We start from the raw sequence: 115,343 nt of genomic DNA, 5'->3' as shown, positions 1-115,343 counted from the left end.
CGTTCGCCGCAAGGAACAGCGTCGATTTGCCACAGCCGTTGCGGCCGAGCAGCACGCTTTTTTTGCCTGCCGGAACCGAGAGCGTCAAATCGCGGATCGCCGGCTCTTTTGCCCCCGGATACGTATAATGCAGACCTGTCGCTTGCAGCAGCGTTGTCGTTGTCATAAATAGCCCCCCATCCATAGTTCCATCCCTGCCAGCAATACGACTCCCAGCACGGCCTCCGCTTCATGGCGGACCGACCGTTCGTACTGCGTCAATGACAGGACGTGCAACTCTCCCTGAAACCCGCGCGCCGCAAGCCCGATGGACAGCTGCCGGTAACGCTGCATGGTGCGGACGAACAGCATTCGCACGAGCATGCCAGCATCTTTCAGTCCGGCACGGATGCCGCTGTAGCCGCCCCGCGCCTGCTGCCCCACATACAGCTGTGCCGCCGCTTCCCAAATCACGAAAACAAACCGGTACATGACCATCAAAAGCTCGCAGATGAGCGTCGGGACGCGCAATCGTTTGAGTACCAGCATCATTTCCGCAAACGGGACCGTCAGCAGGATGAACGACAGGCAGGCAAACGAAGCGATCGAGCGCGAGAAGAGAATGACGGCTTTTTCCAGACCGGCCTTGCTCAAATAAACGGCCCATGCTGAAACGTGGATTGCATAAAGCGAATTCGCGGGAAGATGGCTCGCAGCCGTGATTTCGACCAGAAGGGCTGGCAAGCTCGCAAAGAGAAACAAGGATGCGACCGCTACCATCTTCGCATAAAACGAAAACGGGATGTTGGCATAGGCCACGATCCACAAGCTGATCCAGGCTGTGATCGACCATTGAACAAGCGGTTGTCCTGCCAGCACCAGCACAAGCAGCACACAGGCGAACAGCACTTTTTGTCCAGGTGGCAGGTGTCTCAGCCGATTGCCATACGCCAGCGTGTCAATTTGCATGCTCACATGCGTTTCTCCTCGACGGCGGCCTGCTTGCGGGAACGGCCCCGGTACAACCCGACCGCATAGCCGACGATTCCTGCGCCGATCGCGGCTTGCACGGCAAACAGCAAGCTTTCTGTTTCGCCGCCCGGCGGTTCAATCAGCGGCTGGAACCATGGCTCATAGTTCGGATTGATTTCCTGGATGGCCTCTTCCGCCTTGCCGTCAGCCCCGCCAAATTCGGAGTTTTTGACAAAAAGCAACGGAAGCACAACCAATGCGACCACGAAGAAGAACAAAAGGAGATTCATTTTTGCCATTTTCATCGCTTATCCCTCCTGTTTGACCAGTTTCAGCTGCTTTAACTCATGCGCATTGTACGCTTTCAGGAAGTTCCAGACGATAACGGTCAGAAGCCCTTCGCTGATCGCCAGCGGCACTTGTGTGACTGCAAAAATACCAGCGAATTTCAAAAAGGACGCCATGACTCCACCTGTTTCTGCTGGGAACGCCAATGCCAGTTGGATCGAGGTCACGACATAGGTAGCCAGGTCAGCCAGCGCCGCAGCCAAAAAGATGCCCAAGCGCTCGCCGCCGCCCAAGCGCGTGTTCAAGCGGAAAATTCCATACGCCACAAACGGTCCGACGACTGCCATGGAAACCGCGTTTGCTCCGAGCGTGGTCAAACCGCCATGCGCCAGGAGAAGCGCCTGGAATAACAGGACAAAGCTGCCCAAAACCGTCATGGCGGTCGGGCCGAACAGCACCGCTCCAAGTCCCGTTCCGGTTGGATGGGAGCTGCTTCCTGTCACCGACGGCATCTTTAATGCGGAAAGGACAAACGTGAATGCGCCCGACAAACCGAGCAACAGCTTAAGCTCCGGATTTTCCTTGACGATCTTGCTGATCGACCGCAATCCATACAGGAAAAATGGCAAAAAGACAACCCACCAAAAAATCGCCCAGCCTGCCGGCAAAAACCCTTCCATGATGTGCATGGCGTAGCCGGTTTCCGGTACGTTCAGCGTGAAATACAGCGTAAATGCCGCAACGAGCAGCCCTGTTGCCATCAGCCGATTTTTGTTCATACCTTCACTCCCCCAGTTTCTTTGACATTGAGCAGTTGGTACACCTTCTCCATGTCCATATGCTCCGCGACATGGCGCGCCAGCCCTTCGTACGCTTCCTCCCGCCGGTCCGCTTCCGTCAGCACGCTGCCAGCCAGCGGGTCGAGTCCTTTTTTCACACGCAGCCGATTGCAAAGCTCCCGTGTAAACGAACGGTTGTGGAACAAGCCGTGCAAATACGTGCCGAATACTTGCCCATCCGCCGACACCGCCCCATCCAAACGGCCATCCGCCAATTGCAGGAACGGTTGTGCAGGCCCAGTCATGGTGGAGATACCGAGATGGATTTCGTAGCCTTTCAGTTCGCTTGCATCTTCCCATGCAGCTATCAATCTGCCAGTCATCTGCACCGTTTTCTTTTCCGCCTGAAACACGGTATCGATCGGCAAAAAGCCCAAGCCAGCCGCCTCCGATTGACCATTTTCCACGCCATCCGGATCAAACAGCCGTTCACCCAGCATCTGATAACCGCCGCATATCCCGATGATTTGCGTCCCTTTTGCATGCAGCGAGCGGATCGGTTGTTCAAACCCGGCACCGCGCAACCAATTGAGATCATCGAGCGTGTTTTTGGTGCCCGGGATGATCAGAAGGTCAGGCGTGCCCAGCTCGCCTGCGTGCCGCACATAGCGGACACCGGCTTCCGGCTCGTCGAACAGCGGGTCGAAGTCGGTAAAGTTGGATATGCGCGGCAAACGCAAAATTGCGATGTCGATGGAAAACTCGTCGGAACGCGGCCGCTTGAAGCGCAGCGAGGCGAGCGCAAGCGAATCCTCCGCATCGATCCCGACGTCGAAATAAGGAAGGACCGCCAGCACCGGAATGCCGGTCTCCTGCTCCAGCCAAGCGATGCCATCGTCCAAGAGTTCGCGGCGCCCGCGAAATTTGTTGATCACAAAGCCTTTGATCCGCTTGCGCTCTTCTTCCGTCAAAAGCGCCAGCGTGCCGATGATGCTCGCAAACACGCCGCCGCGCTCGATGTCAGCCACCAAAATGACCGCCGCATCAGCCAGCTCGGCGATCCGCATGTTGGCGATATCCCGGTCGCGCAAATTGATCTCCGCAGGGCTGCCCGCTCCCTCGATCACCAGCACATCGTACTCGGCTGCCAGCCGTTCGTACGATTCACGAACAAACGGCATCGCTTGCCGCACGTAGCTTGCCCGATAGTCGCTGGCATCGAGATCGGCAAAACGCTTGCCATGGACGATCATCTCCGCCACCATATCCTGCTTCGGTTTGAGCAAAATCGGGTTCATATCGGTCGTCGGCTCAATCCGCGCCGCTTCCGCCTGCACGCCCTGCGCCCGGCCGATCTCTCCGCCCGACTTGGTGACATAGGAATTGAGCGCCATGTTTTGCGACTTGAACGGTGCCACCTTGAAGCCTTGATTGGCAAAAATGCGGCATAGCGCTGTTGCCAGCATGCTTTTTCCCGCGTCGGATGACGTTCCTTGCACCATGATGGCGCGAGCTTTCATTGCCGGATCCTCCTTTCCGCTAAAATTCCAGCCCTTTGACCGCACCGATGCCTTCCTCGTAGTAATGCTTGGTCGGCTCGATCGTCGAGATCAAATCGGCCAGCGCCAATAGCTCTTCGGTTGCGCTGCGCCCCGTCACCACCAGATGCATGTGTGCCGGACGATTGCGGATCGCCTCGACCACTTCAGCGAGCGGCAGCACATCATCGATGGGAAATTTGGAGATGGCGAGCGCATTGTTCAGCTCATCGAGCACCAAAAGGTCGAGTGTCGGATCAGCCAGCGCCCCCTTGGCGATTTGCCAGGCGCGCTGCAATGCCGCGCGATGCTCTTCCGGCGTTTTCGTCCAGGTGAAGCCGATGCCCAATTGCTCCATCTCCACGCCCAGCCGCTTTAGCGCCAGCGCCTCTCCATAAGTGCGCTCCGGCGATTTGATGAACTGCAAAATCCGCACGTTCATCCCCCGTCCGATCGCCCGCAAGGTTACGCCGAGCGAAGCGGTCGTCTTCCCTTTGCCATCTCCGGTGTAAACCAGAAACAACCCTCTTCTGCCTGCTTTCCCTTCGCTTGCGCTCATACCGTCGCACGCTCCTCTCGCGTCCGTTTCCATTCGCGGCAATGGGTGAGCCAGCGCTGGACCATTCCGGGATTGGAGGCAAAATGCAAATGCGTATAGCCTGCCAGCACGTTGCCTTGTGCAAAGCCTTCTTTTTTTCGTCCTCGCAGCCCGCTCACCTCATAGGCATGGTCGCGTGCCAGCTCATGCACCAGCGACGAGTAATGGAACTCGTGGCCGCGTGCCGTCTCTCCAGCCGCAAGCAAAATGCTGTCGGTCAGCGCAACCGCCTCGCGATAGCCAAGCGCCGCGAGCTTCGTCTGCATTTTGACCTCGTTTTTGACGATGCCGAGCATTTCATGGCGATTGCCCGCGCGATCGTGGATCGCCTCGCACAAAAACATGTAGCCGCCGCATTCCGCGAACGTTGGCAAACCGCCTTCGATCATCGATTTCAGCGCGTGCCGGACGTCTGCTTGCGCCTCCAGCCGTGCGGCGAACTCCTCGGGAAACCCGCCGCCGATGTACAGGCCGTCGGCATCGGCCGGAGGCAATTCGCCTGCGAGCGGGCTGAAAAAGTGCAGCTTGGCGCCGTGCGCTTCCAACAGTTCAAAATTTTCCTGGTAGTAAAAATGAAAGGCCGAGTCGCGCGCAACCGCAATTGTCACCGGTTCTTGGCTCGCATTTTCGCGTTTTTTAAACAAGAGCGGTTCCGGTTTGTCAAAGGAAGCATGCTGGTCGGTCAAGGCCAGAAGCTGGTCCAGATCGACCGTCGCCGCGACTTTTTCCGCCAGCAAGTCAAGCCAAGGCTGCAATTCGCCCCGCTCAACCGCTGGCACCAGGCCGAGATGCCGCTCCGGTGCCGTAATCGCCGGATCATGCGGCAAATAACCGATAACCGGCACGCCGCACTCTTGCTCGATCGCGGTTTTCACTAGTTGAAAATGGTTGGCGCTCCCTGCACGGTTGGCGATCACCCCGGCGATGTTGACAGCTGGTTCGAGCAGCTGGAAGCCTTTGACGATCGCAGCCGCACTGCGTGCCATCGCCTTGATGTCGACGACCAGAATAACCGGCGCATCCAGCAGCATCCCGATCTCTGCGGTGCTGCCACGGTTGCTTTTCGGGTCTTTGCCGTCGTAGAAGCCCATCACGCCCTCGATCAGGCTGATGTCCGCTCCCTCGCTCGCCCGCCAAAAAATCTCCTTCATCGATGTCGGTTCCATCATCCACGTATCAAGGTTGCGTGAAATCCGTCCCGTCGCGGCGGTGTGAAACGTCGGATCGATGTAATCCGGACCAACCTTGAAGCCTTGCACCGTCATGCCGCGCTTGGCCAGCGCCGCCATCAGTCCGACGGTCAGCGTCGTTTTTCCCGCACCGCTGCTGGTGCCGCCCAGCACGATGCGGGGTCGTGTCGCAGCCATCCTCATCATGTCCCCTCCCCTTGCCAGATTGCGAGCGAGATCGTTACATTGCCCGATTTTTTCTTCGTCAATAGCGGCTTGTCGGCCTGTGCCGCACGCAAGGCAGCAGGCTCGCTCACCCCGTAAGCGCCGGTGAAGCGGAACACCGTATCCGATTTTTCGCTCATCGGCATTTCATTCAGCTCGTCAGGCGTATAGGTGGCCAGCGGCCAGCCGTATTTTTCACACACGGCCAACAGACCTTCCTCATCCGCCTTGATGTTGATCGTCGCCAGCGTGCGGACGCTTTTGATCGAGAGGTTTTGTTCCAGCAAGGTTTGCGTAATGACCGATTCGATCTCGGCTGCGGACGTGCCGCGGTTGCAGCCGATGCCGATGACGATTGTTTTCGGGCGGTACACGACGCCGTTGCCAAGGAACCGCTCCGTCTCCTCCGGCGTGAGCAAGCGGTGCGTCACGACCAGCGCCGCCTGGAACGTCGCATTCCAGGCTGCCGCGAATGAATCGTAGCGTTTGATGTGCGCCGGGATCGGCTTGTCGGGATACTGCCACCAGTTGCGCTCCCCGACCTCCTGAATCACAGCGATTTCTTCCTCATTGACCACGCTGGCGCTGACCGGCGTCGCTTTTTCAAACGAGTCCAGCTCCCAACCGAAAGAACGGCCGAACAGATCGACGGGAATCGTTTGCTGCACATCCGAAGCTGTGGTGATCACCGGATTGGCGCCGATCAGGCGGGCAACCTCGCGGGTCAGTTCGTTCGCCCCGCCGAGATGGCCGGAAAGCACGCTGATCGCATGGTCCCCGCGATCGTCGATGACGACAACGGCCGGATCGACTTTTTTATCTTTCAAAACCGGAGCGATCATCCGCACGACGGCACCGAGCGAGATGAAGACGATCAGCCCTGTATATTCGCGGAAAAAGTCAGGAAACAAAAGGCGCACCGAGCCTTCGAAGGTGCGGATTCCCTTTTCTTCCTCATCTCCCTGCGTAAATTTGCTCATGTAGTACAAGTCGCTGCCAGGCAGATCGCGCAGCAGCTTGCGTGCCATCTCGACGCCATGCTTGGTGATAGAGATGATCGCGTACGGTTTCTTGTGCGGGTTGGCGACGATGCTCACGACTGCTTCACTCCCTTGCGAAAACGGTGGGTGAACTCCTTGTCATAAAGCTTCGATCGGTGCTCCGATGTGTCATGGAGGGTCGGATCAAGCGCCCATCCTGCCAAAATCATCGCGTGGTTGCGGATGCCGTTGGCTGCCATGTCGGCGTCGAGCGATTTCAAGGTCGTGCGCACGATTTTTTCATCCGGCCAGGACGCACGCTGCACCACCGCAACAGGTGTATCCTCGCTCCATCCTGCGGACAAAAGTTCGTTTACCACCTTTTTGGTCAAGGTCGCGCTCAAATACAAGGCGATGGTTGCATGATGGCTCGCCAGATCGGCCAGCTTTTCCCGCTCCGGCACAGGCGTCCGTCCTTCCGCCCGGGTCAAAATCAGCGTCTGGGTCAATTCGGGCACGGTCAGCTCGGCCTGCAAGGCAGCCGCTGCCGCAAACACCGAGCTAACGCCCGGGATGATCGTGAACGCGACTTTTGCCTGCTTCAGCAGCACCATTTGCTCCAAAATCGCGCCATACACCGATGGATCGCCCGTATGTACGCGCGCGACGCTTTTGCCAGCCTGCACGCGGTCGACCATGATCGCCACCATTTCGTCGAGCGCCATGCCGGCGCTTTTCAACACCTCGGCGTCCGGGCGAGCGCGCGCGATCAGCTCGTCATTGACCAGCGAGTCGGTGTAGATGACGACATCGGCATTTTGCAAAATGCGCAAGCCTTTGACGGTGATCAAATCCGGGTCGCCCGGCCCAGCCCCGACGATATAGACTTGCGGCAGCAGCTTTTCCATCAGGCTGCGCCCCCTTTGCGCACGACCATCAAGGTCAAGTATTCCAGCTCCTGGCCTTTCAACCGTCGCACATCGCGCCAAATCGACTCTTCGCCGGACGTGACCTTGGTGACGACGGACGCCGCATCGACAAGCTCCAGCTCATGGAGCAGCTCGAGCACCATATCGAGCACCTTCGCCACTTTGAGGATAATCACCGTGTCATTGGCTTCGAGCACTTGACGCATCGCCTCCCGGTCATCGGTGGCAGGCACAATCGCCACCTGCTCGTCGCCGTCTGCCAGCGGCACGCCCAATTGCGCCGCAGCGCCGAGCACCGAGGAGATGCCTGGCACCGTCACGATCGGCACCTCGGGATGAAGCGCGTTCATCTGGCGTGCCATATGGATAAACGTGCTATACAGATTCGGGTCGCCCTCGGTGACGAACACGACGTTTTTGCCCGCTGCCAGCTTGGCGTACACTTGCTCGACCGTTTTCGTCCATTGCTTGTTCAGGACGGACGCGTCTTTTGTCATCGGAAAAATCAAGCCGAGCATCTCTTTGCCAAGACCGTTCGTATACTGCTCGACGATGGACAGCGCATAGCTTTTCGCCCCGGACCGCTTGCTCGGATACGCGATCACATCCGCCTCTTTCATCAGGCGGAACGCCTTCACCGTAATCAGCTCGGGATCTCCAGGCCCAATTCCTACTCCGTATAACGTACCTGTTGCACTCATGCTAGGTCGCCCTCTCTTTCCGCCTCCACCGGAATTTTTCCGGTTATCACATAAACGGGGTTCAGCCCCTCTAGTCTCGTCAAATGCAAAATCGGCTTGCTGCGCGAAACTTGCAGCATCGTCACCGATGTCGCAAAGCCCGCTTCCTTCAATGCCTGCATCGCCTCATACAAATTCTCGATCGTGACCGCATTCAGCACGAATCGGCCGTTCGGACGCAGCCGCTCGCGACACAGCTGGATCAGCTCAGCCAGCTCGCCGCCGCTTCCGCCGACAAACACGGCGTCCGGGTCCGGAAATTGCTCCAATCCTTGCGGCGCCTTGGCGTGAACGAACGTGATGTCCGTGCGGAACTTTTTGGCATTAGCGATCGCGTTTTCCAGATCGGGTTCGTTTTTTTCCACGGCAAACACGTGGCCGTTGCGGGCAATTCGCGCCGCTTCAATCGCCACCGAGCCTGTCGCCGTGCCGATGTCCCAGACGATGCTGTCCGGCTTCAAATTCATTTCCGCCAGGCTGACCACGCGCACTTCTTTTTTCGTGATCAGTCCTTTGTCCGGCTTGCGCTGCTGAAACTGGTCGTCCTCGATGCCAAGCCCCCAGTGCGGCGGATTGGCCCCTGCGCGCTGGCGCAAAATCAGCACGTTGAGCGGGTCGCACTCGGTCCGGGCCAAATCCGCGAGCGAAAACCAGCGGCAGCGCTCATCCGGATTGCCCAGTTTCTCGGCGACAAACGCTTCATACTCATCCATGCCATAATCGAGCAAGTATTGCGCCACGCGTGCCGGCGTGTTTTCCTTGTCGGTCAAAAGCGCAACTTTGGCCTTGCCATCCAGCCGTTGGGCAAGCCCGGTGATCGCTCTGCCGTGCACGCTGTCGATATGCGCGTCCTGGCTGCTTTCCTTCATGCGTGAAAACGCAAGCTGCACGCTGCTGAAATGCGGGATGATCCGCACTGCGTCCGCTCCCAGCTTTTTCGCCAGGAGGCCGCCGATTCCGTAAAACAGCGGGTCGCCGGATGCCAGCACAACGACGCGCAGCCCGGCTTCCTGCTGCTTGCGAATCTCTTCAATCGCCGACAGCACGCCCGTTTTCAGCGGCATTCTTTCAGCGCGGACGTCAGGGAAAAACGAAAGATGCCGCTCCCCGCCTACCAACACATCCGCCGCAGCGATGCTTTCCACCGCCTGCGGAAACAGCCCTGCCGCTCCGTCATCCCCGATCCCGATCACTGTCACCACAGTCATTTCCATCGTACATCGCCCTCCCCAAAATCGCGCCCTGCATGGTTGTCAGGATCGTCTCAATCTCGATTTCTCCGCCGACATGGCGGTGTACCTCGCGGCTGCAGCAGGCGGCGAGCAAGTCAAAAAACTGCGGCAAGCCCGCTGCCGTCATCAGCTCGCCAGCATGTGTCGCGGTATTCGCCTGGCGGACCTGCTCTTGCAGCGCTTCATCCGCACCCGCATCGGCCGCGACCGCCGCGAGGAAGTTGAAGTCGACCGGGGCGCTTTTGGAATGAACCATCATCACGCCTTGCGCGACTTTTGACAGCTTCCCCATCATGCCGACCACCGACAGGCGGCGGAAGCCTTGCTTTTTGCCATGAAACGCGCTGAACCCGACGAAATCGCCCATTTGGATGAACGCCTCCTCGGGCCACTCCGGGTACAGCTCAATCGCTGTCTTTTCCGACCGTCCGCCCGTTGTTAAGGCGAGTGCCTGGCATCCCGACGCTTTCGCCACCTTGATCGCCTGCACGACGGACGCTTTATACGCTGCCGTGGAGAATGGCACGACAATGCCGCGCGTACCTAGAATGGAAATGCCGCCTACGATGCCCAGACGCTCGTTCAGCGTCTTTTTGGCAATTTCCTCGCCCTGCGGCACAGAGATTGTCACTTTCACGCCACGGTCCATCAGCTCAAACTGGTTCAGCACTTCCTGCACGGTTGTGCGCAGCATTTTGCGCGGGACGGGGTTGATGGCAGGCTCACCGACCGGAACGGCCAAGCCAGGCTTTGTCACCCGTCCAACGCCAACCCCGCCGTCGAGCACGATGCCCGCTTCCTCCTGCCATTCCACCCGCGCCAAAATCAGCGCGCCGTGCGTGGCATCCGGATCGTCTCCGCCATCCTTGATCACGCCGGATTCGACCCAATTGTCGCCGGCCTCCTGACTGACGATCGCAAACGTGACCCGCTCCCCGATCGGCAGCAAAATCTCCGCAAAGGGGACCGGCTCCCCGGTGATCAGTCGTACAAGCGATGCCTTGGCGGCCGCCGTCGCGTTCGAGCCGGTGGTGTAGCCGTGCCGGAGCGGTTTGTCGCTCTCCGCTTCCGTCGACGTTTTCGCTGCCATGCTTACTCGCCTCGCTCCGTCGCCAAGAGCGACAAGGCGTTGATCATCGATACCGCGACAGGGCTGCCGCCTTTGCGGCCGATGTTGGTAATGAACGGAACATCCAGCTTGAGCAGCTCTTCTTTGGACTCAGCTGCCGAGACGAAGCCGACCGGCACGCCGACGATCAGCGACGGCTTGGCAATGCCTTCCTTCACCAGGCGAATCAGCTCCAACAGTGCGGTCGGGGCGTTCCCGATCGCATAAATGCCGCCCTCTACCTCGCGCACCGCTTTGCGGATCGAAATGATCGCGCGCGTCGTATTCTCTTTTTTCGCTTCCGCCATGACGTCCTTGTCGGAAATATAGACGCGGACATCGCCGCCGAACGCTTCCAGACGCGGCTTGCTGATGCCGACCTGCACCATCTGCACATCCGCCAAAATCGGTTCTCCGGCACGAATCGCCGCGATCCCCGCTTCGATCGCGCGCGGATGGAACTGCACGCTTCTGCCCAGCTCGAAGTCGGCTGTCGCGTGGATCACGCGCTGCACGATGCGAAACTGCTCAGGTGTATAATCGTGCGGCCCCAGTTCTTCCGTGATGATCTCAAAGCTTTTTTCCTCGATTTCCTGCGGTTGCACGGTCAAAGGCTGGAATTCGGTATGGAAGGATGAAGACATCTGGAATTACCCCCTCGATGGAATTGGATATTTTTCGGTCAGATTGACAAGCACGTCGTCAAAGCTGCTGAAAGAAGCGCCGTAGGCCAATTTCGGCCGATCGATCATGATCGTGAAAATGTTCATGTCAAGCGCTGCCTGCAGCTTTTCGTCCACCGCGCCGACCTGACCGCTCTCTTTGGTGATCATGACATCGACGCCGTAATGCTGATACAGCGCTGCATTCAATTCTTTGGAAAACGGGCCTTGCATCGCCACGATGTTTTTTTGCGGCACGCCCAGCGCCTCGCATTTTTCCATGTTGTCCAGCCGTGGCAGCATGCGCGCTACCAGACGAATGTCGGGGTCGCCCAGCAAATGCTTCGTGAAGACGCCCAACGTTTTGCTGCCGGTCGTCAGCATGATGACGCCTTTGCGCTCTTTGGCTGCAAGTGCGGCTGCCTCGTAGTCCGGAACGATTTGCACCAGCGGATGGTTGATGTACTCCCGCGTCTCCCGCTCGTAGCGCAAGTACGGGACACCGAGCTGCTCAGCTGCGGCCATCGCATTTTTGGACGCTTCCTCGGCGAACGGGTGCGTGGCATCGACGATTACCGCGACGCCAAGCTCCCGGGAGTAGCTGACCATCTCCTCCAGCGGCAGCCGCCCGACGCGCGTCTCGATCTCTTGCTCGCGCAGGCTTGCGGCGGCTGAATCGGTCACGACCGTGGCGACGAGCGGGTAGCCTTTTTCTTTCAGCAGCACCGCCAGCTCGCGGGCATCGCTCGTCCCTGCCAGAAACAAAATCATGACGACGCCCCCTCTTTTTTGCCGGAAGGATTGTGGTGGTCATGAGGATCATGATCGTGGTGGTCATGGTGGTGATCGTGATCGTGATGATGGTGGTCATGGCGATGATCGTGGTGATGGTGATGGGCGTGATCATGGTCGTGATGATGGTGATGGTCGTGGTCATGGTCGTGATGATGGTGATGGTCGTGGTCATGGTCGTGATGATGATGATGATCGAACACAACCATTTTGCGAAACGCGCACATGTCGCAGTTGGCGGCCGCTTTTCCTTCCAGCGCCTCGATCGCCCGCTCTGCCACCAGCTCGGTCAAATGATCATGGAAGCCGAGGAACTCCGCCAGCACCACCCGCACGTCGGGACGGTTCTCACGAAAAGCGGCGAGCAAATCGTTCAGACGATTCATCAAGACGCCGGTAAACAGCAGGTAAGGCAGCACGTACACCTTCTTGGCACCTCCCCGCAGGCAGCGCTCCAAGCCTTCCTCCGGTGTCGGGCGCGTCACGCCCATATAGGCGAATTCCAGATCAGCCACGCCGGATGCTTCCCACAGCAAGCGCCCGATCTTGTACAGCTCGCTGTTTGCATCCGCGTCGCTGGAGCCGCGTCCGACCAGCAAAATCGCCGTTTCGGAAAGCGGATGCCCCTGCTCCTTGAGCGCTGACTGATTCACGACGGACAGCGGGGAGGCAGTGCCTGCAACTGCAGTCGCCGCCTGCTCCAACACCGTTTCACCCTGCACGTTTTTGAGACGGTCCAGCAAAATTTCGATAATGTTTTCATGCACGCCGATCGGTCGGCCATAGGTGAACGTCACATGCGGGTATTTTTCGCGCGCCTCGTCCAATTCGTGCGGAATGTGCAGCTTGGCATGCCCGGCCGAAAACAGCATGATCGGCACGGCAGCGATGCGGGTCGCGCCCCGCTCCACACAGCGGCGGATACCCGTCGCGATCGTCGGCACCGTCAGTTCGAGAAAACAGGACTCAAAAATCGGCACGTCTGTCCGCTGGCGAAGAACCTCCTCCACTTTTTTCGTAAAGGCGAGCAACTGCTCGTTGCCCGCCTGTTCTCTGCTGCCATGTCCGATAAACAAAATCGCATCCATCTGTATGTGCCTCCTTTAATCGCCGCAAGCCGACTCGATTACGAGCGGCGCAACGTACTCTTCATGCTTGTAGCCGGCTACGACACCCACGCGCTTGAAAAACTTGTGGAACCGCTCATCTACATGCGCTTTCGCTTTGTATTCCGCTACAATCTGCTCGACGACCTCCACGATGCGCTCCGGCGCGATGCCTTCCTCGACGCGCTGGCCCGGATGCGCACTGCGGCTGATTTTCTTGCCGCCCAGGAACAGATCGAACGCGCCCCGGCGGTAAATCAGCCCGATATCTTCCATGACCGCTCCATAGCAGGCCATCCCGCAGCCGTTGAAGCCGATCTTCAATTCTTTCGGCATGGCCACGCCATCGAGCGAGCGTCCCAGCATTTCGGCGTACGGGATCGACTCGTCTTTTTCCAGATTGCAAAAATCGCACGCCTTGACCTGTGCCACCTGCCCGATCGGGAAGAGAAGGAAGCCCGCTTCTTCCAGCATGGCGACCACTTCATCCGGCGCAACATTCGGCAGCTTCAGATGAATCTGATGATCCGGCGTGTAGTACATCTCGCCGCCGTCCTCGGTCAGATCGGCGAGCAGCCGCATTTGCTGCGAGGTGAAGCGCTTGTCTGCCACTCCCGGCGAGACGCCCACTTCAAAAATTTCCACCAGCCCGGTCGACGGTGCCATCTGCAAGGCGGTGCTTGTGTGATGGGCAGCCGCCTGCGGGTCGAGGCAAGCGAGCGCCTCCAGGGCGAGCGACAGCACATCCGGCTTGTTTGTCGCTTGCTCTGCCTCACGTTCCAGCACGGAAAGCGCCGTTCTGCTCTGCATGAGCGGCTCCCCGCTTCCGCTGCTCCCAATCGTTTGCTGCGGATTCGGACGAATCGGTTCGTCCCGCTCTTCCTCATCGCTCTCGTCATCCGCCACGCCCAGCATGCTGCCGAGCGCCCACGGCTCCGCCTCTGCCTGCAAGCGTTGATGCGGCTTGAGCGGCTGTTCGTCGCGAACCAGTGTATATTTGCGCTGGTAGCCGCGCGGCGTAATCATTTTGCCGTCATACACAAATGTCGTCGAGTTGCCGATGATGACCGTCGTCAGCATCCCGATGTCATGCTCAAGCATGTCGGCGAGCCGCGTCAACACGACATGCTGCCGATCGCGATACGCGCTTTTGACCAGTCCGACCGGCGTATCCGGCGAGCGGTGCTGCAGCAAAATGCGCTGCGTCTCGACGATTTGCCGCGTCCGCCGCCCGCTGCGCGGGTTGTACAGCGCAATGACAAAATCGGCGGATGCTGCCGCTTCCACACGTTTGGCGATCGTCGCCCACGGCGTCAAATGGTCGCTCAAGCTGATCGTGCAGGCGTCGTGCATGACAGGCGCTCCCAGCAAGGAAGCGCACGACTGGATCGCCGAAATGCCGGGGATGACCTCTACCTCGATTCCGCTTTCTGCCCGCCAGCCTTTTTCCACCAACACTTCATAGATCAGCCCCGCCATCCCGTACACACCGGCGTCCCCGCTGGAAATGACCGCGACGGTACGGCCTGCTTCCGCTTGGCGAACCGCCTCCTGCGCCCGGCTCACCTCTTCGGTCATGCCGGTCCGCACAATCTCCTGATCGGTCAACAGCCCGCGGATCAAATCCACATAGGTGTTGTAGCCGATGATGCTGTCGCTCTCCTCAATCGCCTGACGCGCCCGAAAGGTAAGATGATCAAAATGGCCCGGTCCAAAGCCGATCAGCAAAATTTTCCCTTTCTTTCTGTCCACGTTGTTCACGTCGCGCTCCTCCTTTTTTGCCTGCAACCCGCTATTCTCGCAAAACCGTAGAACGGTAAACAAAAAAACACTTTCCTTTTGCCGGTAAGCAAAAAAGAAAGTGTTTGTTATGAACGCAAAAAAATTGCAAATTGTCCAACAGATGCAAACTCCCATCGCTGCGTTTCCCAAAAAGTTGGAACAACCCTCATAACACCTTCCTATCGCTCGTAGGTCAAACAGTGTCGTTAGAATAAGGCGGGTATCCTGACTTTTGGATCAACGCAAATCGCTCCTGGCCTTCCCGGATGTTATCATCCAGTGACCGACGGAGTGCTCCCCAATTACAGTGGCGGGACCGTGCCGGATTTTCACCGGCTTCCCCTACATGATCTGTACGCAGACAGATCAGTCCTTATCCCCTCGCATATATAATTGTTTCCATCATAAAGGAGTCTTGTTGCCGCTGTCCATCTTTTTCTCGTTGCCGATGCGCTGGCAGACGCCCCGTTTCCCATAACTTTTCACCGGTAAAAATCCAGGTCCTGGCAATACTTCCGGACCAGCCGCGCTGCCTTGGACTGGCTGATCGACAGCTGCTCCGCCACTTTTCGCGTATTGCGGTATTTCTCATAGCTTTTGATAATCAGCTTCCGTTCCGTTTCTTCCAAAATGTCTGCAAGCGACAGTTTGGTCCCCGCCCGCATTTCGATGTCCGGCACCTCCACGTGGTCGCGGACATGTGCTTCTTCGCTGTGCGGCTGCCCAACCGGAGCCGGTTCTTTGCTCGCCTCCGTCACGGCCTGCGGCAAATCGGAGACATTTATGATCACATCGCTCGTCACGACCAGGCTCTCCACCATGTTCTCCAGCTGCCTGATATTGCCCGGCCATTGGTAATGGTAAAACAGGTCCAGCACATCCTGCGAGATGATCCGTTTGCTGTTGTACTTGCTGTTAAACGCCGTGAGGAAATGATAGGTGAGCGGAATGATGTCCTCTTTTCGTTCGCGCAGCGGCGGAATTTGCAGGTTCACCACATGAAGGCGATAGTACAAATCTTCGCGGAACAGCTTCTGCTGCACCATGTCATGCAGATTTTGATTGGTCGCCGAAATGATTCGCACATCCACCTTCTTCACTTCCCGACCGCCCACCGGAATGAATTCGAACGACTGGATGAAGTGCAGCAGCTTGGCCTGCAGCTTGAGCGAGATTTCGCCGATTTCGTCCAAAAACAGCGTCCCGCCGTCCGCCATCTCCAACAGCCCCGCTTTTCCTCCTTTCGCCGCCCCGGTAAAGGCGCCGTCGACATAACCGAACAGCTCGGATTCAAGCAGCTGCTCCGGAATGGTCGCGCAGTTGATCGATAGAAAGGGGGCGGTTTTCCGCTTGCTTTTTTTGTGGATGTATTTCGCCACGACGCCTTTTCCTGTTCCCGACTCGCCTTGGATCAGCACCGTCGTGTCCACATCCGCCACCTTTTCGCACAGCTTGATGATATTGTTCATTTTGCTGTTGTTCGTGATCAAGTTTTCCTTGTACGATTCAAATTGGCCGCCCGCCTCTTCCTCCATCTCATCCGTCACGTACAGCTCCTTGTAGTTCGGTTCCTGCGTCGTGGTGATGATCAGCTCGATTTCCTGGTCATCGTTTAGCAGCGGGATCGCCGTCGTGATCAATTCTTTGCCTACATACGAAATCTGCTTGATGGTCACCGTTTTCTTTTCTTTCAACACAAGCGGCAATATGCTAGGCTTCCAGTAGCCTTTGGCGAAAATTTCGTCATTGAGCTTGCCGACGATCTCGCTTTGCTTGGTGCCGTAATGCCGTTCATACGCTTTGTTGGCGTACACGATGCGCGTATCCTTATCCAGCACATAAATCTCGTTTGGCGAATGGTCCAAAATTTTCATCAGGATTTCCGTACTCATCTCGATTTTTTCATTCTTGTTGACCGCTTGATACATCACGTCGCTCCTTTTGTCACTTTTACATCATTTGAGTCAATTTTGAATGTTTTGAGTTGATTATAAACATTTTGTCTGAATTTTCAAATCCATTCTCGCTGCTTATTGCTGATGCAGGGGCTGGCACGGCCATTGCAATGTTTCTTTCGCTGACAGAATTGAAAAGGAGGCAATGTCGCCATGTCAACCAAAGAGAACGCTTTTGAGCTTGCCTACACGCTCCCTTACAGCCACTATGTCGACCCGCACGTGCTGGCCAGTGAAAAGCGGAAAATCTTTTATAAAAGCTGGATCATGGTCGGGCATCTCAGCCAGGTGGAAAAGGCCGGCGATTTTTTCACCTACGATGTGGCCGGAGAACCGATCATCGTCACCCGTAGCGCAAAGGACGTTCTGAACGCCTTTTACAACATTTGTCCGCATCGCGGCGCCAGAGTAGAGCGCAAGGAACAAGGCAACAAAAAAATCTTTCAATGCATCTACCATGGCTGGACGTTCAACCTGGACGGCAACGTGCACCGGACGCCGAATTTTAAAGAAGCCGACCTGGGAAATCACCGCTGCCTGACCCCGATCAAGCTGGCGATTCATCAATCGCTGATCTTCGTCAATCTCGATCCGCAAGCACAGCCGTTTGAACAGTCGCTCGGTGCATTCGCCCAAGACATCGCAGCTTATCCGTTTCTCGATTCGCTGAAGCTGGTGCGGGAAAACCGCCGTGTGGTGAAGGCGAACTGGAAAGCCGTGATCGACAATTATTTGGAATGCGACCACTGTTCCATCGCTCACCCGGCTTTTTCCAAAACGTTCGATCTGTCCAAATACCGCATCGTTCCCTGTGACAAGTTTTCCTACCAATGCTCGACCACAACGGGCGGAGCCGACGATTCGGGTGCACGTTTTTACTGGGTCTGGCCCAATACGATGATCAGCATTTATCCCGGCGAACGCGGCAATATCACATCAAGCCAGATCATCCCGCTCGATGCCGAGACGACTCTCGCAATCTACCGCTACTATTTCGTCGACGAGAAGCTGACGGAAGAAGACGAGAAGCTGATCGCTTTTGTGGACGAGGTGCGGGAGGAAGATTTCGAGCTGGTGGAGCTGTTGCAAAGCGGCTTCCATTCGCAGGCGTTCGGCAGGGGCGTCTATTCTCCGACCGAGCATGGGCTGCACTCGTTTCACGAAATGGTGGAACAGGCGCTGAAGGACTGACGCCGGTTCTCCCATACTGAATAAAGAAAGCGCTTTACCGATAAGAAAGGGGGTACTTCCATGAAGCAATCCACGATTTCCAAAGCAATCTTTTGGCCTGTGCTGCTGATTGTCGCCGCGATGTCCATCCCGGTGCTGCAAAACCCGAAAGAAGGCACCGCCGCGCTCGGCTCGCTGCACCATCTGATCGCGCAAAATCTGGGGTCCTTGTATTTGTGGGTCGTGATCATCGCCCTTGGCTTTTTGCTCTGGCTCGCCTTTGGCAAATACGGGAACATCAAATTTGGCGATGCTGACACCAAGCCGGAATTTTCCACCTTCAGCTGGCTTGCCATGCTGTTCACCGCCGGGATCGGCGCTAGCATCACCTATTGGAGCGCGATCGAATGGGCTTACTACTACACGTCTCCGCCATTCGGCGCGGAGCCGAAAAGCTTGCAGGCTGCTGACTGGGCCTCGACCTACGGCCTGTTCCACTGGGGCTTCAGCGCATGGGTGCTGTACTGCTTGCCTGCGCTGCCGATCGCTTATAACCTGTATGTTCGTAAAAATCCGAGCGTCAGGCTGAGCGCTGCCTGTGAAGGCGTGCTGAAAAAAGGCGCAAACAGCTGGCTCGGCAAAGTCATCGACATTTGCTTCATGGTCGGCCTCATCGGTGGAATTGGCGCAGCTCTCGGTTTGGGCTTGCCGCTGATCACCGAAGGCGTGTCCGCCTTGTTCGGCATTCCGCGCAGCAATACGCTCGATTGGGTCCTCATCGTCGTCTTGACACTGATCTTTTGCGTCAGCACTTATTTCGGATTGAAAAAAGGCTTGAAAAAGCTGGCCAACATGAACACGTACCTGTTCCTTGGCCTGTCCCTGTTCGTCCTGCTCGCCGGGCCTACATTGTTCATCATCTCCCGCTTCACAGACAGCGTCGGCTTCTTATTGCAAAACTTTTTCCGCATGAGCTTTTACACCGATTCCATCGCCGAATCCGGTTTTCCTGAGGCGTGGACGATTTTTTACTGGGCCTGGTGGATCGCCTGTGCGCCTTACATGGGCATTTTCGTCGCCAAAATTTCCAAAGGCCGCACGATCAAGCAAGTCATTCTCGCGGAGTGCATCGGCGGAACGATCGGCTGCTGGGCCGCATTCGCCATCTTTGGCAATACAGGATTGTTTCTGGAGTTGAAAAAGCTGGTCCCGGTCATCGATATTTTGGAGCAAAAAGGCGGAGAAGCGGCGATCGCCGCGATTTATCAAGGAATTCCCGGGGGAAGCATCGCGCTTCTGGCAATCACGATCATCACCTTGATCTTCCTTTCCGCCACGCTGGATTCCTCGTCATTTACACTCGCGAGCGTCGCGTCGCCGCGATTGGGTATGGATGAGGAGCCTGCCCGCTGGCACAAGGTGCTTTGGGCGCTCGTGCTGGAGCTGGAAGCGTTCGCGATGATGTTCGGCGGCGGGCTCCACGCACTGCAATCCGTAGTCGTGATCGTCTCCCTCCCGCTCGTGCTGATCATCGCGATGGCAGCCGTGTCATTGATGAAATGGATCAAGGAAGACGAGGCCAAAAACAGGCTGGAACGAAATCCCAAAGCGGACATGACCAATAAAACCGCCTGATGCCATCATGAGCCGGCGTGCTGCCAATTCCCTCGCGGATGTGCAGTACCGCCGGCTTTTATCGAAAATCGCCAGCGCATCCAAGCTAGAAACCAGCCCCATCGCGCGATACAATGAAGACAGTTGAACATGTCGATTGCGGAAAGGGACAAGGTGTGCCATGAGAATTCATTGTCTGCAAAACGATCCGCTGGTTGATCCCGGCTTCATCGCCGACTGGGCCAGCGAAAAGAACCACCCGCTTTCAATCACGCGCGTTTATGCGAGCGATCCGTTTCCACCGATTGAATCGTTCGATCTTTTGATCATTCTGGGCGGCTCCATGGGCGCGTATGAGGAAGAGCGGCACCCGTGGCTCGCGGAGGAAAAAGCGTTTATCCGCGAGACGATCGCGCAAAACGCATTCGTGCTGGGAATCTGCCTCGGCATCCAGCTGATGGCGGAAGCGCTCGGCGGCCGGGCGTACCGCCATGCCCACAAGGAGATCGGCTGGTGGCCGGTTCAGCTTGCAGAGGAAGCGAGACACGAACCGCTGCTGCAAGGCTTGCCGGAAGCCTTCCCGATTTTCCAGTGGCACGGCGATACATTCGACTTGCCTCCGGGGGCAGTCCCTCTGGCCACAAGCTCGGCCTGCGCCAATCAGGCGTTCCGCTATGGCGAACGCGCGCTGGGCATCCAGTTCCATCCCGAATCGACCGGCTCCGGCATTTCCCTGTGGGTGGAAAAATTCGCGGCTGACCTGAAGCCGGGCGACTACATCCAAACAGTTGCCGATATGATGGCGCAAACCGCGAAGCTTGAACAAGGCAAATCTGTTATGTACACCTTGCTCGATAATTTTGAACGCAGGTATCGGGAACAACATGCGGTAAAGCAATGACAGCTGGAGGTGACCCCGATGGGCAAAACGATCATGGACGGCCTCGAAATCGTCCTCGCCAACTGGAACCGGATGCAGTCAAGTGAGATGGACGAAGCGGGAGACGATGCCGAACAGTTCGAGGCATCGTTTTACAGATGGATCGATCAGCTGCGGACCTGGTATCATAGCCTCGCTCACAAGCCCGCTGATGTGGACGAGGCGCTTGCCATACCCGAGATCGCCGCGATTACCGAACGTTTGCCGACGACGCTGTACCTGAATTTCGAAACCGAGCTGGAGCTGATCATCGAAGGTCAGGAACGCGACGACGATGCGCGGTACGATTGACGCTGCGCCAAACGAAAAAACCATGCAAGGCGTTCCTGCATGGTTTTTTTCGGATGTTTACTCGCCCGACAGCCCGACCTTCATCCTGCGCGCCCGCGCTTGCTTCATGAAGTGATAGCCGAGCGAGCAAAGGATCGCCAAAACGGCGACAGCCGTCATGCCCCAGAAAATCTCCGCGTACACATCCGTCAGCGCGAGTCCTTTTTGCGAGGCAAGCGTGCTGCCGGTCACCGCGACGCTAAAGGCGCCGCTGAAAAACTGGGTCAACTGGAACAAGCCCATTCCCGCCCCGACTTCCTCCTTGTGCAAAATGCGCGCCATCTCATTGGACACGCTCGTCGTCAACGCGGAAAACCCGATGCTGAGCAGCATGTAGCTGACCATGATCGCGTAGAACGACCACCCGACCAACAGCGCAAACGTCGCTGCGGCCACCAGGAGCAACAGCGGCGCATAGCGTAGCAAGAGATCGTTTCCGTAGCGGTCGATCATTTTGCCGATCCAGTTCGATGCCACCATCGAGATGATCGCGCCGGGGAAAATGATCAGCCCGGACTCGCCCGGCGTCAGCGCGAACAAATGCGCCAGCACCTGCGGCAACAAAAACAGCGTCGCAAAGTTGTTGATGTACGAAACGATGCCGAGCGAACTCAGCACCAAATACGGCTTGTTGCGGAACAATGCCGGCGAAACAAACGGGTTACGCGCCCGGTGAATGCGCACCCAGAACGACAGCAGCGCTGCAAGCCCGACGGCGAGCATCAGCCAGGAGCGGCTGGTCAAATACAGCAGCAATCCCGTTGTCCCGACACCGATGAACACGGCGCCGACAAAGTCGAACGTCCCCGCCTGCGCTTTTTCCTGCGGCAGAAGACGGTAGAAAAACGGAATGAGGAGAAGCGAAATGCCTGTCACGAGAAACAGGCTGTTCCAGCCTAAAAACTGGGTGATCGAGCCGCCGATGACAGGTCCGAGACCCAACCCGAGCGAGCTGGCCGACATGATAATCGACATCGCCCTGCCGTTGCGGGTAATCGGAATAAACCGCGTCACCAGCACGATCGCCAACCCGGGAACCGCAGCCGCGCCGGAAGCTTGCAGCAGGCGGGCGCAAAGCAGCATGAGAAAATTGTGGCTGAAAAAACCGAGCACCGACGCTGCGCCCAGGCACGCAAGCCCGATGGTGAACAGCTTGCGGATCGGCAAAAAGTCAGACAGCCGCGTATAGGTGATCGAGGAGATCGCAAACACGATCGAGTAGCCCGTCACAATCCACGACGCCCCAATCGAGGTCAACCCGAATTCCTGGGTGATTTTGGGCAGTGCCAGATTGAACATCATCGTATTCATGACGATAAGAATGACCGTAAATCCCAACAGCCCGATGACCAATCCTTCCTTCATCGCTGCTCCCTGCTTGACGGTGGCCGCCTGCGGGAGTGTGCCTTCTTTACTCATAATGCCTCCTTTTTATGATGAGCTGCCCCAGCCTTTGTGTACGGCTGCCAGACAGCAGATTGATGGTGTCGATATTGTGTTATCGTTATAGTTCGATGATGTTAGAACAATAGAATAATAACACGGTAGTTGGTTTCCATCAATTGTTAATTCACTTAAAGAAAGCATTTGAGTATAAAAAAGCAGACCCACGATCCCCGTGAGCCTGCTTTTTTTCCATCCCTTATTTCTTCACACCAACCGCTTCCGCCCCCAACAGCAGCGTCTGATTGTCCTTCCAACCAAGCGTCCGTTCCTCAGCCGTTTTACGCTCCAGCACGACGGCGCCGTTTGCTGTTTTTGCAACGAATGTCACATAAGCGCCCGTTTCCGGATTCACCATGCTGATCGCTGCCAAACTGCCGTCCGGCGACAGGCTGAACGATTTCGGCGCCAGGTATTCGTTGCGCAGGCTGGTCACGAGCAAGTTTTTCTTGATGTTTTGCACCGGATTGAGACTGATCACCGAGAAGGCATACTGATTGCCCAATTTGACCGTTTCGGCGAATACAGGCTGCTTGGAAGGTGTCAGCCCCAGATATTGCTGGTCATAGGTCTGGACCGAGCCGTAAATGGCCCGCGGCACTTGCAGCACCCGGCTTGTTTTCCAGTTTACCAGATGGACGCGGTCCGTGCCCATGAAGCCCAGATCATAGCGCGGATTGCCGACCTCGAGCAGCGCATAATCAGGCAATCCTTGCAAAACCTTCATGCTTTTCACCTGGAACGTCGTTTTGGCATAGCTTGCGTGGAAATTTTTATTGACCATGTCGACTGTGTAAAAGTTGCCCTTGCGTCCATCGAGCAGCAGCACGTTGTTGGCATCAATCCAGTCGGCTTGCCATTTGCGGAGCATTCCGACGACGCTTTCCGGATAGGTCGCGCGCGCGCGGATCATGCCGAAAATCGGTTCGAAAGCGTGTTTATCCGGCGTGATGACACCGAGCACGCCTTCGTGGTTTTGCGCATTTTCAGCTATATAGAACGCTTTTTTGCCATCCGGCGACCATTTCAAGGTGTAGGCGCCATAGCCTTGCTGCGGCATGTTGGTCACTTCTGTAAAAGTGCCGTTGGCATTGAGGACGAGAATATGGTCGGTCAATGTGTTTCCGACCTGCTCCTCAAACCAGATCAGGTAGCGCTCGGGTTGTCCGGGCACCGGGTAAACGTGCGGTGTCAAAAGCACGCCCATTTTGGCCGTATACAGCACCGTCTGTTTGTTGTCTCTGATCATGATCATTTGCTTCATATTACCATTGCGGTATACATGCGTTTTGCCGCTGACGTCGCCGATATAGCTCGCTTCCGACCAATCTGTGCTGACGGACGTGGCCGCTACCGGATTTGCGTGTATGAGTCCCGCAGGGGAAACTGCGAGCAAACAGGCAGTCATCAATGCTGGAACCAGGCGTTTCATGTTGATCCTCTCCTTTATGCTGGTGCAACTATGGTTTTGTCCTTCATGGTACCACAATTACCCAGAAACAAGTATTTTTGATTTTCAGCCACAAGAATGGCTGTTTCCTTCCCGTTTGACGATGCAGGATTGGCAAACGTTACATGATCGTGCTGATCTTGCCAAAAAGGACCGCCAGCCTGTGCGGGAGGCACAAAAAACCGGTCCCCCAACGGAAGACCGGTTTTTCCTACCATACTTTTTATCCGAGCAATCGTTTGATGATCTCGTTCGTCACATTCGGCACGACCTCCGCCGAGAACTGGATCTCCATGCGCTCGTAGCGGTTATGGGCATCGTAGCCGTACGGACCGATGTTGATGCAAGGAACGTTGATGTCGCGGATGTCCTGATACTCCACGTAATGTTTGGTTCCCCAGCTTGGGTTGTTGTCCTCGATGGCGAGAATGCCTTCCTCATCGTCGCTCAACGCCACGCAGCTCATGTCACAAACATACGGGAAAAAGTTGCGCATGACGATCGGGTGCGGATAGTGCGGCTGGACGACCTCCACGGCTTGCTCGAGCGCATGGATCAGGTTTTGCTCCCGCTCGTCCTTGCCGACCAGCTCGATGCGCGGCGAGTACAGCGACGAATAGAACAGGATGATCGCCGGGCTCTTGTCTTTCATCCACTTCCATTCCTCTTCCACCACACGGGCCGAGAACATACGCACATCAAGGCTCTTGTCTTTCAAAAGCTCGTCCTTAAATGCTTTCATATGGGTCAAGAACCGGTCGCCATGCTCTTCAACCAGCTGTTTTTTCATGTCCTCATAGATCAGCACGCGCGTTTTCCATGGCAGCTCTTTCCACGTTTGTCCGCTCCGCTCACAGAAGATGCGATGGCGCTCGCGCAGCAGGGACAGAGCGTTTTCAAAGGCGATTTCCGCCTGCTCCTTCAATATCCCCAGCGCTTTTTTCGGCGACCACGTATGGATGAAAAAGTTGTAGTACACATAAGCGGACAGCGCCGTCTGAATCGTATAGGTCGGCTTGAAATCGGTCTGCTTCAGCGAGACCGGCGGCACCGGCGTCTCACCGTACGCCTCGTCGCACAAATCGGGATTGTAGCAGATTTGCCGCGTCAGCTCCGCTGCGATGAAGTTGGGATCGAGCCCTTCAAAGGCAGAGCCGGCATGCGTTTCATAGCCGGTGATCAAAAAGGACGGCAGCAGCTTGCCCACGGTGCCCTTATAGATGTAGCGGTTCGGGTCGCCATCGTAGCGCGGTGCCACGAAATCGGAGTTGATCAGCGCGATATAGTCGAAACCGTGCTCCTCGCGCCATTTTTTCAAATCTTTGAGCGAGGAGAGCACGCCGTGCGAGCTGTCTTCCTCGTCGCATTCGGCCAGGAGCACCAGATTGCCCGCCAGCTCTTCGGGATGCTCGGCATAATATTTCAGCAAAAAGACGTGGCTCGCCACCCCTGCTTTCATATCGCAGGTTCCGCGGCCAAAATGCCATTCGCCCGAGTCAAGCTGCTGCTTGACCAATGCAGGCAGCGGCTCGTTTTGCAGCGCCTTCATCAGCTCCTGCGGATGGCAGGCGACGTCCTTCAAATGATTGTAGTCATCGATGCCGACCGTGTCCGTGTGACCCATCAAAATCACGGTTTTGTCGCTCGGCTGCTTGGTCCCTTTGACGAAGGCGAGCACGTTGTAACGCTCTACCTCGTCGTTTACCGTGCGGGACATGATCAGTTGATCGGGATGCTCTTGGAAATAGGGGAATGATTGCAAATGTTTGTACAGGTGTGTCGATACGGCGATTTCTCCTGCCGTATTCACGACGCTTTCCACTTTTACCAGCTCATCTGTCACGCGCATGATTTCTTCGCGACTGTTCAACATTCCTAACACCCCATCATCTATAAAATTTGCTGCAAAAACCGCCGTGTCCGTTCATGCTTGGGATTGCTGAAAATATCCTTCGGATGGCCTTCCTCCACCATCTCGCCGTCCGCCAGCATGATGACCCGATCCGCCACTTCGCGGGCAAAGCCCATCTCATGCGTGACGACCACCATCGTCATGCCGTCGCGGGCCAAATCTTTCATCGTGGCCAGCACCTCGCCGACCAGCTCGGGATCGAGCGCCGAGGTCGGCTCGTCGAACAGCATGACATCCGGCTCCATCGCCAGCGCCCGCGCGATCGCCACGCGCTGCTTTTGTCCGCCGGACAGCTGTTCCGGATAAAAGTCGGCCTTGTCGGTCAACCCGACGCGCTGCAAAAGCTCCCGCGCTTTTTTCTCCACTTCCGCCTTGCTCCGCTTCTTCACATGGACCGGCGCTTCCATCACGTTTTGCAGGACAGTCATGTGCGGGAACAGGTTGAAATGCTGGAATACCATCCCGACATGCTCGCGCACCTTGTTCAGATTCGTATGCTTGACATCGATCAGCTGCCCGCCGATCTCAATATCCCCGCTGTCCTTCATTTCCAAAAAGTTCAGACAACGGAGCAGCGTGCTTTTCCCCGAACCGCTGGCGCCGATCAAGACGACCACTTCCGATTTTTTGATCTCCAAATCAATGCTTTTCAAAACTTGCAGGCTGCCAAAAGACTTGGCCAATTTGCGCACCTTGATCATGCCGATACCTCCGTTTGCTTGGCTTGGCGCCGCGCTCGCACCTTGGTCGTGTCCAGCCGTTTTTCCAGCTTGTTCAAGAGCAGGGAGAAGATCGCGACAAGCGCGAGGTAGTACATCCCGACGACAAAGTACGTCTCAAACGGCATGTAGTTTTCCGCCTGCGCGGACAGCGCGTGGTTGAACAGCTCGGTGACGGCGATATACGCGACGAGCGACGAATCCTTCAGCCCGATGATGAATTGGTTGCCGAGCGGCGGGATCGCCCGCTTGAACGCCTGTGGCAAAATGACCTTGCGCATCGCGAGCCCGTAAGGCATGCCGAGCGAGCGTGCGGCTTCCATCTGGCCGCGGTCGATCGATTGGATGGACCCGCGAAAAATCTCGGCGATGTACGCGCCCGAGTGGATGCCGAGCGCCAGCGCCCCCGCCGTGAAATCGTTCAAAACGATTACGCTTGAAATACCATAATACAGGAACATGACTTGCACGATCAACGGCATGCCGCGCACGATGAAAATGTACGTATCGGCAATCTTTTGCAGCACAACGATACCGGAAACTTTGAAAAAAGCAAAGATCAGGCCGATCACCGAGGCCATTGCCAATGAGACAGCCGTAAGCGTAATCGTCGTCCAGGCCGCCTTCAAAAACTCAAGGCCATGGGTGAGGAAAATGTCCGCAATGCTTTGGAAAAAGGCCATCTGCCCAGCACCTCCAGCAAGAATGAAATTCGGATCGGGGTCTTGCAGTACGCAAGGTGCGCCCCATTAAGAAGCGCACCGATTGTTCGGAGGTTTACTTCAGGAGATTGGCACCGAACCATTTCATGCTGATCGTTTCATACGTGCCGTCATCTACCATCGACTTGATCGCCTCGTTGATCTTTTTCGTCAGCACCGGATTGTCCTTGTTGACCGCGATCGCGATGTTTTCCTTGTTCAGCACGTCGCCGATCGGCTTGATTTTCAGCCCTTGCTCCTTGATGGCAGACGTTCCGACGACACGGTCCGTGATCACGGCGTCGACGCGGCCTGGCGCCAAGTCTTGCAGGGCGTAGATGTCGCTTGGATAGCCTTTCACCTTCTCTTTGTCCGTCAAGGTGACTGCGGCATCCTTGTGCGTGGACGCTTGTACAACGCCGATGATTTTGCCTTTCAAATCATCTTTTGACTTGATCGTGTCGTTCGTATCTTTGACGAAAATCTGTCCGCCCGAAATGTAGTAGGGATCAGTGAAGTCCACCTGCTTCGCGCGCTCTTCCGTGTGCGTCATGCTGCCGATGATCGCGTCGTATTTTTTCCCTTTGAGCCCTTGCAGGATAGTTTCCCACGGGTTGGTCACCGGATTCGGTTCAAGCCCGATGCGCTTGGAGATTTCTTTGCCAATCTCGACGTCAAAGCCGGTCAGCTGCCCGTTGGTATCTTTGTAATTCAGCGGTTTGATCAACCCGCTCATCGCAAAGGTCAGCTTGCCGTCTGCAACCAGCTCCATCTTTTCTTCGGCCGCAGGCTGGGCAGGTGCGCTTGTCCCGCTGTTGCTCGTGCCTTCCGTCGACGGCGCAGGTGTCGCAGGGGCAGAAGAGCTGCCTCCGGAAGAGGCGGGCGCCGCATTGGAGCCGCAACCGCTTACAATTGTGAGTACCAAGGAACAGGCTAACAACGCTACTGGCAAAAACTTCCTATTTTTCATTCTGATCCCCCTAGCAATTTTGTGGTATAATAATAGATTTGTGTCTCATATTACATCGTTTTCCCCGGAATAAAAAGTACAAATTTTCAGCCATTTTAATAAAATATTTTTACTCCATAAACTTGCCTCGCTCCATGCCAGACGAACAAACGGAGCTAGACCGGGCAGTTGGAGAGCATTGCCCTCTCCTTGCCCAGTCTGACGCTTCCTAGTTTTGTGCAGTCTTTTTCAAATAGGCCCGCCATGTAATCGCCCATTGCGACGGGTCATCCAGCACAGATTCCTCGATCCGGTGGCATGTGCTGTTATGCGGCGCCGTTTTGACGATCTGCGGATTCGTGTACGCCTCGTCGGAGATGTGTGCCAGTGCATTGACGTATTCGTCGATCTCCGCTTTGGAATACGACTCGGTCGGCTCCAGCGTGAACGGCTCCGGCACATAGTACGGATGGTGGCTGGTCCAGTAATGGTGGGCGAAATCCGCCATGCGGCGCTGCACGTCATACGTGTTGACACCGGTTTCCTGCTTCAGCTGCTCCCAGCTGTAGCGCACCTGCTCCAGACGGCGGCCGTTGACAAACGGCGCGCTGGCGCCACGGATTTGCAGCACTTTGTGGTACAGATAGTTGTTGTTCAGGCAGGCGATTTTGGCAACCTCGACGAGTCCTTCCGCGCCCAGTGCGCGAATCCAGGCATAGGCGCGCAATACCGCTGGCGGTACGCCGTAAAAGCTGCGGACTTTGCCGATCGAGTTTTTCAAATCGCGCTTGTAGAAATAGCGCTCTCCGTCGAATGCGACGATCGGCCCCGGCAAAAATTCCTCCAGCTCCTTCACCACGCCGATCGCGCCTGTGGCAGGTCCGCCGCATGCGTGCGGAATCGAGAACGTTTTGTGCAGGTTGAAGAAGCACATGTCGAATCCGGCTTCTTTGGCGCGGGTGATCCCCAAAAGGCCGTTGGCGTTCGCCTGGTCATAGCAGCACAAGCCGCCTGCCGCATGGACGATGTCAGTGAACTCTTTGATGCGGGAATTGTAGATGCCCGTATCTTCCGGGTTGGCGACCGCAAAGGCTGCCGTGCGCTCGGAAACAAGCTCCTTGAGCTTTTCGATGTCAGGATACCCGTTCTCGTCTGCAGGGCAATAAATAATCTTGAAGCCTTTGACCGCCGCTGTCGCCGCCTGCGACGGGTGGGAGAAGTTGGTCGTGATGTATTCGTTGCGCTGATGCTCGCCGCGCGAGTCAAAATATTTGCGTACGATCGATGCCTGCGTGAACAACGCCTGGGTGCCGCTTCCCGGGTTGAACGAGAAAGCATCCATGCCGGAGATTTCGCGCAGATCAAGATCGAGCTTGTAGGTCATTTCCAGCATGCCCTGCACCGTAGATTCATCCTGCAGCGGGTGCAGCTCCGCCATTTTCGGCGAACGGGCAAACCGCTCGTTGATTTTCGGCGAATACTTCATCGTGCACGTACCTTGCCCCATCTCAACGTTGAAATCAGCGCCCAACACTTCCTGGGAAATGCGGAAATAGTGGCGGATGACGCGCATTTGGCTGATTTCCGGCAAGTTGGGCAGCTTTTTGCGGGAAAGCCCTGCCGGGATTTGCGAGATGCCATTGCCGACTTCTTCGATGATCCCTTGCTCGACGCGCGGAACTTCCACACCGCGCTCGCCTGGCTGGCTCAATTCAAAAATGACCGGCTCATCCCATTTCGCCTGATGAAAACGTCTCACTTTATGTTCACGGGGAATTCGTTTCATATGCTCATCGTCTCCTTCTCGCTCTTCTTTCGCACTACAGCACGCTTTTCACAGCTGCAACGAGCGTGTCGATCTCGTCTTTGCTATGCACCTCTGTCACGCAGTAGAGGGCTGTCTGGCCAAGCTCCGGATAATGGGCGGACAGGTCGACGCCGCCAAAAATGCCATTTGCCAGCAGTGCGTCATTGATCTCTTTGACGGTTTTGCCCGTTTGCGTGAAATCAACGACGAACTCTTTGAAAAACGGCGCATTGAATTTCACGCCGACGCCCGGCAGCTCCGCGAGCTTTTTGGCCGCGTACTGGGAGCGCTGCATGATGCCTTGCCCCACCTCTTGCATGCCGTATGGCCCCATCGTTGCGAGATAGACGCCTGCGGTGATGCCCCAAAGCGCCGTTTGCGTGCCGACGGATTCCTTGCCTTTTTCCCGTTTGGCAAAAGACGTGCGGTCGTACGCCACGTCACCGAAGCCGTATTCGCCTTCCACCTCGGTCGGCGCGATTCCGAACAGGCGGGACGGGTATTCCATGACAAACGTCGGGTCATCATGCGTCGCGATGAAGCCGGACTGTCCGCCGCCATAGTGCATATGAACGCCGAGCGGCTGCAAATCGCCGCACACGATGTCGGCTCCATAGTTGGCCGGCGATTCGAGTACGCCGAGCGAGATCGGATCGACGCCTACCACGCACAGCGCGCCTGCCGCGTGCGCCAGATCGGCGATCTCCTGCCCGTTCGTCTCCAGTGTGCCGAGGAAGGTCGGATTTTCAAAATAGACAGCAGCTACGTTGTCGTTCAGCGCCGCCTTCAGATCGTCGAGGCACAGCGCGCCCGTCTCATCCTGATAATCGACCAGAGTCACTTTCAGATCAGGCGACGTGTAGTTTTTGATGATCAACAGCTTGTCGGGATTGATGTTGCGCGCAACCAACAGCTCCGTGCGCTGCGTGATCCGCGCCGCCATCCGCAGCGAGGTGGACGCCGCCTGCGCCCAGTCAAAAGTCGGCACATTGACGACATCCATATCGACCAGCTCTGCCACCAGGCTTTGGTACTCGAACAGCGCCTGGAAGCGCCCGTGGTCCTCGTACGGTTCACCGGCGTACGCGGTCAAAAATTCCGCGCGTGAGTTCACCTCGTCGCATACGGCTGGAATGAAATGCGGCCAGCAGCCTGCGCCCAAAAACGAAATGTTTTCCTTCGTCGTGATGTTTTTGTTCATCAGCTTGGTGACGTGGCGCTCCAGCTCATATTCCGTCATCGCTTCCGGTATGTTCATCGCTTCCTTGAGCCGCAGCTCAGCGGGAATGTCCGCGTAAATCTCTTCAATGTCAGTAAGGCCAATCTCGCGCAGCATCTGTTCTTTCACTTCCGGCGCCGAGTTGGGGATATACGGGTGTGCGAAACGTTTTTGGCTCATCTTTTCATTACCTCCCATTTGCAAACATTCTGGAATATTTGAAAGCAAGCTCCCTTACGCCAATCCGCCGCCATCGACGACCAGCACCGAGCCGGTCACCCATGCGGACAGATCGCTGGCAAAAAACAGCACGGCATTGGCGATGTCGCGCGGCGTGCCCAGCCGCTCAAGCGGCCTGCCCTGCGCAGACGATACAAGAAAGGATCTTTCGTCTTTATTCAATTGGCGCGCTTCCTCACGCAACAGCGGCGTATCGGTATCGCCCGGGGAGACACAGTTGACGCGAATGTTTTCCGGGCCGTGGTCGATCGCCATCGCGCGGGTCAGGTTGACGACGCCCGCTTTCGCTGCACAATAGGCGGCCGCCTTGTCCCCGCCTTTGATTCCCCAGCCGGAGCCCGTGTTGATGATGCTGCCTCCGCCGTTTTTGGCCATGATCGGGATGACGAATTTGGACAGGTTGTAGGCCCCTTTCAGCGAAACGTCGATCACCAGATCCCAATCCGCTTCCTCCAGCTCGACGACGGTTTTGCGGCGGATGACACCCGCGTTGTTGAACAAAATATCGATGCGGCCCGCCTGGTCTTCAATCGCTTTGGCGACCCGGCTGCACTCTTCCTGTGATACCACATCGCAACGGTGGAATGTTGCTTTGCCACCATTCGCTTCAATTTCGGCGGCTGCTTTTTCCCCCAGCTCTTCCTTGATGTCCAGCAGCATGACATGAACGCCGAATTCGGCCAGCCGCGCGGCCGTGGCGAATCCGATCCCGGACGCTCCCCCTGTCACCAGCGCAACCTTTCCTTCCAATTGAAAAACATCATTTGTGCGTAGCATGGTCGCTTGCAACCTCCCCTGGATGAGCTAACTGAAGCTTTTTTATTTGGTCTCGCTGTCTGCCCGATTTATATTGCAAACACCATGCCAACCTGTGCGAGCGTTGCCCAAACAGATGTCGGCCACAGACAGCGAGCCTTCCCTTTTGTATTTTCACATGCCGTCGCTGCTACAGCCACCTATCGCGCCTTTTTCTTTGCCAATCGTGTCATGACAATTGCCATTTTTGACAAACCTGCTCTTGCTGCCAGGAAGTCGTTTGACAAAACTGACAATTCGTTTGTCATTTTTCGCAATGTTGGATAAACTAAAAGCAATGCGGGCGCTGGCAAACAGCCCGTTTCAATTGGGTGGGTTCCGTATGAGAGCGAGGGATAGAAATGGTTTCGCTTGATCTTTTCAAACCTGCGATTGAAAAAGTGATCACCGGTTTTTCCGACATTTTGAATGTGGACGCTGCCGTGATTAATGGAAACGGCCAGCTTGTCACCAGCACCGAGCGCTATCTGAAGCAGAAAGGCGCCCTCGTCCACGTTCCTTCTATTGAAGTGGTGTTGTCGCGAGGACAGTATTTGGTGGACAAACCCGGGGCGATGGATATGTGCACAGGCTGCCGGTTCAGCACGCACTGTCCCGCTAAAGTCGAGCTGCTCAGCTCGATCAAGGTGGCCAATCAGCCGATCGGCGTCGTTTCCCTCACTTCCTTTACCAAAGAAGGGCAGAACCGCCTGTCCAAAAACACCGAAAAATATCAGCAAATTCTGACGGAAATCACCGAGATGATCACCACGATCATTCGTCTCGAGCGACCGCCGTCAAGCCGAGAGCCTTACGCCCTGCTGCTGGAAGAAACGCTGCACGCCGCTTGCGATGCGTATTTGACGTTTGACCAAAACGGCAAGCTCGTGTTTCACAATACCGCCGCCGACTCCTACCTGCGCAAGCATCAGCTGCAGCCCGATGACCTGTCGCGGATGTTTTCGCCGTCACTCGCGGGCGGAGGAGACGGGCCGCTGCCGCTTGCAAACTGTCTTGGCGACAAGCTCGGTGCCGCAATCGAGGCTTCGCCGATTATCGTGGATAACCAGTTTGTGGGCGGCGTGCTGAAAATCGCGGCCGACCGTCCTCAAGCGGTGTCTGCCGCGTTCCCCCGTCCAGCTTTGCCGAACAGAGGCAGCCTGGATAAAATCATCGGCACAAGTCCCGCCGTCAATGCCTTGAAGCAAAAGACGGAAAAGATCAAAAACAGCTCCTCGACCGTGCTCATCACCGGGGAAACCGGCACGGGAAAAGGGCATCTCGCCCGAGCGATCCACGAAGCGAGCAATCGGGCGTACCAGCCGTTTGTCGCGATCAACTGCGCCAGCATTCCGGAAAACTTGTTTGAAAGCGAATTGTTCGGCTATGAAGAAGGCGCGTTTACCGGAGCGAAAAAAGGCGGCAAGCCCGGCCGCTTCGAGCTGGCGCACGGCGGCACGCTGTTTCTCGATGAGATCGGCGACATGCCGCCAGCCATCCAGCCCAAGCTGCTGCGCGTCCTGCAGGAGATGACGCTGGAACGCGTGGGCGGCACCCGCTCGATTCCAATCGACGTGCGCATCATCGCCGCGACCAATCACGATCTGGAAGAGCTTGTGGCACAGAAAAAATTCCGCGCCGACCTGTATTACCGGCTCGGCGTCATCCCGATCGCGATCCCCTCGCTGCGGGAGCGGCTGGAAGATGTCCCGCTTTTGGCCGAATCGTTCCTGCGCAAATGCGCTGGCAAGACAGGCAAGGCGATCCATGCCATCTCGCCCGAGGCGCTCGACCGGTTGCAGCGGTATACATGGCCCGGCAATGTGCGCGAGCTGGAGAATGCGATCGAGTACGCGATGAACATGGAAAGTACGAACGTCCTGACAGCGGAAAGCTTGCCTGACCGCATCCGTCTGCAGCCGACCGCCCCGGCAGCCGAAGCTTCGCCGATCAAGGCCAAGATCGCGGATGTGCAGATCGAAGCCATCCGGCAGGCGCTGCAAAAGCATGGCAGCGATCTGAAAGGGAAGCAGGAAGTGGCGCGGGAGCTGGGGATCGGGATTCGGACGCTGTATCGCAAGATGAAGGCGTATCAATTGACGTGAGAGCCTCTCGCCAATAGAAAAAGACGTGTCTCCCGCGACACGTCTTTTGTTCGTTTTTTCTATCCTTCCAACGCAAACCGGATCGCCGCTTCCGCATGCAAATACGTCGTATCGAAAATCGGCACCGCGACATCTTCCTGCGCTACCAGCAGGGTAATTTCGGTACAGCCGAAAATCATGCCTTCCGCTCCACGATCAACCAGCTTTTGCATGATGCGGCGGTATTGCTCGCGGGACGATTCCTTGATCCGGCCTGCGCACAATTCGCCGAAAATGATGTTGTGAACCGTTGCGCGGTCGTCTGCTTCCGGCACGATCACCTCGATGCCGTGCCGCTTCATGCGCTCGATGTAAAAGCCCTGCTCCATCGTGTATTGGGTGGCGACCATGCCGACTGTGCGCTTTCCTTGCGCCAAAATTTGGGCGGCGGTCACATCCGCGATATGCAGCAGCGGAATGCTGATGGCGCTTGCCACCTGGTCAGCGATTTTGTGCATCGTATTCGTGCAGATCAAAATACAGTCTGCCCCGGCGCGCTCCAGCCCTTGGGCCGATTCTGCCAAAATGCCTGCTGCCCGCTCCCAATCTCCCGCCTTCTGGCAATCGACAATCTCTTGGAAATTGACGCTGTGCAGCAAACAGCGTGCGGAATGCAAATCTCCTAGTTTTTCACGCACCAGCTCATTTATAATACGGTAATAGACCGCTGTAGATTCCCAGCTCATTCCGCCGATCAGACCGATTGTTTTCATTCTCGTCCCTCTTTTCGTCGCTCTTGTTTCTTTAACATTATCGCGGGTCTATCTATCGGTCAAATGATCGTTTCACATAGTTTCCATGAGAAAAACATCATGTATTTTTGACAGAAAGGGTGCTTTCAATGACACTGCTCCAGTTGCAAGTTTTTCTTTGCGTTGTGGAAACCGGCAGCTTCACCAAGGCGGCGGAACGGCTCAGCATGACACAGTCCGGGATCAGCCACATGATCTCCGGTCTCGAAGAAGAGCTGGGCGTCGTGCTGCTGTCCCGCAGTCGCAAGGGCAGCAAAATGACCGAGGCCGGTGAAAAGCTGTGGGCCCATGCGCGCGCGATCATGCAGCATGTCGAGCAGATTCAAGACGAGATGTTCGCTTTTCGCGGTCTGGAGCGGGGGACGCTGCGCATCGGCACGTTTCCCAGCGTCTCGGCGCGTTTTTTGCCCAGCTTGATGGCCCTGTTCCAAGTCCGGTATCCCGGTATCGAGCTGATTTTGTTCGAGGGGACCAATCAAGAGGTGCGCAACTGGATTCATACCGGCGCTGTCAACGTCGGCTTCGTTTCATTGCCGGATCAGGAATTCGACACGACGCCGGTGATGAAAGACGAAATGCTGCTGCTCCTGCCTGCCGACCACCAGCTCGCTGGTCAGTCCTCGGTTGCCGTCAGCCAGATCGCCCATGACCCGTTCATCCTGACGCGAGCCGGCTGCGAAGGTCTGGTGCTGTCGATGTTCCGCCCAGCCGTGCCACAGGTGAAATATGAAGTGCAGGACACGGCGACGATTTTGGCGATGGTCAAGCAAGGCTTGGGCATCACGATCCTGCCGCAGATGGCACTGCCCGATGACACCAAAGGAATCAGCGCCGTCCGGCTCGACCCGCCTGTCTACCGGCACCTCGGCCTCGCTGTGCAGTCGAGTGCCGCCGCTTCGCCAGCCGTCCGCACGTTCATCCGGGAAGCGGAGACGTTCGGCTGTTCGTTGATGGTGGAGACTGTGGCGGAATGAACATTCGCCCCGCAAAAAGCTGCCCGCAATGCCGGAGGGCAGGTTTTTCGTCGCTCTTATGGTGATCCCGATCAATTGCCGGGGAGAAACCGGGCGCTTACACGCGAAAACGGCTGATCAGCCCTTTCAGTTCCATCGCCATCTCATTTAACGAATGAACCGATGATACGAGCCCTTCGATTGAGACGAGCTGATCCTTTGAAACCGTTGCGACATGCTCGGCATTTTGTGCAGAGATGGCCGCGATGGTGGCACTTTCATCCACGGACGCCGATACTTCCTCGGAGCTTGCCGACATTTGCTCGGAGACCGCCGATACTTCCACGATCTGACCGGACACCGACTCGATCCCTTTGGAAATCCGCTGGAACGCCTGCCCCGCAGTCTCGATGACGCTCATCCCTTCCTGCACATTGCTATTGACCGACGCCATCGCATCCATCGCGCTTTTTGTCTCTTGCTGAATTTCCATGATAAGGCTGGAAATCTGCCGTGCTGACGCATCCGATTGTTCCGCCAGCTTCCTGACCTCATCCGCCACCACCGCAAACCCTCTGCCGTGTTCTCCTGCCCGTGCAGCCTCGATCGCGGCGTTCAGCGCAAGCAGATTGGTTTGGCTTGCGATCCCCGTAATCAGCTCGACAATCTGGCCAATCTCGCCGGATCGCGTCTCCAACAGCTTGACGACATCCGCCGAGTGTTGAACCGCTTCCCGGATCGAGGACATTTGGGCGACGGCGCGCTGAATCGAGCGGTTCCCTGCCTCCGCCTCCTTGGTTGTGCCAAGCGATGCCTCGGAAATCTCGCCCGTCGCCTCCGCGATCCTGCTGATGCCAAGCGCCATCTCTTCGATGACACGGGCGCTTTCCTCCGCCCCGCGCAGCTGGTTTTGCGCCCCGCTCGTCACCTCGTCGATCGAGATGGTGAACTGCTCCGAAGCCACTTTTTGCTGGGCAACCGTCTGCGACAGCTGCTCGGACGACCGACTCAACTGATTCGTCAGTTCGGAAACCTTTTTCACAATCGCCTGCAAATTGCCCTGCATCTTTTGGAAAGCGACCGCGAGCGTCTCGAATTCATTGCCCGTGCGGATCACCTCGATCTTGGTGGACAAGTCATCCTGTGAAATCCGGTTCACCCCTGCGAGCAGCGAGTGAATCGGTTTCAGCGTGCCCGATACAAGCCGAATCAGCAGGAGCGTAGCGAGCAAAATGACGGCAACGCAGATGCCAGCCGACCAGACCATCATGCTGGTGAGGACGCCGACGACATCTTCCTTCGGCACACTTGATAAAACCGTCCAGTTTGTCTCAGGAATTTTGGTCGAAAAGAGCAAGCGGTCTTGCCCGTTTTCCTTCGCTTCCTGCATCAGGTTCTCTTTGCTTGCCACAGCTCTCTGGAAGTAGGCCATTTGCGCGGCATCAAAATCTTTCAGCGCATTTTTGGTCATCATGACCGTCTGGTCGGGATGGTAGATGATCGTCCCGTCTTCAGCAAGGAGCATGTTATAGCTCTTTTCGCTGATTTTCACCGAGGAGACCAGCTTCTGAATATCGTTCAGATCGAGGTCGAGCCCGACCACCCCGGCGAACTCCTGATTGTCGCGCACAATCGGTTTCGAGATGGAGAGCATCGCGACATGGTTGCTTGGATCATAGTAAGGCGCGGTATAATGCAATGTTCCGGATTTTTTCGCACCGTAAAAAAAGTCGTAAGCCGGATCGTTTTCATACTTGCGGATGTCGCCGAACGTCGTCTGGTTAAAAACCGCCTGACCGTTTTGCTGGATGTACCACGAATCTTTCGTGACCGGATTGGTCGGTGCCGGGTAGTAATTGAACCAAAATCCGTTGTATGCCGGATATTTATTCGTCCACTCCTTGATGTGCTGGTCAATGAATGCTCCAGGCTGGTCAAAACGGTAATCCAGCTGTGTCAGGCTGGCCAGACTGTCGACAATCCGGGCGCTTTCCGCAAGCTTGCCGTTCACCGAAACCTGCAAGGCATTCAGTTTGCTCGCTGCGCTTTCATAAGAAGAAGCGCTCACATATTTTTCTGCCTGCAAGTAGCCGAACGTCCCAACGGCAACCAAGGCCAGCACCAGCAATAGCAAAATCGGAACGATCAGCTGTACCCGGATGCTTTTTTTCGCCATCATATCCCCCCTGCTTTTCGCCCCGGAAAAAAGGTCCTCTTACGAATATCGTCCTTTCTCGGTCCAACCTGTAGGCGAAATGACGATAGTTCACTAAATTTTCGAAAAAATCTATCGAAAACGCGGCACTGCGGGATGGATGCACATGCAAAAAACAGCCAGCCACCTGCGATGGTAACTGACTGTCGTTTCCTCATCTATTTAAAGCGGCTGACCGTCCGATACGTGAAACGGAACCGTTTTTCTTTTCTTCAGCTTCAAACGGGTCGCAGCGATACCGCCCAGGATGATCGTATTCCCCACCCACTGAACAGGCGTCACGGTTTCCTGCAGCATGATCCAGGACAAAAATACCGTCGCCGGCAGTTCCACCGAACCGAGAATGCCTGCCAGAGCCGACCCGATCTTGGGCGTTCCGGCTGCAAAGCAGAGGTTGGGAATCAGAACCGAACAGCATGCAATGATGAGCCCCCAGTACCACAGACCGCCTGCAAAGGCTCCATCGGTAAAAGGCGTCGGGCGAAACAATACCCAAACCAGCAGTGTCGCGCTGCTGTTCATGGTCAAGCTGCGCATCCACGGATTGACCTGCACCGCGATGCGTCCGCTCGCTGCAATGACGCCGCTATATGTAACGGCTGACAAGAGACCGAATGCCACACCATATAAAGACAAGCCTGAAAGACCTTCTTTCACCACATTGCTCGCCATCGCCGTCCCGATCAGCAGAAGCACCACCGAGATGATCGTTTCCGGAGCCGGCCGCTTCCGTTCGATCAGACATTCGATGAGTACGCCAATCCAGATGAATTGAAAGATTAGCACAATCGCGATGGAAGCAGGCACGTGCTGCAGCGAGATTTGATAAAAAATACCTGTCATCGCATTCAGCGTACCGGCCAGCAACAGCTGCACCAGCTGTTTGCGGGTTAGTTTCTCCCATTGGCGGAAGAGCGTCGTGCCTACGAACAACAGCATAAATCCCGAGAGCAGCTGCATTCCCAGCACATCCGAAAATGAGTAACCGCGCTCATACGCCATCTTGATCGTAATAGACACAAAGCCGTACACAATAGAGCCGAAAATCACGAGTCCAATTGCTTTCCACTTTTGATTCATTTTGTTTTTTGCACCTTTTTTCTGCTGCTTTTGTCTAGTCGCAAGCTTTTTTACACAACCTTGCTATTGTAGCATACTTTTCGCTTGTACTTTATTTGTAAAAAAATTAAGATATAGTAATGTTTTGCCCGTTAGGTAAAACCATCGCGGTTCGAAAACTCCCGCGTTATCAAAACTAGGAGGCGCATCATGTTTAATTTTTGGTATGGCATTGTTTTTGTACTCGTCAATTTTTGTTTCTTCCTCATCTGTTACCGCATGTTCGGCAAAACCGGGCTGTACGCCTGGGTCGGCGTCGCTACGGTGCTGGCCAACATCCAGGTAGTCAAGACGATCGAGCTGTTCGGGCTCGTGATGACACTGGGCAATACGATGTACGGGACGATCTATTTGACAAGCGACTTGCTCAATGAGAAGTACGGGGAAAAAGAGGCGAAAAAAGCGGTCTGGTTCGGCTTTTTCACGTTGATTATGACGACGGTCATCATGCAGATGGTCCTGCTGTTTCAGCCGCAGGAAGGCGATGTGGCCCAGCCTGCGCTGCAGACGATCTTCGGCTTGATGCCGCGCCTGGCGCTCGGCAGCCTGTGCGCATACGTAAGCAGCCAGTTCATCGACGTCAAAATTTACTCCTTCCTCAAACGGACTTTCCCAAAACGGGAGCAGCTGTGGATCCGCAATAACGGCAGCACGATCATCAGCCAGCTGATCGACACCCTGATCTTTTGCACGATCGCTTTCGCCGGCTTCTATCCGGCAGACGTCTGGTTCGACATCTTCATCACGACCTATTTGATCAAATTCGTGATCTCGGTCGCGACGACACCGGTTCTGTACATCGCGCGCAACTTCACCTTCACCGAGGAGCGGGCGAATTCATAAGGAAGCATGAGGCTCTCTGTTCGCAGGGAGCTTTTTTGTTATGCGTTTATTCCCTCAGCCGATTCTCCAAATTTTTCACTTCGTCAAGCCAAGGCTGAGCCATTTTCAAAATTGCCTACACCCCACGCCCCCCTAACAGTCCCCCGCGTGAGCCTGCCCGTCAAGTATCATGGGACAGGAACCGCCGATCTCTGTCGATCCACTGATCGAGATTCTGCAAAGCGTCTGACCTCTTCATGAAACCGGTCCGGCACCTTTGTCACAATCTGATGGTTTACACCCGAAAGAATGACGGTGCGAGCATTCGGCGCGTGCTTTTCGATAAACCGGGCATAGGGGTGCATCCGCTGATCTTCTTCACCGCACAGGAGCAGCAAAGGCGACGATATTTCCGACAGGCGCGCTGTACAATCGGCGGCATGCCCTGCCTGATACAGATGGAGCAGTGTCGATGAATCCGTACTTTCCATATGGGCCATCCACTCTTGCTGAATCGCCGGATCATCGACATGTGAGGATGCGATGGAACGGGCAAGAAGCCCGATGCCGTGCAGCGCAGTCAACGCTTCGGCCATGTAGAATCGCGTATGCAGATACAGTTCGTTCACCTCGGAAAATCCGCTCACCAAAATGCCCCCGGCAAAAAGATCAGGTGATGCAAGCAGACATTCCAATGCGAGCGGACCGCCCTGCGAATAACCGCATACGATTGCTTTTTGATCGGTGATGCGGGCGAGCAGCTCACATAGCTGCTCCGCGATGGCCGACAGAGAAAAGACTCATGTATCGGCGAGCTGTCGCCGTGGCCCTCCAGATCGGGGATGATCAGTTGAAAGCGGTCTGCCAAGGCATGTTGGGCAAAAAAATTCACGTGCCCGATCGCGGGTGCATGAATCAACAGAAGCGGCGTACCGCTTCCTACCTGCTGAAACGAATAAACCTGTCCGTTCGCTAGCGTGATCTGGTTCAGTTGAGCCACATCCTTTCCAATCTCTCCAGCTTTTTGTATAGGATGAGCGGAATGCCCGGATTTTATCTGCCTGAAACCAACAAATCAACGTTCGCGGGGCATACGATTTCGCCCACTTCGCCCCGCTTGTGTTTTAACTCCCGCTTCATTTTTTCAAAAACTTGTCTGATAATATGGAAACGGTAACCAAAACAATGTTTTATGGAGGCGATCCCTTATACTTCGAGCAATTCATCTCTTTCCCAAGTTCCCCAATCTCGATAAGATCGAAAAAGTAAGAGAAAAATATGATTCCTTATACGGTCTCATACCTCCTCATATTACCCTCGTATTTCCTTTTGAAAGTGATCTTAGTCGGGCAGACCTTCACACTCATTTCGTCGCCTGCGTTGACAAAGTTAGCCCTTTTAAACTTTGCGTAAATGGCATAACCGCAACATCAGACAATTACCTGTTTCTCAACGTAACGGAAGGAGCAGATGAGATAATAGACCTTCATGATCGTTTGTACACCGGCATACTGCGAGGTTTCTTAAACGAACAAATAACGTATACGCCGCATATCACCGTTGGAAGATTCGCTGACACAGCTGCACTTGAACATGCTCTTGCGGCTACCCAACATTTTTCCGAAACATTTGAATGCTTGGTCACAGAGATAACGACCGAGATCATAAAAGACGACCAAAGTTCAGTCATTGAATTTACTGTCCCATTCGGCATCAATGATATTGCCAAATAAGTTACAAAATGAGCATTTTGTTAGACTGCAATCTGTAACCGCGAGACAACATTATTCAAGCAAGCACGTCAAATGAGTAACAACTAATTCGACGCGAGGTGAACACCTTTGTCAATGAAACTTTCTGCTCTCATTTTGAACATTCTCCTGGGGATTGCAGGCGTGTATGTATTCATGTATGTCTTGCTAACTGGTGGTGCACTTGGTGGCAGTCGGCCTCCAAGCCCCACTCCACTAGGCTATTTGGTTATTCTCGTTTACCTATTGCTCTGTTTGGGAGCGAATTATCCTTTTGCAAAAAGGTCTCCCAAAATTTGGCTGTACTGCCTGACAAGTGTTTCCGTATGGCTTGTTTCATTTATCATTACGATTCTTTTATAGGTGCTGCCCATTCACAATCATACGGCGCTTTTAGGCACGGCTAATGCTTGACTGACCGTTTTTACAAGAAACAGCGGCGGACCAAGACTTGAAAAACAATGTCTTGGACTGCCGCTGCAGTTCCTTTTAGGCGTGCCCTTCACTCATAACGCCGGATTTTTCCCTGCATCAGATCGCTTCGGGAATGGAGTCCATCTGATTAACAAAAACATTCGGGCCCGTTTTGGGATTTCCCGGCGGATTTCTCGGGGTTCTTCCCTTCTCCCTCTTCAAAAGCAAGCAGAGCGTTAACTCCATGGCTAAGAATAGCACCCGCTCGAGTAGAAGCCGCTACGAGCAATGCCTCCATGATTTCTTCCACGGTGCCGCCCAAACCTTTGAACTTCTTCACATGCACATCAATGCAATAAGGACATCCGGTGACGTGTGCCACGGTAATTGCGATCAATTCTTTGGTTCGCTCTGGCAGCGCCTGTGCGGTTTGATACACCTGATGTTCATAATGCAAAAAGGCAGCGGCTGCATCAGGACTAAGTTTCATTAACTCCGGAATGCGTTGAAGATTTGCGGGATCATAATACGGTTTCACATCAATCAGCTCCTTATCATTCTTCAAGAGTAGAACAATTTGTTCACTGGCTTGATTGTACGTAAATGACAAGGACTTTTTCTGTGACATGGTCACCTTTCATGCAATCTGTTGAAGCAAGTTGGGCTGATACGGTTCCTTGAGATACCGCCGGTTGGCGGCTATTTTGTTCATGACGCTGACGGGTTCCTCCCTGTCAGAGCCACCTTCCCGTGGAGCATTGCTACACGCCGTTTGACCACATGTTTCGGACAAACACAAATGGAGTATCATTCGGAAAAAGTGGAAAAGCAAGAGGTAGAAGAAAGGGAAGGCGATGAGAAAGACAAAAACCAGCGGAAAGCCTCTTCTCCGGTTTGAGGTTGATTCCTGCTCGGTAATCTCGGTTCGATCAGGTGAGAGCTGCGGGGACGGACCGCTTTTTTCATTTAAACCTGCTTCTGCCTTGAAAAAAGCGATCCTTCTGTAGATGAAGCCGTTTACCGGCCATAAGTGGCACGATTGCGCAGTAGCTCACGAATACTGCCCAAATCTGGCATGAGCTTCTCTGCGTCGGCAATCGACTTCCAAGCGATCTGCTGGATCTCATCATCGGTCGTGCCGATCTCACCGCCCGTAATTTCCCCACGAAAAGTGATGAATGTGGCGTGATGGCTGCCGACTACCTTTTCGGTAATGTGCACAATATCCGACACTTGCACATGGAGACCCGTTTCCTCTCGCGCCTCCCGCACCGCTGCGTGCGCCAAAAGCTCGCCATGCTCGCGTCTCCCGCCTGGCAGGCTCCAGTGCCTTTCATTTTTTACCGTCAGAACTTGGTCGGTTGCTTCATCGTAAAGTAGGACATAGACGACGTCGACGTGGAGTAGGTTCATCGATTTTTTCCTCGATTCTATCAAGAGATTGGTATCGCGATAAGGAAGGAGTTTCTGGGATGAACGTATTTGCGCTCTTCCTGCCTGGGGGACTTTTCTCCTTGCTGGCTGCCTTGTTCCATCAACAGCCTGCCTCATGGCTATTTCACGTGGGCTCGATCATCATCGGGGTGATTGAGCTTGGCGCTGTGGCGTTTTTTAGCAGGAAAAACCCGCGTTTTTTTTCTAGTTGGTGGAAGCCGGTGAGCAGTTGCTTGGTATTGAATCTTTTCGCCAATCTACTCTATCTCGGTCTGTGGCGGGATGGATTGCTGTAACCGTTTCCCCAACACCTGCTCCACCAGCCGCTTGGGGGCTGCGCGCAAATACGCTTCCTTGAGCAACCCCTCGAGCATCCCCCAATTCTCGGGCTCTTTGACCGACACCCAGCCGTGCTGGCCGATGTAGGGCGTTTTAGAAAACGGTTCTTGCTGGATCAAAAACGCTTGAGTCTCGCGGTTGGACTTGAAAGACAGGCTGGGTCCCTCGTCGCTGTCGCCCATAATGATGAACGATTTCCCTTTTACTTTGCAGGTCGTATGGCCGAACCCGTCGACGATTTCCTCCACCTCCGGCAATGAGCGGCAAATGCGTCGAACCTTTTCAAGCATAGCCAAGCCTTTTTTCGATGTAATGGACTTTCCGTTTGGCACCACGTTTACGCCTCCTTCCTCGTTTCTTCAGCAATCCTTCGCGCCGCGCTGCAGCGTGTTTCATGATCGTAGCTGTTTTTTGCAGCAAAAAACAAGTCACGCCGCTCACTGTGAGTCTCTTCTTCCTTTTCGATGAAAAAGGAGATTTCCCTTTGATCCTCCCGAATAAAGCGCTTTCAAAATTCCTCATTCTGTCACATCATTCAAAATTTTTTTGCTGTAGGCTAAAAATAGAGTTGGTCATACTCTTTAGGAGGGATAGGGATGAATCGTACACACTCGATCAAAGGCAAGCATTATGAAATCGAACCGATCGCAGACGGTGTCTTCGCCGCGATTGCGATACCTGGGAGCGGCAGCGTCGGCAACGCGGGGATTATCGATCTTGGCAACAAAACTGTTTTGTTCGACACAGGCAACACCCAACAGGCTGCAGCCGAGCTGGCTCAAGCCGCCATCGAGCTGACACAGCGCCCGGTCGATTATGTCATCAACAGTCACTGGCATGGCGACCATATTCGCGGCAATCAGGTTTTTCCCGAATCTCTTATCCTTTCCACTTCTCTGACCCGTGACATCATGGAACGCGTACATCCTGAACGAATCCGCAGCCAGCAGGAACATTTGCCGCAATTGCAGGCACGCTTGCTCGAATTGGAGCAGCAAATAGCAGTTGAGCGACACGATGATACCCTTCACGCTTTGCAGCAGCAGCACGGGTTTCTTTCCGAAATCGCACATTCGCTGCCATCGCTCTCGCTTGTCTTGCCTCACGTGACGTTTGATGACCAATTGACACTACATGGCAGCAAACGCTCTGCTACGCTTTGCACATACGGCGGCGGGCATACCGCAAGCGATCTGTTTTTGCTGCTGCCTGATTGCGGTATCGCTTTTCTCGGTGATTTGGCTGCGATCAACAATCATCCGCTATTGCGTGACGGCGATCCCGATGGGTGGCTCCGTATTTTGGCTCGATTAAAGCATTTAGAACTACAGAGAATCGTCGTTGGCCATGGCATGACTGCGCGTGCAGACGAACTGGCACAAATGGAAGCCTACATCATGGACCTGCAGCATCTGGTTCAGCGCTTTGCCGCGGCGGGACATGCGGCCGAGCAGATCGAGCAGCTGGAAATGCCCGCTGCCTACCGGGAGTGGCTTGTGCCCGAGCTGTTTCGGCAAAACTGCCTGTTCCTCTTTCAGCGTATGACAACGACGGATTAAACCCGTAGGGCAGGGCCGATTCGGCCATCCGGACAGGCCCTGCTATTTGATTGTAAATTTTTGGTTAAAATTATGTGTATTTTATGTTAAGGTAGAACTGATCCACGTTCAAATCCACCATAAAGGAGTGCCCGGCTTGTATACCGTCTCACTGGAGGCTGCCTTCCGCGAACAGAAGGACCGCATCGGCTCCAAGGCGCAGCAATTGTCCAGGCTGATGCGGGAACATTTTTGCATTCCCGATGGGTTTGTCATCACCACGGAAGCGTTGGCACATTTTCTCGACGCAAACCACTTGGCGAACAGCGCGGCTTTTCCGGATTGCACAGAAGCGTTTTTGCAGGCTGCGATCCCCGACGAGATTCGCGCCGACATCGCCGGTGCCTACCGCCGCTTGACCGGTTCCACCGGTTGTTCGGTCGCTGTCCGCTCCTCCGCCTCTGCGGAAGACTTGCAGGAAGCCTCATTTGCAGGTCAGTATGAAACCATTTTGCACGTCACCGATTTCGACCACCTCCTCACCGCCATCAAACGATGCTGGCTCTCGCTCTTTTCTGACCAAGTCGCCCACTACACCGCCACCAAGCAACTGTCGCTCACCCATTTCCCGATGGCAATTCTCGTCCAGCAAATGATCAACGCCGATGTCTCCGGTGTCGTGTTCACCATGAATCCCGTCACGGGAAACGCAAACGAAATCATCATCAATGCCAGCTATGGACTAGGCGAGTCGATCGTCTCCGGCCTGGTCACCCCCGACTCATTCACCGTTCACAAACATACGGCACAGCTTGCCAAAGAGCTGGGGCCAAAAGAGTTGAAAATCGTCCCCGCCGCTCGCGAAACCCGTGAAATCGAAACAACCGAATCGGAGCAAACCCAATTTTGCCTCGATGACACAGCCGTTCTTGCCATTGCGCGGGAGGCCGCAAGAATCGAAACCTTGTATCGGCTGCCCGTCGATATTGAGTTTGCGATCAAGGAAAAGCAGCTCTACCTTTTGCAGGTTCGCCCGATTACGACATAGGAGGGATCAGGATGCTTCAAATGGCTGATTTCCAAAACAAGCTGCTGCTTGGCGACGAGGACAAAAAACAAGGCTTCTGGGTGCAGGATGATGTTCATCTCGCACACGTCGTCAGCCCGCTTTTCGCCTCATTCCAGATACCGGCCATGACCGAAGGCACCAAAAAGGCGTTTGACCAGCTTCAGCTGCCGATGAGCCAATTCGTCATGAAGCTGTCGGACGGCCGGATTTATCAGCAAACGATTCCCTATCCCGGTGATGTCCACGCGCGCATCGAAGCGCACAAAAAAGCGGTAAAGCCGCTGCTGCCAGTGCTTAAGCAGCGGCTGCTCGATTATGTGGAAGCCGAATTCCTCCCCTTTTACGCGGCGCTTGACCGCTCCACCCAAACGATTGGCACATTGGATGAAGCACGCCGGCAGGTGCTTGCACTGCATGCGTTTTACGAGCGCGCCTGGCAACTCCATTTCGAGATCGTGATGCCGCGAACCTCGCTGTCCATGGCTTTGGAGCAGCTGTATAGCCAGTTGACGGGAGACTCGCAAAGCACCTATGTGTATGAGCTTCTCACCGGCGTGATGAACAAAACGCTTGAGACGGACAGAGGGCTGTGGAAGCTGGCACAGGCCGCTCATGACACACCAGAAGTAAAGACGCTCCTGCTGGAAACGCCGGTCCATGACCTCGCCCGGCGGCTGGCCGAAAGCGAGGAGGGGCGCGCTTTTTTGACTCGGGTGCAGTCGTTCCTGGACGAATACGGCTACCGCACGTCCAATTCACATGAATTCGTCGATGAGACCTGGGTGGAAAATCCGGTGCACGCCTTGTCCATCATCGTCTCCTACTTGCAGAAGGAATACGATTTCGATGCGCATTTCGCGCAAATCGTTTGCGAACGGGAAAGCAAGGCGCAGGCGGTTTTGGACAAAATGCCGGAGGGGGAAGCAAAGGAGCGTTTTGTGCTTTTGTATCAATGGGCGCTCGATTCGTGGGGATTGGATGAAGATCATCATTTTTATATCGACGCGATGCTGCCGGCCAAATCGCGGCTTTTCTTGCTGCGGGTAGGAGAGCTGCTCGTACAGGCGGGAGCGCTTGCCGACCGCAATGATATTTTTTATCTGTACCTGGATGAACTGCTCTCCCTTTTGGATGAGCCCACATCGGTAGAATCGCTGATCGAGTCCCGGAAGACAGCGTACCAGGAGCAAAAGTCGGCCAAAGCCGTGCCATTTTACGGAACCCCTCCGCAAATCGACGGAGATGATCCGGTGCTCGAACGGGTTTTCGGCACCAAGCAGGCTGTCGTGGATGAAACGAAGCAAAGCTTCAGCGGATACGCCGCATCACAAGGCAGTTATACCGGGACGGTCAAGGTGGTGCGAGGACCGGAGGAGTTCGCCAAGGTGCAAAAAGGCGACGTACTCGTGTGCCGGACGACGACGCCTCCCTGGACGGTGCTGTTTTCGCTTGTCGGTGCGGTCGTGACAGATGCTGGCGGGATTTTGTCCCATGCAGGGACGGTCGCGCGGGAATACAAGCTGCCCTCTGTCGTCGGAACCAAAGTGGCGACATCGGTTTTGCGGGATGGGGATACGGTGACCGTCGACGGGACGAACGGAGTTGTCCACTTTGGCAGGGAATAAGCACCCGTTCATCATTCTCGCCATTCTGGCAGGGACGTTTCTCGTTCCCGTCAATTCGACCATGATCGCGGTCGGCTTGCCCAGCATTTCGCAATCGCTCGGAAGCGGGCTTGCCAGCTCCTCCTGGATCATCACGGTTTATTTGATCGTGATGACCGTGCTGCAGCCGATCGCGGGCAAGCTCGGGGACCTCTACGGGAACCGGCGGATGTTTTTGCTCGGCATGTTCCTCTTTCTGCTGTCGTCCACCGCGTGCATCTTTTCGACGAATTTGCTGTGGCTCATCTCGTTTCGCGCCGTGCAGGCCGTCGGCGGCGCCTTGGCCTCGCCCAATGCCAGCGCGATCCTCCGCTTTGTCACGCCTCGGGAACGGCTGGGCAAAGCGTTCGGCGTTTTTGGTTTGACGATGGGGCTGGGTGCGGCGATCGGCCCTCTGGTCGGCTCGCTTCTGATCAGCCAGTGGGGCTGGACCTCCATCTTTTGGATCAATCTGCCGTTCGCCTTGTTCTCGCTCCTGGCGTCATTCGTTTTGCTGCCGAAACGTACGCCAACCGTTCGCGCTGCGCTTGACTGGGTTGGCTCCGCGCTGCTTGCGGTAAGCCTTGTCACACTGATTTTGGTCGTCTCGCACCCTGCATTTTTATCGGTTTGGACGATTGTCCTGTTCGGCCTTTCCACCGCATTGTTCATCGTCCAGGAACGGCGCAGCGGCGCGCCCTTGATCGAATTCGCCCTGTTTCGCAACCGGATGTTCACCAGCGCCAACCTGTCCATTTTGCTCAGCAACGCCGTCATGTACAGCACGATCCTGATCATGCCGATCTTGTTGCAAACCGAGCTGCTTTTTCCCGTAACGACCATCGGCATGCTCCTGTTCGTCTTTTCGCTCGCTTCCTCGCTCTGCTCGTTTGCGGGCGGTCACCTCGAATCGCGTCTGGGCAAAAAGCGAACCGTGCTGCTCTCGTTTCTGTTTTCCGCGCTCGGCGCCCTGGCGTATTTAGGCATCAGCATGACGCACTCGCTGGCTTACCTCTACCTGGCGATGGCGATTGGTGGAATCGGCGCCGGCATCGGCATGGCCTCGATGCAGACAGCTTCCCTGACTTCCGTGCCCAAGGAGATGTCCGGGATTGCCTCCGGGATTTTTTCCACCTTCCGCTATGTGGGGGGCATGATCGCGTCGGTTTTGGTCAGTCTGTCCATCGGGCACGGTCTGCTTTTTTCCCTGCTGCTGCTGTTCGCGCTGGTCGGGGTGCCCGTCTCGTTTGGGCTGGGGGACGGGATTGAGCCAGGGCACGCAGCGAAACAAAAGAATGTCGGTGCGTGAGAACGTGTTGAATGCGGAAGGGGCATCCGGAAACGAAAAGTTTTTTCACGGATGCCCCTATTGTTATGGCATTGCCCCTCAACCCGCCGCTTGTGACACTTCCTCACGATCCGCATACGCTTCCTGTACAAACAAAGCGGCGATGGCTGCGATCAGCCCTGCGATCCCAATGAAAAGGAAAGCAATCTGCAACGACAAAAACAGCGAAATAGCAATCCTATCCGCTGTCGTTATCAAGACTTCCATTACTGCTGCTGGACCTCCCAGAACAGGCGCCCATCTTCCCCAACGATTTCTCCTACGGATGTCAGGAGAATATCGGCCAATTCCCTGAGTTCATCAGAACCGCTTACGCCTGACAGTACACCTACTGCAAGCGCGGCTGATCCATTTTTGGCAAGCAAGAGGTCGACCGTTGTATCTCCCACCACGGCGACCTCTGTCGCTTTCAATTGCGTCTTCTCGCAAAACGCCTCCAGCATGCTGGGATCCGGTTTTTTCTGATAATGATCGGAAGTTCCGATGAAATCGAAATAATGTTTGACTCCCAACTCTTCTAAACATGCAATTGTCGATTCCCAGTCATCTGCAGTCGCAATCCCCACTTTGATTCCAAGGGAACGAAGCTGTTGAAATAGCTTTTGCAAATCTGCCGTTGGAATGATATGTTGCGTGTTCGATTGGGTCAAGTGGTAGATGGTTTGGGTAATCCATGTTTCCAAGTTTTCAATTTGATTCGGGTCGACTTTATCGTGTTCTAGCTGTTGGCAAAATGCCGCATAGATGTCTTCGGATGTGCCGCTGGCAAGTATCCCTTTCGGATCAACCTGATTGCCGTTCAAACCGATCGCTCGCAACAATTTTTCTTCAAGCATGGCGTGTGCAGCAAGTCCATGCTCATGAAGAAACCGCTCCACCAGCTGTTTGGCAAGTGGAACAAAAAAAGGATGAAAATCGAGTAACGTCCCATCCTTGTCAAACAAGATGCCTTTAATCCGACTCACTGTTGTTTCCTCCATTTTCTTCGATTCCGGCTGTGATCCATTCGATCTGTTCCAACTGTGATTCCCACCCATGCGGAACTTCTTGATCACAAACAATCACATCAATCTCCTGCAGCGGAGAAATTTTGCATAATGCTTCAATTCCTAATTTCGAGTGGTCCACGAGAATGATCACTTCTTTGGCGACGCCAATCATCTTTCTTGAAATGGCTGCCTCCTCGATCTCATACTCCGAAAGCCCGGATAAAGCGATTCCGCCTGGCGACACAAACGCTTTGTTTACTTTCAAATGATCTAACATGATTTCACATAAAGCACCTCTGGAGGAATGCTGTTCTGCATGCAACGCTCCGCCTACAAAAATCACCTCTCCGCTAAACAATCCTTGATTCAATGAGTCCATGAGAACATTTGCTGTGGGAAGGGAATTCGTGACGATCGTAAGCTTTGTTAGACCACGTATATGATGCGCCATTTCCAATACCGTCGTACCGCCACCCATGACGAATGTATCGCCGTGATTAATCAGTTTTGCAGCACAATTTGCGACTTTTTGCTTGGACGCGGTTCGCACATTTTGTCGCTGGGCAAATGGCGGTTCCCCAAGATCAAAATTGCTTTTGACCGCCCCTCCATGCACGCGCTTCAAATAGCCTTCCTTTTCCAGCAAATCGAGATCCCGACGAATCGTTTCCATCGAGACATCGAACACACGAGACAGCTCGGAGGCATTGACTTTCCCGCTCGTTTGCAGTTGATCCAGAATGATCTTTTTTCTCTCTACAGACAAAATCGACACGAACATTTCACCTGCCAATTATAATAATATGCATTCGCCCTCGGGTAACCTTGCTTGGACATAGGCCCCTTCTTGAAAAGGAGGGATTTGCGGAACATTTAGTTCGTCCACATAAATCACCCGATTGTTTGCTTGAATTTCGTAACGGCGAACATTTCCTCTCGTGATTTTATTCCGAATACAACCACGTACCCAATATCCCGATGTCTTCATCGCGGAAGGAATCTCGTCGCTATATAACTCAATCACCTCAGGTCGTACCGCATAAGAACCTGCTTGGACCTTCTCCCCGGAAAGGTGATACAGATCATCATCTGTCAACACGTTATAGCTCCCGATAAAACGGGCGACAAATTCATTTGCCGGCGACGCATAAATGTCTTCCGGTTTGCCGCTCTGGACAATCTCACCTTGATTCATCACAAAGATTCGGTCGGATACCGTCATGGCTTCCTCCTGATCGTGTGTGACAAAAATCATGGTCATTTGTAAGCTTTTCTGTATATTCCGCAATTCGACCTGCAAGGTCTTGCGAATTTTTGCGTCGAGCGCGCTTAATGGTTCGTCCAGCAGCAAAATATCGGGTTCGGATACGATCGCTCTCGCCAGTGCAACACGCTGCTGTTGTCCTCCAGAGAGCTGGTGAGGGTACGCGGATTCTTTCCCTGTCAAATGAATCAGCTCGATGACTTGCGCTACTTTTGTGGCAATGTCGCTTTTTGCCACCTTTTTCATTTTCAAACCAAAAGCGATATTGTCAAAGACGGTCATGTTCGGAAATAACGCATAGGATTGGAATACCATCCCTACGCTTCGTTTTTGCACAGGCAAGTCCGTGATGTTTTTGCCATTCACGCTGATCAAGCCGCTGTCAACCGTTTCCAACCCGGCAATCGCCCTTAGTAACGTGCTCTTTCCACATCCGCTAGGGCCAAGCAATGTAACGAATTCACCTTTTTCGATTTCAAGCGAGATATTTTGCAGCACCGCCGTTTCTGCGAAATTCTTTCGCACGTGGTCAATGTGTACGTAGCTCATGATACGCGCTCCTTTCGTTCATGGGTTTGCAGTCTCGCCCCCAGCTTCAACATGACAAGGGAACTAATCAAAACGATCATAAAATACGTAATGACGATGGCGCTGGATAAATGGCCATTTTCTTTGAGTCGCTTCATGAGATAGATTTGAATGGTTTCGAAGTGGCCGCCAACAAGCATATTCGCCAACACAAATTCGCCGAACAAGATCGAAAGCGACAACAGGGACGAAACGAGAATACCGGGAACCAAATTCGGCAAAACAACAAGGGCAAACGCCTTCCATTTGCTCGCCCCCAGCATCTCTGCGGCTTCAATCAACCGTTTGACATCGATGGTCCTCAGGCTGTTTCTGATTCCTTGATACATATACGGCATAATCAAAACATAGTAAGCGCCGATAATGATCCAGATGGTTCCAGTCAAGACAATCGGCTTGCTCGCATACATCTTGATCAATCCAACCGCAGCCACCACACCCGGAATGGCATATGGCAGCATGACCAGCGCTTGGAGGAATCGCTCCAGCTTGGGAACATACACCGTAACCACAAAAACAGTCAGCACCATAGTAATCATGCTAAGCAACAAGGCGAGAGTACAGATCAACGCCGTCCTCCCCAGTGCATCGAGAAACCGTTGATCGGAAAAAAGCTGCTCATACCAAGAAAGCGTGTAGCCTGTAGGCAAGATCGTGTTTGCCCATGTTTGGGAAATCGAGTATAAAAATGTGGCTACCAAAGGCAGGACCAGATAACACCCTACAGCCAGGATGACAAGATAATGGATCCATCCTTTTCTCATCGCAAATCTCTCCTCACGCGTCGCATCATCCGTTCGTTAATCCACATGGCTCCGATCATCATCAAGCCGAGGATAACAGCGAGTGCACTCCCCAAATGAGGCTGGCTGACAACATCTCCACTCATTAACGCACCAATGCGTATCGGCAAAAGGTTATAGCTGCCGCCGACGAGTGCATAGGCCGTCGCATAAGCTCCCATCGCGTTCGCAATGAGGATGCTGAACTTCCCTGCTATGCTAGGCAATATCACGGGAATACCGATATAGCGCCAAAATTGCAGGGGAGACGCACCTAATAACGCTGCGGATTCACGCCATGAGCGTTGAATGCCGGCATAAGTCGGGTAAAGCAGAAGGATGGCTAAAGGCACCTGGAAGTACACATACGATGCGATCAGTCCACTCCAGCTATATAAATCGAACGACGATTGGATATTCCAACCGGCTTCCTGCGCCAACAAGGTAATGATCCCACTGGTTCCAAGCAAAATGATATATCCGAAGGCAAGCGGGATTCCGGAAAAGTTGGACGTCATGTTGGAAAATGTGATCATCGCGGTTTGGATTTTTTTCGGCATTTTCGTAATGGAATAGGAGGAGAACAGCGCGATCACAATCCCAATCAGACTGGAGTACAACGAAATGAGCAAACTATTGATCATTCCTTTTCGATAGTAAGCATTAGAAAAGGCTGAGACATAATGGTTCAAGCTGTACGTCTGGCCTCCATCATATTGGAAGCTGTCAATGACCATCCGAATCAGCGGCACCAATTCAAAAGCACTGACCAGCACAACAAATGGAAGCAAGGCTGCAACAGCAAACCATGCAATCTTCTGTTTCATGTGGACAACTCCCGGTTTTAATGGTGGAAGGCCATTCTTCATAAGCAACGGCCTTCCCTTGACAAGCTCGTTGATTACCGGATCAATTCGGAGAAATCATAGTCGAGCATGGCTTCAGACGGCGCGATTTGCAGCAATTTGCAGATCAGCGGTGTAATCGCAAGCTGTGGAATAACCTGTTCGTAACATCCTGGTTTGACTCGCTCGCTGATCATGAATAATGGCACATCTCGCTCATCGCTCCCGGTACCACCATGCTCCCCATCCGTATTCATCCCGTGATCGGCCGTGATGACGATGTGGTACCCTTCTTTTATCCAGATCGGGATCAGCTCAGCAAGGTAACGGTCCATATTGATCGCTGTTTTGCGATATTGCTTGGAATCCGATCCATAGAGATGCCCTGCATTGTCAACCCCCATCGTGTGGATATAGAGGAAGTGCGGGTCGTGTTTTCTGCGCAGCACTTCAGCATCCAAGAGCAAATGGGAATCAGGATAAAAATCATCGAAATAGAACGTTCCATATTGAATCGCTTTGGTCTCGTCAGCCTGTTGGCGATCCTCCACTTTATCAAAAGGCGTTCGATTGTACAGCTCGCTCACCCAATAAAAAGCGGTAGCAGCATTGCGCAGCCCGTTCTCTTTCGTCAAATGGAACAAGCTTTTTTGTGTCGACAATCGCATGGAGTCATTGCTTGTAATTCCATTGACCGAGGCTGGCGTCCCTGTGAGAAGCACTTCATAGAGCGGGCGAGACATGCTTGGCAATTCAGATTTCACTTTGTAAAACGCTGCCTCGTTGCGTTCAACCAGATGGTTGAGAAAGCCCATCTGTGTAGCTGCTACGTTGTATTGCAAACCATCGATGACAACCATGATGACCTTGTTCATACGGATTCCTCCCTATTTTACATTGACCAAAACTTGCTCTTCCCACATTTGCGGAAGCTTTTTGGCCATATCGGCCCATACCTTGTAATCATGGATAGGCTTTGCGTTCTGGTACTGCTCGGCAGGAATCAGCTTTTTGGTTACGTCTTCCGGCATTTTTACGTTCGTACGAATCGGACGGGCATAGCCTTTGGCAAGATTGATCTGGCCTTCATCGCTCAAAATATACTCGCGCGTCAGCATTGCCGCATGAGGGTGTGGAGCGTATTTATTGATAATGGTTGTATAGCCGCTCACGACGCTGCCTTCTTTTAAAATGGAGACTTCATAACGTTTCGGGTCGATTTTGTCGCGGTAGCCGAGAGCTGTAAAATCCCACAAAAGCGCAACGGGAACCTCGCCTTTTTCCAAGTTGGTTGGTTTCACATCCATAGACGCCAACCGTCCTTGCTTTGCCAATTCGGCAAAATAGTCGAGACCTGGCTGAATGTTTCGTTCGCTGCCGCCATGTGCCATCGCTGCTGCCAAGACGGTCATTTGGGCTTGGTTGGATTTGGCTACATCGTCCACAACCACTTTATAATCGCCCTTCAGCAAATCATCCCAAGATTTCGGCGGGTTTTTGACCAATTTCTTGTCCGTCAAAACAGCGATCGTTCCTTGATAAGCGACCAGCCAATTTCCTTTGTCGTCTTTCGCCCAATCCGGAATGTCGTTCCAATGGGAGGTTTTATAAGGGATGGTCAGCCCCTTCTCCACAGCAAGCGGGCCGAATGAAATGCCTACATCGCCGATATCTGCCGTTGGATTATCTTTTTCCGCTTCAAACTTGGCGAGCTCCTCCGAACTCGACAGGTCCGTATCGGAATGAGCGAGCCCATACTTGCGGGTGACGTCATTCCATGTATCTTTCCAGTTAGCCCAGCCGTCAGGCATTCCTACACTGACAACTTGTCCTTCCTTTTTGGCCAGGTTCGTAATCTCTTCGAAAGACAGCTCTTTTTGCATGTTATCTGTCGCTGAAGCAGCACCTGTGCTAGAAGCAGGTGGAGTTGTCCCATTTCCGCACCCGGTAATTCCTAAGGTCAATACTCCCATGAGTAACGTCGCTTGCAGAGCTTTCATTTTGCTCACGTTCTTCTCCTCCATTTGCGCTTTTGTGCGTTTTTATGTTTTTCGACCTAAGAAAAATATACAATCGCAACATTAACCACAGATTAACTCGTGTGATGATATGTTTAATTTCTTGTAACGAAATGATGAAGAAAAAGGCGCAAACAAAAAAACCCCCTCAAAGGAGGAGGCCACTGAAAAAGTCTTTACTTACTAAAAAAGGTACAGCTACTCCATTTTTTTGAGGTAGCTGTACCTTTTTCTTTGTATACTTAAAACATCATGTCGAAAGGGGTTTGCGTGTAGTCCCTGCACGGCTCTATATGATCGATGTGGATATTGTCGAGCGATCCAGGTACGACATGTCGTTCAAATACTTCCTCCATATGGCACCAGAAGAGCCGGTCATCGATCCGCCAAGAGAAATCTTGCAAGACCGATCCCGTAAACTGAGGAGAAAAAAGTGACGGTAAGCAACTTCAAACACTCATTGAGAAAAGCAAGGCAGCGGGCATCCTCTACTTTTATGCATGCCAGTAGAGGACGGTCTTTTTATGGCTTTAACTGATAAACGATATCGCCATTGATCATGGTCAATTCCACATGAAGCTGATTGATTTTCTCGGAGGATGTTTGCAGGATGCTATCGGAAAGCACGACCAAGTCTGCCAATTTCCCTACCTCGATGCTACCTTTTTTCGTTTCGTCAAAGCTTGCATAGGCACCGTTCCAGGTGTATGTCCGGATGGCTTCCAGCACGGTAACCCTCTGGTTCGCACCGATGACGGTGCCTTGTTTGCTTTGGCGATTCACCGCCATATGGATACCAAAGAGCGGATCGTAATGGGTGACGGGGCAATCGGAACCGGCTGCCGCGATGATCCCGTTATCAAAGAAGTCGCGCAGCGGGTACATGTGGTTCACTCGCTCCCCGTAGTTCTTGACATATCCCTCGCCATATTCATAAAAAAACGGCGGATTGGGAATAGGGACGACGCCAAGCTGTTTCATCCGCTCCAGCAAATCCGGCTCCGTGATCCCGGCGTGCTCGATCCGTGGACGCGCATCTTCGCGCGGATGCTGTTTCTGTGCCTCCTCAATACAATTCAGCATCATGTCGATCGCACGGTCTCCTTGCGCGTGCACGGTGATCTGGAAGCCTTTTTTATGCGCTTCCGTCAAAATCCGATTCAGCTCCTCTTGCGAATAGTAGAGAATCCCGTACTCTTCCGGATTGCTGGTATACGGCTTGCGCGTGGCGATGGTCGGGCCGCTGCTGCTGCCATCCGTAAACAGCTTGGCTGGCCCGATTTTGAACCGCTCGTCTCCGACACCGGTTGTGATCCCCGCAGCGATCATCGTATTGACAAACGCTTCCGGGCTGTCCATCGTGCACACCATTGCGTAGACCCGGTTCTTGATGATACCGGAGCGCACAGCCTGCTGCATCAGGCGGAACCCATCCGTATCCAAACATCCTGCGTCATGAACGCTGGTGATGCCAGCCGCCACAAAATCAGCGGAAACACGGGATAATGCCTGCAAAATCTCTTCATCGGAAAAAGCAACTTCCTTGCTTTTTTGAAAATGGGCACTTTCCAGCAAACGTCCCGTCAGTTCTCCCTGTCCATCCCGCTCAATGATGCCGCCTTTTGGATTGGGGGTATGCCGGTCGATAGAAAACTGCTCCAACGCCTTTGAATTGACGACAGAAATATGATTGCAAGCGCGGACGATAATGATCGGGTGTTCTGTGGAAACCTGATCCAGTTCTTCACGTGTGGGATAACGCTGCTCCACGATTTTGGTCTCATCGAATCCCCAAGCCCTGACCCACTTGCCGCTTGCCAGAACGGCTGCTTGCGCGCGCAGATCGTGCAAAATATCTTGTATCGACTGAATATGTAGAGCCTTGCAGCTTACCCCCATCTTGTCGATTCCGTATGAAACGATATGCAAGTGGGAGTCGATGAATCCGGGAAGCAGGCTTTTCCCATCAAGATCGACCACTTTGGTGTGCGGCCCGACCATTTGCCTGATTTCTTCGGAAGTCCCGACGGCCACGATTTTGCCATCCTTTACAGCAACCGCTTCTGCAATCCGATTCTGTTGATCGACCGTTACTACCTCGCCATGCAAAAACACAACATCCGGGTTCATCTGCCAAAACCTCCTGTATGGATTATTCTTTTATTTGTCACGCATGCAACTTTTGTAGCGTGTAACATTTGTAACAGTCTTGATAGAAAGAAACTCCCCGCCTCCAGAGAGATGAGAAGTTTGATCGTTTGCTGCACGGTTACAGGCGGTTTACCTTTGCAAGTATCTCATGGTTCATTTTAAAATTCTTTTTCAAAAATTGAGGGCAATCCCACTCGCAGACGAGGTCTTTCGCCAAGGAAACGACCCAGTCCTTCGTAATATGGTGCGTTACGCCATCAACCGTAATGAACACTTCACCATCTGTTACATAAAAAACTTCCTGCTCTTCTACATGCCACGTGCCTTTGTTCGGTTCGCCTACCCACGGTTCCCATGTATCCACTTCCAAACGTTGCGCTTCTTCTGCCGTCAATTTTTTTGCAAAAAACATGTGATCATCCACTCTCTTCCGAAGTTGATTGGTTTGAAAGTACAGAACATTGTACTTATGCGAATTTTCTTTCTCGTAAACGCTTAAATTCTTTTCGAATGAAATAAATGGCAATGAGAACGCCGGGGACCTCCGACGCCGGGGCCGAATACCAGATTCCGTCCACTCCCCATATTTGAGGGAAAATGAACATGAACGGGAAGGTGAACAGCACCATTTTGCTGACGTTAATAAACGTAGCCGTCCAGTTTTTCTCCTGGGATTCAAAGTAACCGGAGATCAGCAGGCTGACTGCATTCAGCGTAAACAAACAGTTGAATACGACTGTGGTCCACACGCCGAGCTGCTGCAATTCCGGATTGCCGCTGGAGAAAAACGACACGATTGGATCTGCGCAAATGATCAGGATGGCAGTCGCAATCACAAAGAAGGAGATGGTGAAGATGAGTCCCATCTTGATGGCCTGTTTTACCCGATCGTAATTGCCTGCGCCATAATTGTAGCTAATGATCGGTTGAAGCCCCGTCATTCCACCTAGCGCGGTAAGAGCGAGCAGGTTCGTAATGTATCCGTTTTGGATCGTGAACGCTGCGACGTGCAGCCCGCCGCCATAGCTTTGCAGCAAGTTGTTGAAAAAAATGATCGCAAAAAACATCATGAATTGGCTCGAAAAAGAAGCGAACCCTGTCCACGCCACTTCTCCGATCGTTTTCATCCGAAACTTGATATCTTTCATTTTGGGCTTCAGCCTTGTTTTGCCGAACCAGAAATAAAAGATCAGCAATGCAGGGATTGATTGCGAAATCGTATTTGCCCATGAAGACCCCATCATCCCCATGTCGTATTTCGTTACCATGATCCATTCGATGACGCCGGCAACAGCCGCCGCGACTAACCAGCTGTTCATGGACAATACCGGCTTTTCATCGATATTCGCTAAAATACTCAGGACGACGGCCAAGATCGTGATTGGTAGCGAAATCCACAGAAGGCGGCTGTACTCTACGGCATAGGGAAGGGATTCTTCACTCGCTCCGAACAAGATCATCAGCTCTTTTTCGTAGAGCAATCCAAGAACAGCGAGCAAAACCGAGAAGATCAGCGTGAACCATAGGGTTTGGCCCATAATGCTTCGCGCTTCTTCCATTTTTCCTTTTCCAAGCCGGAGAGAAGTGACCGCTCCGGCTCCCACGCCAAACAAAACGCCCAGCATACGGGTGATCACCATGATTGTAAAGCCGATCCCGATCCCTTCTACTTCCAGCTCTTGAAAGCCGCTGACAAAATAACCATCGACAACCGCCACAACCCCGAGAATCGCGTTCGCCATAATTCCTGCCAAAGCAAACCGCAAATACAAGAGCGGAATGCTTTTTGTTCCCAACTCCGAATCATTCGCTTGCTTCTTCGCTTCCGCTTGTTCCGTTCTCGAAGGCGGATGGTTATTTGCTATCTCCATGCGCAACTCCCCTTATCCGTTGTTATGCAGCAAGGCCATTCCCTTTAGTTCGCATACCAGCCGACCCGATTGGCATGCTGATGAATGTTGATCTGCTTGGTTTCCATGAAATGCTCCAGCCCGGCAGCACCCAGCGCTCTGCCGATCCCGCTTTGCTTATACCCTCCCCAAGGACCTTCAATATAGGCGAGGTGATAACTGTTGATCCACGTGATTCCCGCACGCAGTTTGCTGATGACGCGTTTTGCTCGCTCCATATCCTCGGTAAAGACGGCACCGGCTAATCCGTAAACCGAATCATTCGCTTTTCGGATCGCATCTTCTTCATCTGTAAATTTCTGCACGACGAGGACCGGGCCAAAAATTTCTTCTTTCACGATGCGCATGCTCGCGTCAACATCCGCAAAAATCGTCGGCGCAATAAAATATCCGCGTTCAAGCCCGTTTTCCACCAAGCGTTTACCACCGCAAACCAACCGGGCGCCTTCTTCCATCCCGCTCTGGATATAGTGCAAAACATCATTCATATGAGCCTCGGTCGTGATCGCGCCCATCTCGATATGCTCGATTTCCCCGTTTCCAACGACAATTTTGCCGGCGCGCTCTGCCAGTCTCTCGACGAACCGATCGTAAATCGACGCTTGCACGAGCAGGCGTGACGCAGCAGAGCAAACCTGTCCGGCATTGTGGAAAATACCGAACATGGCATTCTCGACAGCGATTTCAAAATCAACATCGTCAAACACGATCAGCGGCGATTTTCCGCCTAACTCAAGCGTAATTTTTTTCATATTGCCGGCTGCTGCCCGCATGATGCTTTTGCCTGTTTTCGTACCGCCGATGAAGGAAATCTTGTCGACATCATGGCTCTCGGCAAGCTCATTCCCCACTGTGGAGCCAGGTCCCAGTACCAGGTTGGCTACACCGGCAGGAAGCCCGACTTCCTCCAAGATTTCAAACAGCTTGAATACGCTTACAGGAGTGGCCTCTGCAGGCTTGATCACAATCGTGTTCCCTGCAGCAAGCGCGGGAGCAATTTGCCACACCGCAAGCATGAGCGGGAAGTTCCAGGGGACGATCAGCCCGCACACCCCGATCGGCTCATGGATGATCCATGTTTCCGAAGCATCCGCCCGCGTGTACGTTTCCTTTTTCATGTCTTTGATCATATCGGCATAGTAGCGGAAGCATTGGATCGAAACCGGAATATCGACATGGGTCGTTGCGCGTATGACCTTCCCGTTATTCGCCGATTCCAAACGTGCAAGTTCCGCTGCTTTTTCCTCGAGTCTGTCCGCGATCCGATAAAGACAGGCCGCTCTTTCATCCGGCGAGAGGTTCGACCAGATGCCGCTGTCAAACGCCTTGCGGGCCGCCTTGATCGCCAGTTTGGCATCGTCTGCCGAGCCGTCAGCCGACGATGCGATCACCTCTCCCGTTGCCGGGTTGAGCACGTCTCTGCGATTACCGTTCGACGCTTCAACCCATTTCCCGTCGATGTACATGTTGATATTCATGAACAACACTCCTTTACGCGATAATATCGAGCAGCTTGAAACTCATATGCGCGAGATGAACCAACATTGTTTTTTGGTTATAGAACGGGAATGATTTGAGGTGTGCTTTTTCAAAGCGGTATCCGCCAGCATTTCCCGTCACGATCCATTGCGCCAATAACTGGCCGAACAATGTGGAGAGCGAAGCCCCGTGCCCCGTATAGCCTGTTGCAAAATAGGCCCCTTCTTTCGATTTGCCGATGACCGGGAATGTGTCCATGGTCACTCCGATAAAACCGCCCCAGCGGTAATCGATTTTGCTTCCGGCCAGTTTCGGCATCGCATTCACCATCGCATTGTAAACGTCTTGATACACGCCATCTCCCAAGTTCGGGCGAATGTCGCCACCGCCGAATACCATTCGATTGTCCGGCGTGCGACGGAAATAGTAGAGGAAATTGCTTGTATCAAAAACCATGCGATCTTTCGGAATCACCTGATCGAGCAAAGACTCAGGCAGCTGCTCCGTCGCAATGATGCGCGCAGAGATCGGCAGTACGCCTTTGTTCAGCTCTTTCATGAGTTTTCCGGAGTAGCCATCCGTCGCTACAATGATGTCTTTTGCCGTAACGGTGCCTTTTTCTGTACGAACTTTCACACTATTTTTCCCATAGTCAATCGATTGCGCTTTTGAATGCTCATAGATTCGTGCGCCCAGCTTCTTCGCCGCTTCCGCCAATCCGATGGCGTAATTTAACGGCTGGAACGAGTAACTCGAGTTGTCGACCAGACAGCCATGATAAATCGGGGAATCGATTTCTTGATGCAGCTGGCTTCGATCAAGCACACTTGACTCGTACCCGAAATGTTTGTTCATGTATTCGCTTTCGATTTTCAAACCTTCAAAATGCTTTGCTTTGTAGGCCGCCACGATGTGTCCCGTTTTCCGAAAATCACAATTGATTTGATGTTCATCGATCAGTTTTTTGACCAGCTCAATGCTGTACAAGGAGAGATCGTTTAGCTGCTTGGCCTCTTCCGTACCGTATTTTTTCGCAAGCTCCTGCATCGATGGCTTGTAGCCCGGCAGTACCATCCCGCCATTGCGACCGCTGGCGCCGTATCCAATCGTTTCCTGCTCCAGGACAATCACGTTCTTCCCAAGCTGCTGCAAATGGTAGGCAGAGGAAAGACCTGTGAAACCTGCTCCAATAATGACAACATCCGCTTCTTCTGTTCCGGCAAGAGACTTCCCTTTCTCATACTTGTTTGCCGTCGCTGTCCACAGTGAGAGAGTATCCATTCGATCCATCTTGTCCACAGGCTGTTCTTCTCCTTTTGTGACAGGTATGTTACACTACCGTCAAGAATTATTCACACTTAATGAATCCATGATATGAAGTGGAGCGTTCTCCTGGTCAATAACCGTTTGCGTACGTTTTCATAAACAAAAATGGAGTTACTCCACTTTCTTTTTTCATTGGGGGCAACTATGAAAATCGGTGCTTTTGCCAAGCTGTTTCATGTTACGACCGATACCGTCCGCTATTACATTGAGATTGGTTTATTAATTCCTGACAAAAAAAATATCCATTATGTCATGAATCAGTCGTGCCTGGATGACATGGCTTTTATCACAGAACTCAAAAAATTTCATTTTTCGTTGCAAGAGATTCATCAAATTTTATCGTATCGGCGTGTCACCAACTTTTCTGACCACGAGGATATCGACTACTACCACAACCTGCTCGTGGAGAAAAAGAAACAACTCATCAAAGAAAAAGAAGACATCTCGAAAGCGATCGTCTCCATTGAAAAAGCGGTTCAGACAAGCTCGCCTTCAACCATGGAAGAGAAATACACAGGCATCCCCCTCTCCTTTGTCCATCTGCTGTACTGCCCGAAGTGCCGCGTCCCGCTTGAAATGAACGACGTGACGATCAAAGAGGTCTATATCCAAACGGGGAGCCTGCTTTGCACCTGCGGATACGAGGCGACGATCGAGCAAGGCATCATCGTCACCGCTAACTTGTATGAGACGTCCCCTTATCCGTCTTATTTTTACGACAAAGAGACGATTAAAGAGATCACCCCGAGCATGATCAACCTATTTGAAAAAGGGAATCTGTGGTTTCAAAAAACGTTGAAGCATGCAGACTTGACGAGAAAAATCGTTGTAGAAACAAACGTAGATGCTTTTGTTTCCCTGCCCAAATATATCGATGACCTTGATAGCAGCGCCTACTATGTATTCAGCGGGTATTCCCTTGCCATGCTCAAGAAGCTGAAGAAACGAATCGAGCGGATGAATCCGAGGCTCAACGTCCTCTATTTATTGAACTCCGATCTCAATCTGCCATTGAAACCGCATTGCATCGATGTTTTTGTCGATAGTTTTAGTACGAATGATTTTTCGCTGCTCAATCCGTACTTCCCGTTTCAAGTTCTCAAAAGATACTTTCATCAACATTCAACCATTGTTGGCGGGTATTCTTATTACGACAGCATGGCAAAATCGTTGAAAAAGGTCCCCGCTTTGTATCCACATTCACACGAACGCATCATGTATCCAAACTATCTCGAAGAAAATCTGGCAGCTAACGGCTTTCAAATCACACAAAGCGAAACAATCGGGCACTGTACCGATCCCGGGGTGTTTTTTGATTACCATGTGCTGCACGAAAAGTTCCACATGCTGATGTATACGGCCAGCATGACATGATTCGGACGCTCCAAAATACGAAAGAGGCAACGCGGATGCTTAGTCCTGCGCTGCCTCTTTTTGCACGGAAAAGTTGCGGTTATGACCGGAGCCGACGATGAGCTTGCCTGTCACCGCATCGACTTCCAAACGCGGCGTCTCGTGATAATAGATGTAGTAGACAAGGCGCGGTTTGGGTTGCTGCCCAGCTTCGCCCAACATCCGATACGCCAGCCTGAGCGGGCGTGTCTTCAGATACGCCTCTGCCGCCGCCTCCCGTGAGATCGCCGACTTTGCAGCGGGCAATCGAACCTCACCGTCTGGAATTCCAAGGCGCATGCCGATCACTTTTTCCTGCCCCAAATCGAACGTCACGCTGAATGTTCTGTCAACGATAGGGACCCCTTCATGCAGTTGATTGAAATAATAGGTGCGGACAGCCCCCGCCTGCTGGACACCCGCTGCCTGCAGTTCGCGGATGCTTGCGTCGAGATACGGCGCGAGTGCGGACACGGCCTTGTCTGACAGATCGTTGTCCGATTGGGCTGCATCGGGGGTTTCCTTTTTCATGGCGGAATCGATCACGATCCATTCCGTCAGCTGCCCCGTTTGCATGGCGACAGCGACACGAACGCGTTTGCCTTGCCCTTCTTCCCATGTGTATTCGGTCTCCGCCCCTACGTTTTGAACGGTGACGGTTCCCTTGGCCTCGATGCCGAACTCATCAGCGAGCAGTGCTGCTGCTTCTTCCGCCGTGTGCGCGAACATGTTTTTCCCAGCAGGCGTCACCGGGATCGACTTCGATGGCGGCATTTCCTCTGTGCTTCTCTCCCATTGTTTTCCGCTCATGGCATCAAGCGTACCGGAGAACATCAATTGATAGCGCAAATGCGGCGCGCTCCCCGCTGTGTAAACCAGCTTCATCCGATCGGCCACATACCGTTTTGCCGCCGCTGCGGAAACGGCGGGAATCGGCGAAGGGAAGTCTTGCAAGGAGACGGCGTTTTGGATCATCTCGCTTTGCACCGGCTTGCCTGCCTCATCCAGCTCGACGGTATATCGGTCGGCCAAAAACGGAATGCCGCCGACCATCCGGTTCAGCACGACAAAGCCGCGGCCCGGCGCTGACAAAAACGGATTCACCTGAAACTGTGCCAAGTCTTTTGCGCCTGCCTCCTGAAAATATGCGTATGCCTGCTCTTGCACCGTTGGGGCTTTCGGTGCATGGCGCTGCGTTCGCATGATGTTACCGGCAGGTGGTTGCCGCTTCTCTTCCCCTCCTTCAGGCTGTTTTACCCCTTTTTGCGTCGGTTTTTGGTCGGCCTCGTTTTGAATCAGCGGCGATAGGGAGGCGGGCGGGATTGGGGTATGCGGCGTCATCGGCGGCACGTCTTCCGGATTGTGCGGCACTTGCTCGGGAGGCGACGGGACGTGCTGCTTGCTCGGTTCGGCCGGGTGCTGTACAGGCGGCACGGCGGTGATCGGCGCTCTCCATGCCTGCTGATTGGCGCCGAGGAAAAACAGCAGGATGGCGACCGCGCAAGTCAGCATGCCGGTCTGTGCAATCATCCGTCTCCTTCGCCGTTTTTGCGGCATGGCCGCCATCTCGTCTGCGAGCGTTTGGCGCAGACGCTCGACGAATTCCCGTCGCGGCGGATTGACACGGTCCAGTTTTTGCAGATGGTGCAAGAGATCGTCTTCATTTTGCCAGCCCATCGCACCATTCACCTCCGATCCTGCCTTGCAGTTCCTTTTGCAGCTTTTTCAGCGCCCGGTGCAGCGAGACTTTTACCTGCGATTCCGAGCATTCGAGAATCTCTGCCGTTTCTTTTACGGTGTAGCCCTTGATGCCGCGCAAAATGACCACCATTCGATAGTGGGAGGACAGCGATTGGATTGCGCGGGCAAGCTCCTGTTCCTCTTCCTTGCTCTCGATTTCTTTTTCCGGCAATCCCTCTGTCGCCGCGAGCCGCAGCAGCCAGTTCGCTGAGAAAAAGCTTTGCACTTTCTTCTTCCGGTAATGGTCGATAGCGGCGTATTTGGCGATGGCGAAAAGCCATGTTTTCTGATCGGAGCGATAGTCGAATCGCTCCCATGACTTCATCACCCGGATAAATACTTCTTGGGTCAAATCTTCCGCATCGTTTTGGTTGCCGGTGAAATAGAGCAAAAAATGATAGACATCGCGGTGATGCGCTTCATAGAGCAGCATGACCTGCTGGTTGATGTGGTCTTGCAACGATGTTCCTCCGTTCCCCGTAAGAGCGGATTAGTTCATTTTCTGCATGCTGCAGATGCGTCCGTCAGCTCCCACATAGAGGATAAAAATCGCCTTGTCTGCTCCCGAACTGGCTAGGACTACTTGGGTTGGACCGTTTTCGCCCGTCATGACCTGGTTGTCAACATGATAGGCTTTCACTTTTTCTCCATAGAAAGCCTGCAGAAACGCATATGCTTTTTCTTTCGCCACTTCCGGCTCGGCCCCTTTGCCCATCTGTTGCTTTTGCTTCTCCAGCTCGAAACGAAGCAAGGCCCCGGTCGCGGCGTCCATTTTAACAATCGCCTCGGCATCCTTTTGGATCGCAGCCGATCTGAATTCGATGGTGAAAGTCTGGTCGTAGTCATCCAATTTGGCCTGCTTGAGCTTGAAGCCGCTTAACGCAGGATAGAGGGCGGAGAGCTTGTCATAGGTTACTTGGGCTGGCTGTGACAATGGATCGTTGGGCATCGTTCTCGCGGAGAGCGCTGCAGCGAACCACTGATCATAGCTGACAGGCTTTGTCACCGCTTCAAACCCGTAAATCTGGCCGTTGCCGCCGAACTGGACAGATACGTACCTGGCTGTGTCTCCCTTTGGACCGACGGGTGCCTTGAAGTTGACAACCGGTGGCAACGCGATGCCATCGCGCGTATCTCGCCACAGGGAAACTTGCTTTGCGTTTTTGGCATCGGTGCCATACAGCCTGTCGATCAATTGCGCTGCCAGCCGCTGTGCCGTCTCGTCGGTTACCGGTTGATCACCTTCCGGACCTTGTGAAACCGTATAGCGCACTTCTCCATCGGTCGTGATCGGCTCCAAAAAGGCAACGGTCCGCAGCTCGCCTGTCTTTTTGTTCACGACGAGATTCGCCATCCTGGTGCCTTCCCCATTGATGCTTACAGTGGCGAATACCATCTCATTGACGCCTTTTCGCGTGCTTACTTTGAGCGTTTTGTAGTCCTTCAGCTGTGGAAATGCCCGACGCGCTTGCTCCACAGCCTGTTGGACCAGCTGATTGAGGTTTTCTTGCGGCGCAGCCAAAGCGGCTGGCTGTCCCGTTTTTGGCTGTATCGCTGGCACCGTTGGCTGCGGCGTCGACGGTGCAGTCTGTTCTGCCGCCCATGCGGAATGAACCGCCACCATGCTCCCGATGATGGCAATTGCGGTGATGCTGCTTCTTTTTTTCATGACAAAATCCTCCCGTCCGTTGTCCAATCAATTGGTTTTGACTCCCATTAGTCGCAGAGGATGGCATTTGGTTACAGCTTTTTCAAAAAAATTTTTTTCGTGGCAGCGCAAAGAAAAAAGCGAACCGCCGCCAATCCGGCACGTTCGCTTTTTGGTGTGTGCACTTCTCTTATCTGGTATATTCCTTGATCTCCACCGTGTATTTATCCAGCAACTCCGGCACCGGCTGGTAGCCAATGCCCGCCCCTGTCGGCACGTCGATGGTGCCGTCCGGTGACACGACCACTTCCGGATTGATGATGTCCTCGTGCCAGTAGCGGGAAGAGCCTGATGTATCGCCCGGGATTTTGAAGTTGGCCAGCGCGGTGATCGCGATGTTGTGCGCGCGACCGATGCCGGACTCCAGCATACCGCCGCACCATACCGGGATACCGTGCGATTGGCAAAGGTCGTGAATCCGCTTGGACTCGGAAATTCCGCCGACGCGGCCGATCTTGATGTTGATCGTGCGCGTGCTGCCCATCTCGATCGCCTTGCGCGCATCTTCCACGGAGTGGATGCTCTCATCGAGGCAGATCGGCGTGTTCAGCTGCTTTTGCAGCTTCGCATGGTCAAAAATGTCATCGTGGGCAAGCGGCTGCTCGATCATCAGCAGGTTCAGTTTATCCAGCTCTTTGAAAATCTCGATGTCATCCAAGGTGTAAGCGGAGTTGGCGTCCGCCATCATCGGGATGTCGCCGAATTTTTCGCGCAGGGCTGTCATGACCTCGACGTCCTGGCCTGGCTTGATCTTGATTTTCATCCGGCGGTAGCCTTGGTTCAGGAAGGTGTCGACCAGGCGGAACATGTCGTCGAGCGTTTTTTGAATCCCGATGCTCACGCCCACCTCGATCTTCTCTTTCGTTCCTCCGATGGCTTTTGCGAGCGGAATGCCTTGCTCTTTGGCATACAGGTCCCAGAATGCGCCTTCGAGCGCAGACTTCGCCATGTTGTTGCGGCGGATCGGGGCAAACAGCTTGCCGATTTCATCCGGATGCGACAGCTCGCCATGCTCGAACAGCCACGGAATGAGGAAATCTTCCGAAATGTGCATGCACGTCTTCACCGTCTCTTCGCTGTAAAGCGGGTCGATGTCAGCGACGCATTCCCCGTAGCCGATGTGATCCTTCGTATGAACCTCGGTCACGTAAAAATCTTTGACTGTCGTCACGCCAAAGCTGGTTTGAAACGGTGCTTTCAGGTTGAGCTGCATTTTGCGCAATACGATTTTGTCCGCTTTCATGAGATAACCCTCCCGTTTGATCGTTTACTCAACAAAAATGCCTTGCGTGGTGTACAGTCGCTCCAGCGCTTGCGAACGTGCCTGCACGTGTTCCTTGTTCCGCGTGGTCATGCCCACCATGATCAGGTTGAGCAGGCTTTGCAGCCCGGTGTTGGAGCTGAACATGGAGGTCAGGTTTTCCTCCGTCGTGAACGTCAGATCCGCAAGCTGCCCCAAAGGCGACAGCGGCCGGTCCGTCGCGGCGATGATGCGCACCCCTTGGTTTCTCGCGCATTCCGCTGTTTGGACGGCATCCCGGCTGTAGCGGGGATACGACAGGATGAACGCGACGGAACGATCAGTCAGCGTGCTGATTTTTTCCGGCATGTCGCTGCCGCCTTGCAGCAACTGGACATGACCTCTGCACTGGCTGAGGACAAAGGAGAACCAGTGGGCGGCGCCATAGGAAGCGCGGAAACCGGCCACCAGCACTTGGTCGGCTTCACTCAGCCAATCGACCGCCTGCCAAATGTCCGCCTCGTTGATCGACGCTGCGAGCTGTCGCACGATGGCGACATCCCGGTCCAGCACGCGGGCGAACAGCGACTTTTCCTTCTCAAGCAAATCAGCCTCCGCCTCCTGCTCCAATACGGTAAGCCCCTCTTTTTTCAGCATCTGCTGCTGGATGCGCGCCTGCATGTCGGGAAACCCGTTGAAGCCGAGCGCATAGGAGAGCCGAATGACCGTCGCCTCGCTCACGTCCGCTTCCCTTCCCAGCTGGGCAGCTGTCAGAAAGGCGGACTGCTCTGGCTTCATCAGCAAAAATTCGGCGACTTTTTTCTGGCCGGGCGATAGCTGTGACAGCTTTTCTCGGATCAACGCTTCCATCCGCACGGTCCTCCTCACTTGAATGTAGCCAATTCTTCAATTCATTTAATTTTTGTAGCTTTTCCTTCATCGTCTTCTATTTGATTTTTACCACATATTCGCACGAATGGGAAGAGGGTCTTGCAGAAAAAAATTCCTCCGGGAAAAAACCAGAGGAACGAAATGGGCATTATCGGGCCATGTTTTTGAGAATGTCCGCCAGTACGCGAATGCCTTGTCTTAGTTCGGGCAGCGACGCATAGGCGTACGACAGCCGCAAATAGCGGTCGCGATCCTGTCCGTAAATGCTGCCGGGATTGAGCAGAACGCCCTGGCGCAGCGCCTTGCTGAACAGTTCATGGATGTGAACCTTTTCCTTCAGCCGAAGCCAAATGAAAAATCCCCCTGCCGGACTCTCCCATTCCGCGAGATCGCTCGCATGAAGCTCCAGCGCTTCAAGCATTGCCGCCTTGCGAATGCGCAGCTGCTCCCGGATGTAGGCGACATGCTTTTGGTACTCGCCGCTTGTCAGCCATTCGGCGGCGACGCGCTGGGAGAGCGAGCTTGTGCCATAGTCGGTCTGCATTTTGATGTCCGCCAGACGCTCGATCACCGGCTCCGGCCCGACGATCCACCCGATGCGCAGGCCCGGGCTCAGCGTTTTCGACAAGCTGCCGAGATACAGGACATGCCCGTGCCTGTCCATCGCCTTGAGCGGTGCGGGCGGCGGCTCATCGAACCACAGCTCCCGGTACAGATCATCTTCAATCACGGGCAGACGCTCCGCTTCGCAAGCATGCATCAGCTCCTGCCGCCTTTTTTGTGACATCAGGATGCCGGTCGGATTGTGAAAGCACGGATTCGTATACAAAATATCCGCCTTCCCCTGCTTGCGGAGCGCAGGGATGCCCCCGGGCAGCAGACCTTGCGCATCCATCTCCAGACTGGTCAGCTTCATCCCCGCCGATTGAAACACGTGCAGCGAATACAAATACGATGGCTTTTCCAACAGGACGGTCGAGCCCCGATGCAAAAGCCCCACCGATATCAATTGGAGCGCTTGCAGCGCCCCGGACACGATCAAAATCGACGACGGTGACGCTTCGATGCCGAACGAACGGACATAATCGCTGACCGCTTGCCGCAGCGGCCCGTATCCTTTCGGTTCCTCGTAACCGAACGCATGCAGCTCGTCCGTCACCTTGTGCATCAACCGCTGCATTGTCACCAGCGGAAAAATTTCGGGCGACAGCTCGCCCTTGCTCAATTGGATCAAACTGGCGTCAAATTCGTCCTGATTGATTTTTTGCACGGTATCCTGGCTTGGCTTGTGCACACCGGATGTGACATACGCGTTCCAGTCCGGCGGCGGGTTGGTCGCCAAAAGCGTCCACGTGTTGTTGACAACGACCGTCCCCTTGCCCATCTGCCCCTCGATCAGGCCGTCTGCGGTCAGCTCCTCGATCGCGGTAATGATCGTGCTCCTATTCACCTTGAACTGGCTGGCCAACGTGCGCTGGCTCGGGATTTTGCTGCCGATCGGCCACTCGCCATTGGCGATTTTCTCTTTGATATATGCGATGATCTGCTGGTATTTGGGAAGCTGTCCTTCCGCGGGTTGCCCGTCTCGGCCCATCTTTCTCTTGTCCCCTTTTCTCCCAAAAGTGGTTGGGTTGCGACTTCATCAACTGGTTGAAGCCATTTTACCAATTCTTGATTACCATAAATATACGCGATGATCGTCCGTGATACTGGTTGGTTTTTTCAATCGAAAGGGTGGAACGTTACCATGTCCAAGCATGCAAAATTCGCGATAGCCGCTTCACACAGTCTGATCATCGTTTTGTGGGCATCCGCTTTTGTCGGAATTCGGGTCGGGCTTACTGCCTATACCCCGGGGCAGCTGTCTCTGTTGCGCTTTCTCACCGGCTCCGCGCTGCTGCTCATGTTGGCGGCAATGTTCCGCATTCGTTTGCCTGAGCGAAAAGACGTTCCGATGATTTTGCTGCTTGGCTTTCTCGGCTTTTTTGTCTACCATGCTGCGCTCAATTATGGCGAACAGACCGTGAGTGCCGGGGCCGCGAGCCTGTTTGTCGCGACGACGCCGATTTTCGCCTCGCTGCTTGCGCTTTTTTTCTTCCGGGAACGATTCGGGATTCGCGGGTGGATTGGAGCGGTGGTCGGGTTTGGCGGTGTGGCCGTAAGTGCCTGGGGTACAGGGGAGCCGATCGCGGCAAATGGCGGGGTCTTGCTGATTTTAATCGCTTCGCTGGCGGAGAGCGTATACTTCACGTTTCAGAAGCCATTTATCGAAAAATACGGATTTCTCGCTTTTACGGCCTACACGATCTGGGCCGGAACGCTGTTTATGCTTTTCTTTTCACCCGGTTTGGGGCAAGCCGTGATGAACGCGCCGTTCGAGGTGACGGCGAGCGTGCTGTATTTGGGAATTTTTCCGACGGTGCTGCCTTATCTTGCACTCGCCTTCATCACCGCGCGCGTCGGCACGTCGGAGGCGACAAGCTCGCTCTACTTGACCCCGGCGTGCGCCTATGTGATCGGCTGGATTTGGCTCGGCGAGGTGCCCTCGCTCCTCTCGCTCATCGGCGGCGCGATCGCGCTCGGCGGCGTCCTGCTCGCGACCGTGCACAGCGATCCCCGCACGGATACAGCCAAAAGCATGGGCACCGCCTCCTGACGTTCGTGTAAAAACAGCCGGAAACGCTTCAACGCGGCTTTGGTCGCGGCATGGCGAAACGGCAGGCCGAGCAGCGCGTCTATGCCTCTGCCCGTTCCCCTGCCGCTGCCTGTACGACCATGCCTTTCGTCACCGCGACAAGCTCGTCAAACGTAATCGGCAGCATCGACTCGACCACGCCCGCCGCTGTATAGACGACCGGAAACCGGCGCAGCGACTCATCGATAAAAATCGGGACGTCCGTCCGCAGCGCAAACGGGCATACCGCTCCCACCTGGAATCCCGTGATTTCCACAACATCCTCCGGCGTGGCGATGCGCGGTTTTTTGCCGCCCAAGAGCTGCTTCACTTTTTTCTGGTCGACGCGCACGTCGCCTGCCGCTACGAACAAGCCGAACTTGTCCTCCGCGCGAAAAAGAATCGACTTGGCGATCTGGCCGACCTCGACGCCGAGCACACGGGCTGCCGCTTCCGATGTCGGGACTTTTTCAGGCAGGAGGATCGGTTCCAGCTTCTCATCATGCTGCTTCACAAACAGGCGAACATCTTCAAATCGATTGGCTGTTATCATCTTCTCACATCTCCCTTCAAGCTTTCCGTTCAGTATACCAAAAAACGGATGCATGAAAAAATCTGGCAACAGCAGCAGCGTCTTCAAGCGCAGCAAAAAGGAGAGCCTGGAATCGGCCCTCCCGGTGAATCTGGCTATAGCCTGTTTTTCAAATACGCTTGCAGCAGCTGTACCGATGCTTTGTTATACTCTGCGATCAGCTTTTTCAGCTGCGGGTCCAAGATTGCGCGCGTCAGCGGCAAACGCGCCTTGTCGTACGGGATACCGTTTACCTGGATGAGCGAAAGCAGCATGCTGCGCTGCTTATCGGTCAACGTCTCGAAAGAAAGCGTCTTTGGCTTGAGCTTGACGTTCGCTTTCTTGGCCAGCAGCAGCTTGTTCATGAACAGGAAATCATAATCGACGAACGGGCTGGTGCAATCGTGCCCGCCTCGCTGAAAGTACAGGCCGCGATCATTCGCCCATTGGAATCGCTGGTCGCCGGTGAGCTGCTGGGCGCTTGCCCCGTTTACCATGTAGTACGCCAGAGCGAAAAAGTCGTCATCGCTGAAATCGGCTCCCGTGCGAGTCGCAGGCAGGATGCCTTTCGATACGAGCGCCGCGATGATCGCTTCCTTGCTGCTGTCCTGCGGCAAATCGAAATAAAGCGCGACATGGCCATAAAACATATTCTCGGCATCGCCTTTGATCTGACTATATGGCTTGCCGTAATCAACCAGCTGCTCGCTCGCAACTGCCATCACGTTTTCAAATTCAGGGAAAGCACCCGCTTTCACTGCGAGATTCGTGACTTTTGGCGCTTTCGTGTACAGCGGCGTCATGAACATCTCTTTGCCGTTTTCGTTCAGGTAGCCAAACTGATTGCCTTTGATGACCACAAACCAATGCTGGATGCCGGGATCATAGTCAAGCTGCTCGGCAAACGTGTCATCGATCAGGCTCAGATACTCATATTTGGGAGCTGCCAGCACCGCGCCTTTGGTGTTTATCAAGCCATACAGCCCTGTCTTGGCATCCTGAACGATCAGATGCTGCGACTTCTCCGGTGAAACACTGGCATTCCGGAGTGATTTGTAATTGCCCGTTGTCAGCGGATTCAGCTTTTTGTCAAACACATTCCAGGTTCCCTGTTTTTGCATGAAATAAACCTGGTCACTGATCCCATAGGCTTCAACCTGCTCGAGTTTTGGCCGTATGCTGTCCGTTGTGAGCATAGTAAAGTCGTCCCCGCCATTTTGCCGAGAAAGGTTCACGAGTACCCCTTCTGCTCCCAAATCGCCCCACCGGGACATTCTCCAGTACGTGAAATCCGTCAGCACCGTCATCTGGTTGCCATGCAGCCGCACAAGCGCTTTGCCCCGCGTATTTTCTTTTGCCGCAAGGGCGTAATACGAGTCACCGGCTTTGAGTAAAACAATCGGCTCCACCTCCGGGTCGTTCCTTCCCGCAATACGCAGACCTTTGTTGATCAGCTCGCCCGTTGCCGTGTATACATCAAAGCTGGTGGATGCTGCATCTATATTTGCCAGAATCAATTGATCTTCTTTCCTGACAAACTGGTAGATTTGGCTCGAAACCGGCTCTCCGCTTGCTGTGCGCAAAATGGTATAGCCTTTATCGCGGACATAGGATGTGCTCAATTGTTCGTTGAGCTGCTCGATTTGGGGTGCGTTGATGTCCGGCTTCTCCTCCGGTTTCTGGTTGGGTTCCGCAGGCGGCTCATACGCCCCATACTCCCGCGTCTTGTTGTCCGGCGTGGTCACCAGCACAGCGTTATGCTTGCTGTCGAAGCGAATTTGCAGCCCTTCCTGAAAAGGCACCAGCAGCCCTCTTTCTTGGGAGTACAGCGCGAGCTTTTTGCCATCCGTAAGCGCCAGCATGTCATATCCGCCCATCGTGACGAAGCTGTCGAACCAGACCTCGGGTGCGACGACGCTCAAGTTGCGCTGGGCCAAAATGCCTTTCTTGCCGTCTTTTCGCACCAGCACCCATGCAGCCGGCACCCCTTCCAAGCCCGGGTATTCAAACGGGACGATCGTTTCGCCTTTCAGGTTTTTGACCCCATACAGGCCGCTGTCCACATCTTTTCCCAGGACGTACGTATCGCTTTTGCCATACAAATACGCAGCGCCTTTGCGCAACGAAAAAGAGCTGCTGCCATCGTTTACGTAGTAGGTCACGATGTCTCCTTTTCGTCCGAAAAAGCCTGTTGCCGGATACGGCAGTCCGCCCACTTCCTCATAGCCTGGCTCCAGCACGATTTTGCCGTCGCTGACCAAGCCGACTCCGCCAGGCCCGCGAAACGACGCGAATGTGCCTTCGAGCAGCTGGACGCCGCTGTAGTTCGGCTCCAGCGCAAAGCTTCCGTCCCGTTTGACCAGACCCGTTTTGCCGTTGCGCACAACCTGCAAATACGAAACCGTCGGAATTTCATTGTCGGGTCCCGCCAGTGTGACAGCTGGAACCGAGAACATCGGCTTCAGCGAAACCGGGTCAAACATCGTCAGCTCTTTGGCTGAGACGGCAATGGCATAGCGGGTCGTATCGCGGTTGGCATCAGCTGATTTCGGCTCTTTCCAATCGACAAAGCGGATATTTCCTTGAAACGGCGGAATCAAAACCTTGCCGTCGGTGTCCATGAGCATCGAGCTGTTTCCCGATAGCGCGATTACGCTTGTATGCTTGTCGGATAAATAGAACGTTGCGTACTCTTTGAATACCGCTTTGGACAACGTTTTGGTGCTGAAGGTAAAGGTTTGCAGCGCAGCGCCTTTGCGCAAGACCGCGACATTTTTCAGCTCCGGAATGTCGATTTGATCCCAGATCGGCGCAATGAGCGTGGCCCCTGTTTTCGCATCGATGACGCCCTGTTTTCCGTTTTTCGTGACGATCAGCACATGGGCTGCTTTTTTGAAATCATCGTAGACCGGTTGGGTAATCCGTTTGCTGCCATCCGTGAAACCATATTTGGTATCGGTCACGTATGGCTTCAGATACGGTACGGCTGCTGCCTGTGCGGGAGCGATCAGCGCAGACGCTCCTATCAGGATCGCTATCCCCATTGAAATAGTGCGTTTGAACATGCATGTGTCTCCTGCCTCTCTTAAAAACACGATGTAGTAGTAGACGCGTAAGCACTCATAATGTTTCGAAAGACATTTCCCGTTTCAGGGGGAGCAGCTCATGCCCCGGAGCTAAAGCAACCAGAAGAAAAAGAACGAGCGGCCAAGTTCTCCGTTCGTCCTTTTTGCGTATCCGCACTGCACCGTTATTCAACCGGAAAAATCGTGCCCGGATTCATGATGCCGCGCGGGTCCAAAAGCTGCTTGATCTGGTGCATCAAGTCGTAGCTTGCGCCGTGCTCCTTGCGCTGGTATTTGACCTTGCCTTTTCCGACGCCGTGCTCGCCTGTGCACGTGCCGCCGCGCTCCAGCGCATGTTCGACGGTCAAGGCGTTGAATGCTTCCGCCCGCGCTACCTCGTCCGGATCATTGGTATCGATCATGATGATCGTATGGAAGTTCCCGTCGCCGATATGGCCGAGGACGCCGCCGAACAGCTCCAGCCGATCCATCTGGCTGCGGGCATGCAGAACCGCATCGGTCAATTCGGACAGCGGAACGCAGACATCGGTCAGAATCATATGCTTGCCCGGCGACGCGTGCTTGAAGGCATAGGCGAGCTGATGGCGCGCTTCCCACAGCTGTGCCCGCGCCTTGGAGTCGGTTTCGAACTGGAAGCTTTTGCAATCGTGCCCTTCCGCCAGCTCTTGGACAAAGGCAATATCGGCATTCAGCCCGGCCTCGTTTCCGTGGAACTCCAGGAACAGGGTTGGCGCCTCTTCATAAGACGTCTGGCTGTGGCGATTCATCCGTTCAATTGATTCAGCATCCACCAGCTCCACGCGGGCGATCGGCACGTTGGCGGCCAAAATATCGTACGCCGTATCGACAGCATCCTTCACGCTGCCAAAGGTGACCCGCGCCGCCATCACATGCTCGGGAATGCCGTACACGCGCAAGGTCAGCTCCGTGATCGCGCCAAGCGTTCCCTCCGAGCCGACGAACATGCCGGTCAAATGGTAGCCTGACGACGATTTGGCTGCGAGTCCTCCGGTTTTCATGATGCGGCCATCCGGCAGCACCACGGTCAAATCGCGCACCTGATCGCGCATGACGCCATAGCGGACGGCAGTCGTTCCGCTCGCATTGGTTGCAGCCATTCCGCCCAATGTCGCGTCTGCGCCCGGATCAACCGTGAAAAACAGGCCGTGCTGCTTCAATTCTTTGTTCAGCTGCGAGCGAGTCACGCCCGGCTCAACCCGCACCAAAAAATCGGCGGGGCGAATCTCCAGAATCCGGTTCATCCGCTGAAAATCGAGCGAGATGCCGCCTTTTTCCGGAATCACATGCCCTTCCAGACTTGTCCCCAAGCCAAACGGCACGACGGCGATGTCGTGTTCGTTTGCAAAAGTAAGAACTTTCTGGACATCTACGGCAGACTCGGGGAACACGACCGCATCCGGCAGCTTCATCGCGTGATAGGATTCGTCCCGGCCGTGCTGTTCGCGCATGGTTTGGTTGGCTGTCACCTGCCCGGGGGTCAGGAGTTTGGCCAGCTCTTCTACTAGGTTCATTGGAATGCCTCCTTGAGTTATAGCTCGGTTCGCTGCTTCAAAAAATTCGCACGTTGTTGAGTTCTACAGGTGGTAGTGGGCATCCTTCCTGTTTTTTGGTTGGCTGTAGTGGTCGGGCGGGATTTTTGAAAGAAAGTTCCACGGAAGCTCTGACAATGCCTGCTGGGGGTCGGGGTGACTGGCGGGCATTGCCAAGGCTTCCGTTCCACTTTCTTTCAAAAATCCTTCGGCTGCTTGGGTACTGAAACCATGTCATGATTAATGGGTTTTGAGGGCGGATTCACTGGATGGAATGCAAAAAAATCCCTTCAATGTTTGCCGTGAGGGACATTGGAGGGATTGTACGCCGATTTTCCATTTTTCATCAGGTATTCTTATTCAATTCCCTCTTGCCTCATCGGTCAAAATAATCACCCCGTCAGCCTTTGTTCATGAACCGACTCGATAAAATGCAAAGGTGTGTCCGATTTGTAGGTTACTAAGGAGTGAGTGATTTGTTTGTTTTGCTCGTAGAGCCTTACGCCTTGGAGCAGCAGGCCGTCTGTGATGCCGGTTGCAGCGAAGAGGCACTCGTGGGAGCGGATGAAATCGTGCTGGCGCAGCGGTTTCAGCGGGTCGGCGATACCCATCTTGAGGCATCGGTCGTATTCTTCCTGGTTGCTGGGCAAAAGTCTGCCCTGGATTTCGCCCCCGAGAGAATGGAGCGCTGCGGCGGAGACGACCGCTTCCGGGGCTCCACCGATGCCGACCAGCATATCGATGCCCGTGTGTTCGATGGCGGTTGCGACCGTATAGCTCACGTCGCCGTCGCCGAACAGCTGCACGCGCGCGCCTGCCTGCTGGATCGTCTGGATGATTTGGGCGTGGCGCTCCCGCTCCTGCACCATCACCGTCAACTCGTCGATGCGCTTTCCGTTTGCTTTGGCGACAGCGTGCAGATTATCGAGCAGCGGAGCGGTAATGTCGATCTTCCCCGCCGCCTTAGGTCCTACCGCCAGTTTTTCCATGTACATGTCAGGGGCATGCAGCAGGCAGCCCCTTGGAGCGGCGGCGATGACGGCGATGGAATTGCCTTGTCCTTTCATGACCAGATTGGTGCCTTCCAAAGGATCGACTGCGATATCAAGCGCCGGTCCGTTTCCAGCTCCCACGCGCTCGCCGATGTGCAGCATCGGCGCTTCGTCCAGCTCGCCTTCACCGATGACGATAACGGCGTCCATCTGCATTTGGTTCAGTTTGCGCCGCATCGCTGCCGTCGCATCGCCGTCGGCTTCGAGTTTTTTGCCTCGGCCGATCCAGGGGACAGAGGCGAGGGCGGCGGCTTCCGTCACGCCTACGAAGTCTAGGAGGAGTTGTTTCATCATTTGCGGTCAGCTCCGTTCGTTCATTTGTGGAGGTGAGGGGATTTTCGGAAAAAAAGTGGCGCGGACGCTTTTGCCATGCCTGCTGGGGGGCGGGGTGACCGGCGCGCGCAAAAAAATGGAACCTGCGCCCCAAAGCCACACGCTGCGCGGCGGGTGTATCTCGAGGATGATATGTGGCGCAAAGCGTTTCCATTTTTTTGCGCGCGCCTGGTAGGCATGGCAAAGGCTTTTGCGCCTCTTTTTTTCCGAAAATCCCTCGCTGCGGTGGAGGCCAGCGTGGATGAAAGCCTTATTAATTAAAAATTTAAAAGAAAAGGGAGGGCTTCCCCTCCCTTTTCTTTACGCTGAGAGTGAGTTCATGTAGTTCGCGAAGCCTTTGAAGAAGAGGGCGCCTACGGTTGCGCCGGGGTCTTGGTGGCCGATGGAGCGTTCCAGGTAGCGGCCTGCGCGGCCGTGGCGGGACTGCATGTCGATCGTGCGCTTGACGCCGTCTTCTGCTGCGGCGTAGGCGGCGTCGATGGCTTCCTTCAGCGTTTTGCCTTCTTTATGCGCCGCTTCGATCGCCTCCATCGCGGGAACGATGGAATCGAGGATCGTTTTGTCGCCGACCTTTGCTTTGCCGCGCTCGACCAGCGCTTGCACCATCGCGCTTGTCATGTTGTAAAGGTCTTCCACCGCAAGCTCGCTCTTGCCTTGGGTGACCTTGCCGCCGCGGATCAGGGCGGAGGCCATCAGCGTCCCCATCGTGGAGGCGACGGTTTCGCCCATGACCAATGCGCTGCGCATCAGCACGACTCCGATGTTATCGTCGGGAATATTGGGCAAATTTTCCGTGATGGCGCGGAAGCCTTTCGACATCGTCAGCCCGATGTCTCCATCGCCCAACGCGCCGTCCAGCTGGCAAAGGTAATCTTTCTGTTCATCCATCAGCTTGCTGATCTCTTGCAAAATCTTGCGAATATCCTCGATCGTCAGTGAATGTTTCATCGGTATTAGCGCAGGAGACCCCTACCTCTATAGGTGGGGGAGAAATGCGCTTCGGACAAGGACAGGCTTTTGCCTGTTCAGTTGTCCGAATTTTTCTCCTGCTACTCCTTTCTTAGATAGATTCTCACTAATTGGCATGGTATGCTTTTCTTAGTGAAAGCGAGGTGACAATACATGAAAATGACAATGACAGCGAAAATCAAGATCAATCCAACATCTGAACAGATTGAATTACTGAAACAAACACTTGATGCTTACCGTACTGGCTGCAATTACGTATCTTCTCTTGTGTTCGAAATAAAGCAGGTAGCACAAGCGAAATTACACAAAATGACCTATGAACGGTTGCGTTCCGTCTATCTTTTACGCTCTCAAATGGCACAATCGGTTATGAAAACGGTAATTGCTCGCTACCAGTCCCTAAAAAACAACGGTCATGACTGGACAAAAGTACATTTTAGGAACCCTGAATACGATCTTGTGTGGAATCGAGATTATTCTCTCACGCAAGGGCTATTCTCGATTAACACGCTTCAAGGTCGTGTGAAGGTACCATTCGAAATAAAAGGAATGGAGCAATACTTTGACGGTTCTTGGTCTTTTGGTACGGCAAAACTTGTAAATAAATATGGCAAGTTATTTTTGCATATCCCCATGACAAAAGAGATGCAAGAGACTTCCGAACATACCATCAACCAAGTTGTCGGTATAGACATGGGCATCAACTTTGTTGCGGTCAGCTACGACTCTCAAGGGAAATCATTGTTTTTTACAGGAAGACCCATCAAGGATAAGCGTTCGAACTACAAGCATATGCGCAAACAACTGCAACAAGTAGGTACAGCTTCTGCTCGCAGAAAGTTGAAGCGAATCGGGCAACGAGAAAACCGTTGGATGACGGATGTGAACCATCAGGTATCAAAGGCACTCGTTGAACGATATGGAGCAAATACCCTCTTTGTGGTAGAAGACTTAACAGGTGTTCGCCAAGCCACCGAACGTGTGAAAATCAAAGATCGCTATGAAACGGTCTCTTGGGCATTTTACCAATTACGTAAGATGATGGAATATAAAACACAACGATCTGGTTCCAAGGTTATTGCGGTTGACCCAAGCTATACTTCTCAAACATGCCCGAAATGCGGACACACGGAGAAGGACAACCGCGATAAGAAAAAACATACCTTCTGCTGTAAAACGTGCGGGTATCGATCAAATGACGACCGCATTGGCGCTATGAATCTCCAACGAAAAGGAATTGAGTACATCGTTGGAGTGACTACACAAGCATGACTTGTGTAGTTGGGCAGCTGTCAACCTGCCTATGGTAACACCACGCTCGCATGAGTGATAAAAGATAGGAGTCGTCAGACGCTCGAACTATCGGGTAGTTACAAGCCCCCACTTCAAGGCGTTAGCCTAAGTGGGGGGGAGTTGACCTCTCTCTCCACCTTTGCGTAGAACTAGGTAGACCTATCAGTTTTGGGTGTAAAACGGCGTTTGGAACGGGACATCAAGCAGACGGCGCAGCTCGTCGTCGAGGCGCAGGATCGACACGGACAGCCCCGTCATTTCCAGCGATGTCGCGAACTCGCCGATATAGCGGCTGTAGATGCGGATGCCTTTTTCCGCAAGCTGGCGATGCACCGCACGATAGACGATGTACAGCTCTTCAAGCGGCGTCGCGCCCAGCCCGTTGATCAAAACGGACACGTCCTGCCCCTCCTCGACCGGCAGATCGGCCAGGATCGCCGTCACCAGTGACGTAGCCACCTCGTCAGCCGTTTCAATCGTTCCGCGCTGGATGCCCGGCTCGCCATGAATCCCCATGCCGATCTCCATTTCACCGTCGCCGATGGTAAACGTCGGACGGCCGACCGCTGGCAAAATGCACGGCGTGAGGGCGACGCCCATCGTGCGGACATTGGCATTGGCCAGCTCGGCAATGCGCTTGACTTCCTCCAGACTGCCTCCCAATTCCGCTTTGGCCGACGCGGTTTTGTACAAGTAAAACATCCCGGCGACACCGCGCCGCTGGTGCTCGTGCCCTTTCGGCATGGAGGCGACGTCATCGGTGGCGACCACCGTTTCCACGCGAATATCCTCCAGATCGGCAAGCTCCGCTGCCATATCAAAGTTCATGACGTCCCCGCCGTAATTTCCGTAAATGTACAACACCCCGGCACCGCCGTTGATCGCACGGGTGACATCGAGCATTTGCTGCGAGCTTGGCGAGGCAAAAATGTCGCCGACCGCCACGCCGTCCAGCATGCCCTTGCCGACATAGCCAAGGAACAGCGGCAGATGCCCGGAGCCGCCGCCTGTCGCAATCGCCACCTTGCCTTTTACCGGCGCATCGATGCGTGCCAGTGCGCGGTTGTCTTTGCGCACGCTCTTCAATTGATCGGAGTGGGCGAGCAGCAGTCCTTCGAGCATATCATCGACGACTTTTTCCGGATCATTGATAAATTTTTTCATTTTCGCTTTATCCTGGCTCATTGTATGACCTCCACGTCGCTTTTATTTTTTGGCTTTCCGATTGCTCACGCTGTCGATCAAGGCTGCCAGCAAGATGACGCCGCCCATGATCAGCCCCTGATAGTTGGATGAAATGTTAATCAGGTTCATCCCCGTATTCAGCACATTGATCAAGAGCACCCCGACCAACGTGCCGAAAATCGTTCCTTTCCCGCCGGACAAGCTGGTGCCGCCGATGACGACCGCAGCGATCGCCATCAGCTCAAGATTGACGCCGGCAAGCGGAGTGCCTGACCCCAGCCTCGCCGTCATCATCAGACCGCCCAGCCCAGCCAGCGTCCCGGCGATCAGATAGACCACCAGCTCAACCCGTTTGACATGAATCCCGGACAGCTCCGCCGCCTTCTTGTTGCTGCCGATGGCGTAGACGTGGCGGCCGAACACGGTGCCGGACAGCACATAATGCGCGAGGAAAAACATGATCACCGTGATTACGATCAGCACCGGAATACCGGCGATGTCGCCCATCCGCAAATATTGCAAAACCGGGTCCTTGTACACGGAAATCGTCTGCGCATCCGAATAGACCAGCGTAATCGAGCGCGCTGCCGCCATCATGCCCAGCGTCACGATGAACGGCGCCATATTGAAACGGGTAATGAAAAAACCGTTGATGAGCCCGCTGGCCAGCCCAATGAGCAAGCCTGCCAGCATCGCGATGACAAACGGCACCCCGGCGTTAACCAGTCCGGCGATAAACATGCCGGAGACTGCGACGACCGAGCCGACGCCCAAATCGATCCCGGCGGTGATGATCACATAGGTCATCCCGATCGCGACAATCCCCATGATCGCGCTCTGCAGAAAAATGTTGAGAATATTGTCCACCCGGAGGAATTGCTCCGACGATACGGAAAAAAACAGCGACAGCAGCAACAGCGCAATCAATACTTTATTTTTTAACAAGATCGACAGGAAGTGGTTCGTCCGCACATCGGCCTGTCCTTGTTTACCAGTCGTTTTCAATGGCTCCACCGCGGATTCCTTCACGATGACATCCTGTTCACTCATACGACTCCCCCCTTTGTCGCGCACAGCATGATGCGCTCCGGCGTCGCTTCTTCACGCGAGAACGCTCCCGTGATCCGGCCATCCGCCATCACCAGGATTCTGTCGGCAAGCCCGATCACCTCCGGCAATTCCGAGGAAATCACGATGATCGAAGTCCCCTGGCGCGACAGCTCCTGAATGATTTGATAAATCTCCGCTTTCGCCCCGATATCGATGCCGCGCGTCGGTTCGTCCAAAATGAGGATCGCGGGCTTCGTTTCCAGCCATTTGGCAAGAATCGCCTTTTGCTGATTGCCCCCGCTCAAATTCGCCATGACGGCATTTCCGTTCGCCGGCCGGATGCGCAGCTCGTCGATGTAGCGCTCCGCGATCTCACGCTCTTTTTTGCCATTGATCTTTTGGAAAAGGCCCGCGATTTTTTTCAGCGTCGTAAGCGAAATGTTTTGCGCGACGGAAAAATTGCCGATCATCCCTTGATGCCTGCGGTCCTCCGGCACTAATGCGAAGCCTCGCGAAATCGTATCGCGCGTCGAACGAATCCTGGTCAATGCCCCATCGATCCAAATCTCCCCGCCAGTCGCCGGCGCAAACCCGAAAATCGCCTCCATCAGCTCGGTTCGCCCCGACCCCATCATCCCGGAAAACCCGAGAATTTCGCCTTTGTGCAGCCGGAAGGAAATATCGGAAAACGCACCTTTGCGGCTGAGCCGCTTGACCTCCAGCACGACATCCTCGCCTGGCGTGACGCTGCGCTCCGGAAAAATTTGCGTCAGCTCCCGACCGACCAGCATCTTGACGATCTGCTCCGGCATTAGCTCGCGGGCAAGCCCATCGCCTGCATTGCAGCCATCCCGCAAGACGACGACCCGGTCGCAAATCGCATAGATTTCTTCCATCCGGTGCGATATGTAAATGATCGCGATTCCTTTGTCCCGCAGCGAGCGAATGATCTCAAACAGCTTCGCCGTCTCCTGTTCGGTAATCGCAGAGGTGGGTTCATCCATGATAATGACCTTGGCCTGAAAAGACAGCGCCTTGGCGATCTCTACCATCTGCTGCGTCCCGACCGACAAATCGCCGACCAGACTTTTCGGATCAATCTCGAAGCCAAGCTCATCGAGCAAACGCTGCGTATCTTGATACAGCTTTTTTTTATCAAATGACATCCCTTTGGTCGGCAAATTTTGAATGTAGATATTTTCCGCCACCGTCAAATGCGGCAGCAAATTCAATTCCTGATGGATGATGCTGATGCCGACGCTTTGCGAATGCCTGGGCCCCCGCAGCGTGATCGGCTCGCCTTCCAGACGGATGTCGCCTGCGTCCGGCGTGTAAATACCGCTCAAAATCTTCATCAGCGTCGATTTGCCCGCTCCGTTTTCACCGAGCAGCCCGACGACTTCCCCGGCGTGAGCGGTCATGTGCACGTTATCTAACGCCTTTACACCAGGAAATGACTTGGAGATGCCCGTCATCGTAAGCAACGCCGTGTTGGTCATCCTCTCGATCCCTCCGCGTCTTGTTTGGGAAAGGGAACCGCCTGCTGACCAGACGGCGCCTTCCTTTCCCGCGCCTGTCAGCCGATCAGTTGCCCTTCAGCTCGGACGCCCACAGTTTTTCTTTGTCCACGTTATCTTTCGTCACCAGGAAGTTGCGCGTGAAGGTGTGCTCCTCCACCTGTTTCTTGTCGAGCAGCGCCTGTTTCACATAATCGACTGCCATCTCGCCCATCTCGATCGGCACCTGCGAAATCGTCCCGTCGATGCGGCCATCCTTGATCGCCTGAACCGCTTGGCGCGTCCCGTCGATCCCGATGATGACGATATGGTCTTTATCGCCGATCGGCTTGAAGCGTCCCGCCTGGTCGATCGCATTGGCCGCGCCGACGGTATTGTCGTCGTTATGGCCGAAGACCGCATCGATTTGCGGATTGGCCTGCATGATGTTCGTCATCACGTTGAGCGCTTTTTCCTGGTTAAAATCAGCCGCTTGGCGCGCGATTATTTTAATATTCGGATATTTCCCTTCAATCTGGGCGTTAAAGCCTTTGCCCCGGTCACGCGCTGCCGTCGTTCCGAGCAGACCTTGCAGTTCGACGACATTTCCTTTGTAGTCGCCGTATTTTTCTTTCAGCTTTTCTGCGATGTAGTCCGCTGCCTTCCGCCCCATCTCGACATTGTCCGTCTCCAAAAACGAGAGCAGCTTGCCGGCCGAAGCGCCGCGGTCGAGCGCGATCACCGGGATGTTCGCCTGGTTGGCTTTTTCCACTGCGGGCACGATCGCATCGACGTCCTGCGGATTGACGATGATCGCCTGCACCCCTTTTTGAATCATGTCCTCGATGTCGGCCACTTGCTTGGCAGCGTCTCCGTTCGCATTGGTGTTGATCAGCTCGAACCCGTTCTTCGCTGCTCCCTGTTCCACACCTTGCTTGAGCGCCACGAAGAAGTCGATGCTCAGCACCGAGTTGGACATCCCGATTTTCAACTTGCCGTCCGATTTCGCCTCCGGTGCGGCCGTGCCGGAAGTATTCGCTGGCGTGCTGCCCGTGTTTCCTGCCCCTTGGTTCGAGCCGCAAGCGGCAAGCGATGCGAACAGTGCCATTGCCAACATGGTTCCTGCGATTTTTTTCATTTTGTTCCCCCCTGTTTTTCTCGTTCCAAAAGCATTTTCCAGACGATTGCAACTGCTGCCAGGCGTGCCCTTTTCACCTCCCCATGAGTGCCGTATGTTCGAGTAAGCGTTGCCAATTCCAAAATGAAACGTTTCACTGAAAGGATAAAAGATAAACTTCTGCGGCCGCCTCTCAACGAGAGTGCGTACCGCAAGAAGTTCCGATGCTCAGTTTCGGTGTAACCAGAAACTCTTTCGGCTGAAGCTGCTGCTTGCCGTTTTCCAGACGCTCGAACAAAATCTCCGCCGCGATTTTCCCCACTTCATGGGGGTCTTCCTTCGCCACGGTAAAGCTCGGCCGCAAAATGCCGTAGGTGTCAATATCGCCGAAGCCGACTACGCCGACATCATCAGGCACGCTGACATTCATATCCCACAGCGCTTTCACCGTGCCGGCCAGCGCCTTCTCGTTGGTCGCATAAATGCCATCGGGCAATCCCGCTGCCTCCAGATACGCGCGCACCGTCTGGCTTATGTCGTCGCGGTTGGCGTCGACTTCCACAAATGACTGCTTGAGCGGATCGAGTCCAAGCAGCTCAATCGCCTTGACGATGCCTTGATAACGCTCGACCTCCGCCGAATGGCTGAGAGCGCCATGCACATAAAGCAGTTCGCGATAGCCGTGGAAATACAAATGCTGAACCAAAGTGATGGATGTATTGCGGTTTTCGTGGACGACCGTGTCAAACCGGGTATTTTCCACTTTCCGGTCCACCAGCATCACCGGAATCGTTTGGGGCAAATTCAGCTCGTCCAGATTCCTGCCGGTCGGGACCATGACGATCCCGTCGACCCGCTGCTCAATCAGCCATTGGAGCGCCTTTTTTTCCTGCTCGGGATTGTTGTTGTGCGAGCAAAAAATGACGCTGTAGTCCATTTCATTCGCCACATCTTCCACCGATTTCATGATTTTCATCATATAGGGATTGGAGATGTCCTCGATCGTCATCCCGATCATCCGCGTTTTTGCCTGCTTCAAGCTGCGTGCGAGCGCATTCGGCTTGTAATTTAAAAGCGATATCGCGAGCAGCACCCGTTCCCTGATCTTGTCGCTGACAAAACCCGAGTTGTTGATCACCTTGGAAACGGTCCCGATCGATACCCCTGCTGCTGTTGCCACATCTTTAATGGTAGGTGTCATCTCTCACCTCATAATGAAACGTTTCATTGAAAAGCCAAAAAATAATTCTCCGGTCGAAAATTTGGTCCGTTACGAGTGTTTTTTACGCAGTAAAACGTTTCATTGATCACAGTATACGCCGAAACCGCTTCCAATTCAATATCCGGTTTCTAATTTTTCTTTCTATTCAAAACTCTTTACCGAATAATAAAACGTTTCACTCCAACACGCACAGCCTGCCCAGGCACGCCTCGAACCGCTTTTCGCCTAAAAAACAACGCCTGCCTGCAAAATAACATTGGCATACGGCGTAAACTCGCCTGTACGAATGATTGCCTTCGCTTCTTTCGTCAACTGCTTGAACGCCTCGTGGGATACTTGCGTGATGGTGGTTTCCGCCAGCAGCTGTTCAACCTGTTGCTTCAGCCCCGGGCTTTTTTCCTCCATCTCGCTTGCAATGATCGCGTGCTCCACCTGCATCTCGAGCAAAACAGCCGCAAGCGTGTCCATGAAGGACGGAATACCTTTTGTCAGTGCGAGATCGATGCGTTTCACATGGTCCGGTATCGGCAGTCCGCTGTCGCAGATGACGATTTTGTCCGTATGCCCCAGCTGGCTGATCACGCTCGAAATGTCGCTGTTCAAAATCCCGATTTTTTTCATAACAAGCCACCTCATCCCTCTTGCCTGGTTTCCTCTGACCTGCTTATTCGTTTTTCCCTCCTCGCCTTGGATTCAACAGATATTGTACAAGATTCGCTGGTTGTCGACAATCCGGGTTTGCCGTGTCCGGGGATGTGAAAAAGCGCTTTTCGTCATCGCGCGACATGCAAAAATATGGTTTCAATCGGGACAATAGAAGGTATTTATTGTCCTAATTTTGAAATAGTTATTTCATTGTGTTTTTAATAAGGTTATACGGAAGTGGAATTCGACTGAATAAAAAAGCAAAGCGAGGAGACCTATGAATCTTCACGTCTGCAACGGTTATGAGATTTTAGACAGAATTACAGATGGATTCTTTGCTGTAGATGAAAAATGGTGCTTTACGTACGTAAATTTCGAAGCAACTCGTTTGCTTTTTCGCAATCGGGAGGAGCTGTTAGGTAAAAATATTTGGGAAGAGTTCCCCGAAGCTGTAAATGCAGCGTGTTATGACCATTATCATCGAGCGATGCGCGAACAAGCACCCGTGGCATTTGAAGCATTTTCCCCTCCGTTAAAAAAATGGTTTGACGTAAGGGCGTATCCTTCAACAACCGGGCTTACCGTGTATTTTCAAGATGTTACAAATGAAAAAACGGCGCATTCACAAAAAGAGCAGCACTACAAGTCGCTTTTTGAACAGAACCCGGATGCCGTATTTTCCTTTGATTTGAACGGCAATTATCTGACTGTCAATCCGGCCATGGAACGTCTGCTTGGTTACAGTGGAGAAGAATTGCTCCAGCAATCGTTCGTGCCGTTGGTTTCAGAAGATGATCGGGAAAAAACGATGAAGCATTATCAAAAAGCAGCAACTGGCACCACACAACGATACCAAGCGAAAGCTGTACATAAAAATGGCTCGATCGTCTATGTAGATGTTACCAATATGCCCATCGTCATCAATCATGAGGTGGTCGGTGTATATGGAGTCGCCAAGGATATTACCGAGCGATATTTGGAGCAGGATGAACTGCGGAAGACGAAAGAACGGCTCGAATCATTTGTTCGCAACAATGCCGATGCCATTTGGGTCATTGATATGGATGATAAAGTGATAGAAATAAACCCTGCATTCGAGTCGATGTTCGGATGGTCTGCCGAAAGCGTCATCGGCAAAAAGCTGCCGATCATCCCCGACTCCCTGAAAGAAAGCATGCAGGCCATCCATGAAAGCGTTAAAAAAGGTTCTTCTTTTGTAGGCTTTGAGACAATTCGCGAACGCAAGGACGGCAGTCACCTTCATGTTAGCGCTACGCTTTCCCCAATCACTGACCTCACAGGTAACGTGATCGGCTTGACCGGAATTTGCCGCGATATTTCAGCGAGAAAAAAAGCAGAGGAAACCTTGCAGGCCAAAACAAAACAGCTTGAATCTTTTATCGAAAACAATGTCGACAGCATCTTGATCATGAATCTGGATCGGCGGGTTGTACACGCGAATCAAGCGTTTGAAACCACGTTTGGCTGGACAAAAGAGGAGATTCTTGGCGTCCATTTATATGATCTACCATTTATTCCTCCTGAAGAAATGGCAGCGATCAGGCAGCAAGCACTGACTGTCGATCAGGAAACATCCATATTCGGGGAAGAGACGGTTCGTTCCAGAAAAGATGGCGTCATGCTGGATGTGGCTATTTCCAAATTCCCCATTTATGATGCAGACGGGACTATGGACGGCTGGTCTGTTATTTTGCGAGATATTACCGAGTGGAAGAAGTCCCAATTGATCTTGCAAAACTCCGAGAAATTAACCGTTGCAGGCCAGTTGGCGGCAGGAATTGCGCATGAAATCAGAAATCCGATCACCGTCATAAAAGGGTTCGTTCATTTGATGTCATCAGGTTTTGGCGACAAAGAAGAGTATTTTCGGATCATGTCTTCTGAATGTGAACGAATTGAACAAATTCTTAGCGAACTGCTCGTTCTTGCCAAGCCCCAAACCATCAAGCTGGAACCAAACGATATTCGGCAGATCATGCTGCAAACCACCACGCTTTTGCACTCTCAGGCCATCTTGAATAATGTTGAAATCGTTACCGAGTTTGACCAGGGGATTGCCATGCTGCAGTGTGATGAGAATCAAATGAAACAGGTGTTTATCAATTTCATCAAAAATGCCATCGAGGCCATGCCCTCAGGTGGCACGATCACGATTCAAATCAAACAAAGAGAAGACGACATCATGATTCGTATTGTTGACGACGGAACGGGAATACCGCCCGAAATACTGAGTAAAATAGGTCAACCATTTTATACCACGAAAGAAAAAGGTACGGGTTTAGGGTTTATGGTTAGTAAAAAAATCATTGAAAATCATTCCGGGACCATCCATATCGAAAGTGAATGGAACAAAGGAACAACGCTTGAAATCACTCTGCCCTATGCTCGAACCGCTGCATGTTCGACAGAAATGTAAATGCAGCGAGTTCTCATAAGGAAAAGATGGCAGCCTGCCAGCATGATCGGTTGCCTCTTTTCTGTTTTCTACCACTTGTTCGTAAAACGTTTGGCCCCCAGCCCTATAACGAAAACTTTACAGAAAAATAATTGAATTGTTTAAAAAAATAAAGTAACATGGCGAAATAAGGTATTTTTTGTCGATTGATTTTTTTGGGGGGTAGGCAAAATGCTTCAGTACATCACACGACATTTTTTCTCCAATTTTGAGTTAGAACGTCAAAAGAACAAGCTGCTTTTATTGATCATCTACATTGTTTCTTTGACGGGAATACTGAACACGATGGTTACCATCGGCTTTTTCCATCCGGTTACCTACGTCGTAGACGCTGCTGTCGTCGTTATTCTTTTGGTCGGTTCGATCTTGCTCAACATCAAGAAGGTAGAATTCGCCTACAAGTACATTATGCTGTTGGGCTGGATCTTTTTTACCATTCTCCTGACTTACCTCTTTGGCAATATGCTTCCTTCCATCTATGAGAACTTTTATTTTGTTCTCGCCACCACGTTGCTTTACTTTAACGGCCGATTGATCTGGACGGTCGGGACCCTCATCTTGCTTTTCAATGTATTGAGCCATCAACTGGGAACAGGGCTTTTCTTTCCCGCTGCTGACAGCATGCACATGAATGTTTCCATCAGCGTAGGATTCCAGGTTACGGTTATCTTATGGGCCATTTCCAAAATCGGAAACTACCTGATGGACAAGTCTGAGCGGGAAAAAGAGAAGTTCTCGTTAACAAATAAACAGTTACAAGGGACGTACGATGCCATCAAAAGCTCCATCCAACAGCTGCAAGTTACGTCAGAACAGCTATCCAGAAATTTGCAAGCCATTACCAAAAATGCGAACCATGTAACAAAAACAACGGAAGAGGTCGCTAGCGGCTCAGAAAGTCAATTGCGTGGAACAGAGGAAAGCGCACGGGCCATGAACGAAATGGCCATCGGCATTCAGCGCATAGCGGAATCAACTTCTAGTATCGCAGAGGTTACAACGACAACGTCCCAGGAAGCCCGCACAGGGAACCAATCCATTCAAACCGCAATCCATCAGATGGAATCGATCAAAAACTCCGTGATGAAAACGAGTACGGTTGTGAAAACGTTAGGGGAACGATCCTCTGAAATTTCACAGATTCTCGACGTGATTACAGGCATTGCTTCTCAAACGAATCTGCTTGCACTCAACGCGGCTATCGAAGCGGCAAGGGCCGGGGAGCATGGCAGAGGCTTTGCGGTTGTAGCAGATGAAGTGCGCAAGCTGGCCGAGCAATCCAGTGCATCTGCAAACCAGATCGCCCACCTCATCTCGGAAATACAGGGGGAAGCGCATAACGCGGTCGGCTCGATGGAAAATGTCAACCAGGATGTCAATACGGGCCTGCATGTCGTTCAGGTTGCCGGATTCGCCTTCCAACGAATCTCTGACGCAATCACCAGCATATCGGAGCAGTTACAAGAAAACTCCGCCATAGCCGAACAAATGTCTGCGAGTTCAGAGGAGGTTGCAGCCTCTATCTCCGAAGCTTCTTCCATTGCAAAACAATCGGCGGACTATTCGCGAAGCGCCGCGGCCTCTTCCATCGAACAGCTGCAAGCGCTAAACGAACTGGCACATTCTTCGGAAGCCTTAAACGGTATGGCATCGAGCCTGTCTGATCTCATCAGCCACTCCCAGAAAGCGTAACAAACCGCAGGAACCAATCATAGCGGCGGACGAAGACTGTCTTTTTCACGTCTTCGCCCGCCGCTGTTTCTCCCTTGACTTCCTGTTACAGCCATGTTTATAATTATCTCGAATTCAAGATATTTTTTTCACAGCGAGAGGTGCCCAGATGGAAAAGGATTTGTCGCTTGATTTGTTCATTGTTTTGTCTCGCGCGTATCGTGCGGTTTCGGCCCATTCCGAGCAAGACATCCGCCGCAGCGGGTTAAACGCAACCGAATTCGGCGTGCTTGAGCTGCTTTATCATAAAGGCCCACATCCCTTGCAGCAAATCGGCGGGAAAATTTTGCTCGCCAGCGGGAGCATCACCTATGTTGTCGACAAGCTGGAGCAAAAAGGACTTTTGGAGCGGAAAACGTGCGAAGAAGATCGCCGCATCACGTTTGCCTCGATTACCGAAAAAGGAACCCAGCTGATGAATGAGATTTTTCCCGAGCATGTCCGCGCCATTCAGACGGCAGTCGAAGCACTTTCCCCAGAGGAGAAAGAGACTGCGATCCATCTGCTGAAAAAGCTGGGGAAACATGCCCAAACCCGATTACCTTAGGATAAAATTTTTTTAACAGAATATCTCGAATTCAAACTATCTGAATTCAAACGAATTCTCTTGGAGGAGATCACCATGACCATTCATATTTTCCCACCGACACACCAAGGCAGCGGCGAATTCGACGGCGGCGCGATCGTCGAGCAAAAACCGATCGGCTTTTCCGGCGAAGGGTCTGCTGTTACGCGAATCGGCCCGCTCTTTTACTGGGCGTGGGGCACAGCACCGCAGGAAGGCTTCATTCCTTCCCATCCCCATCAAGCGTTTGAAATCATGACCTATGTGCTCCAAGGCAAAGCGCTGCACGGCGATTCGCTGGGCACCGACAGCACGGTCGGCGCGGGCGGCGCACAGGTGATCCAGGCTGGCTCCGGGGTCTATCATAACGAGCGGATCGTTGGTCCGGATGCGGAAATCTTCCAAATCTGGTTCGAGCCAAATGTCCGCGAGGCGCTGCAGCGCAAACCGACCTACAATCAATATGAACACGAACAGTTCCCGCTCAGGCAAAAGGATGGCACCACGGTCAAAACCATCATTGGCGAGGAAGCGCCAATCAAGCTGGTCGCCGACGCGCGCATGTGGGATGTAACCATCGCGGACGGCTCGCCATTCACCGTGCCTGTGGGGACAAATCGCTCGATCGCCATCCTCGCCTACCGTGGTGACGGGTCGCTGCGCACGGCTGGCGGTGAGACTGCCTCCTTTTCGCACAAAGATTTTGTGGTGCTGATGGGCATGCAGGATGATACGATCACGCTGTCGCCGGAAAACGGGCAAACGCTCTCCCTCGCCATCATCGATGTGCCGACCGATCCCGGCTACCCGCTGTATCCGAAACGACCATAACCATGAAGGACACGACTCGGTTGTACACGTATACGGGATCAGGATCTGAAACGCTCCTGCTTCCGTGTATATAAATAAAGCCACCCATAAAGGAGAGATCAATGATGTCGAATGTGAAATTGGCGGTTATTTATTACAGCTCCACCGGTTCCAACTACAAGCTGGCCAACTGGGCAAAAGAAGGCGCTGAAGCGGCCGGAGCAGAAGTGAAAGTGTTGAAAGTGCCTGAGCTTGCACCGGAATCGGCCATCGCCTCCAACCCGGCGTGGAAAGCGCACGTGGAAGCAACCCAGGATGTTCCCACCGTCACATTGAGCGATCTGGAGTGGGCGGATGCGATCATTTTCAGCGTGCCTACCCGTTTCGGCAACATGCCGGCACAGATGAAGCAATTCCTCGATACGACAGGCGGCTTGTGGTTCCAGGGCAAGCTCGCGAACAAAGTGGTGAGCGCGATGTCCTCGGCCTCCAACCTGCACGGCGGGCATGAAGCGACACTGCTGTCCCTCTACACCACCATGTACCATTGGGGCGCGATCGTGGCTGCGCCCGGCTACACCGATCCCGTCACCTTCGGCGCAGGCGGCAATCCGTACGGCACCTCCGTGACGGTCGATCAAAACGGAACCTTTACGGAAAATGCGGAAGCTGCGGTGAAGCATCAGGCGAAGCGCACGGTTACCGTCGCGGAGTGGGTGAAAAAAGGGCAGCAATAAAACGGGAAGAATTGCAAAAAGGGACTCGATTTCTCGAGCCCTTTTTCTTTGTGTTTATTCGCTAAGTCCAAACCCTGATCGCCATGTCGGATAAAGCGGCTTCCAGCCATACTCGTTGCGAGCTTTGGCATTGGTGGCTCCCCGTTCGCCCCGGTTCGCGCCCGGCTGATGAATCGGCTCAGGCGCGCCCAGCGCCTCCGCATACACCGCGAGCCAGTCTGTTCCTGCGGCCGGCTCGTCATCCACGATGTTGACGACGCCGGTTGGCCAATCCAACGCAAGCACGGCCGCATGTGCCGCGTCCGCTACGTGCAGGAAAGACGTGATGCCATCGGTGGCCGGCAGTTTTTGCTCGCGGACGTTTTCCGCCATCACGCCTCCACGGTCATACCAAGTCCCCGGACCATAAAACATGCCGTAGCGCAAAATCACATGCTGCGGGATTTCCGCTACAGCCTGCTCAAGTGCCGCAACCGCATCCACTGTTGATTTGCGCGGCATCGGCGCATCCACGTCGAGCGGAACCGTCTCGTCAGCCGGCCCATCCCCAGGTTCATACGTCCACGCGATGCTTTGCGCGATCATCCGCCCAACGCCCACCGCCTTTGCCGCATCGACCAGATTACGCGTTCCTTCCACACGGATTCGCGCATTTTCCGCAAAATTCATTTCCCCCAGCGAAGTTAGCTGATGCATAACCACATCCGGCTGTACCTGCCGAAGTGCAGCAAACACCGCCTCCCGATTAAACACATCGACGGGGAGCGCTTCTGCGCCCATTGCCCGAATCACGTCACGGTTTCGCTCGCTGCGGGTGGTGCCGATTACCTCATGCCCTGCCTTCACCAGTTGTGGCACAAGGAAACGCCCAATGACACCCCCTGCGCCTGCTACGAATATTTTCATGGATATTCTCCCTCCTGTACTTTCTCTTGCTCGAAAATGGCAAAGCGATTTATGCCACTCCCTCATCGAATATGACAAAATAGGGGATATTTTTGTGACAGCATGCTGGCGGTTCAAGTAGCGAGGTGATGAACGCCATTTAGAAGAGGAAAATGAAGTTCGCAACAGAATGTCATAGGCAATCGATTCTCTAGATTCTCCATGATCAACGAATACGCGAAGGAGCGATGGCGATGGCAAAAGAAATCTGGATCAATTTGCCGGTAAAGGATGTTCCGCGTTCCAAACGGTTTTTCTCCAAGATTGGCTTTACCCTGAACCCGCGTTTGGCTGACAGCGACGACAAAGCCAGCCTGCTCATCGGGGACAAGCATGTGGTCGTCATGCTGTTTCCGGAAGACACCTTCAAAGCGTTTACGGGAAATGACATTCCCGATACCGCCCACGCCACGCAAGTCTTGCTTTCCATCGATGCGCAGAGCAAAGAAGAAGTAGACGGACTGATCGACAAGGTTGTGAATGCTGGCGGTACGGTCTATGCCAAGCCCCATGACCAAGGCTGGATGTATGGCGCAGGCTTCTGCGATCTGGACGGGCATCGCTGGAACGTACTGTATATGGATATGAGCCAGATGCCTGGGTGATGTGCAGGAGGCAAACAGGGCAGGCACCTGATCGATGATCGGTACCTGCCCTGTTTCATTTCGTCGTCTTGTAATTTTGCAAAAAATTAACGACTGCCACATCAATTTCATTTTGGAGCTTCATTGTTATTGGTTTATCAGATGAATAAATGGTTACATTTACAAGAATATTATTGTAGGCAAATATATCCTGTGTAAATCTTTCAGTCACTTCGTTCAATCCACGATTTTTCGAAGGCAAAGAAGTAAATAATAAATCGTTTTCTAATTCTCTTTCTAAATATATCAAATCAATCTTAATAGCTGTCTTTTTATTGTTATCTGAGTAGATGATTCTCCTTTGCGTTGACTGATTCGTTTGCTCCCCTGTTAAAGTTAAAACATTTCGTTTACCAAAAGTGATCGGCTTATCAACAAAAATAATTGTTGGAGTATTGATATTGTCCTCTACTTTTGTGAATGTCGGAAGCACCATATCATTCGCCATAGTATTGCATAACTTAATATAATCTTCGTAAGAAATCGCCCTTTGGGATTTATGTTTTATTTGACTATTTGGATATTCATTCTCGCCGCTTGTGCAAGCAGCGAGAATGATAAATAGTGAGCATACCAAACTTAAAAAGATGATCTTTTTACTTTTATTTCCACGTATAAGCATCAAAGTACACCTTGTTCTTTCTTACAGCCCAAGCGCTAGTTGGTTCTTCGTATTTCCCGAGATCTTTACCCGTATTTGGGTCAATAACCCTGTAAACTGCGACTCCTTCCGAATAAGCCCCCCAGTTATACGCATCAATGGCTCCCCAACTTTGTGGTGGAACAGTTAGAGTATAGGCCACTGTACTACTTGCTGTGTTTGTTACACTTTTAGCAACATCAAAACCGACAGAAAGTTTTAATGTTGAAAGTAATTTAGTTGCTAAACTGCCTTCACTTCCCACTCTTCCAGTTGTTGTCCATGTGGTTGTGACTGTTTCTGCTTGTTGATAATAGAGAGGTCCATTACTTGACGACCTATTATAAACTTCTACAGACCCGATAAAGAAATGCTTCTCATCGTAATCGGAATCATGCTCGATATAGTTATTTAATGAGAAGTAAAGACCACCTTCAGAGAAATCTAATGTTCCGAGTGATTTTCCTTCCTTGGATGGGAAATTTACAATCCTACCATCATTCCAAGTGAATTTACCTTTCGTGTCCTTCATTTGCTTAATTTTCGGAGCAAAACTGCTGGGAGGAGTATTTTTCCACTGTCCTTCTAATACATTTTCCTCAGAAACTAAAGAACTCGCATATACTGTAGGAGAAAATGAACCAATTGAAATGGCAAGTGTCGCTAATAGAATCAAAGATTTAGCATTTTTCTTCATAAAATCAATCTCCTCTTTTTACATTTTTAGAAAAACTAAGAATTAATAATCTGAGTCACCTCCATATACATAAACGAATTGATTAATCTATTGACAATTACGAATTAAATGTTTATTCTTATGGATGGCTTTCAATTGTCAATAGATGAAAGTCAACTCAAACTCACCGCACTTATCTGTATCATTGACAGGGATATGATAAGTGCGGCAAATTTTTTCACGAAATAACATATTTATACATTTTTTCGCGAAATTTACAATTGACTTTTTACATATTAATTAACATTGCTATAATTGTCAATATTTTACTTTAATTAGGTTAATTGTTTTATTATTCAAACAAATATAATTAGATTAGAAATTAAAAGATTCAACTGCATTACTGTTTAAAATACAACCTTAGTATAATGGGGGTATGAAGAGCACCAAGTATGTTAGTCTAGCAAATTAAAATCTGGGCTAAAAAGGCTGTCCTTAATGCAACACCCAGTAAGGAGTGAGAATAAAATTGAAAACAATTCAAGACAATGAAGAAATTAAAAAATTATATGATGAATTATGGGTTAAGCTTCAAGCTCACGATGAAATATATGTAAAAAGAGTTATAAACAATTGGTCTAAAAAACTAGATAAAAGACAAAATGAAAGTATTATAAATTATTTAAAGGCATCGTTGAAAAAGCCCATGTTCTGGATTATTTTCATACTCCTATTAGTAATAGTTCCGTCTATATTCTTTTTTTTATTTATCTGGTTAGCATTGTTAGTTGATTGATTCGGAAATTGGAATAATGCTACTCAAATAACTTTTTCATGATCACGATCTTTGAATGCTCTGCTTAAAGCGATAACTTTCTCCATTCATGGCAAAGATATGAGCTCGATGCGTGAGCTGATCAACCAAGACTGACGTCGTTTGCTCACCTTTAAATACCTGCGTCCAATCAGCACATTCCAGATTACTATATTAGTTGAACTATTGAATCATTTGATAGGACCGCGGTTGCCCTTATACTGGAAACGATCAAAAAAGCGATGTACCCTCAGTTGGGACTGACCCATTCGTGAGTACATCGCTTTTTGGATTAAATTGTTTTGTTTCCTACCCCGAACAATACCCAATATTCCAGCGCTAAGGGAATATCTGATTCACACCTAGCAGCACTTAATCAAACTCCTTTTTCTCCCACTCGTCCTCAGGAATCGGCAGGGCTTCACCGGAGAAGCGCTGCTCTGCAAACGGATCGGCATAATTATGAAAACCATTGCGCTCCCAAAAGCCAGGCCGGTCTTCCGTCATGAATTCAATGCCGCGAATCCATTTGGCGCTCTTCCAGAAGTACAGATGTGGCACGACCAGGCGCAGCGGCCAGCCGTGCTTGGCATGGAGCGGCTCGCCGCCAAAGGCGTGCGCCAGCAAGATGTCGTCGCCCAGCAAATCGGCGAGCGGGACATTCGTATCGTAATCGTAGTCCGCATGGATCATCACATGCTTGACATCGGGGCTGACGTTGACCAGCTTCAGCAGCTCGCGGAAACGGACGCCCTCCCATTCGTTGTCAAAGCGGGACCAGCGCGTCACACAGTGAATGTCGCACACCATTTTCGACTGCGCCAACGCCATGACGTCGTCATACGTTAGCGTCACTTCCTGTTCCACCGCGCCGAACAACCGAAGCGTCCACGTGCTCATGTCATAGGCAGGCACGTCCCCTTCATGCAAAATCGGGAAACGCTCGGTCAAAACTTGCCCGGGCGGCAGGCGGTGCGCCAGCGCCGGGGCGACGGGCGGCAGCTTCATCTTCTGGATGCGCGCTGCTTTTTCGTGTTGTTTGCCGTTCATCGGTTATCCTCCCGTTAGCGCGAGCTGCCGCTTGCGCCCGTTTTTCCTTTGAGCAAATTTTTGTCCTTGAAGAAGAACATGGCGATCACCGTCATTACGTACGGCATCATGAGCGTGAAGTGCGTCGGCATCGACAGCCCTTGCAGGCGGATCGAGAAAGCGTCCATGAAGCCGAACAAAAGGCTCGCTCCCATGATGCCGAGCGGATTGGATTGCCCCAGCATCATCGCAACCAGCGCGATGAATCCGCGTCCCGCCGTCATCCCTTCCGAGAACATCGTGACTTGTCCGAGCGACAGCTGCGCTCCGGCCAGGCCGCAGAAAATGCCGCAGACGAGGACTGCGCCATACTGCATCCGTCGGGTTTTGATCCCCATGCTCTGCGCCGCGACGAGGCTTTCCCCCGTTGCCAGCAGGCGGAAGCCAGTGACGGTGCGGAAATAGAAAAACTGGAGTACGACAACCAGAATAAACGCCAAAAAGACGAGCGGCGAATGTCCTGAAATCATATCGCCGAGAACCGGAATGTTTTTCAAAACAGGAATGCTCCATTGCGGCAGCCCCTGCATGTCTTTGTCGTAAAAGGCGCCTTTGACATCAAAGACGATTCGGAGCAAATAGGTCGTCAAACCGGTTGCAAGGAAATTGCTGGCGATACCGACGACGATCTCGTTGGCGCGCAGATTGATGGTCAAATACGCGAACAAGAGCGAGAACAGCAGCACGCACACGATGGCAAACAAGACGCCGAGCGCGACGCTGCCGGTCATATGATTGCCCAAGACAGCGGCAAACGCCCCCACCAGGATCTGCCCTTCCAGTCCTACGTTGAACAGGCCCACCCGCGCGCACAGCGATCCGCCCAAGGCCGCCAGCAAAATCGGCGTCACCATCCGGATCGTGGAATTGAGCAGCGAAAGATCAAACAGATGCTCCATCGGTTTTCCGCTCCTTTCTCCGCTTCAAGAACGCATACGAGAACTTTGCGGACACGAATAAAATCAGCACGGCTTGAATCACGCCGGATACTTCCAGCGGCACTTCCGTGTTGCGCTCCATCCCCATTGCACCGGTTTGCAAGGCGGCGAGCAAAATCGACGCAAATGCCGTTCCCACCGGGTTGGAGTTGGCCAAAAGCGTGGCCATCAGGCCGGTCCAGGCGTAGCTTGGCACGGTCAGGGCGCCGTCGATGAAGCGGTATTGCGCGCCCAGCACCTCAACCGTTCCCGCCAAGCCGGTCAAAGCGCCGCTGGCAAACATGGACAACAGCATCACTTTTCCGCGATTTACGCCGCCATATGCCGCGAAGAACGGATTCTGCCCCAACATGTTGACTTCATAGCCGAAAATCGTCCGGCGGAACAAAAAAGCAAGTACGATAACCAAAATGATGGCGATCAAAAAACCGGCGTGCAGCGTCATGCCGGGGAACAGCTTCGGCAGCCACGCGCTTTTGTCGATCATCATGCTTTGCGCCATCGCAGCCGAACCGGTATTGTCCTTGAACGGCTCCGTCACCAAATACCCGGCGAACAGCGTGGCGATATAGTTCATCAAAAGCGTGCTGATCAACAGATCGATCTTGAATTTGACTTCCATCCAGGCAGCCAGGACGGACCAGATTCCGCCTGCGGCGATCCCGGCGAGTAACGCCCCCAGCAGCTTCACGATCCCCAGTCCCGGCAAATAAAGCGCCGTCAGGGCAGCGGCGATTGCGCCGAGCACCATCTGCCCTTCCGCCCCCATGTTGAAAAAGCCGGCGCGGAACGCGAGACAAATCCCCAGCCCGATCAAAATGATCGGCGTGGCCCGTGCCAATGTGCTGGTGAGGAAGTAGAAGCTGCCGAACGCGCCCTTCCACATCTCCCCGTACGTTTCCAGCACAGGCGCACCGCTCGCGGCAATCGCGATCGCTCCCGCGAGGAACCCGACCACGACCGCAACGATCGGATGCAGCAGGGAAGCAAAAAATGACCCTGTTCGATTCATCAATGCCCTCCTCCTGCCATTAACAAGCTGATTTCTTCTTCTGTCGCTGTCTGTGTATCAAGCTCGCCCACGATCTTCCCCTCGTACATGACCAGAATCCGGTCGGACAAGGTCATGATTTCCGTCAACTCGGACGATACAAGCAAAACCGCTTCGCCTTTGTCGCGCTTTTGCATGAGTTGCTGATGGATGAATTCCATCGCCCCGATATCGACGCCGCGCGTAGGCTCCGCCGCGATCAAAAAAGGCGTTTCCTGGCCAATTTCCCGGGCAACAATCACCTTCTGCAAATTTCCTCCAGAAAGGTTTTGCGCACGTTCATGAATCGATTCCGTCTTCACCGCAAAGCTTTTCACCCATTCGCTCACCTGCTGGTTCAGCCGCTTGTGATTGAGAAATCCCGCGTTTTGAAACGCCGGCTTTCGGTAATGGCCCATCATGGCATTTTCCTTGACCGACGAATTTTTCGCTGCGCCCCACAAATAGCGATCTTCCGGGATATGCGCGAGTCCAGCCTCACGGATTGAGCGCGGCGTGCTGTTGGTCACGTTTTTGCCCGCGAGCGTCACGGTGCCTCGATCCACCGGGAAAAGGCCGGTCAGCGCCTGGATCAGCTCGGACTGTCCATTGCCAGACACCCCGGCAATGCCGACGATTTCGCCGCTGTTGACGTGAAGCGAAACATTGTCCAGCAGCGGCTTCCCTGCTTCTCCGCGAACGAACAGCCCTTCCGCCTGCAAAATCGGCGTGCCTGGCTGCCGCTCCCGGCGCTTGATGCCGACGAGGTCGCGGCCGACCATCAGGCGGGAAATCTCTTCCACATTCGTGTCCGCCTTGTTCATCGTCCCGGTGACCTTGCCGCTCCGCAAGACGGTGATGCGGTCTGCCACTTCCATCACTTCATGCAGCTTGTGCGTGATCAATATGATGCTTTTGCCTTGAGCGGCCAGGCTCTTCAGCGTAACCAAAAGCTCCCCCACCTCGAGCGGCGTCAAGACCGCTGTCGGTTCGTCGAGGATGATGATGTCTGCGCCGTTGTACAGCACTTTGAGAATTTCTACGCGCTGCTGGGTGCCGACTGGGCAATCCCCCACTTTTTTGTTCGCGTCTACGGACATGCGGTACTTTTCTGACAATTGTTTCACCGCTTCCGCCGCAGCGCGACGATCAAACCAGATCCCCTTTTTCGGCTCCTTGCCGATCACGATGTTTTCAGCGACCGTCCGGGACGGGAAGAGCATGAAATGCTGATGAACCATGCCGATACCGCTTTGGATCGCTGCCGCCGGGTTTGGAAACTGGCATTCCTTCCCGCGAATCCGAATGGTTCCGGAGGTCGCTTGTTCCATCCCGTACAGGATTCTCATCAGAGTGGTTTTGCCAGCGCCGTTTTCGCCAACGATCGCATGGATTTCCCCTTCTTGCAGAGAAAAACTGACCTGATCGTTCGCGGTAAAGGTGCCATATTGCTTGGTGATGCGGTCCATCTCCAACAAAACGGTCATCCGTTCCTCATCCTTCCAACTTTCTGTAAAATGTAAAGGAACCGACTGCCTGAGCGCAGCCGGTTTTCCTTCTATTTCCTATGGCGTTATTGCTTCAGCGGGTTGGTTACTGTACGTTTGCCGGAGACGATTTCATCCTTGATCGCTTTTACTTTGTTGATGATGTCTTCGCCGATGAACGGGTTCAATGGTGTTTTGGTTTCGCGCGTGACATAGGTTACGCCGACGCCATCTTCCTTGAGGCCGTAATCGTACGTACCTTGCTTGTAGGTGCCTTCCACGAATTGTTTCACGGTATCGTACGCGACGGCATCCGTTCCTTTCAGCTGGGACAGGACGATATGTTCAGGGTCGATCGCGGTGCGGTCCACGTCTTGGCCGGATGTGTAGAAGCCTTTTTCTTTTGCTGCTTCAAATACGCCGAGATCGCCTACAGCAGAAGCGCCGTTGATGAAGTCAGCACCTTGGGAATGCTGCAGAATCGCCAATTCTTTCGCTTTCGCCGGGTCTGTGAAGCTGCCGACATAGTTTACCAATACTTTTGCATTCGGGTTGGTTGCTTTTACGCCTTCTTCATAGCCAACCGACCATTTTTTCAGGTTCGGGATGTCCATTGCCACAACGATGCCGACTTTGTTTGTTTTGGTAGCGAGACCCGCTGCCGCACCGACCAGGTAAGCCGCTTCCTGCTCACGGAACACAACGTTGCGCACGTTCGGCAGATCAACCGTCGTATCGATGATGGTGAAAGGCTTGTCCGGGTTTTCGGTCGCAACTTTTTTCAGCGCGTCCTCGGACTCAAAAGAAGAAGTGATGATCAGGTCGTAGTTTTCTGCGACAACTGCGCGCAGGTTTTGCTCGATGGCGGCCTGGTCAGTGGATTCGATCGTTTTTACGTCAACGCCGAAATCTTTCCCCGCTTTTTTTACGCCTTCATCCATTTGCTGGAAAAATGGGTTTACCCCGATTTTTTCAGGCAGCACGAGCGCAATTTTCTTTTTCGCTTTTTGCTCGCCTGCCGGTTGTGCTGACGAATTGTCCGCCGCCGGCGCCTTCTCTGTGGAGCAGCCTGCCGCCAATACCGCAAAAACAGACAGCGACATGAACAGTGCTTTCATCTTTTTCATTACGATCTCTCTCCCCTAATTGTATCTTTTCTTATCGTGCGGACCGCTTTTTTGCGCCATCAAACGCAAAACAGACCTGCACGGAATAAACGGCCATGTGAATCTCGATTTTTCTGATCGGAATAAACGGGTTTAAAGACGATCTAACCCTAATAAGGGTTAGCCTACTCGCCAATAAACATCATTATAGTTGATACTACTATTTTTTCAAGAGTGAAAAGAGCAATTTGTCGAAAAAAAACGAATGTTGGCAGTAAGTAAATTCATCCAGCTATGCTTTTTTCCCTGCCGTCATGTACGCATAGACACTCTGTCCGATCTTGGCCAAAGTATCGAGAGCGGAGAATGGCTCGATATTTTTGGAGAGAACCGTGATACTGACGCTTCCTTTCCCTGCGAACAAGATCCCTGCGTCATGCTGCCTGCCCGTATCCCAGCCTGGTTTGTGCGCCATTTCCCAAGGTGTCAGGCTGCCGATCACCGGCGAGTCGGATTCTGGCAAATACGCGGGAAGACCGTTGCGCACCTGCTGCTTTTTCATAATCTCGATCATCTGCTGGCAGGCGTGATAGGAAATGTAGCTGCCGGTGGCGAGCGTTTTGAGCAAAGCGTTGACGTCTGCAGCCGTGATCTCGTTCAGCCCTTCGCGATTGACCGGATAGACGCAGCATTTATTGAAGAAATGGCTCTCTTTCATGCCCGTCTCCCGCATCGTCCGATTGATCGCATCCGCTCCTACCAGATCGACAAGCATATTGGTCGCGGTATTGTCGCTTTGCACGATCATCAGCGTGATCAGGTCATAGATCGGCAGCACGATCCCCGGCGTCATATGCTGCAAAAATCCCGATCCCCCCACCATGTCCTCGCGCCGCAGCGTCATCGTGTCGCTCAGATTGAAGCGCTTCTCCTCCGCAGCGGCGAAGACGGCGGCCATAATCGGCACTTTGATGACGCTTTCCGCGAGAAACAGCTCACCCTCGTTGTGTGCCAAACTTTTGCCTGTATCCAAATCTTCCACGACAACGCCCCAGGTGCCTCCCGCTTTCGCCGTCAGGCCGATGATCGTTTCCTTCAGTTGGTCCATCGCGATTCTTCCTCTCTTTTTGTGCTGGCGTTTTTTTACATCCTCTGGAAGAAGTGTACTACTAAAATGCCGGACTATTCAATGAAAAAGGAACGGGTGCTGTGGCTGGTCATGTTCATTCTGTGATAAATCCCCACATTTTGGGACAACATACCGACAAGATGATGGAAGCATGGAGGTCATTTCATGAGTTGGACACTTATATGGCAGACTGTCGGTGTGATTGTACTCGGCACGATCTTGCTGCGCATCGCTGGCAGGAAATCCATTTCGCAAATGACCATGGCACAGGTGATCGTGATGATCGGTCTTGGGACTTTGATCATCCAGCCGATCACGGGGAATGGATACTGGCCTACCTTTCTGCTGGCGGCGGTATTGGTGGTGGTCATGATGCTGATGGAGTATCTCGGAATGAAATCGAATGTCTTTGAAACGCTTATTACGGGTAAAGCGGTGATGGTGATTGAAAATGGGCAGCTGGTTGAGCATAATTTGTCCAAGCTCAGACTTTCCGTCGATAAATTGGAAATGCGGCTTCGCCAGGCTGGAATCGCAAACATTTCGGATGTTCAATGGGCCACATTGGAGGTTAGCGGCAATTTGGGCTATCAGTTGAAAACGGAAAAACAGCCCGCCACAAAAGAAGACATTCAACGCTTGATGGAGCTGCTTGAGCTAAAAATTCCGGCATCCTTGGATCGTTCGCTCGCTTCCGAGAATATTTTTGCCGAGATTGTGGACGGCCATCAGAGCTTTCATCCGCCGAAATTGCAGTAACGAGCTGCACAAGTAAGAAAGGAAGCCTTCCGCTTAAGCAGATGGCTTCCTTTTTAACGTAGCTTTGCATCCGAATCGCTTCTACTTATCTTCTCAACGTGGGGACACCGCAAAAGCCATACCCCATATCAAGGAAACCGCTCTCCTGTCCGCAAGTCGTACCATTCCCGCCAGATGAACTGCAGCTTATGCTGTTGGAAAAAACGGCGGATGCCTGCATTCGTGTTGAATATCTCCGGATAGAATCGATCAAACAAGACTTCAAATGTACCGTACAGCTTGCCATTCGCCGTAATCGATGCTTGATTCGGGGTGATATTTTGCAGAAATCCGAGTTCAGCCAGACCGCACAAATAGTCATAAATCACCTCATGCACATCTTTTACCGATGCGAATGTTTCGGGTGCAATTCTTTTGGCAGTTTGTAACGGCCGATTGATCCACCTGTCGATCACCTGCTCCTTAAAGATCCGATCCGGCCTGCCCGGAGCCGAGTGGACGAGACGCTTGACGAACAGCCTGGGCCGTCGTCTGCCTCGTGAAAAGGTGGAGGAGCGATTATAAGATCGATAGATTTCGGTAAAAAACAAAAAGCTTTGCCACAGAAACGGGTCGAGTTTGAAAAGCTGGTCTCCTTCAATCTGGCGTTCAAAAACTTGCATAAGCGGATAGTCCCAAGGATGATAAAACACGGAGATAACCGAAAACAACGGATGCTGTTCACGTTGCTCCCGTCGCCGCCGAATGAGTCGCTGCACGTTTTCGGGCAGCAGCCACACCTCCATTCGCTCCACCACTCTTTTTTCCCACATCCTTCGGCGATGGGCTTCCTGCTGCTTACGCAAGTGAATCGCTTCAAACATGGCGTCAGCTTCCTGCAATTCCAGCTTTCCGGAAGGATGGATGCGGATTTCCGCCAGCTTACGTTTCCACACCAAGCCGGTCTCCACCAGTCTGCGGTGCTGCTCCTGTATGGGCAGCCTCACATACCCAATCTCCTCTTCCTCCCTATCGAGCAAATAGAGTCGGTCATGTTGGGCATGGGTCAGCAGCAAGGACAGCTCCGTCAGCTTGAGGAAGCGCCCGCGTCCACTTGTTTTCTGCCTGAGACTCTGCCAATCCAAAAGCCACAACTGCCCGATGCCAGCCGTTTTGTACAGCCTCATCCGGTGCTCCAACTCTGATCTGGGCAGCCGTGAACATTGCACCTCAACGACAAGCCGCCTGCCTCCGGGAAAAATCGTCAGCACGTCGGCGCGTTGGCCCGTCTCTTCGATGACCGCTTCGCATCTCGTCTCATTTTGCGGGAATTGCGCACGGAGCCATTGTGCCACCAGCAGCTTCCCCTTTCGGTGCGAATCCGATTCAGGTTCGTACCCGCCTTGCGCACAAAATGCCAGATGCGCAAAATGAGCCGTAACCCGATCGCCGCGCCGATAAATAAGAGCTGCTTCGCATTCCGGGCATACCAACTGTTTTGCTTTGGACCACTTCCGCAATTGGCGCTCGCTGTTTGAACCGATGGCGACATGAAACCCATTCCGATGTCGGCACGTGTCCCTTTTGACCATTCCGCTCCCAACTCTCTTTTCCTTTCCTATCAGTTTGCCAAAACGGGCCGAGACAATAAAAACGCTGACGCAAGAAAAAAAGAGCCGCCACCAAAACTCCTTCCGGTGACAGCCCTGAATATTTCCTGCATTCTCAGTCTTGTTCCGCCTGATACACGATCTGTCCATCCATCACCGTCAGCACCACTTTTGCATCCTTGATGCCATCTGCCGGTATGCTGAACAAATCGCAGTCAAGCACGGCGATGTCGGCATATTTGCCTTTTTCCAGCGTGCCCAGCTCGTGCTCGCGATGGACGCCGTACGCCCCGCCTAGCGTGTAGTAGCGGATCGCATCGGCGAGCGAGACCGCTTCCGCTTCATTCCACGCCACCTGTCCATAGTAATCCATCCGTGTGACGGCACGATGCAGCCCCAGCATCGGGTTGATCGGCGCAACGGGGAAATCGCTGCTGAAGGCAAGCGTCGCGCCCGCATCCTGGAGCATTTTACTCGTATAGCAATAAGGAGATTTCTCCGCGCCGATCGCATGCAGATAACCTTCGGCTGGCATCAGAGCCAGATGGATCGGCTGGATGGAGGCGATGGCGCCCAGCTCATGAAAACGGGAAAGATCAGCGGGATTGATGACCTCCACATGCTCCACCGCGTGCCTTAGATCGCTGGTCTGATTGGCTTTTTTCGCCTCTTCAAAAGAATCGAGCGCAAGCCGGATCGCCCGGTCTCCAATCGCATGCAGGCGGACTTTGAAGCCTTCCTTGTCTGCCTCTGCTACCCATTTTTTGATGTCCTCCTCGGGAAATGCCGGCTCGCCGTGCGAGTCCGGTTTGTCCCGATACGGCTCCAGCATGTACGCCGTGTGGCCGGTCACAACCCCGTCGACGAATTGCTTCAGCCCGCTCATTTGCAGCTTTTCCGAGCGGAATTCATCGCGCAGACGCTTCGCCCTTTCAATATCCCCATTCATCGGCGGATAAAAATGAAGGCGCGTCGTCAGCTTGCCTGCTTCATCGAATGCTTTGTACAGGGTGTAATCATCCAGTGCTTCATTCGCACGGCTCCCGTACAAATCGTCCACAGAGGTGATGCCATGTTTGGCCGTGTGCGCCAAGAAGCTTGCGAGCAATGCTTCCTGTTTTGGGCGGGGGAAGGCGAATGCAATCGCGGTGATAAGCGCCATCGCCGATTCGTGCAAAATGCCGGTTACTCCCCCCTTTTCATCTTTTTCAATGATGCCAAAATCCGGCGCCGGCGTGGTTTCGTCGATGTGGGCACGGTCTAATGCACAGCTGTTGACCCATCCGTAGTGCGCCTCCACGTTGAGCAGAAAAACAGGGCGATCGGGCAAAAGGCGGTCCAATGAGCTTTTATGCGGGTCACGTTTGCTCTCCCATGCGTTCCGGTCCCACCCGAAGCCGATGATCCATTCGTCGTCCGGGTGAAGATCGGCGTATTCCTTCACCATCGCTGCGGCTTCTTCCTCCGATTTGGCATCGCCAAGCATCACGCAGAAGTTTTCGATCAGGCTGCCCATCATGACATGGAGATGGGCGTCATGGAATCCGGGCACGATCAGCTGATCGGGATAGACCAGCTCCCGCGTCCCTTCCCCTTCGTAAGCGCGGCTCTCCTCGATCGAGCAAACATCCACGATTTTGTTTCCCCGAATCACGACAGCCGCTTCCTCAGGCTGATTTTGCAAGCCGGTGAACACCTTTTTGCCTTTTAGTATCAAATCCGCTTTCATGTGAATCCTTCCTTCCATGTATGAACTAGGCTGCATCGATTTCCATTTGCGGAGGCTTTCTCTTAAACCCTTTCGTCAGGACAAGCAGATAAACAAAACCGATGCAAAACCAGATGATCCCCAGAATCAGAGAATCGGAATCCAGATTAACGAGCAAATACAGGTCCATCATCGTCCCGATGACCGGAAAAAGCAGGTTGCGGAACAGCGCCCAACCTGTACGTTCTTTTTTGCGGACGAAAAAATGAAGAATCACAGAAATATTCACGCAACTAAAAGCGAGAAAAGCGCCGAAATTGATGAGCGATGCCGCCGTTCCCAGCGTCATAAACAGCGCTGACAAGCAGATCGCGCTCACGAGCAAAAGATTGAAAAGCGGTGTTTTCCAGTTTGGATGAAGGTAGGCGAACAGCTTCTTTGGCAGCACGCCATCGCGCCCCATCGAATAAAGCAGACGTCCGACGCTGGCATGGGAAACCATCGCAGAGCCAAACGTGCCCGATGCGATCATCACGATGAAAAAGGATGCCAAAAGGTCACCGCCGACATATTGAATGATGACGAACGCAGCAGAATCGGGATCGGAAAATGACGCGTAATCGGGATAGACGAGTTGGGCCAGATACGAAACGACGATGAAGACGAGGCCGCCGACCAGCGTCACGATCATCACGGCGCGCGGGAGCAGCTTCTCCGGATTTTTCACTTCTTCCGCAAACGTCGTAACGGAATCGAAGCCCAAAAAGGAAAAGCAAAGCAGAGAAGCGCCTGCCATGATTGCGGTAAAGCCTGTTGTTCCTTGCTGGAAGAACGGCGTAAGCGAGAACAGATGGAAGATGCTCTGATTTGTCACGATGTGCCGGATCGACAAAACACAAAATGTCACGATAAACAGAAGCGCACAAGCATTGATCAGCGTATTGACATTCGCCGCCAGCTTGATTCCTCTGATATTGATGAAAGTAACGAGCACGATCATCAGCAAAATCCAGACATATTCAGGCACCGAGGGCAAAGCCGCGTGCAAAAAGCTGGCAAAAATCAGGTAATTGACCATCGGAATAAACAAATAGTCAACCAAAATGCTCCAGCCCACCAAGAAGCCGACCGATGGGGAGATCGCTTTTTGGGCGTACGTGTAGGCCGAGCCTGCAATCGGGAAAGCTCCCGCCATCTTTCCATAGCTAAGCGCTGTAAAAAGCATCGCAACTAATGCTAGAATGTAAGCGACAGGAACCATCCCTTGCGTCAGCTGGGCAGCAATGCCATACGTGCTGAACACGGTGCCCAGCGCCATGAACGAAATGCCGAAAAGGACGAGCGGTGCAAGCGTCAGCGAACGTTCCAAGCGAGTGTTTTCCAATACGTATTCCTCCTCTAAGAATGTAAACGGTTTCGCATTTCCTGACTCCATAGTAGAGTGAAGACTTATCTATAGGGCAATCGCCGATTTTGGACGTTTTTCAATAAAAGCACGGAGTATACTCCATGGAGGGGAGGACACAATGAAAATCGGATTGTTTGCCAAAAAATTCAATGTTTCCATCGACACGATCCGCTATTATACGAACCTTGGATTTTTAATTCCAGTGAAAAAAGATGCGTACTACGACTATGACCAAACGTGTGAAGACGATATGACGTTTATTACCCAATTGAAATCTCTTCACTTTACGCTAAACGAAATCGGCGGCATCCTGAAAATCAAACGCGTGACTTTGCTAAGTGACATGGAGGATCTGGAAAATTTCGTGCAGCTGCTCGATACCAAAAAGGAAGAGCTGCGCCGGGAAATTGCCAATCGCTACGAAGCCATCGCAAACATCGACGCGATCATCGATACGGTCCATCAAAAAAAGGGAGAAGAAACCGAAACCGGCATCTCCATTTCGTTCCTCCCGCTGCTTCGCTGTCCCGTCTGTTCAGGTTCACTTCAATTGAAAAACGCTCGCATTCACGGAGAGTCGATCATGGATGCGGACGTGACCTGTTCATGCGGCTTTCAGGCCGAAATTGCAGGCGGGATTTTGTATGCTCCCAATCTGGACAATTCGATTCAAAACAGAGCCTACTTCTACGAACCCAAAACATTGGGTGAAGTAAGCACCGAGCTGATTGAGCTGATGACCAAGAGCGGGCTGTTTATTTATCAACGGTTGAAAAGCTATCCGCTGGCAAACAAGGTGATTCTGGAGCCCAGCATCGATACGTTCGTCCTGCTGCCCAAATTCTTGCATTTGCTCCAGGACGACGCCATGTACATTTTTTGCGGCAGCAAACGGGAAATGGTGGAGAAGCTGAAAGGGAAGCTGACGTTCATCAATCCCAAGCTGAAGGTGCTCTACATCGTCAACACGTCGCTGCATTTGCCGATCGCCAACCAATCCGTCGACTACATCATCGACAGTCTCTCCTTCAACGATTACTCCCTGTTCAATCCGATATTCCCGCTTGCCAAGCTGAATCGGCATTGCAAGGAGGATACGACGATCATCGGGATTTATACGTATTACAAGAGTGGCGCAAAATCGCTGCAAAAAATGCGCGAACTCTACCCCGATGCCTATCCGTTGAACTCGGAAAAGGCGTTTATCGAAACTCATATCAAACCTTGCCAGTTTGACCTGGTTGAAACGGTCCCCATCGGAGATACCAGCCAGCCGGGCATCTACATCGAGCATCACATCGGAGATGAACGCTTGTTTGTAGAAGGATACATTGCAAAAAAACAGCGCGATTCCTGAGAATCACGCTGTTTTTTGCTTTCGCCCCATGGCGCTCATTTTGTCCAATACACGGCAACCCATCCCGGCAAATAGTTGCCGTAATAGCCGTTTTCTCCGGTCACGTTGCGCAGCAGTTCCATCTCCCGGGAAGTCCCGCTCTTCCTATACAGCGAGCCGTGCTCGGCGCCGTCAAGCCGCACAAAGAGCATCGTCTTGCCATCCGGTGAAACGATCGGCGCGTAATCCGCCGTATTCGCCGGACCTGTCGTTACGGCATGCGCTTTTCCATCCGCTGTCCGCTGCCAAATCCTCTGCCCCGGCACCAGCACGCGCTTCGGATCGTAGTTGCCCATCCATGACAGATTCTCTTTCCCTTGCTCAAAATACAGCGTGCTGCCTGCCGCATCGCCCCATTCCGGCTGCAAGGAGAGAAGCTTCTCTTCCCCCGCTTGTATCGGGCGGAAACCGGTGCGGCGCTCGGCGATCATCAAGTGCTTGCCGGTCGTCGCCTCGCGCCCGCCTCCTTCCACGAATGCGAGTCGGCTGCTATCGGCCGACCATGCCAACCACTGGTTGTACGCGAGTGATCCGCCCAGCTCGATCCGCTTCGCCGGCTGCTGCAGATCGAGGAGCATGAGCGAGACACCGTCTGCCGCAAGCGATGCGGAATTGGGCAGCATGTAGTAAGCGACATAGCGCCCGTCAGGCGAAACCGCCATGCCCGCCGCCTGTCTCATGTAGATCCCGTCATGTGCCGTCGGCTTCTCGCCAATGCCGAAGCTTTTCGCGATATTGCCAGCCAGGTCCATTTTGACAAGGCGCGGCGGCACCCCAACGCTCGCGGGCGTCGCCACCAGCAGCGCCTTGCCGTCCGGCATCCAGGTGAAATCGCCTGCATTCACCTGATCGATCCGGCTCTTTGCCGTCACTTTGCCTGCACCGATGGTTGCGATGGTAAGCTGTGTCTGATTGTGCCCCTTCGGATTATTTGTCGCATAGGCCAGCTGCAGCGAGGTCGGCGACCATTTTGCCGTTTGGTACACCGGCATCGCCTCGATCGGAAAGGCCCCCGTGCCATCCGCTCTGACTACCCACAGAACCGGGTCCGCGCTGTACCGATCCTCGGTTTTGTATTGCTTGTACATCAGCCACTCCCCGTTGTACGACCATCCGACAATCTCCACAGCTCCTTGCGTTGTCACCTGCTTGGGCGCGGCTCCCTTTGCTTTCGCGTCCATTACCCACAGGTGATTTTGGTTGGTGAAGGCGATGCGGGCGGGGAGGGATTCTGCCGCCACGCGCTGCGGTGATGTTTGTTGTGTCGATGCGATCGGTTTGGTGGCTGGGGTGGGGGCTGTTGGGCTAGCGGCAGGTTTTGCCGGAGCCGCGCTCGGTGCTGGTTTCACGGAGGCCGCAGGTGCTGCCGGTTTTGCGGGGGCTGCGCTCGGCGTTGGTTTCGCCGGGGCCGCGCTCGGCGCTGGTTTCGCGGGGGCTGCGCTTGCTGTTGGTTTCGCCGGAGCCGCGCTGGCCGTTGGTTTCACGGAGGCCGCAGGTGCTGCCGATTTCGCGGACGCTGCGCTCGGCGTTGGTTTCGCCGGAGCCGCGCTCGGTGCTGGTTTCACGGAGGCCGCGGGTGCTGCCGGTTTCACGGGCGCTGCACTCGGCGTTGGTTTCGCCGGAGCCGCGCTCGCCGCCGGCACAGTCACTTTGCTCGCGACAGCCGCTTCCGCAAAACTCGCGGTCCCAAAAGCCGCTGTCACGGCAAGAATCGAAACAATTGGAATTACAGCGCTTTTCTTCATCCTGATCTTCCTCCATCAATATACGATCATTCTGGTTTTCGCATAGTAGACGTTTGGGTCATTGCAATGTTACAGCTTCGGTTTATCAAATTCCAAAAATAAACCAAAGTACGCTTCGTTCGTCTAGTTTTCACAGCGAGCAGCCTTTCGTGTTGCACAAAAAAACGGCATGATTCCCAGGAATCATACCGTCTATCCATGTACTTAACGAAGAATAAAGAAATAAAACAACACCGCAATCACAAACCGATAATACGCAAATGGCGTCAGCTTGAAACGCTGCAGCAGCTTCAGGAAGCTGACGATCGCGAGCATGGCGACAACGAAAGCCGTGATGAAGCCTGCAATGAAAAAGCCCAAATCATCCATCGACAGGTTTTGGTAGCTTTTCAGCAAATCGAGACCGCTCGCCCCGACCATCACCGGAACGGCGACGAGGAACGTGAATTCGGCAGCCGCCTTGTGCGTGGTCCCGAGCAAAAGCCCGCCGGCGATCGTCGCGCCAGACCGCGAGAAGCCTGGCCACAGTGCGAGACATTGAAACAGACCAATCCCAAAAGCTTGTTTATAGCTGATCTCATCGAGCGATTGCGCTGTTGTCCGGCGGGGAAGCTTTTCTGCGACAATCATGAGAATCCCGCCTGCAATCAAACCGATGAGCACTGTTTGTGCACCGAATAAATATTGCTTGATGACGCCGTGAAGCGCGACGCCCAGCACGCCTGCCGGAACCATCGCCAAAATGATGTGGAGCAGGTTCAACCGCGGCCGCTTGACCCGCTGGCGCTCCCAGCCCAGCACGCTCAGGAATCGGCGCCAATACAAGACGACGACAGCCAGAATCGATCCAAGCTGAACAACGATCTCGAATGTTTTGGCTTTTTCGTCGGTGAAATTCAACAGATCAGCCGTCAAAATCATGTGGCCGGTAGACGATACCGGTAAAAATTCGGTGAGTCCTTCGACCATCCCCAGGATAATGGCTACCCAGTAATGCATGCTACGCCTCCATCTCTTTTATTTCCACATTGGTTTTTACATTTTACAATTGAATTGAAGCAGAAATATGGAAAAGCTCAATCCACCTTCTACATTATGATGGGGACACCCGCTTTTGGCAATTGGCTTTTTCATCGTATAAGACTTTATAAGTGCCCGCTTATAAAGTCTGGAACGGAAGAAAACTTCCATAGATCGAAGGACCTGCTTCTCGAAAGAACTTCTGAAAGACGTTTTTCTTAAGGCATGAAAATGCCCCGATTTTCCAATAAGGAGCATCGGGGCATGTCAGCATATGCAGTTGCTTATTTCAAATCGAACAGCCGGATCTTGGGTGCGTGCAAAATCTGGTCGTATGTCAAAGTGTCCGGGTATCCGGTCAAGTCCGCCATGATCAGGTTTTCTTCGACCTTCTGATTCATCGGTTCCGATATATAGACGCCGCACTTCGGACAGTCTACCGCAGGGATTTGCAGGATACGGAGCGTACGTTTGCCATCTGGCATCGTCCAGTAGCAATCTTGCGTCGATTCAGTTGTATGCGGTTCATTACACCATTGGCATTCCATCGTATGATAACCTCCCTGTTTGCTCACGCGCATTGCCAGAAGAAGTAGCAAGGAACATGCCAAACGAGTAATTCCCGAGATTCATGCATCACAGCGCGGTCATGCCATGGGTCACCGCTGAAT

107 protein-coding genes and 1 riboswitch (1 of these 108 running past the window's edge) are annotated in these 115,343 nt (G+C 53.3%); of the genes, 26 read left to right on the top strand and 81 right to left on the bottom strand.

Features of this window, described 5'->3' with window-relative positions:
- The 17 genes from ACTID9_RS06560 to ACTID9_RS06480 form a co-directional block, all read right to left on the bottom strand.
- Positions 1-166 carry the start of an energy-coupling factor ABC transporter ATP-binding protein gene (locus ACTID9_RS06560; RefSeq protein WP_441070432.1) on the bottom strand. The gene continues 722 nt to the left of window position 1, outside the view, so the window shows 166 of its 888 coding nt (coding positions 1-166); its start codon is at positions 164-166; its stop codon lies beyond the left edge, outside the window.
- Positions 163-948, bottom strand: coding sequence for a cobalt ECF transporter T component CbiQ (gene cbiQ / locus ACTID9_RS06555; RefSeq protein ID WP_441072457.1), 786 nt, complete (start codon positions 946-948; stop codon positions 163-165). The genes ACTID9_RS06560 and cbiQ overlap by 4 nt, the downstream gene beginning before the upstream one ends.
- A gap of 2 nt (positions 949-950) precedes the next feature.
- Positions 951-1,250 carry an energy-coupling factor ABC transporter substrate-binding protein gene (locus ACTID9_RS06550; protein ID WP_441072455.1) on the bottom strand — a complete coding sequence of 100 codons (300 nt, stop codon included), beginning with the start codon at positions 1,248-1,250 and terminating at the stop codon, positions 951-953.
- Between the two features lie 9 nt (positions 1,251-1,259).
- Positions 1,260-2,018, bottom strand: a complete 759-nt coding sequence (locus ACTID9_RS06545; RefSeq protein ID WP_441070431.1) for an energy-coupling factor ABC transporter permease — start codon at positions 2,016-2,018, stop codon at positions 1,260-1,262.
- Positions 2,015-3,538: a cobyric acid synthase gene (locus ACTID9_RS06540; protein WP_441070430.1), complete on the bottom strand. Its 1,524-nt coding sequence runs from the start codon at positions 3,536-3,538 to the stop codon at positions 2,015-2,017. Before ACTID9_RS06540 ends, ACTID9_RS06545 begins: the two co-directional genes overlap by 4 nt.
- A gap of 19 nt (positions 3,539-3,557) precedes the next feature.
- Entirely contained in the window at positions 3,558-4,115 is a 558-nt protein-coding gene (locus ACTID9_RS06535) for a cob(I)yrinic acid a,c-diamide adenosyltransferase (RefSeq protein ID WP_441070429.1), read from the bottom strand.
- A complete protein-coding gene (locus tag ACTID9_RS06530; protein ID WP_441072453.1) occupies positions 4,112-5,527 on the bottom strand; it encodes a cobyrinate a,c-diamide synthase in 1,416 nt (471 codons plus the stop codon). The genes ACTID9_RS06535 and ACTID9_RS06530 overlap by 4 nt, the downstream gene beginning before the upstream one ends.
- The gene (locus ACTID9_RS06525; protein ID WP_441072451.1) at positions 5,527-6,576 is read right to left on the bottom strand and encodes a cobalt-precorrin 5A hydrolase; all 1,050 of its coding nucleotides are present in this window, start codon (positions 6,574-6,576) and stop codon (positions 5,527-5,529) included. Before ACTID9_RS06525 ends, ACTID9_RS06530 begins: the two co-directional genes overlap by 1 nt.
- 65 nt (positions 6,577-6,641) lie before the next feature.
- Entirely contained in the window at positions 6,642-7,436 is a 795-nt protein-coding gene (gene cobM, locus ACTID9_RS06520; RefSeq protein ID WP_441070428.1) for a precorrin-4 C(11)-methyltransferase, read from the bottom strand.
- On the bottom strand, positions 7,436-8,158 hold the full coding sequence (gene cobI, locus ACTID9_RS06515) for a precorrin-2 C(20)-methyltransferase (RefSeq protein WP_441070427.1): 723 nt from the start codon (positions 8,156-8,158) through the stop codon (positions 7,436-7,438). The genes cobM and cobI overlap by 1 nt, the downstream gene beginning before the upstream one ends.
- Positions 8,155-9,405 (bottom strand): precorrin-6y C5,15-methyltransferase (decarboxylating) subunit CbiE, encoded by a 1,251-nt coding sequence (cbiE, locus tag ACTID9_RS06510; RefSeq protein ID WP_441072449.1) that lies wholly within the window; start codon positions 9,403-9,405, stop codon positions 8,155-8,157. Before cbiE ends, cobI begins: the two co-directional genes overlap by 4 nt.
- On the bottom strand, positions 9,371-10,519 hold the full coding sequence (locus ACTID9_RS06505) for a cobalt-precorrin-5B (C(1))-methyltransferase (RefSeq protein WP_441070426.1): 1,149 nt from the start codon (positions 10,517-10,519) through the stop codon (positions 9,371-9,373). Before ACTID9_RS06505 ends, cbiE begins: the two co-directional genes overlap by 35 nt.
- 2 nt (positions 10,520-10,521) lie before the next feature.
- Positions 10,522-11,181 (bottom strand): precorrin-8X methylmutase, encoded by a 660-nt coding sequence (locus ACTID9_RS06500; protein ID WP_441070425.1) that lies wholly within the window; start codon positions 11,179-11,181, stop codon positions 10,522-10,524.
- Between the two features lie 6 nt (positions 11,182-11,187).
- Entirely contained in the window at positions 11,188-11,970 is a 783-nt protein-coding gene (gene cobK / locus ACTID9_RS06495; RefSeq protein WP_441070424.1) for a precorrin-6A reductase, read from the bottom strand.
- Positions 11,967-13,079, bottom strand: coding sequence for a sirohydrochlorin chelatase (locus ACTID9_RS06490; protein WP_441070423.1), 1,113 nt, complete (start codon positions 13,077-13,079; stop codon positions 11,967-11,969). Before ACTID9_RS06490 ends, cobK begins: the two co-directional genes overlap by 4 nt.
- Positions 13,080-13,094: 15 nt before the next feature.
- On the bottom strand, positions 13,095-14,849 hold the full coding sequence (gene cobJ / locus ACTID9_RS06485) for a precorrin-3B C(17)-methyltransferase (RefSeq protein ID WP_441072447.1): 1,755 nt from the start codon (positions 14,847-14,849) through the stop codon (positions 13,095-13,097).
- 228 nt (positions 14,850-15,077) lie between these two features.
- Positions 15,078-15,270, bottom strand: a riboswitch (cobalamin riboswitch).
- 91 nt (positions 15,271-15,361) lie between these two features.
- Positions 15,362-16,807, bottom strand: coding sequence for a sigma-54 interaction domain-containing protein (locus ACTID9_RS06480; RefSeq protein ID WP_441070422.1), 1,446 nt, complete (start codon positions 16,805-16,807; stop codon positions 15,362-15,364).
- A 180-nt stretch (positions 16,808-16,987) separates the two neighbouring features.
- On the opposite strand from ACTID9_RS06480, the gene ACTID9_RS06475 reads away from it, so the two are divergent.
- From ACTID9_RS06475 to ACTID9_RS06460, 4 genes are all read left to right on the top strand, one after another.
- A complete protein-coding gene (locus ACTID9_RS06475) occupies positions 16,988-18,025 on the top strand; it encodes an aromatic ring-hydroxylating oxygenase subunit alpha (protein ID WP_441070421.1) in 1,038 nt (345 codons plus the stop codon).
- Positions 18,026-18,085: 60 nt separating this feature from the next.
- Positions 18,086-19,639 carry a BCCT family transporter gene (locus ACTID9_RS06470; protein WP_441070420.1) on the top strand — a complete coding sequence of 518 codons (1,554 nt, stop codon included), beginning with the start codon at positions 18,086-18,088 and terminating at the stop codon, positions 19,637-19,639.
- A 160-nt stretch (positions 19,640-19,799) separates the two neighbouring features.
- The gene (locus ACTID9_RS06465; protein WP_441070419.1) at positions 19,800-20,519 is read left to right on the top strand and encodes a type 1 glutamine amidotransferase; all 720 of its coding nucleotides are present in this window, start codon (positions 19,800-19,802) and stop codon (positions 20,517-20,519) included.
- An 18-nt stretch (positions 20,520-20,537) separates the two neighbouring features.
- Positions 20,538-20,849 (top strand): hypothetical protein, encoded by a 312-nt coding sequence (locus ACTID9_RS06460; RefSeq protein ID WP_441070418.1) that lies wholly within the window; start codon positions 20,538-20,540, stop codon positions 20,847-20,849.
- 57 nt (positions 20,850-20,906) lie between these two features.
- Here the strand turns inward: ACTID9_RS06460 and ACTID9_RS06455 are convergent, their stop codons facing one another.
- From ACTID9_RS06455 to ACTID9_RS06415, 9 genes are all read right to left on the bottom strand, one after another.
- Entirely contained in the window at positions 20,907-22,307 is a 1,401-nt protein-coding gene (locus tag ACTID9_RS06455) for an MFS transporter (protein WP_441070417.1), read from the bottom strand.
- A 223-nt stretch (positions 22,308-22,530) separates the two neighbouring features.
- Positions 22,531-23,763: a hypothetical protein gene (locus tag ACTID9_RS06450; protein WP_441070416.1), complete on the bottom strand. Its 1,233-nt coding sequence runs from the start codon at positions 23,761-23,763 to the stop codon at positions 22,531-22,533.
- Positions 23,764-24,004: 241 nt separating this feature from the next.
- Positions 24,005-25,654 carry a M20/M25/M40 family metallo-hydrolase gene (locus ACTID9_RS06445; RefSeq protein WP_441070415.1) on the bottom strand — a complete coding sequence of 550 codons (1,650 nt, stop codon included), beginning with the start codon at positions 25,652-25,654 and terminating at the stop codon, positions 24,005-24,007.
- 17 nt (positions 25,655-25,671) lie between these two features.
- Entirely contained in the window at positions 25,672-26,394 is a 723-nt protein-coding gene (locus ACTID9_RS06440) for an amino acid ABC transporter ATP-binding protein (protein ID WP_441070414.1), read from the bottom strand.
- Entirely contained in the window at positions 26,391-27,095 is a 705-nt protein-coding gene (locus tag ACTID9_RS06435; RefSeq protein WP_441070413.1) for an amino acid ABC transporter permease, read from the bottom strand. The genes ACTID9_RS06440 and ACTID9_RS06435 overlap by 4 nt, the downstream gene beginning before the upstream one ends.
- Before the next feature lie 94 nt (positions 27,096-27,189).
- Positions 27,190-28,083 (bottom strand): ABC transporter substrate-binding protein, encoded by an 894-nt coding sequence (locus ACTID9_RS06430; protein ID WP_441070412.1) that lies wholly within the window; start codon positions 28,081-28,083, stop codon positions 27,190-27,192.
- Positions 28,084-28,291: 208 nt separating this feature from the next.
- Positions 28,292-29,848, bottom strand: coding sequence for an aminomethyl-transferring glycine dehydrogenase subunit GcvPB (gene gcvPB / locus ACTID9_RS06425; RefSeq protein ID WP_441070411.1), 1,557 nt, complete (start codon positions 29,846-29,848; stop codon positions 28,292-28,294).
- Between the two features lie 34 nt (positions 29,849-29,882).
- Positions 29,883-31,268, bottom strand: coding sequence for an aminomethyl-transferring glycine dehydrogenase subunit GcvPA (gene gcvPA / locus ACTID9_RS06420; protein ID WP_441070410.1), 1,386 nt, complete (start codon positions 31,266-31,268; stop codon positions 29,883-29,885).
- Positions 31,269-31,322: 54 nt separating this feature from the next.
- A complete protein-coding gene (locus tag ACTID9_RS06415; RefSeq protein ID WP_441070409.1) occupies positions 31,323-32,105 on the bottom strand; it encodes an SDR family NAD(P)-dependent oxidoreductase in 783 nt (260 codons plus the stop codon).
- A 6-nt stretch (positions 32,106-32,111) separates the two neighbouring features.
- Here ACTID9_RS06415 and ACTID9_RS06410 point away from each other — a divergent pair, with 6 nt between their 5' ends.
- Together ACTID9_RS06410 and ACTID9_RS06405 are read left to right on the top strand one after the other, a co-directional pair.
- Positions 32,112-32,411: a hypothetical protein gene (locus ACTID9_RS06410; protein WP_441070408.1), complete on the top strand. Its 300-nt coding sequence runs from the start codon at positions 32,112-32,114 to the stop codon at positions 32,409-32,411.
- A 74-nt stretch (positions 32,412-32,485) separates the two neighbouring features.
- Complete coding sequence (locus tag ACTID9_RS06405; protein ID WP_441070407.1) at positions 32,486-34,228, top strand: sigma-54 interaction domain-containing protein; 1,743 nt, start codon at positions 32,486-32,488, stop codon at positions 34,226-34,228.
- A gap of 59 nt (positions 34,229-34,287) precedes the next feature.
- On the opposite strand, the gene ACTID9_RS06400 is transcribed toward ACTID9_RS06405, so the two are convergent.
- A complete protein-coding gene (locus ACTID9_RS06400) occupies positions 34,288-34,980 on the bottom strand; it encodes an aspartate/glutamate racemase family protein (protein WP_441070406.1) in 693 nt (230 codons plus the stop codon).
- A gap of 128 nt (positions 34,981-35,108) precedes the next feature.
- On the opposite strand from ACTID9_RS06400, the gene ACTID9_RS06395 reads away from it, so the two are divergent.
- Positions 35,109-35,993, top strand: coding sequence for a LysR family transcriptional regulator (locus tag ACTID9_RS06395; RefSeq protein ID WP_441070405.1), 885 nt, complete (start codon positions 35,109-35,111; stop codon positions 35,991-35,993).
- A 97-nt stretch (positions 35,994-36,090) separates the two neighbouring features.
- On the opposite strand, the gene ACTID9_RS06390 is transcribed toward ACTID9_RS06395, so the two are convergent.
- Entirely contained in the window at positions 36,091-38,151 is a 2,061-nt protein-coding gene (locus ACTID9_RS06390; RefSeq protein ID WP_441070404.1) for a methyl-accepting chemotaxis protein, read from the bottom strand.
- Positions 38,152-38,349: 198 nt separating this feature from the next.
- On the bottom strand, positions 38,350-39,267 hold the full coding sequence (locus ACTID9_RS06385) for an EamA family transporter (protein WP_441070403.1): 918 nt from the start codon (positions 39,265-39,267) through the stop codon (positions 38,350-38,352).
- A 189-nt stretch (positions 39,268-39,456) separates the two neighbouring features.
- Here ACTID9_RS06385 and ACTID9_RS06380 point away from each other — a divergent pair, with 189 nt between their 5' ends.
- Positions 39,457-40,149, top strand: coding sequence for a queuosine precursor transporter (locus tag ACTID9_RS06380; RefSeq protein WP_441070402.1), 693 nt, complete (start codon positions 39,457-39,459; stop codon positions 40,147-40,149).
- A gap of 167 nt (positions 40,150-40,316) precedes the next feature.
- On the opposite strand, the gene ACTID9_RS06375 is transcribed toward ACTID9_RS06380, so the two are convergent.
- Positions 40,317-40,877, bottom strand: a complete 561-nt coding sequence (locus tag ACTID9_RS06375; protein WP_441072445.1) for an alpha/beta fold hydrolase — start codon at positions 40,875-40,877, stop codon at positions 40,317-40,319.
- Complete coding sequence (locus ACTID9_RS06370; RefSeq protein ID WP_441070401.1) at positions 40,772-41,128, bottom strand: alpha/beta fold hydrolase; 357 nt, start codon at positions 41,126-41,128, stop codon at positions 40,772-40,774. The genes ACTID9_RS06375 and ACTID9_RS06370 overlap by 106 nt, the downstream gene beginning before the upstream one ends.
- A gap of 208 nt (positions 41,129-41,336) precedes the next feature.
- Between ACTID9_RS06370 and ACTID9_RS06365 the strand changes: the two genes are divergently transcribed.
- Positions 41,337-41,861: a 2'-5' RNA ligase family protein gene (locus tag ACTID9_RS06365; protein WP_441072443.1), complete on the top strand. Its 525-nt coding sequence runs from the start codon at positions 41,337-41,339 to the stop codon at positions 41,859-41,861.
- Between the two features lie 580 nt (positions 41,862-42,441).
- On the opposite strand, the gene ACTID9_RS06360 is transcribed toward ACTID9_RS06365, so the two are convergent.
- Both ACTID9_RS06360 and ACTID9_RS06355 read right to left on the bottom strand, forming a co-directional pair.
- Positions 42,442-42,921: a carboxymuconolactone decarboxylase family protein gene (locus ACTID9_RS06360; protein WP_441070400.1), complete on the bottom strand. Its 480-nt coding sequence runs from the start codon at positions 42,919-42,921 to the stop codon at positions 42,442-42,444.
- A 389-nt stretch (positions 42,922-43,310) separates the two neighbouring features.
- Positions 43,311-43,706, bottom strand: a complete 396-nt coding sequence (locus ACTID9_RS06355; protein ID WP_441070399.1) for an NUDIX hydrolase — start codon at positions 43,704-43,706, stop codon at positions 43,311-43,313.
- A gap of 59 nt (positions 43,707-43,765) precedes the next feature.
- On the opposite strand from ACTID9_RS06355, the gene ACTID9_RS06350 reads away from it, so the two are divergent.
- Entirely contained in the window at positions 43,766-44,023 is a 258-nt protein-coding gene (locus tag ACTID9_RS06350; protein ID WP_441070398.1) for a hypothetical protein, read from the top strand.
- On the opposite strand, the gene ACTID9_RS06345 is transcribed toward ACTID9_RS06350, so the two are convergent.
- The gene (locus ACTID9_RS06345) at positions 43,985-44,401 is read right to left on the bottom strand and encodes an MmcQ/YjbR family DNA-binding protein (RefSeq protein ID WP_441070397.1); all 417 of its coding nucleotides are present in this window, start codon (positions 44,399-44,401) and stop codon (positions 43,985-43,987) included. The two genes, ACTID9_RS06350 and ACTID9_RS06345, sit on opposite strands and share 39 nt — an antisense overlap.
- A gap of 261 nt (positions 44,402-44,662) precedes the next feature.
- Here ACTID9_RS06345 and ACTID9_RS06340 point away from each other — a divergent pair, with 261 nt between their 5' ends.
- The 4 genes from ACTID9_RS06340 to ACTID9_RS06325 all read left to right on the top strand — a co-directional run bounded on the left by ACTID9_RS06340 (position 44,663) and on the right by ACTID9_RS06325 (position 49,625).
- The gene (locus tag ACTID9_RS06340; protein WP_441070396.1) at positions 44,663-45,625 is read left to right on the top strand and encodes an MBL fold metallo-hydrolase; all 963 of its coding nucleotides are present in this window, start codon (positions 44,663-44,665) and stop codon (positions 45,623-45,625) included.
- A gap of 136 nt (positions 45,626-45,761) precedes the next feature.
- Positions 45,762-46,652: a PEP/pyruvate-binding domain-containing protein gene (locus ACTID9_RS06335; RefSeq protein WP_441070395.1), complete on the top strand. Its 891-nt coding sequence runs from the start codon at positions 45,762-45,764 to the stop codon at positions 46,650-46,652.
- 11 nt (positions 46,653-46,663) lie between these two features.
- Entirely contained in the window at positions 46,664-48,298 is a 1,635-nt protein-coding gene (locus tag ACTID9_RS06330; RefSeq protein WP_441070394.1) for a PEP-utilizing enzyme, read from the top strand.
- Positions 48,285-49,625: an MFS transporter gene (locus ACTID9_RS06325; RefSeq protein WP_441070393.1), complete on the top strand. Its 1,341-nt coding sequence runs from the start codon at positions 48,285-48,287 to the stop codon at positions 49,623-49,625. The genes ACTID9_RS06330 and ACTID9_RS06325 overlap by 14 nt, the downstream gene beginning before the upstream one ends.
- Positions 49,626-49,703: 78 nt before the next feature.
- Here ACTID9_RS06325 and ACTID9_RS06320 read toward each other — a convergent pair whose 3' ends face one another.
- The 13 genes from ACTID9_RS06320 to ACTID9_RS06260 all read right to left on the bottom strand — a co-directional run bounded on the left by ACTID9_RS06320 (position 49,704) and on the right by ACTID9_RS06260 (position 62,989).
- Positions 49,704-49,871, bottom strand: coding sequence for a hypothetical protein (locus ACTID9_RS06320; protein ID WP_441070392.1), 168 nt, complete (start codon positions 49,869-49,871; stop codon positions 49,704-49,706).
- Entirely contained in the window at positions 49,871-50,629 is a 759-nt protein-coding gene (locus ACTID9_RS06315; RefSeq protein ID WP_441070391.1) for an HAD family hydrolase, read from the bottom strand. Before ACTID9_RS06315 ends, ACTID9_RS06320 begins: the two co-directional genes overlap by 1 nt.
- Positions 50,616-51,428 carry a DeoR/GlpR family DNA-binding transcription regulator gene (locus tag ACTID9_RS06310; protein ID WP_441070390.1) on the bottom strand — a complete coding sequence of 271 codons (813 nt, stop codon included), beginning with the start codon at positions 51,426-51,428 and terminating at the stop codon, positions 50,616-50,618. The genes ACTID9_RS06315 and ACTID9_RS06310 overlap by 14 nt, the downstream gene beginning before the upstream one ends.
- Positions 51,429-51,446: 18 nt before the next feature.
- A complete protein-coding gene (locus ACTID9_RS06305) occupies positions 51,447-52,466 on the bottom strand; it encodes an ABC transporter ATP-binding protein (protein ID WP_441070389.1) in 1,020 nt (339 codons plus the stop codon).
- Positions 52,463-53,269, bottom strand: a complete 807-nt coding sequence (locus ACTID9_RS06300; RefSeq protein ID WP_441070388.1) for an ABC transporter permease — start codon at positions 53,267-53,269, stop codon at positions 52,463-52,465. Before ACTID9_RS06300 ends, ACTID9_RS06305 begins: the two co-directional genes overlap by 4 nt.
- Entirely contained in the window at positions 53,266-54,114 is an 849-nt protein-coding gene (locus tag ACTID9_RS06295; RefSeq protein ID WP_441070387.1) for an ABC transporter permease, read from the bottom strand. Before ACTID9_RS06295 ends, ACTID9_RS06300 begins: the two co-directional genes overlap by 4 nt.
- Positions 54,115-54,188: 74 nt before the next feature.
- The gene (locus ACTID9_RS06290) at positions 54,189-55,007 is read right to left on the bottom strand and encodes an alkaline phosphatase family protein (protein WP_441070386.1); all 819 of its coding nucleotides are present in this window, start codon (positions 55,005-55,007) and stop codon (positions 54,189-54,191) included.
- A gap of 12 nt (positions 55,008-55,019) precedes the next feature.
- Positions 55,020-56,132 (bottom strand): ABC transporter substrate-binding protein, encoded by a 1,113-nt coding sequence (locus tag ACTID9_RS06285; protein WP_441072441.1) that lies wholly within the window; start codon positions 56,130-56,132, stop codon positions 55,020-55,022.
- Positions 56,133-56,672: 540 nt separating this feature from the next.
- Positions 56,673-58,280, bottom strand: coding sequence for an amidohydrolase (locus tag ACTID9_RS06280; protein WP_441070385.1), 1,608 nt, complete (start codon positions 58,278-58,280; stop codon positions 56,673-56,675).
- Between the two features lie 139 nt (positions 58,281-58,419).
- Positions 58,420-58,713: a cupin domain-containing protein gene (locus ACTID9_RS06275; RefSeq protein WP_441070384.1), complete on the bottom strand. Its 294-nt coding sequence runs from the start codon at positions 58,711-58,713 to the stop codon at positions 58,420-58,422.
- 55 nt (positions 58,714-58,768) lie between these two features.
- A complete protein-coding gene (locus ACTID9_RS06270) occupies positions 58,769-60,172 on the bottom strand; it encodes an MATE family efflux transporter (RefSeq protein WP_441070383.1) in 1,404 nt (467 codons plus the stop codon).
- 44 nt (positions 60,173-60,216) lie between these two features.
- On the bottom strand, positions 60,217-61,689 hold the full coding sequence (locus ACTID9_RS06265) for an aldehyde dehydrogenase family protein (protein ID WP_441070382.1): 1,473 nt from the start codon (positions 61,687-61,689) through the stop codon (positions 60,217-60,219).
- 13 nt (positions 61,690-61,702) lie between these two features.
- On the bottom strand, positions 61,703-62,989 hold the full coding sequence (locus ACTID9_RS06260) for an NAD(P)/FAD-dependent oxidoreductase (RefSeq protein ID WP_441070381.1): 1,287 nt from the start codon (positions 62,987-62,989) through the stop codon (positions 61,703-61,705).
- A 171-nt stretch (positions 62,990-63,160) separates the two neighbouring features.
- On the opposite strand from ACTID9_RS06260, the gene ACTID9_RS06255 reads away from it, so the two are divergent.
- Positions 63,161-64,390, top strand: coding sequence for a MerR family transcriptional regulator (locus ACTID9_RS06255; protein ID WP_441070380.1), 1,230 nt, complete (start codon positions 63,161-63,163; stop codon positions 64,388-64,390).
- Between the two features lie 39 nt (positions 64,391-64,429).
- On the opposite strand, the gene ACTID9_RS06250 is transcribed toward ACTID9_RS06255, so the two are convergent.
- The 6 genes from ACTID9_RS06250 to pdxR all read right to left on the bottom strand — a co-directional run bounded on the left by ACTID9_RS06250 (position 64,430) and on the right by pdxR (position 71,581).
- A complete protein-coding gene (locus ACTID9_RS06250; RefSeq protein WP_441070379.1) occupies positions 64,430-66,085 on the bottom strand; it encodes a hypothetical protein in 1,656 nt (551 codons plus the stop codon).
- Positions 66,069-66,608, bottom strand: a complete 540-nt coding sequence (locus tag ACTID9_RS06245) for an RNA polymerase sigma factor (protein WP_441070378.1) — start codon at positions 66,606-66,608, stop codon at positions 66,069-66,071. Before ACTID9_RS06245 ends, ACTID9_RS06250 begins: the two co-directional genes overlap by 17 nt.
- A gap of 30 nt (positions 66,609-66,638) precedes the next feature.
- Positions 66,639-67,817: a hypothetical protein gene (locus tag ACTID9_RS06240; protein ID WP_441070377.1), complete on the bottom strand. Its 1,179-nt coding sequence runs from the start codon at positions 67,815-67,817 to the stop codon at positions 66,639-66,641.
- 169 nt (positions 67,818-67,986) lie between these two features.
- A complete protein-coding gene (menC, locus tag ACTID9_RS06235; RefSeq protein WP_441070376.1) occupies positions 67,987-69,099 on the bottom strand; it encodes an o-succinylbenzoate synthase in 1,113 nt (370 codons plus the stop codon).
- A 24-nt stretch (positions 69,100-69,123) separates the two neighbouring features.
- Complete coding sequence (locus ACTID9_RS06230; protein ID WP_441070375.1) at positions 69,124-69,966, bottom strand: MurR/RpiR family transcriptional regulator; 843 nt, start codon at positions 69,964-69,966, stop codon at positions 69,124-69,126.
- 169 nt (positions 69,967-70,135) lie between these two features.
- On the bottom strand, positions 70,136-71,581 hold the full coding sequence (gene pdxR, locus ACTID9_RS06225; RefSeq protein WP_441070374.1) for a MocR-like pyridoxine biosynthesis transcription factor PdxR: 1,446 nt from the start codon (positions 71,579-71,581) through the stop codon (positions 70,136-70,138).
- A gap of 153 nt (positions 71,582-71,734) precedes the next feature.
- Between pdxR and ACTID9_RS06220 the strand changes: the two genes are divergently transcribed.
- Positions 71,735-72,643, top strand: coding sequence for a DMT family transporter (locus ACTID9_RS06220; RefSeq protein WP_441070373.1), 909 nt, complete (start codon positions 71,735-71,737; stop codon positions 72,641-72,643).
- Between the two features lie 79 nt (positions 72,644-72,722).
- Here ACTID9_RS06220 and ACTID9_RS06215 read toward each other — a convergent pair whose 3' ends face one another.
- The 5 genes from ACTID9_RS06215 to dhaL all read right to left on the bottom strand — a co-directional run bounded on the left by ACTID9_RS06215 (position 72,723) and on the right by dhaL (position 80,201).
- Positions 72,723-73,214 carry a YbaK/EbsC family protein gene (locus tag ACTID9_RS06215; RefSeq protein WP_441070372.1) on the bottom strand — a complete coding sequence of 164 codons (492 nt, stop codon included), beginning with the start codon at positions 73,212-73,214 and terminating at the stop codon, positions 72,723-72,725.
- Between the two features lie 134 nt (positions 73,215-73,348).
- Positions 73,349-76,297, bottom strand: a complete 2,949-nt coding sequence (locus ACTID9_RS06210; protein ID WP_441070371.1) for a WG repeat-containing protein — start codon at positions 76,295-76,297, stop codon at positions 73,349-73,351.
- A 185-nt stretch (positions 76,298-76,482) separates the two neighbouring features.
- Positions 76,483-77,850, bottom strand: coding sequence for an FAD-binding oxidoreductase (locus tag ACTID9_RS06205; protein ID WP_441070370.1), 1,368 nt, complete (start codon positions 77,848-77,850; stop codon positions 76,483-76,485).
- Between the two features lie 410 nt (positions 77,851-78,260).
- Positions 78,261-79,214 carry a class II fructose-bisphosphatase gene (gene glpX / locus ACTID9_RS06200; RefSeq protein WP_441070369.1) on the bottom strand — a complete coding sequence of 318 codons (954 nt, stop codon included), beginning with the start codon at positions 79,212-79,214 and terminating at the stop codon, positions 78,261-78,263.
- A 339-nt stretch (positions 79,215-79,553) separates the two neighbouring features.
- Positions 79,554-80,201: a dihydroxyacetone kinase subunit DhaL gene (gene dhaL / locus ACTID9_RS06195; protein ID WP_441070368.1), complete on the bottom strand. Its 648-nt coding sequence runs from the start codon at positions 80,199-80,201 to the stop codon at positions 79,554-79,556.
- A gap of 174 nt (positions 80,202-80,375) precedes the next feature.
- Between dhaL and ACTID9_RS06190 the strand changes: the two genes are divergently transcribed.
- Positions 80,376-81,494: an RNA-guided endonuclease InsQ/TnpB family protein gene (locus tag ACTID9_RS06190; RefSeq protein ID WP_441070367.1), complete on the top strand. Its 1,119-nt coding sequence runs from the start codon at positions 80,376-80,378 to the stop codon at positions 81,492-81,494.
- 183 nt (positions 81,495-81,677) lie between these two features.
- Here the strand turns inward: ACTID9_RS06190 and ACTID9_RS06185 are convergent, their stop codons facing one another.
- From ACTID9_RS06185 to rbsD, 6 genes are all read right to left on the bottom strand, one after another.
- Positions 81,678-82,700 (bottom strand): dihydroxyacetone kinase subunit DhaK, encoded by a 1,023-nt coding sequence (locus ACTID9_RS06185; protein ID WP_441070366.1) that lies wholly within the window; start codon positions 82,698-82,700, stop codon positions 81,678-81,680.
- Between the two features lie 21 nt (positions 82,701-82,721).
- Positions 82,722-83,750, bottom strand: coding sequence for an ABC transporter permease (locus ACTID9_RS06180; RefSeq protein WP_441070365.1), 1,029 nt, complete (start codon positions 83,748-83,750; stop codon positions 82,722-82,724).
- On the bottom strand, positions 83,747-85,249 hold the full coding sequence (locus tag ACTID9_RS06175; RefSeq protein WP_441070364.1) for a sugar ABC transporter ATP-binding protein: 1,503 nt from the start codon (positions 85,247-85,249) through the stop codon (positions 83,747-83,749). Before ACTID9_RS06175 ends, ACTID9_RS06180 begins: the two co-directional genes overlap by 4 nt.
- 85 nt (positions 85,250-85,334) lie before the next feature.
- Positions 85,335-86,384 (bottom strand): sugar ABC transporter substrate-binding protein, encoded by a 1,050-nt coding sequence (locus ACTID9_RS06170; RefSeq protein ID WP_441070363.1) that lies wholly within the window; start codon positions 86,382-86,384, stop codon positions 85,335-85,337.
- A 172-nt stretch (positions 86,385-86,556) separates the two neighbouring features.
- The gene (locus ACTID9_RS06165; RefSeq protein WP_441070362.1) at positions 86,557-87,564 is read right to left on the bottom strand and encodes a LacI family DNA-binding transcriptional regulator; all 1,008 of its coding nucleotides are present in this window, start codon (positions 87,562-87,564) and stop codon (positions 86,557-86,559) included.
- Positions 87,565-87,810: 246 nt separating this feature from the next.
- A complete protein-coding gene (gene rbsD, locus ACTID9_RS06160) occupies positions 87,811-88,206 on the bottom strand; it encodes a D-ribose pyranase (RefSeq protein ID WP_441070361.1) in 396 nt (131 codons plus the stop codon).
- A 301-nt stretch (positions 88,207-88,507) separates the two neighbouring features.
- Here rbsD and ACTID9_RS06155 point away from each other — a divergent pair, with 301 nt between their 5' ends.
- The 5 genes from ACTID9_RS06155 (at position 88,508) to wrbA (ending at position 94,549) form a co-directional block, all read left to right on the top strand.
- A complete protein-coding gene (locus ACTID9_RS06155; RefSeq protein ID WP_441070360.1) occupies positions 88,508-90,667 on the top strand; it encodes a PAS domain S-box protein in 2,160 nt (719 codons plus the stop codon).
- Positions 90,668-90,877: 210 nt separating this feature from the next.
- Positions 90,878-92,398, top strand: coding sequence for a DUF4077 domain-containing protein (locus ACTID9_RS06150; protein WP_441070359.1), 1,521 nt, complete (start codon positions 90,878-90,880; stop codon positions 92,396-92,398).
- Positions 92,399-92,546: 148 nt separating this feature from the next.
- Positions 92,547-92,984 (top strand): MarR family winged helix-turn-helix transcriptional regulator, encoded by a 438-nt coding sequence (locus ACTID9_RS06145; RefSeq protein ID WP_441070358.1) that lies wholly within the window; start codon positions 92,547-92,549, stop codon positions 92,982-92,984.
- Positions 92,985-93,059: 75 nt separating this feature from the next.
- A complete protein-coding gene (locus tag ACTID9_RS06140; protein ID WP_441070357.1) occupies positions 93,060-93,833 on the top strand; it encodes a pirin family protein in 774 nt (257 codons plus the stop codon).
- Positions 93,834-93,937: 104 nt separating this feature from the next.
- Complete coding sequence (wrbA, locus tag ACTID9_RS06135) at positions 93,938-94,549, top strand: NAD(P)H:quinone oxidoreductase (RefSeq protein WP_441072439.1); 612 nt, start codon at positions 93,938-93,940, stop codon at positions 94,547-94,549.
- A gap of 54 nt (positions 94,550-94,603) precedes the next feature.
- On the opposite strand, the gene ACTID9_RS06130 is transcribed toward wrbA, so the two are convergent.
- On the bottom strand, positions 94,604-95,455 hold the full coding sequence (locus ACTID9_RS06130) for an NAD-dependent epimerase/dehydratase family protein (protein WP_441070356.1): 852 nt from the start codon (positions 95,453-95,455) through the stop codon (positions 94,604-94,606).
- Between the two features lie 233 nt (positions 95,456-95,688).
- Between ACTID9_RS06130 and ACTID9_RS06125 the strand changes: the two genes are divergently transcribed.
- Entirely contained in the window at positions 95,689-96,099 is a 411-nt protein-coding gene (locus tag ACTID9_RS06125) for a VOC family protein (RefSeq protein ID WP_441070355.1), read from the top strand.
- A gap of 55 nt (positions 96,100-96,154) precedes the next feature.
- Here ACTID9_RS06125 and ACTID9_RS06120 read toward each other — a convergent pair whose 3' ends face one another.
- Together ACTID9_RS06120 and ACTID9_RS06115 are read right to left on the bottom strand one after the other, a co-directional pair.
- On the bottom strand, positions 96,155-96,760 hold the full coding sequence (locus ACTID9_RS06120; RefSeq protein WP_441070354.1) for a hypothetical protein: 606 nt from the start codon (positions 96,758-96,760) through the stop codon (positions 96,155-96,157).
- On the bottom strand, positions 96,741-97,475 hold the full coding sequence (locus ACTID9_RS06115) for a hypothetical protein (RefSeq protein ID WP_441070353.1): 735 nt from the start codon (positions 97,473-97,475) through the stop codon (positions 96,741-96,743). The genes ACTID9_RS06120 and ACTID9_RS06115 overlap by 20 nt, the downstream gene beginning before the upstream one ends.
- A 508-nt stretch (positions 97,476-97,983) precedes the next feature.
- Here ACTID9_RS06115 and ACTID9_RS06110 point away from each other — a divergent pair.
- Complete coding sequence (locus tag ACTID9_RS06110; protein ID WP_441070352.1) at positions 97,984-98,250, top strand: hypothetical protein; 267 nt, start codon at positions 97,984-97,986, stop codon at positions 98,248-98,250.
- A 42-nt stretch (positions 98,251-98,292) separates the two neighbouring features.
- Here ACTID9_RS06110 and ACTID9_RS06105 read toward each other — a convergent pair whose 3' ends face one another.
- The 7 genes from ACTID9_RS06105 to ACTID9_RS06075 form a co-directional block, all read right to left on the bottom strand.
- Positions 98,293-98,433 (bottom strand): ATP-binding protein, encoded by a 141-nt coding sequence (locus ACTID9_RS06105; protein WP_441072437.1) that lies wholly within the window; start codon positions 98,431-98,433, stop codon positions 98,293-98,295.
- A 207-nt stretch (positions 98,434-98,640) separates the two neighbouring features.
- Positions 98,641-99,318: a sulfite oxidase-like oxidoreductase gene (locus ACTID9_RS06100; RefSeq protein ID WP_441070351.1), complete on the bottom strand. Its 678-nt coding sequence runs from the start codon at positions 99,316-99,318 to the stop codon at positions 98,641-98,643.
- Between the two features lie 14 nt (positions 99,319-99,332).
- Complete coding sequence (locus tag ACTID9_RS06095; protein WP_441070350.1) at positions 99,333-100,256, bottom strand: ABC transporter permease; 924 nt, start codon at positions 100,254-100,256, stop codon at positions 99,333-99,335.
- Complete coding sequence (locus ACTID9_RS06090; RefSeq protein WP_441070349.1) at positions 100,240-101,307, bottom strand: ABC transporter permease; 1,068 nt, start codon at positions 101,305-101,307, stop codon at positions 100,240-100,242. Before ACTID9_RS06090 ends, ACTID9_RS06095 begins: the two co-directional genes overlap by 17 nt.
- A complete protein-coding gene (locus ACTID9_RS06085) occupies positions 101,307-102,812 on the bottom strand; it encodes an ABC transporter ATP-binding protein (RefSeq protein ID WP_441070348.1) in 1,506 nt (501 codons plus the stop codon). Before ACTID9_RS06085 ends, ACTID9_RS06090 begins: the two co-directional genes overlap by 1 nt.
- 86 nt (positions 102,813-102,898) lie before the next feature.
- On the bottom strand, positions 102,899-103,930 hold the full coding sequence (locus tag ACTID9_RS06080; RefSeq protein ID WP_441072435.1) for a BMP family lipoprotein: 1,032 nt from the start codon (positions 103,928-103,930) through the stop codon (positions 102,899-102,901).
- A gap of 280 nt (positions 103,931-104,210) precedes the next feature.
- Positions 104,211-105,026 (bottom strand): serine hydrolase, encoded by an 816-nt coding sequence (locus ACTID9_RS06075; protein ID WP_441070347.1) that lies wholly within the window; start codon positions 105,024-105,026, stop codon positions 104,211-104,213.
- A gap of 186 nt (positions 105,027-105,212) precedes the next feature.
- Between ACTID9_RS06075 and ACTID9_RS06070 the strand changes: the two genes are divergently transcribed.
- The gene (locus tag ACTID9_RS06070; protein ID WP_441070346.1) at positions 105,213-105,806 is read left to right on the top strand and encodes a DUF421 domain-containing protein; all 594 of its coding nucleotides are present in this window, start codon (positions 105,213-105,215) and stop codon (positions 105,804-105,806) included.
- A gap of 128 nt (positions 105,807-105,934) precedes the next feature.
- Here ACTID9_RS06070 and ACTID9_RS06065 read toward each other — a convergent pair whose 3' ends face one another.
- From ACTID9_RS06065 to ACTID9_RS06055, 3 genes are all read right to left on the bottom strand, one after another.
- A complete protein-coding gene (locus tag ACTID9_RS06065) occupies positions 105,935-107,377 on the bottom strand; it encodes a competence protein CoiA (protein WP_441070345.1) in 1,443 nt (480 codons plus the stop codon).
- A gap of 133 nt (positions 107,378-107,510) precedes the next feature.
- Positions 107,511-109,124, bottom strand: coding sequence for an amidohydrolase (locus ACTID9_RS06060; RefSeq protein ID WP_441070344.1), 1,614 nt, complete (start codon positions 109,122-109,124; stop codon positions 107,511-107,513).
- 25 nt (positions 109,125-109,149) lie between these two features.
- Positions 109,150-110,487 carry an APC family permease gene (locus ACTID9_RS06055; protein WP_441070343.1) on the bottom strand — a complete coding sequence of 446 codons (1,338 nt, stop codon included), beginning with the start codon at positions 110,485-110,487 and terminating at the stop codon, positions 109,150-109,152.
- Between the two features lie 142 nt (positions 110,488-110,629).
- On the opposite strand from ACTID9_RS06055, the gene ACTID9_RS06050 reads away from it, so the two are divergent.
- Positions 110,630-111,868: a MerR family transcriptional regulator gene (locus ACTID9_RS06050; protein ID WP_441070342.1), complete on the top strand. Its 1,239-nt coding sequence runs from the start codon at positions 110,630-110,632 to the stop codon at positions 111,866-111,868.
- A 35-nt stretch (positions 111,869-111,903) separates the two neighbouring features.
- Here ACTID9_RS06050 and ACTID9_RS06045 read toward each other — a convergent pair whose 3' ends face one another.
- The 4 genes from ACTID9_RS06045 to ACTID9_RS06030 form a co-directional block, all read right to left on the bottom strand.
- Positions 111,904-113,256: a hypothetical protein gene (locus ACTID9_RS06045; protein WP_441070341.1), complete on the bottom strand. Its 1,353-nt coding sequence runs from the start codon at positions 113,254-113,256 to the stop codon at positions 111,904-111,906.
- Positions 113,213-113,668, bottom strand: a complete 456-nt coding sequence (locus ACTID9_RS06040; protein ID WP_441070340.1) for a hypothetical protein — start codon at positions 113,666-113,668, stop codon at positions 113,213-113,215. Before ACTID9_RS06040 ends, ACTID9_RS06045 begins: the two co-directional genes overlap by 44 nt.
- Before the next feature lie 188 nt (positions 113,669-113,856).
- On the bottom strand, positions 113,857-114,651 hold the full coding sequence (gene bacA, locus ACTID9_RS06035; protein WP_441070339.1) for an undecaprenyl-diphosphate phosphatase: 795 nt from the start codon (positions 114,649-114,651) through the stop codon (positions 113,857-113,859).
- Positions 114,652-114,956: 305 nt separating this feature from the next.
- A complete protein-coding gene (locus tag ACTID9_RS06030; RefSeq protein ID WP_441070338.1) occupies positions 114,957-115,220 on the bottom strand; it encodes a YokU family protein in 264 nt (87 codons plus the stop codon).
- Positions 115,221-115,343: the final 123 nt, after the last annotated feature.

This window comes from Brevibacillus fluminis (genome assembly GCF_052072235.1).
GTDB lineage: Bacteria > Bacillota > Bacilli > Brevibacillales > Brevibacillaceae > Brevibacillus_D > Brevibacillus_D fluminis_A.
The sequence above is the reverse complement of the archived record's forward strand: the minus strand, read 5'-3'. Positions and strand labels throughout refer to the sequence as shown.

Bases quoted from the DNA above. Each gene is read 5' to 3' on its own strand.
- cbiQ (WP_441072457.1), bottom strand. From the start codon at position 948: ATGCAAATTGACACGCTGGCGTATGGCAATCGGCTGAGACACCTGCCA.
- ACTID9_RS06550 (WP_441072455.1), bottom strand. From the start codon at position 1,250: ATGGCAAAAATGAATCTCCTTTTGTTCTTCTTCGTGGTCGCATTGGTT.
- ACTID9_RS06545 (WP_441070431.1), bottom strand. From the start codon at position 2,018: ATGAACAAAAATCGGCTGATGGCAACAGGGCTGCTCGTTGCGGCATTT.
- ACTID9_RS06540 (WP_441070430.1), bottom strand. From the start codon at position 3,538: ATGAAAGCTCGCGCCATCATGGTGCAAGGAACGTCATCCGACGCGGGA.
- ACTID9_RS06535 (WP_441070429.1), bottom strand. From the start codon at position 4,115: ATGAGCGCAAGCGAAGGGAAAGCAGGCAGAAGAGGGTTGTTTCTGGTT.
- ACTID9_RS06530 (WP_441072453.1), bottom strand. From the start codon at position 5,527: ATGAGGATGGCTGCGACACGACCCCGCATCGTGCTGGGCGGCACCAGC.
- ACTID9_RS06525 (WP_441072451.1), bottom strand. From the start codon at position 6,576: ATGGCACGCAAGCTGCTGCGCGATCTGCCTGGCAGCGACTTGTACTAC.
- cobM (WP_441070428.1), bottom strand. From the start codon at position 7,436: ATGGAAAAGCTGCTGCCGCAAGTCTATATCGTCGGGGCTGGGCCGGGC.
- cobI (WP_441070427.1), bottom strand. From the start codon at position 8,158: ATGAGTGCAACAGGTACGTTATACGGAGTAGGAATTGGGCCTGGAGAT.
- cbiE (WP_441072449.1), bottom strand. From the start codon at position 9,405: ATGACTGTGGTGACAGTGATCGGGATCGGGGATGACGGAGCGGCAGGG.
- ACTID9_RS06505 (WP_441070426.1), bottom strand. From the start codon at position 10,519: ATGGCAGCGAAAACGTCGACGGAAGCGGAGAGCGACAAACCGCTCCGG.
- ACTID9_RS06500 (WP_441070425.1), bottom strand. From the start codon at position 11,181: ATGTCTTCATCCTTCCATACCGAATTCCAGCCTTTGACCGTGCAACCG.
- cobK (WP_441070424.1), bottom strand. From the start codon at position 11,970: ATGATTTTGTTTCTGGCAGGGACGAGCGATGCCCGCGAGCTGGCGGTG.
- ACTID9_RS06490 (WP_441070423.1), bottom strand. From the start codon at position 13,079: ATGGATGCGATTTTGTTTATCGGACATGGCAGCAGAGAACAGGCGGGC.
- ACTID9_RS06480 (WP_441070422.1), bottom strand. From the start codon at position 16,807: ATGTATCAAGCGGTCAACAAGAATGAAAAAATCGAGATGAGTACGGAA.
- ACTID9_RS06475 (WP_441070421.1), top strand. From the start codon at position 16,988: ATGTCAACCAAAGAGAACGCTTTTGAGCTTGCCTACACGCTCCCTTAC.
- ACTID9_RS06470 (WP_441070420.1), top strand. From the start codon at position 18,086: ATGAAGCAATCCACGATTTCCAAAGCAATCTTTTGGCCTGTGCTGCTG.
- ACTID9_RS06465 (WP_441070419.1), top strand. From the start codon at position 19,800: ATGAGAATTCATTGTCTGCAAAACGATCCGCTGGTTGATCCCGGCTTC.
- ACTID9_RS06460 (WP_441070418.1), top strand. From the start codon at position 20,538: ATGGGCAAAACGATCATGGACGGCCTCGAAATCGTCCTCGCCAACTGG.
- ACTID9_RS06455 (WP_441070417.1), bottom strand. From the start codon at position 22,307: ATGAGTAAAGAAGGCACACTCCCGCAGGCGGCCACCGTCAAGCAGGGA.
- ACTID9_RS06450 (WP_441070416.1), bottom strand. From the start codon at position 23,763: ATGAAACGCCTGGTTCCAGCATTGATGACTGCCTGTTTGCTCGCAGTT.
- ACTID9_RS06445 (WP_441070415.1), bottom strand. From the start codon at position 25,654: ATGTTGAACAGTCGCGAAGAAATCATGCGCGTGACAGATGAGCTGGTA.
- ACTID9_RS06440 (WP_441070414.1), bottom strand. From the start codon at position 26,394: ATGATCAAGGTGCGCAAATTGGCCAAGTCTTTTGGCAGCCTGCAAGTT.
- ACTID9_RS06435 (WP_441070413.1), bottom strand. From the start codon at position 27,095: ATGGCCTTTTTCCAAAGCATTGCGGACATTTTCCTCACCCATGGCCTT.
- ACTID9_RS06430 (WP_441070412.1), bottom strand. From the start codon at position 28,083: ATGAAAAATAGGAAGTTTTTGCCAGTAGCGTTGTTAGCCTGTTCCTTG.
- gcvPB (WP_441070411.1), bottom strand. From the start codon at position 29,848: ATGAAACGAATTCCCCGTGAACATAAAGTGAGACGTTTTCATCAGGCG.
- gcvPA (WP_441070410.1), bottom strand. From the start codon at position 31,268: ATGAGCCAAAAACGTTTCGCACACCCGTATATCCCCAACTCGGCGCCG.
- ACTID9_RS06415 (WP_441070409.1), bottom strand. From the start codon at position 32,105: ATGCTACGCACAAATGATGTTTTTCAATTGGAAGGAAAGGTTGCGCTG.
- ACTID9_RS06405 (WP_441070407.1), top strand. From the start codon at position 32,486: ATGGTTTCGCTTGATCTTTTCAAACCTGCGATTGAAAAAGTGATCACC.
- ACTID9_RS06400 (WP_441070406.1), bottom strand. From the start codon at position 34,980: ATGAAAACAATCGGTCTGATCGGCGGAATGAGCTGGGAATCTACAGCG.
- ACTID9_RS06395 (WP_441070405.1), top strand. From the start codon at position 35,109: ATGACACTGCTCCAGTTGCAAGTTTTTCTTTGCGTTGTGGAAACCGGC.
- ACTID9_RS06390 (WP_441070404.1), bottom strand. From the start codon at position 38,151: ATGATGGCGAAAAAAAGCATCCGGGTACAGCTGATCGTTCCGATTTTG.
- ACTID9_RS06385 (WP_441070403.1), bottom strand. From the start codon at position 39,267: ATGAATCAAAAGTGGAAAGCAATTGGACTCGTGATTTTCGGCTCTATT.
- ACTID9_RS06380 (WP_441070402.1), top strand. From the start codon at position 39,457: ATGTTTAATTTTTGGTATGGCATTGTTTTTGTACTCGTCAATTTTTGT.
- ACTID9_RS06360 (WP_441070400.1), bottom strand. From the start codon at position 42,921: ATGTCACAGAAAAAGTCCTTGTCATTTACGTACAATCAAGCCAGTGAA.
- ACTID9_RS06355 (WP_441070399.1), bottom strand. From the start codon at position 43,706: ATGAACCTACTCCACGTCGACGTCGTCTATGTCCTACTTTACGATGAA.
- ACTID9_RS06350 (WP_441070398.1), top strand. From the start codon at position 43,766: ATGAACGTATTTGCGCTCTTCCTGCCTGGGGGACTTTTCTCCTTGCTG.
- ACTID9_RS06340 (WP_441070396.1), top strand. From the start codon at position 44,663: ATGAATCGTACACACTCGATCAAAGGCAAGCATTATGAAATCGAACCG.
- ACTID9_RS06330 (WP_441070394.1), top strand. From the start codon at position 46,664: ATGCTTCAAATGGCTGATTTCCAAAACAAGCTGCTGCTTGGCGACGAG.
- ACTID9_RS06320 (WP_441070392.1), bottom strand. From the start codon at position 49,871: ATGGAAGTCTTGATAACGACAGCGGATAGGATTGCTATTTCGCTGTTT.
- ACTID9_RS06305 (WP_441070389.1), bottom strand. From the start codon at position 52,466: ATGAGCTACGTACACATTGACCACGTGCGAAAGAATTTCGCAGAAACG.
- ACTID9_RS06300 (WP_441070388.1), bottom strand. From the start codon at position 53,269: ATGAGAAAAGGATGGATCCATTATCTTGTCATCCTGGCTGTAGGGTGT.
- ACTID9_RS06295 (WP_441070387.1), bottom strand. From the start codon at position 54,114: ATGAAACAGAAGATTGCATGGTTTGCTGTTGCAGCCTTGCTTCCATTT.
- ACTID9_RS06290 (WP_441070386.1), bottom strand. From the start codon at position 55,007: ATGAACAAGGTCATCATGGTTGTCATCGATGGTTTGCAATACAACGTA.
- ACTID9_RS06285 (WP_441072441.1), bottom strand. From the start codon at position 56,132: ATGAAAGCTCTGCAAGCGACGTTACTCATGGGAGTATTGACCTTAGGA.
- ACTID9_RS06280 (WP_441070385.1), bottom strand. From the start codon at position 58,280: ATGAACCCGGATGTTGTGTTTTTGCATGGCGAGGTAGTAACGGTCGAT.
- ACTID9_RS06275 (WP_441070384.1), bottom strand. From the start codon at position 58,713: ATGTTTTTTGCAAAAAAATTGACGGCAGAAGAAGCGCAACGTTTGGAA.
- ACTID9_RS06270 (WP_441070383.1), bottom strand. From the start codon at position 60,172: ATGGAGATAGCAAATAACCATCCGCCTTCGAGAACGGAACAAGCGGAA.
- ACTID9_RS06265 (WP_441070382.1), bottom strand. From the start codon at position 61,689: ATGAATATCAACATGTACATCGACGGGAAATGGGTTGAAGCGTCGAAC.
- ACTID9_RS06255 (WP_441070380.1), top strand. From the start codon at position 63,161: ATGAAAATCGGTGCTTTTGCCAAGCTGTTTCATGTTACGACCGATACC.
- ACTID9_RS06250 (WP_441070379.1), bottom strand. From the start codon at position 66,085: ATGGGCTGGCAAAATGAAGACGATCTCTTGCACCATCTGCAAAAACTG.
- ACTID9_RS06240 (WP_441070377.1), bottom strand. From the start codon at position 67,817: ATGAAAAAAAGAAGCAGCATCACCGCAATTGCCATCATCGGGAGCATG.
- menC (WP_441070376.1), bottom strand. From the start codon at position 69,099: ATGAAAGCGGACAAAATCGTATTGCGCAAAATGCAGCTCAACCTGAAA.
- ACTID9_RS06230 (WP_441070375.1), bottom strand. From the start codon at position 69,966: ATGGAAGCGTTGATCCGAGAAAAGCTGTCACAGCTATCGCCCGGCCAG.
- pdxR (WP_441070374.1), bottom strand. From the start codon at position 71,581: ATGGGCCGAGACGGGCAACCCGCGGAAGGACAGCTTCCCAAATACCAG.
- ACTID9_RS06220 (WP_441070373.1), top strand. From the start codon at position 71,735: ATGTCCAAGCATGCAAAATTCGCGATAGCCGCTTCACACAGTCTGATC.
- ACTID9_RS06215 (WP_441070372.1), bottom strand. From the start codon at position 73,214: ATGATAACAGCCAATCGATTTGAAGATGTTCGCCTGTTTGTGAAGCAG.
- ACTID9_RS06210 (WP_441070371.1), bottom strand. From the start codon at position 76,297: ATGTTCAAACGCACTATTTCAATGGGGATAGCGATCCTGATAGGAGCG.
- ACTID9_RS06205 (WP_441070370.1), bottom strand. From the start codon at position 77,850: ATGAACCTAGTAGAAGAGCTGGCCAAACTCCTGACCCCCGGGCAGGTG.
- glpX (WP_441070369.1), bottom strand. From the start codon at position 79,214: ATGATGAAACAACTCCTCCTAGACTTCGTAGGCGTGACGGAAGCCGCC.
- dhaL (WP_441070368.1), bottom strand. From the start codon at position 80,201: ATGAAACATTCACTGACGATCGAGGATATTCGCAAGATTTTGCAAGAG.
- ACTID9_RS06190 (WP_441070367.1), top strand. From the start codon at position 80,376: ATGAAAATGACAATGACAGCGAAAATCAAGATCAATCCAACATCTGAA.
- ACTID9_RS06185 (WP_441070366.1), bottom strand. From the start codon at position 82,700: ATGAGCCAGGATAAAGCGAAAATGAAAAAATTTATCAATGATCCGGAA.
- ACTID9_RS06180 (WP_441070365.1), bottom strand. From the start codon at position 83,750: ATGAGTGAACAGGATGTCATCGTGAAGGAATCCGCGGTGGAGCCATTG.
- ACTID9_RS06175 (WP_441070364.1), bottom strand. From the start codon at position 85,249: ATGACCAACACGGCGTTGCTTACGATGACGGGCATCTCCAAGTCATTT.
- ACTID9_RS06170 (WP_441070363.1), bottom strand. From the start codon at position 86,384: ATGAAAAAAATCGCAGGAACCATGTTGGCAATGGCACTGTTCGCATCG.
- ACTID9_RS06165 (WP_441070362.1), bottom strand. From the start codon at position 87,564: ATGACACCTACCATTAAAGATGTGGCAACAGCAGCAGGGGTATCGATC.
- rbsD (WP_441070361.1), bottom strand. From the start codon at position 88,206: ATGAAAAAAATCGGGATTTTGAACAGCGACATTTCGAGCGTGATCAGC.
- ACTID9_RS06155 (WP_441070360.1), top strand. From the start codon at position 88,508: ATGAATCTTCACGTCTGCAACGGTTATGAGATTTTAGACAGAATTACA.
- ACTID9_RS06150 (WP_441070359.1), top strand. From the start codon at position 90,878: ATGCTTCAGTACATCACACGACATTTTTTCTCCAATTTTGAGTTAGAA.
- ACTID9_RS06145 (WP_441070358.1), top strand. From the start codon at position 92,547: ATGGAAAAGGATTTGTCGCTTGATTTGTTCATTGTTTTGTCTCGCGCG.
- ACTID9_RS06140 (WP_441070357.1), top strand. From the start codon at position 93,060: ATGACCATTCATATTTTCCCACCGACACACCAAGGCAGCGGCGAATTC.
- wrbA (WP_441072439.1), top strand. From the start codon at position 93,938: ATGTCGAATGTGAAATTGGCGGTTATTTATTACAGCTCCACCGGTTCC.
- ACTID9_RS06130 (WP_441070356.1), bottom strand. From the start codon at position 95,455: ATGAAAATATTCGTAGCAGGCGCAGGGGGTGTCATTGGGCGTTTCCTT.
- ACTID9_RS06125 (WP_441070355.1), top strand. From the start codon at position 95,689: ATGGCAAAAGAAATCTGGATCAATTTGCCGGTAAAGGATGTTCCGCGT.
- ACTID9_RS06120 (WP_441070354.1), bottom strand. From the start codon at position 96,760: ATGCTTATACGTGGAAATAAAAGTAAAAAGATCATCTTTTTAAGTTTG.
- ACTID9_RS06115 (WP_441070353.1), bottom strand. From the start codon at position 97,475: ATGAAGAAAAATGCTAAATCTTTGATTCTATTAGCGACACTTGCCATT.
- ACTID9_RS06100 (WP_441070351.1), bottom strand. From the start codon at position 99,318: ATGAACGGCAAACAACACGAAAAAGCAGCGCGCATCCAGAAGATGAAG.
- ACTID9_RS06095 (WP_441070350.1), bottom strand. From the start codon at position 100,256: ATGGAGCATCTGTTTGATCTTTCGCTGCTCAATTCCACGATCCGGATG.
- ACTID9_RS06090 (WP_441070349.1), bottom strand. From the start codon at position 101,307: ATGAATCGAACAGGGTCATTTTTTGCTTCCCTGCTGCATCCGATCGTT.
- ACTID9_RS06085 (WP_441070348.1), bottom strand. From the start codon at position 102,812: ATGACCGTTTTGTTGGAGATGGACCGCATCACCAAGCAATATGGCACC.
- ACTID9_RS06080 (WP_441072435.1), bottom strand. From the start codon at position 103,930: ATGAAAGCACTGTTCATGTCGCTGTCTGTTTTTGCGGTATTGGCGGCA.
- ACTID9_RS06075 (WP_441070347.1), bottom strand. From the start codon at position 105,026: ATGGACCAACTGAAGGAAACGATCATCGGCCTGACGGCGAAAGCGGGA.
- ACTID9_RS06070 (WP_441070346.1), top strand. From the start codon at position 105,213: ATGAGTTGGACACTTATATGGCAGACTGTCGGTGTGATTGTACTCGGC.
- ACTID9_RS06065 (WP_441070345.1), bottom strand. From the start codon at position 107,377: ATGGTCAAAAGGGACACGTGCCGACATCGGAATGGGTTTCATGTCGCC.
- ACTID9_RS06060 (WP_441070344.1), bottom strand. From the start codon at position 109,124: ATGAAAGCGGATTTGATACTAAAAGGCAAAAAGGTGTTCACCGGCTTG.
- ACTID9_RS06050 (WP_441070342.1), top strand. From the start codon at position 110,630: ATGAAAATCGGATTGTTTGCCAAAAAATTCAATGTTTCCATCGACACG.
- ACTID9_RS06040 (WP_441070340.1), bottom strand. From the start codon at position 113,668: ATGGAGGAAGATCAGGATGAAGAAAAGCGCTGTAATTCCAATTGTTTC.
- bacA (WP_441070339.1), bottom strand. From the start codon at position 114,651: ATGCATTACTGGGTAGCCATTATCCTGGGGATGGTCGAAGGACTCACC.
- ACTID9_RS06030 (WP_441070338.1), bottom strand. From the start codon at position 115,220: ATGGAATGCCAATGGTGTAATGAACCGCATACAACTGAATCGACGCAA.